Genomic DNA, 113682 nt, shown 5'->3' with positions numbered 1-113682 from the left:
GACGCTCGACACGCTGTTTCAGCGCACGCTGATACGGCAGCCGCACGCGGTCGCCCTGCTCGATCCCCTCAACAAGGCGCGTGTGACCGGGCACCAGCCGCGGCGCATGAGCTATGCCGAGGCCGATACGGCCATCGAAGCGCTGTCGGCGCATTTCGTCGAATCGGGCCTGCCGGCCAATTCGGTCATCGCGATCCAGCTGCCGAACACCGTCGAGTTCGTGCTCACGGTGCTCGCCGGCCTCGTGGTCGCGGTGCTGCCGCTGCTCTGGCGACACGCGGAACTGACCGCCGCCCTCAACCGCACCGCCGCGCGCGCCATTGTCACCGTGAGCTCGGTCGACGGCGTCAACTATGCCGACCTCGCGATGCATGCGGCCGCCGAGGCTTTCTCAATTCGTCACGTCTGCGGCTTCGGCACCGACCTGCCGGAAGGCATGGCCTCGCTCGACGACGTGCTCGCCCGCCCGCCCGGCACCACACGCGCCGTGATCCAGGACGGCCGCAAGGCGGCGATGATCTCGTTCGACGTCACGGCGGAAGGCTTCCGTCCGGTGCCGCGACCGCATTTCAGCCTGATCGCCGGCGGCCTCGCGATGTCGCTGGAGGCCGACATCAAGCAGGGCGCGACCGTGATGGCGGCGTTCACGCCGATGTCGTTCGCTGGCCTCGCCTCTTCGCTGGCGGTGTGGCTGCTCTCGGGCGGCACGCTGGCGCTGCATCATCCCTTCGAGAACGAGGTGCTGGAGCAGCAGATCAACGCGCACGAATGCGAGGTGCTGATCGCGCCGGCGCAGCTCGCGCTGCGGCTCGGCGATTCCGACCTCGCGGCGCGGATGCCCACCTTGCGCAACGTCATCGGCCTGTGGCGCGCGCCCGAGCAGGTGACGGCAAGCGATGCCTGGATCGCGCCGCACGCGCCGCTGACCGACGTCTATCTGTTCGGCGAGGCCGGATTGTTCGGCGCCCGCCGCGGCGAGGACGGCATGCCGGTGCCGGTCATGCCCGGGCCTCACGGCGCGCCGCGCGAGCAGTCGGGCTCCTCCATTGCCGGCGAAATCCTGCTGACGCCCAAGGGCACGCTCGGCCTGCGCGGACCGATGGTGCCGATCGCAGCCTACGCTCCACCGCAGCCGGTCGGCGAGACGCTGACGGCGCAGCCGCCGCGCGACTATGTCGACACCGGCTATGCGGCGCGGCTCGATCGTCCGAGCGGCGCGATCTGCATCACGGCGCCGCCCTCCGGCATCATGGCCGTCGGCGGCTATCGCTTCCTTTCCAACGACCTGCAGGAATGGGCCCGCCGGCTCGGCCAGGGCGCCCTGCTCACCGCACTGCCCGACCGCCTCTCCGGCCACCGCCTGGCAGGAAGGGCCCAGGACAATGCCCGCGCCCGCGAGGCACTCAGCGAGCTCGGGCTTAACCCCCTGATGGTCGAGGCTTTTCGCGACCGCTCAGGGCCGATCTAGGGCCGGTTTCACCCGTTCCGTTGACGCCGCATTAAGGCGGCCAAACTAGATTGCGCGGCATCTGTCGCGTGATCAGAGTTTCTCGATGTCCCAAGCGGGCCCGATCCTGTTTGTGTCCGACGCCGAGCGCCCCGCCTTCGTTGCGGCGCTGGACGAAGGCCGGCTTTTTCCCGTCATCGACACCGATTGGGCCAGCGCGGTGCGCGCGGTCGAAGAGGTGCAGCCCGCCGCGGTTCTCGCTGCGGTGTCCGCCGGGCACGAGCCGCAAATGGCGGTCCTGGCGAAGAAGATCGTCGGCCAATCGCCTTACCTTCCCTTCGTGGCCCTGGATGCAACGGGCGCGCTGCCTCACAACGCCCTGCCCTTCTCCTCGCGCGGCGGCCATCCCGACCGCCTGATCGCACGGCTGCGCGCCGCGCTGCGCGTGCGCACACTGCATGCAACGGTTCTGCGCCGGCTGCCGGAGGCGAAGGTCGCGCTGCCGGAGGCCGATCCCGCCCGCGATGCCACCGTGCTCCTGATCGGCCGGGGCGCGGCCTATCCCGCACTCTCGGTGGCGCTCGGCGAACGCGTCGGCGTCATCGGCGCGCTCTCGATCGAAGCCGCAGCGAAGCATCTGAACACCCGCGATCTCGACGGCGTCGTGCTCGCGGAAGGATTCACCGCGCGCGTCACCGATGCCTTCCTGACGGTGCTCGCCGAGGACACCCGCTTCCGCAGCCTGCCTGTCGTCGTCACCGCGCATCAGCTCACCCAGAGTTACGACCTGCCCAATCTCGAGCTCATTCCGGGCGAGCCTGCCAAGGTCGCCGCCAGTGCGCTCCCGCTGATCCGCCAGCACGCGATGGAAGCGCAGCTGAGCCGCACGCTGCGTTCGATCGATGCCGGCGGCTGGCTCGATCCGCGCAGCGGCCTGCTCACGGTGGAAGCCTTCGCCCGCGACTTCGCCAAGGCAGTCGAGCAGGCGCTGGCCCGCGGCGGCGGCCTCTCGGTCGCGCGCTTCGCCTTCGATCCCGGCAATTCCCGCGCCCAGCTCGACGCCGCGCGCATCCTGAGCCGTCTGATGCGGCAGATGGATTTCGGCGTCGCGCAGAAAGACGGCTCAGTCATCGTCGTGTTCGCGGAGACCGACTTCCGCACAGCGCACATGATCGCGCGGCGCTTGTCGGCGGTGATGCGGCACACCTCGAATGGCAAGCACGAGATGCGCAGCGATCCCGTCGTCAGCGTGGACTCGCTGTCGCCATCGGATACGGCAAGGTCATTGCTGGCCCGGCTGTCGGCGGATGCGTCACGGGCGGCGTCGTAGTTTTCTCGTTGGGTGACCTAAGGCGCTTCTGCGCCGTGCCCACCATCCTTCCACGATGACGAAAGCGGCGGGCACGCCTCGCTTTGCCCACCCCACGAGATCTTGCTTCTTTCCTACGCCGCCTTCTTGCTCTCCGCGAGCTGCGCCAGCTGCCGCATGATCTCGGTCGTTCCGGCAAGCCGCTCTTCCGGGGTCTCCCAGTCCTGCAGGAACACCACCTTCATGTCGGGCCGCACCTTGGCGGCCTGGCCGTAGCTGCGGATGAAGGTCACGAGGCGATCCGGATAGGCGAAGGAATTGTCGCGGAAGACGATGACGGCGCCCTTCGGACCGGCGTCGATCTTCTCGACGTTCGCCCTGCGGCAGAACGCCTTGATCGCGGCGACCTTGAACAGGTAGCGCACCTCGTCGGGCAGCACGCCGAAGCGGTCGCGCATCTCGGCGCCGAAATTCTCGATCTCCTCCTCGGTGTCGAGATCGGCGAGGCGCCGGTACAGCGACAGCCGCACCGAGAGATCGCTGACATAGTCCTCCGGAATGAGCACGGGCATGCCGATGGTGATCGACGGCGACCAGCGGTCGGCGGCGGGCTCGGAGACGCCGGCCTTGAGGTTGACGATCGCCTCCTCCAGCATCGATTGATAGAGCTCGAAGCCGACCTCCTTGATGTGGCCGGACTGCTCCTCGCCGAGCAGATTGCCGGCGCCGCGGATGTCGAGGTCGTGCGAGGCGAGCTGGAAGCCGGCGCCCAGCGTCTCCAGCGATTGCAGCACGGTGAGCCGGCGTTCGGCCTGCGTCGTGATCTTCTGCTGCGCCGGCAGCGTGAACAGCGCATAGGCCCGCAGCTTGGAGCGGCCGACGCGGCCGCGCAGCTGATAGAGCTGGGCGAGGCCGAACATGTCGGCGCGGTGCACGATCAGCGTGTTGGCGTTGGGGATGTCGAGGCCGGATTCCACGATCGTGGTCGACAGCAGGATGTCGAACTTGCCGTCGTAGAATGCGGTCATGATGTCCTCGATCGCGGCGGGCGGCATCTGGCCGTGCGCGACCGCGACCTTCATCTCCGGCACGTTCTTGTCGAGGAAGTCCTTGACCTCGGCGAGATAGTCGATGCGCGGCACCACGTAGAAGGCCTGGCCGCCGCGATAGCGCTCGCGCAGCAGCGCCTCGCGGATCATCAAGGGATCATGCGGAGCGACGAAGGTGCGCACCGCGAGCCGGTCCACCGGGGGCGAGGCGATGATCGAGAGCTCGCGTACGCCGGTCAGCGCCAGTTGCAGCGTGCGCGGGATCGGCGTTGCCGACAAGGTCAGCACGTGAACCTCGGCGCGCAGCGCCTTCAGCCGCTCCTTGTGGCTGACGCCGAAATGCTGCTCCTCGTCGACGATGAGGAGGCCAAGGTCGCGGAATTTGATCGCCTTGCCGAGCAGCGCATGGGTGCCGACGACGATGTCCACGGAGCCGTCAGCGAGCCCTTTCTTGACCTCGTTGAGCTGCTTGGTGGGGATCAGGCGCGAGGCTTGTGCGACGTTGACAGGGAAGCCCTTGAACCGCTCGCTGAAGGTCCGGTGGTGCTGGCGCGCGAGCAGCGTGGTCGGCACCACGACCGCAACCTGCTTGCCGTCGAGCGCAACCGCGAAGGCGGCGCGCAGCGCCACCTCGGTCTTGCCGAAGCCGACGTCGCCGCAGATCAGCCGGTCCATCGGCCGGCCCTTTTCGAGATCCTTCAGCGTGGATTCGATCGCGCCGAGCTGGTCCTCGGTCTCGTCATAGGGGAAGCGCGCGCAGAACTCGTCATAGAGGCCCTGCTGCACCGGAAGTTTCGGCGCCTCGTGCAGCATGCGTTCGGCGGCGATCTTGATCAGCTCGCCCGCGATCTCGCGGATGCGGTTCTTCAGCTTCGCCTTGCGGGTCTGCCAGCCCGAACCGCCGAGACGGTCCAGCTCGACATCGGTCTGGTCGGAGCCGTAGCGCGACAACAGTTCGATATTCTCGACCGGCAGGAACAGCTTGGTCTCGGCGGCATAATGCAGCTCGAGACAGTCATGCGGCGCGCCGGCGACGTCGAGGGTCTGGAGGCCGATGAAGCGGCCGATGCCGTGATCGACGTGCACGACGATGTCGCCGGCGGTGAGGCTCGTCACCTCCGAGATGAAATTGTCGAGCTTGCGGCTCGCCTTGCGCGGCCGCACCAGGCGATCGCCGAGGATGTCCTGCTCGCTGATGAGCGCGATCTCGTCGGTCTCGAAACCGCTCTCCAGGCCGAGCACGGCGAGCATGGTCTCGTTGCGCGGGGTCGCCTGCACCGTCCGCCAGCTGTTGACGCTGGTGGTGTGAGCCAGCTTGTGGTCGCGCAGCATCGACGTCATGCGGTCGCGCGAGCCTTCAGTCCACAGCGCGATCACGACCTTCTTGCGCTGGGCCTGCAAGGCCATCACGTGCGCGACGACGGCCTCGAACACGTTGACATTTGTGTCGTTGCGCTCCGGGGCGAAGTCGCGGCCCTTGCGCGCGCCCGCATCGACGACACCAGTGCCGTCGGTCGGCACGGAGAACGGCGTCAGCCGTGCCAGCGGAATATCGCCGAGGCGTTTGCCCCACTCCTCCTCGGTCAGATAGAGCCGGTCAGGCGGCAACGGCTTGTAGATGGCGCCGCCGCCGGGATGCTCCATCGCCTCGCGCCGGGCCTCGTAATAGTCGAGGATCTGCTTGAAGCGCTCGCGCACGGCGTCCTCGGCCTGCGGCTCGATCGCGACGACCGCCCCTTGCAGGTAGTCGAACAGCGTGTCCATCCGGTCCTGGAACAGCGGCAGCCAGTGCTCCATGCCGGGATGGCGGCGACCTTCGCTGACGGCCTCGTAGAGCGCATCGTCGCGCTCGGGCGCGCCGAACTCGGCGACATAGCCCATGCGGAAGCGGCGAATGGTATCGGTGACGAGCTGAAATTCCGAGACCGGCACGAGGTCGAGCGAGCGCATGTCGAGCAGCGTGCGCTGGGTCTCGGCGTCGAAAGTGCGGATCGATTCCAGGCTGTCACCGAAGAAATCGAAGCGCACCGGCTGGTCGAGGCCGGCCGGGAAAAGGTCCAGGATGCCGCCGCGCACGGCGTATTCGCCGGGCTCGCGCACGGTCGAGGAGCGGTTGTAGCCATTGTGCTCCAGCCAGGCCACGATGGTGTCCATCGGCACGACGTTGCCGGGTGCAACCGACAGCGCCTGCGCCGCCACGAGCTCGCGCGCGGGCACGCGCTGCACGACCGCGTTCACGGTCGTCAGCACGATCAGTGGCTTGTCGCTGCCGGTGAGCGAAGCCAGGCGCGCCAAAGTGGTCAGGCGCTGCGCGAGAATGCCGCCATGCGGCGAGACTCGGTCATAGGGCTGGCAGTCCCAGGCCGGAAAGGTCAGCACCGGCAGATCCGGCGCGAAGAACTGAAGTGCCCGCTCGAGCTGCTGCATGCGCCCGCCGTCGCGGCAGACCACGGCGAGGCTGACGGCCGGCTTCTTCGGCCGCGCCGCGATGGCGCGGGCGAGATCGGAGACGACGAGGCCCTCGGCGCCTTCCGCGACATTGGCGAGCGTCAGCGCGCGGCCGGGCGTGAGCAGCTCGGCTGGAGATTTCATCCCCTGCTTCATGCGTCACGGTCCGCGATCGGAAACGCCTTGATGCGGGCGAACAGCGCGCCGGTAACATCGGCGGGCAGCGCCTTGTCGCCGCTGATGGCGGCATAGAGATCGGGATCGTTGACCTCGAGCAGCCGCTCGAGCTCGTCGAGCTCGGCGTCGGACAGATTGCCGATCTCGGCATCCGCAAAGCGGCCGAGGATCAGGTCCATCTCGCGCGTGCCGCGGTGCCAGCAGCGGAACAGAAGCCGCTTGCGGCGATCGTCCAGCCCGTCGCTCGATCGTGTCGTTCCCGTCATGTCTCAAATCCAGTCAAACGCAGAAAGCCCGGACGTGCCGGGCGGGGTTGATATAGGCCCTGTGCCTCTAAATGTCAGCAGCCTTCCCTGTGCCGCGACGTGCAAAAATGCCGGTGTGGCCTGCCGGCCCGATCGATCCCATCTGCGTCGGAAGCGCGCGCCCATCGCGCCTGACTTGCGGCTTTTCGATTTCGCCGCTATGTGTCTCCCCGATCAGGCGCCCTTTGGCGCGATCATCAGGGAGAAGGCTCGATGACGATCATGTCTCGCCGCCCCGTCGAGGGCATCGCCTAAACTGCGCGTGCGCTGGCCGCGCCGTTAGGGAAACCATGCGCATTCCTTGCGCGTGTCGACGATCCCTATCTGCTGAAAGCTTTTCAATGGGCACTCCTGCCAAAGTGGACGGCCGCGCGCCGGTCCACATCTTCGCCTCGTCCAGATCATGGATCGAAGGCAACGCAACACTTCAACTGGAACACGTCGCTGGGCTCCCCGGGGTCCAAGCTCTCGCCGCCATGCCCGATCTCCATCCCGGGAAATATGGTCCCGTCGGCTGCGCCATTCTGGCAGACCGGATTCATCCGCAGCTTGTCGGCTCCGACATCGGCTGCGGCATGGGCCTGTTCGCGCTGGACGTCGCGCCGCGCAAGCTGCGCCTCGATCACCTTGCCGAACGCATGCAGGCGCTCGACCGGCCCTGGGACGGCGACGTGGAAAGCACCTTGGCTGACGCCGGGCTTGGCGCCACCACCTTTGATGCCGCGCTCGGCAGCATCGGCGGCGGCAACCACTTCTGCGAGATCCAGGCCATCGACGAAATCCTCGCGCCGGATGTGGCCGCGCAAGCCGGCCTCGACCGGAACCTTGCCTATGTCCTGGTCCATTCCGGCTCCCGAGGTCTTGGCTTTTCGATCCTGGAGCAGGCCCTGCGTGAGGGCCATGGCAGTCTCGCCGTCGAAAGCGATGAAGGACATGCCTATCTGGCGGCACACGATCACGCCGTGCAATGGGCAAAGCTCAATCGTCGGATCATCGCGGAGCGGACAGGCGTGGCAGCGCGCGCCAGCTTGCGTCTCGTCAACGACCTCGCACACAACATAGTCGAGTGTCGTCGTAGCACAGTCGGCGATGTCGTGGCGTTGCATCGCAAGGGTGCAGCCGCCGCCGATCGCGGGCTGGTGCCGGTGCCGGGATCGCGCGGAACGCTCTCCTATCTGGTCGAGCCGATGAGGGACATGCCGAGCGAAGCACTTGCATCGCTCGCGCACGGAGCTGGCCGCAAGTACGATCGCGCCTCGATGCACGGTCGCGTGCGGGTCAAGAAGTCCGACATCGCAAGGCTGGAGCGCAATCCCTTCGGCGGCATCGTCGTCTGTGGGGATCGCGGGCTGCTCGCGGAGGAAGCGCCAGATGCGTACAAGAGCATCGAGCGCGTCATCGCCGACCTCGTGGAGTTTGGGCTGGCGCGTGTGGTGGCGACCTTCCGACCACTGCTGACCTTCAAGAAGGCGCAAACGGTCGCCGCGGCAGGCGGCGCCAAACGAGACAAGAGCTGGAAGGAGGATCGTCGATGATCCGGCTTCTGCTCACGAGCGGGCGCGGTCCGGCGGAATGCCGGATCGCGGTCGCGAAAGCGGCGGCTGTCCTCGTTGCCGAGGCGACCGCGCTCGGCCTCGACACAGACTACCTGGAGGGACCGAATCCGGACGCGCATGGTCCGGCATCGGCGATCGTCGTCGTCCATGGCGATGCCGCGGCGGCCTTTGCTCGTCCGTGGATCGGTGTGATTCAATGGACGGCGCAGAGCCCGGTGAGGCCGCATCACAAGAGAAAGAACTGGTTCATCGGCATCTTCGAGCTGGCACCGCTGCCCGACGCTCCGAAGGCCGTCAGCGCTCAGGATGTGCGCTACGAAGCGTTCCGTGCCGGTGGTCCGGGCGGCCAGCACCAGAACAAGACCGAAAGCGCGGTGCGGGCCGTTCACGTTCCAAGCGGCCTTTCGATCGTCGCACGGGAAGAACGCTCGCAACATCGCAACAAGGCTTTGGCGCTGGACCGGCTTGCGGCGTTGCTCAGGTTGCAAGGGGAGCTGGCGGCGATTGCGGCCCGAAGCGAGGCTCATGCAACACATGATCAGCTCGAGCGCGGCAGGCCCGTCAAGAGGTTCAAGGGCGCCGACTTTCGATGTGCCTAAGCCATGGTCGTGTCCGGATCGTCATCCTTTTGCCGATCCGGGCCGGCCCCATCATTGTCAGGACGGAATAAAGCCGTGGACGTCTTGCACAAAACCGGCCATCACGGCTGCAAACGGTTCTAGTTTCCACGCATGCGCCCCAGCCTGCTCAATCCGCTGTTTGCTGCCGTGACCAGCCTGCCCGGCGTCGGTCCGAAGCAGGACAAGCTGCTGCAGTACCTGCTCGGCCGCAACGAGACGCCGCGGCTGGTCGACCTGCTGCTGCATCTGCCGAGCCAGGTCATCGACCGCCGGGCCCGGCCAAAAATCCGCGACGCGGTCCAGGGAACCATGGTGACGCTGGAGGTCACCGTCGATCGCCACCGCCCGCCCCCGCCGCGCAACGCGCGCGCGCCGTACCTCGTCTATGCCAGCGACGACACCGGCGACGTCGTGCTGACGTTCTTCCGCGCCAAGCCCGGCTATGTCGAGAAGCTGCTGCCTGTCGGCGAGAAGCGCTACGTCTCCGGCACGCTCCAGATGTACGACGGCATCCCGCAGATCGTGCATCCTGACCGCGTGCTCGACGAGGAAGCGATCTCGAAACTGTCGGGCATCGATCCGGTCTATCCTCTGACCGAGGGCCTCGCGCTCGGCTCGCTCCGCCGCGCGATCGCGCAGGCGCTGCAGAAACTGCCCGGCCTGCCGGAATGGATCAGCCCCGAGGTGATGCGACGCTGCAATTTTCCACCGATCGCGGAAGCACTCACGCGCGTGCACCAGCCGGTCGAACTCACGGACATACTGCCTGACCAGCCGTTCTGGTCGCGCCTCGCCTTCGACGAGCTGCTCGCCGGCCAGCTCGCGCTCGCCCTGATCCGCGCGCAGTTGCGCCGTCCCGCCGGCGTGCGCAACGCCGGAGACGGACACCTGCGCAACAAGATCATCGACGCCCTGCCCTACGCGCTCACACCGTCACAACACAGCGCCGCAGCAGCAATTGCCGACGACCTCAAGCAGCCCGTGCGCATGCTGCGCCTGCTCCAGGGCGACGTCGGCTCCGGCAAGACAGTGGTGGCGCTGCTGGCGGCCGCCGCGGTCGCCGAGGTCGGCAAGCAGGCGGCGCTGATGGCCCCGACCGAAATCCTGGCGCGCCAGCACATCAAGACCATCGCCCCGCTCGCCGAGCGCGCCGGCATGCGCGTCGCGATCCTCACCGGCCGGGAGAAGGGCAAGGAGCGGCGCGAAATCATCGCCCAGCTCGCCGAGGGCGAGATCGACCTGCTCGTCGGCACCCATGCGCTGATCCAGGACGATGTGATCTTCAAGGATCTCGCCCTCGCCATCGTCGACGAGCAGCACCGGTTTGGTGTGCGCGAGCGTCTCGCGCTGACGTCCAAGGGCGAAGCCGTCGACGTGCTGGTACTGAGCGCGACGCCGATCCCGCGCACGCTGGTGTTGACCTATTTCGGCGACATGGACATCTCCGAGCTGCGTGAAAAGCCGGCCGGCCGCCAGCCGATCGACACCCGCGCGGTACCGATGAGCCGGATCAGCGAGGTCATGGAAGGAGTCGGCCGCGCGCTGGAGTCGGGCAAGCTGGTCTACTGGATCTGTCCGCTGGTCGAGGAATCCGAGGCGGAGGGCACCGAGCATCTCACCAACGCGACCAAACGTTTCGAGAGCCTGCAAAAGCGCTTCGGCGAACGTGTCGGCCTCGTCCACGGCCAGATGAAGGGCACGGAGAAAGACCGCGTGATGGGCCGGTTCGCGGCTCATGAGATCGGGCTGTTGGTCGCGACCACCGTGGTCGAGGTCGGCGTCGACGTGCCGGCCGCCACCATCATGGTGATCGAAAATGCCGAGCGCTTCGGCCTTGCGCAGCTACATCAACTCCGCGGCCGCATCGGGCGTGGCTCGGAAGCCTCGACCTGCCTCCTGCTCTACTCCGAGCCGCTCGGCGAAATGTCGAAGGCGCGGCTCAAGGTGATCCGCGAAACCACCGACGGCTTCCGCATCGCGGAGGAAGATCTCAAGCTGCGCGGCGAAGGCGACGTCCTCGGCGTACGCCAGAGCGGCCTGCCCGGCTACCGCATCGCGCGCCCGGAGGTTCACGGCCAGCTCATCGCCCAGGCCCGTGACGAGGCGCTGCGGATCCTGAAGGAGGATCCGAAGCTCAAGGGCGAGCGCGGCGAGGCGTTGCGGTGCTTGCTGTATCTGTACGAACGCGACGAGGCGATCCCGCTGATCGGGGCGGGCTGAGGCTTCAGACGCGCCGTCTCCTCCTCGTCATTGCGAGCGCAGAGAAGCAATCCCGAATGTTTCCTCGGGGGGACTCTGGATTGCTTCGCTACGCTCGCAATGACGCATGGAGAGACCTCTATCGTTCAGCCCAACCGTGGGGGTGAGCTGCCGTCGATCAGTCCTTCTTCTTCTGCACGATGCTCTTGGCAAACGCCTTCATCAGCTCCGCATCCGCCGCCTCGCCCCTCGCATCTTCCGCCAGATTCTCGAACCAGCGCGCAAATCCCTCATAGATCTGACTCGCCGGATGATCGGGGCCGAGGAATCCGGAAATCTCCCGCATCTCCGCGACCCAGCGATACGCCTTCGGGATCATGTCGGGCAGCGCCACTTCGAGTCGCGCCAAAATAGCCGGCTGGCTCAGCGCAAGCTCGTCGCGCAGCGCATCGGCCGCGCCTGCTTTCGTTGCCGCGATCACCATGGCCGAGCCGATGCCGGCGAGGCCCTTGACGATCCCGGCATAGGACATCTTCAGCGCCGAGGCCGCGCCGACCGGGCCTGCGACGATCCGCACGTCGAGGCCGAGATCCCTGAGCATGGCGACCTCCTGGGCGTGCTCGCCTGACATGTAGAACGCCGGGCTCTTGCCGCCTGGCTGCGGCGGAAATCCTATGATGCCGGCGTCGACGAAGGGCGCCTGCGCCGAGCCGATGATCCCCTCGATTCTCTGCACCGTATCGACATTGACGGCGTTGCAATCGACCACGATCGGCTTCTTCTCGCGCCTGACGAGCAGGGCCGCCAGCCGCTCGGCCAGCGCGACGGCTTCGCCGGGCGGCACGATCGAGAGGATGATGTCGGACGCAGCGATCGCATCGTCCTCGGCGCCGACCATGCCTGCGTCCGCGGCCCGCTTCAGCGTCGCCTCGCTGCGTCCCTTCAAGGAGGTCAGCACGCGCGCGCCATGTTCGCTGAGCCGACGGGCCACCGCGCTGCCCATGGCACCGGGAGCGAGGATCGCAATGGTCTTGGACATCGTGCACTCCAAATCGTTCGAGCGAGGCGCTCGATCCATCGGAGACTAGCAGATGACGAAAACGCTTGCGTGAATGCGGCCATCCCGCGCGGGAATGGCCCTACTCCGCCTTCGCAGGCTCGGGCTGGAGCTTGGAGGCATTGGCGATACGCGCCGCGTTGGCCACGCCGGCAAGTGCCGCCGCCTTCTTGGGATCGGGAGCCGAGCCCGGCTGCACAACGCCGGCCGACATGATCAGCGTGGCTGCGTCCTCGGCCGTGAGATCGACCTCGATGATCTTGCTCTTCGGGACATAGAAGAAGAATCCCGTGGTCGGGTTCGGCGAGCACGGGAGGAACACCGAGACGTGCTCCTCCTGGCCCGGCAGGCTGCGCGCGATGTCCTCGTTCGGCGATTGCGAGATCAGCACGATCGACCACATGCCCGGCGAGGGAAACTCGACGAGGCCGACTTTGCGGAAGCTCGAGCCCTTGCCCGAGAACAGCGTCTCGAACACCTGCTTGAGGCCGCGATAGATGGCGCGCACCGCCGGGATCCGGCCCAGCAAGGTCTCGCCGACATCGACCAGCGTCCGGCCGATCAGATTGGCCGCCAGGAAGCCGACCAGCGTCAGCGTGAAGAATGCGACGACCAGCCCCCAGCCGGGAATGACGTAGGGCAAATAGGTTTCGGGTCGGTAGGCCAGCGGCACGAAGGGCCGCACCACGCCGTCGACCCAGGTGACGAACCACCAGACCAGATACAGCGTGATCGCGATCGGCCCGGTCACCACGAGGCCGGTCAGGAAATAATTACGAAAGCGGCCCATCAGGCCGGTATGCGGTTCCGGGACGGGATCAAGAGGCGCAGGCGCGTCGTCGCGGGTGGTCATTCGGGTTCCAGGTCGGTCGCTAGCAACAAGCTAGGGTCTTCTAGCAGGTTTTGGAAGACCACGAAGCGACCGACCAATATCCGTTTTGCCTATTCCACGGTCACCGATTTGGCGAGATTGCGCGGCTGATCGACATCGGTGCCCATCACGACGGCCGTGTGATAGGCGAGCAGCTGCACGGGGACTGCGTAGACCATCGGCGTGAAGGCCGCCGCCATGTCGGGCATAACGATGGTGACGAGGGACTCGACGGTCGCCTCTTCCGCGCCCTTGGCGTCGGTCATCAGGATGATGTTGCCGCCGCGGGCGGCGACCTCCTGCATGTTGGAGACGGTCTTCTCGAACACCCGGTCATGGGGCGCGATGACGACGACCGGCATGGTCTCGTCGATCAGCGCGATCGGCCCGTGCTTGAGCTCGCCCGCGGCATAGCCTTCGGCGTGGATGTAGGAGATCTCCTTCAGCTTCAGGGCGCCTTCGAGCGCGAGCGGAAAGCTGGTACCGCGGCCGAGATAGAGCACATCGCTGGACTTGGCGATCCGGTGCGCGAGCTTCTCGATCTGCAGCTCCGTGGTGAGCGCGTCCGCCATCAGGCGCGGAACCTCGACGAGGCCGTGGACGAGCTTGGTCTCGTCCTCGTCGGACAATTCGCCCCTGGCCTTGCCGGCCGCAATCGCGAGGTTTGCCAGCACCATGAGCTGGCAAGTGAAAGCCTTGGTCGAGGCGACGCCGATCTCCGGTCCCGCCAGCGTTTGCAGCACGGTCTCGCTCTCGCGCGCGATCGTGGACGTCGGCACGTTCACGACGGCGACCGTGTGCACGCCCTGGGCCTTGGCATAGCGCAGCGCCGCCAGCGTGTCGGCGGTCTCGCCGGACTGCGAGATGAAGATCGCGAGATCGCCCTTGCGCAAGGGCGCCTCGCGGTAGCGGAATTCGGAGGCGACATCGACCTCGACCGGCACGCGCGCAAAGCGCTCGAACCAGTACTTCGCGACGAGGCCGGCATAGCTCGCGGTGCCGCACGCCGTGATGTTGATGCGCTGGATGTTCCTGAAGTCGAACGGCAGCTCCACCGGCAGGGCGACGCGCTCGGTCGCCATGTCGACGTAGCGCGCCAGAGTGTGGCCGACCACCTCGGGTTGCTCGTGGATTTCCTTGGCCATGAAGTGGCGGTAATTGGCCTTGTCGACCAGCGAGGTCGAGGCGGCGTGCCTGATCTTGTCGCGCTGGACGGTGTAGCCGTCCTTGTCGAAGATCGTCGCGCTCTTGCGGGTCAGCACGACCCAGTCACCGTCTTCGAGATAGCTGATCGTGTCGGTGAACGGGCCGAGCGCGATGGCGTCGGAGCCGAGATACATCTCGCCGTCGCCATAGCCGATCGCAAGCGGCGGGCCGTTGCGGGCCCCGATCATGAGGTCGTTGTCGCCGGCGAAGATGAAACCGAGCGCGAAGGCGCCGCGCAGCCGCGCCAGCGCCAGCTTGACCGCTTCGACCGGCTTGTTGCCGCGTGCGAGCAAATCGTCGACGAGATGCAGCACGATCTCGGTGTCGGTCTCGGTGTGGAACACCGTGCCGTTCTTCTCGAGCTCCTCGCGCAGCTCGCGGAAATTCTCGATGATGCCGTTGTGAACGACTGCGACGCGCTCGGTTGCGTGCGGATGGGCATTGTTGACGGTCGGCTTGCCGTGGGTGGCCCAGCGCGTGTGGCCGATCCCGGTGGTGCCCTTCAGAGGCTCGGCTTCCAGCCGCTTCTCCAGGTTCTTGAGCTTGCCCTCGGCGCGGCGGCGTTCGAGATGCGCCCCTTCGAGCGTTGCGACGCCCGCGGAATCATAGCCGCGATATTCGAGACGTTTGAGCGAATCCACCAATTGCTCTGCAACCGGCTCGCGCCCGAGAATGCCGACAATTCCGCACATGCGGATCACTATCCCCCAAATCGTCGAAAAATCGCCTAAACGACGCGCTCGGTTTTTAGCGAAATTCTGAAGGAACCAGATACTCAATAATTATTGCTGATTGAGACAGCGCCGGATAGCCACCTGAGCTCCGCCTGCGTCGAATTGGCCGACTTCAAGCCGCTCACATTAACCTCTTGTCAACGGATTTGGCCAACGATTCCGGTACAGGAGAGTTACGCCATGAAGGGCTCGTCCGACCGCAAAGGCCAGTCGTCGATGCATCTGCGCGCCAGCGAGACCACGGGCACGCATCTTGCGCACTGGCCGCCGCCCCAGCGCGGCAAGGAAAGCAAGCCCCTCTTCATCAAGCATGCCGAAGGCGAGCCGGTGAAGCGGGCCAAGCCGCGCGGCTGGCGCCTGACCCGTGCGATCTTCTCCGAATTCGCCGACGACGAATAGCGCCGCTCACTTCTCCGGCTTCTTGCCGCCGGTCTTCAGCTCGCGGTAGCGCGCCGCGCCACCTTCCCGGATGGTCTGCTGGCTGCGCTCCAGCGCCATCGCGTCGTCCGGTACATCCTTCGTGATCACCGAGCCGGAGCCGATATAGGCGCCGTTGCCGATCGTCACGGGAGCGACCAGCGAGGAGTTGGTGCCGACGAAGGCACCCTTCCCGATCATCGTCTTGTGCTTCTTGAAGCCGTCGTAGTTGCAGGTGATGGTGCCTGCGCCGATGTTGGAATTGGCGCCGATGGTGGCGTCGCCGATGTAGGAGAGATGGTTGACCTTGACGCCGGCCTCCAGCGTCGCGGCCTTGGTCTCCACGAAATTGCCGATCCGCGCGCCGTCGCCGAGCGAGGTGCCGGGTCTGAGCCGCGCATAGGGACCGATCGAGACGTTCTTGCCGAGCGTCGTCTGCACGATGTGCGAGAAGGAATGGATCACGGTGCCGTCCGCGATCGACACGCCGGGGCCGATCACCACGAACGGCTCGATCGTCACGTCCTTGCCGAACACGGTGTCGGCGGAGAGATAAACGGTCTCCGGCGCGATCAACGTGACGCCGGCTTCCATCGCCGCCTTGCGCAAGCGCGCCTGCATGACGCCTTCGGCCTCGGCGAGCTGCGCCTTGGTGTTGATGCCGCGCACCTCGTCCTCGCTGGTCTCGATCACCACGGACTCCCATCCCTGCTTGCGGACGATTTCGACGGCATCTGTCAGATAATATTCGCCCTTGGAATTCGCATTGCCGATCTGCCCGAGGATGTCGAGCGCGCGGCGGCCGTCGATCGCCATCACGCCGGCATTGCACAGATCGATCCTGCGCTCTTGTTCGCTGGCATCGGCCTGCTCGCGGATCGCGACCAGGCGGTCGCCCTCGACGATGAAGCGGCCATAGCCGGTCGGATCGGCAGCGCGAAAGCCGAGCGCGGCTATCGCGGCGCCCCTGGCGAGCGGTTCGCGCAGCCGTGCGAAGGTGTCGGCCGAGACCAGCGGCGTGTCGCCGAAGGCGATCAGGAGATCATCCGCGCCGCCCGCGATCGCCTCGCGCGCCGCGAGCACCGCATGCGCGGTGCCGAGGCGTTCGCTTTGCACGAAGGTGAGCGCGTCGGGGCGAATGCGCTTCGCCTCCTCTGCCACTGCGTGGTGATCGGGACCGATCACCACGGCGAGCGCGGTGCCGGTTCCCTTGGGTGCGGCGGCGAGCACATGGGCGAGCAGGCTCTGATGCGCGACGGGGTGCAGCACCTTCGGCAGGCTCGATCGCATGCGCGTGCCTTCGCCGGCGGCGAGCACGATCGTGAGGCTGGAACGGGCGGTCATCGCAATCCTCACAGATAGAGCCGAATCAATTGGCGCAAACGGGTGGCGAGCCTCTCAGCTATCGCCTTGCTACCCCCGCAAACGCCCGGAATTCAAGTGCGACGGGGTTTTCCTGTTAATGTTCCCTGATTGATTCGGGGAAGCCTGACGGGGCTGGGCATTTAACGTTCATGGCAAAGGATTCCGACCCACTGGCGGATGCCTTCGGCACCAAGGAGACCGGCGGGCTGTTCTCCGGACTGTTGGCCGAGGAAAATGCGTTCGACCGACGCATGATGTGGCGGCTGGGCTCGTGGAGCGTGGCGGCCGTGGGCGCCGTCGTCATTGCCGTAATGGCCAACCAGGCTCAGCTCGGCTGGCGCCGCGACCAGATGGCCGCCACCGATCTCGCGCGCCAGGCCGACCGGCTCCAGATGCTGACCAAGGAGAGCCAGAACGAGGCCCGCCGCCTCGCCGCCGCCATCGAGACGCTGAACAGCGACCGCGACCGGCTCTATTCGCGCGTCACCGTGCTGGAGCAAGGCCTCGATTCCGTGACCGGCGCCATCGCACGGCAAGCTGCAGCGCCGGCACAGGGCGCAAAGCCGCAGGACGCTGCACCCGTGCCCGCGGCGCCCAGCGTCGCGCCGGTCGCCTCGACACCTGCCGCGACGAACGAGAAGCCGCGCACCGAAGCCGCGAAGGATTCCCAGAAGGACACGCCGAAGGAGTCGTCGAGCCCGCCGCCGCAGTCCGCCGCCGCCGCTTCGCTCGTGCAGCAGACGCCGGCAATGAATTCGGCCCTGCCGACCATTCCGCTGGTTCCGTCCAGGTCCATCATGGCGCCGCCGGATTCAGCCGCATCGAAACTGATTCAACCCGAAGCAGCCGAGAAGAAGGCCGAGCCGGCGCCCGCCCCGAGCGAGGTCGTCGCGGCGGTAACGAAGCCAGCGGAAGCAGCCGAGAATGAATCCGCTGCCATCGCGGTTCAACAGACGCGCTTTGCGATCGATCTCGGCGGCGCCAACTCGGTCGACGGCTTGCGCGCGCTCTGGCGCGGCCTGACCAAATCCAATCCGGAGATCGCGGCGCTGCGGCCGATCATCATGGTCAAGGAAGGCACCACCGGCCTCGGCATGCAGCTCCGTTTGGGCGCCGGCCCCCTGGTGAACGCCGCCGCCGCCGCGAAATTCTGCGCGACCCTCGCCGAGAACGATCGTCACTGCGAGACCACCGTCTTCGATGGCCAGCGCCTGTCGATGCGCGGGGAAAAGGGACAAGAGAAGGCGCAGGAAAAGGGGCAAGAGAAGACTCAGGACAGGGTTCAGGAGAAGAGCTCGGAGAAGAACCAGGACGCAGCCCCGCAAGCGGAAACGGCGCCGAACGCCAAGCCCGAGAAGCAGCGCCGCCGCAGCTATTCCTCGAAACGCTCGAAGCGCGAGGAGCCCGCGCCCGCTCCCGCGGCACAGCCTGCGCCGGCAAAACCGGAGGCCGCATCACCATCGGCGGGATCGACGCTGTCATCGTTCTTCAGGCGGTAGACACGACGCCCGGTGCGTCGGCAGTTACCGCGTCCTTGTCGAGGACGCCTCTCGGACGGCCCGCCGCAACAGCCTCATGCGACGAACAGCCGCTTGGACCTGAGCCGCCCTTTCGCAGCAAGTTCGCAATCATCGCCGGCGCAATGCTGCGTCATCCTGTTTCCGAACCCGCGGGCTTTCAATGAACGAGCTGGATGATGTCTTGAGGCTTCTGGTCGCGGCCGGAACCGGGCTGCTGATCGGCATCGATCGCGACATGAACGACAAGCCGGTGGGAATGCGGACCCTGTCGCTGGTGGCGCTCGGCTCCGCGCTCGTCTCGATCTCGGTGATCGAGTTCCAGAATCTGCGCGACCACCCGGATGCGATCTCGAGGGTCATTCAGGGCGTCGTTGCCGGCGTGTTGACCGGCGTCGGCTTCATCGGCGCAGGCGTCATCCTGCACGACGCCAAGGCGAAGACGGTTCACGGCCTCACCACGGCGGCAACCGTTTGGATCGCGGCCGGCCTCGGCATCGCCTGCGCGTTGGGAGCCTGGCTGCTTGTCGTAGCAGCCATCACGGTGACGCTGCTCGTGCTGTTCGTGCTGGGCTGGGTCGAGCGCCGGTTGGGCTTGAAATAACTCCGCGTCGGCAGGAAACACCGCTCATATCGGATCAACAGAAACATCGCCTGCCCTGTTGCCTGCCCGCATCATCCCGACCATATTGCCCCCATGACAAAGAAGCCTTTTCGCCTGACGCCCTACCAGGTGCAGTTCCTGATCGTCGTCGGCTTCGTCTCCGTCGGCTGGGCACTCTATCTGCGCTATCTCGCGATCGAGCTGTCGCAGGTCGCGCTCGCCTGCGACGCCGGCCTGCAGACCGCGATCTGCAAGGCACGTTCGGTCGGGACCGTGCTGTTCAAGAATTCGGTGTTCGGCATCGTCGCGCTGGTGGTGGCGACGCTCAACCTGATGCGGCCGTCCATCGTGCTGCTCACCGTCGGCATCGTGGCCGCCGGTCTCGGCATCGTGCTCTACAATGTCGTGCTGTCGGGCCTGGCGATCGGCCTGTTCATTCTTGGGTTTGCTCGGCCCGCGCCCGCCACAGCGTGAGCCCGAACAACAGATAGATCGCGCAGGTCCACAGCGACTGCCAATTGTCGCGGCCTTCGTTGACCAGCACATAGGCGGCCGACAGCGTGAGCACGCCCGCGAACACCGCTTCCGCGATCGGACGCTTGCCGATCTGCGGCCGGTTCAGCATCAGCAGCGCGAACGGCACCACCGCCATCGTCAGCGAGGCGTAGGGGAAATCCTTGTAGCGCGGATCGAACACGAAGCCGAGCGCGGTCTGCGCCGCGATCACCGCCGTCACCGCCAGCGTCAGGCCGAGCACGGCGGTGAGCTTGGACCATTTGCGGCCCTCGCGCGGGCCGAGCAGGTCGAGGAAGGTCGGAAGGCTGCGGCCGATCACCATCGCCTGCGCGCAGAAGATCGGCGACAGGATGCCGGCGAGCAGTAGCGCGCCCCACATCAGCCAGCCGCCGATGCCGTAGCTCTCGTAATACATCTTGTCGACGCCGATCCCGAGCAGGGTCCCCGCCGTCGTCGCCGAGATGCCGACGCCGAGCCAGGCCGAGAAGCGCGGCGTCCACGGCCGCCGCCGCAGCGTGATCAGCGCGACGGCGAACACCAGCACGCTGAGGCCCATGCCGGCGCCCATGTACCATTTCCAGTACGGGAAATTGCTGACCGGCTCCCCGGGCGGATATTTCAAGGTCCGCCGCACCGAGTCGTACAGCCCCCAATAGCCGCCGACAGTGCCTTCCAGCTTGCGCTTCCAGGGCTGGTCGTAGGACTCGATCAGATTGACGCGGAACTTCTGCGACTTCGCAAGGCTCAGGATCTCCGAGACGACGCGCGCCTGGTTGGCGCGCGACGGCAGCGCGCCGTCGCGCATGCGGCCCTCGCTCGGCCAGCCGGTCTCGCCGATCAGGATCTCCTTGCCGGGGAACGCCACCGCCATGCGCTCGCGGATCGATTCGACATGGGTCGAGGCGAATTTCGCCTTCACGGGGAAATCCTCCCAATAGGGCAGGATGTGGATCGTGACGAAGTCGACGGCGTCATAGACCTCGCGGTTCTTCAGCCAGTATTCCCAGACGTCCGCATAGGTGACGGGCACGCTGACCTGCGCCTTCACCGAACGGATGATCGAGACGAGGTCCGCAGTCGTCATCTCCCCGCGCAGCAAGACCTCGTTGCCGACGATGATACTGGTGATGACCCCGGGGAATTCCTTCGAAAGGCGAACCGCGAGCGCGGCCTGCTCGAGATTCTTGCTGCGGTTGCTGGAGAGCCAGACGCCCTGGAGCACTTTCAGCCCGCCGACCCTGGCGGCAACCGCCGGCACCTGGTCGAGCCCGTTCTCCATCGAATAGGTGCGGACGCAGTCGGTGATTTCCTTGAGCTGGCGCAGGTCCTGCTCGATCTGCTCGGCCTCGATATGGGTCCATGGCTCCAGCGGCGTCTGCTCGCCGCGGAACGGCGCATAGGACACGCATTGGACCTTCTCGGCGGGATCGATCGGGGCGCGTGCGAGCGTGATTGGCGTCGCCAGCCACCACCACACGGCAGCAATCGCGCCCAGTGAAACGAGCAGAAGCGCCAGTGGCGTACGAAGAGAAATCGGTTCCGTCCTCCGCGAAGGGTCCGTCGATTACCTGCTTGCACGTCGTCTGCCAAGGGGTAACAGGCGACCGAGCCGTTCCGCCTCCCGCGGAATTTGGCTGCGACCGTTCGGCCGCGAGCTAGCATCGTGACTTTGCTGGACAAAATTCGAAATACAGGTCATGGGATTCGACGGGAATTTTCCGCCGCATTGGAGACCCATTTGGACGCCATCAGCTACGCGTCCGCGAGGTCTCGGCGCGGACGGTCAGCGGATATATTGGGGAATTCATGCGGCAACGGGTGTTCGAGTTAAGAAATGCGGTCCTGCGGCAGTTCGCCGCCACCTTGGCCGTTTCCTCCCTTCTCGTTCTCGCCGGTCTTGGTGGCGCTTCCGCCCAGAGCAGCACACCGGCCCCCGACCAGGGCAAGGCGGCCGCCCAGCCCGCCGACGCCGCCAAGGATACGGCCCAGAACCAGCGCCGCACCGACGAGTTCGCGGAAGCGGCCCAGGTCATCAACGGCCCGGCCGGCAACCCCGAATGCGTCTGGCTCGGCCGGCGCGTGGTGCGGCTGATGTGGCGGGATGACCTCGATACCGCGTTCCGCCATCTCGACCTCTACGACCGCTTCGGCTGCCCCGGCGGCCACATCCAGGCCGCGTTCCGCTGCCTGACCCGGTTCGGCGGTCAGATCGATCCGAAGGTGGCCGAGACCCTGGACAGCCGCGTGCACGCGTGCTGGATCAACCCGGCAGCACAGCCGCAGCAGGCCGCGGCCGCGACGCCCCAGCCCGCAGCACCGGCAGCAGGCAATCCGCCCGCACAGCAGCCGGCCGCGAGCCCCTCGCCCGCGGCAAGCCCCTCCCCGGCGCCCCAGAAATAGCCGCGATCGTTTCAGCTGCCGTTCAGGAACGATCGGCCATAGACACGGTTGGCACTGCTGCGCGTCGTTCGACAAGGCCATGCCCTCATGAGGACATGAGGCCATGACAGTTGTGAAACCGCGCGGCCGAGATATGCTCCTTTTGCCGCGGACTCGGTCGGATCTCGGGGTCGGATCCGCTTCCCTGCCACCTCAGCCCCTTTTGGTTAGCCGCGATGCGCGTAGTCGCCGCCGTTCTGTTGCTCGTGTCCGCGCTCCACGCCGGCATCTGGGGAGTCCTGCGCGAGAAAGAACCCGCGCCTGATTTCAAGGGCCTCTTGCCCAGCGTTTCCTACGCGCCGTTCGAAGGCTCCGCCCACCCCGACATCGACAACATCCCCACGGTCGAGAAAATCCGCTCCGACCTGAAGACGCTGTCGACCATGACGCGCGCGATCCGTCTCTATTCATCCACGGGCGGCGTGGAACTGGTGCCGCCGATCGCGGCCGAGTTCGGCCTCAAGGTCACCGTCGGCGCCTGGATCGACAAGGACAAGGATCGCAACGAGCGCGAGATCAAGGCCGCGATCGAGCTCGCCCGCAAGAACAGCAACGTCGTCGGCGTCGTCGTCGGCAACGAGGTGATCTACCGCGGCGAGCAGAAGGTCGAAGACCTCATCGACATGATCAAGAAGGTGAAGGGCTCGGTCCGCGTGCCCGTGACCACCGGCGAGATCTGGAACATCTGGCGCGACAATCCCGACCTCGCCTCCAACGTCGATTTCATCGCGGCCCACGTGCTGCCCTATTGGGAGAACTTCCGCTCGGACCAGGCGGTCGACCAGGCCGTCGACCGCTACAATCTGCTGCGCAACCTGTTCCCCGGCAAGCGCATCGTGATCGCCGAATTCGGCTGGCCGAGCCAGGGCTACAATCTGCGCAACGCCGATCCGGGCCCGTTCCAGCAGGCGGTGATCCTGCGCAATTTCGTCACCCGTGCCGAGGCCATCGGCATGGAATACAACATCGTCGAAGCCATCGATCAGCCCTGGAAGTTCTTCGAAGGCGGCGTCGGCCCGTATTGGGGCATCCTCAACGCCAGCCGCGAGCCGAAATTCGCCTGGACCGGCCCGGTGGAAAATCCCGACTATTGGAAGCTGATGGGCATCGCGCTGCTGGTCGGCGTCCTGCTGTCACTGCCGATCCTGCGCATTGAAAAAGCGACCGCGAAACAGGCGTTCCTGCTCTCGGCGACCGCCAACGGCGTCGGTGCCTGGGCTGCGACCGTATTCGCGTTCTGGAACACCCACTACTTCATCTTCGGCTCTGCCTTCGCGCTGACGCTGGGCATGATCCTGCTCGTTCCCCTCGTGCTCATCGCGATGGCGCGCATCGACGAGATCGCCGCCGTCGCCTTCGGCCGGCCGCCGCAGCGGCTGCTCAAAAAGGACAAGCCCGTCGAGAACGTGCCGGAGAATTACTATCCGAAGGTCTCGATCCATATCCCCGCGTATTTCGAGCCGGTCGAGATGCTCAAGCAGACGCTGGATGCGCTGTCGCGGCTGAACTATCCGAACTACGAATGCGTGGTCATCATCAACAACACGCCGGATCCCGCCTTCTGGCAGCCGATCCAGGACCATTGCCGCGCCCTCGGCGAACGCTTCAAGTTCATCAACGCCGAGAAGGTGCAGGGCTTCAAGGCAGGCGCGCTGCGCATCGCGATGGACCGCACCGCCGCCGATGCCGAGATCATCGGCATCCTCGACGCGGACTACGTCGTCGATCCCGACTGGCTGAAGGACCTCGTGCCTGCTTTCGCGGACCCGCGCGTCGGCCTCGTGCAGGCGCCGCAGGAGCATCGCGACGGCGATCTGTCGATCATGCACTACATCATGAACGGCGAATATGCCGGCTTCTTCGACATCGGCATGGTCCAGCGCAACGAGGCCAACGCCATCATCGTGCACGGCACGATGTGCCTGATCCGCCGCGCCGCGATGGACATGGCCGGCGGCTGGTCGTCCGATACGATCTGCGAGGACAGCGATCTCGGCCTTGCGATCCAGGAGCTCGGCTGGGTCACCCACTACACCAACCACCGCTACGGTCAGGGCCTGCTCCCCGACACCTACGAGGCCTTCAAGAAGCAGCGGCACCGCTGGGCCTATGGCGGCCTCCAGATCGTCAAGAAGCACTGGCGCCAGTTCCTGCCCGGCAAGAGCCGGCTCACGCCCGACCAGAAGCGCGAATACGGGCTGGGCTGGCTGAACTGGCTGGGCGCCGAAAGCCTCGGCGTGGTCGTGGCGCTGCTCAACCTCGTCTGGGTGCCGATTGTCGCTTTCGCCGACATCGCCATCCCCGACAAGATCCTGACGCTGCCGATCATCGGCGCCTTCGTCGTCTCGCTGGCGCACTTCCTGTCGATGTACCGCGCCCGCGTCGCCATCAAGCCCGGCCAGATGCTGGGCGCGATGATCGCGGCGATGAGCGTGCAATGGACGGTGTCGCGCGCGGTCGCGCAGGGCCTCATCACCGAGCACATCGCGTTCGCGCGCACGTCCAAGGGCGGCCTCAGCAGGATGTCGATCGAGTTCCAGGCATTCTGGGAAGCGGTGATCGGCGCCCTGCTCCTGATCGGCGCCGGCGTGTTGATCGCCACCAACAGCTTCCGCCAGATCACCGAGATCTACATCTTCGCCGGCGTGCTGGTGCTGCAAAGCCTGCCGTTCCTGGCCGCGGTCGCCATCGCCATCCTCGAGCTCAGCCGCATCAACTCGTTCCAGTTCTGGCACGACAGCGCGATCCGCACCGCCGAGCTGATCGGCCTGCGCCCGGTCGCGCTGCCCCCCGTCGGCGCGCCGCAGGCCGTGTCGACCGAGGTGCGGCGGGAGACGAACTGACACCCTCCCCAGCAGTCCGGCCTGGATGACGCCCGTTAATTGGCTTGAAAATCCCGCCCTAAGCCGCAGAAGCAACGAGAAAATCCCGCTCCTGCCGCGAACTTCAGCAGCCACCCGCACTATTGACCTGCGCGTCCCATCACCCTACACAGCGCGGGCCGAGAGCATGATCCGGAAACAGCCGGTTTTCCCCGCAACGCAAATGAAGCGCGGCGGCAAGACATGCTTCTCGAATGTCCGAACACGATGGCGATCTCTTCAAGCCATCGGCGGCCATGGGAGCGCGTAGCTCAGCCGGTAGAGCACGTGACTTTTAATCACGGGGTCCTGGGTTCGAGCCCCAGCGCGCTCACCACACAAGATCAAGCACTTTGGCCCGACTTTAAGTCTTCCAACCTGCGAAGGCCCTTCTGCACACGCCATGCACACGGGAGAGCGGTAATGCTCCGCGCTCTCTTGGCCGCGTTCGCGGGTCAGATCGCAGTAGGCGCCGTTCTGTTTCCTGTTATTTGGTGGAGGGAGCGCGTAAAGCAGCGAAGGATCCATCGTCGCGACGACGCCTCTATCAACACCCACGACAGTCAGTAGCTCGCGTTCGTTATGCCCATCGGCGTTCGCGGCGAGATCGTCTGTTGCAGAGTGCGGCCGTCAGACGGGAAATCTATGGGTGTCTGCGTCTTGCGTCGCGCCAGTAACCGATCAAAGCGCGCCACTCAAACACCACGACCGTGATGGCGACCAGCGTTGTCCCAAGGCAAAACATTATCAAAACCATTTCGAGCATCGAATCACCTCGCAATGGGCGAGGTTCCGACGTACCAAAGTTGCCCGTTGTACGCAGTATCATTTCGGCGACTGCAGCCCGGGGGATGCCAGCCACCTGCTCACATTCGAACCAGTTTCTGCCTGTCGTGCCCTTCCTCGCGTAGCGGGCCGTGGGGGAGCAATTCGGCTCGTTCGCGCAGACGCTTCGCTTCTTCGGCAAGCCGTTCTTCCAGAGTACGGGTTTGCTTCACCCGGCGGCGCTCTGTCATGGCGCACTCTCCTTGAGCAAACAGAAACGGCTCAAAACGGCGACAGTGGCGATCCGTTCTAGAAACGAAACCGGGGATCGGCCAAGGGAAAAACCGAAAAGCCGCAGCGTGGTTCCAGCCCCACTGCGGCCATTTCCCGGCAACTTGAATGAGCTGATGCTTAAATCGCACCGGTGTTCTCAAAGTAGAACACCCCGTTCCGAAAATGGACTCCGTATAACTACCGGAGTCCGCCCTTCTACCCATTGTCGTTAAGACACGAACATGCCACGGCTCGTATTCCAGCCCCAATGCCTCCCGGCTGCCGATCTAATTGCGGATTAGAGCGCCGGGAGTGCTCGGCCCGCAGCGTGAACCGGCGGGCCTCTCGGCCGCAAGTTGAATCGGGAGCGCACAAAGAGAGGCGGGATTGGGTCAGCGATCTGGACGCGCCTGGAGGGGCACGACTTTGTCCATGTCGTCGTGACCGGAGCGCCGGCTTTGCAGCTTCACCACCTGCTCAAGTTCGAGAGCCTCTATGGCAAGCTCATCTGCCAAGCGTCCGAAAAGTGCGCGCTTTTGCGGGTCGCTCGTTCGCCTACTCATACTGGCCAAATCCGCAGCATCAGCACGGAGTTTGTCCAATCTTTCCGTTAGGTCCGCCATGTTACCGGCTCGATCCTAGACCCACCGTCATGCGCTGACGGGATGCATGTCAACGGCGGACCATGCTATTGGTTCTTCATTAACCGATCGTTAGCCCCGGCCAGCGTCGCACCTCGGCTCACTGATGAGGTCTGAACAGAAAAACCGCCGGCCTGGTCGCAAGGCGTTGAGCACTACTGCCCGTCAGGCGTTGAGCCGTGCGTTAGTGGGTTGGTGCTTTTTTGACGTTGCTGGCGGCTTCGCTTTGCTCGGAGTGTCATAAGCCTCCTCAAGGTCCGGCTCGGTGGTGCCACCGGTGTAGCCGTCCACGGTCCAACCTAAGCTGGGCTCCCTGTCCGGTATCGTCTTCGGCAATGATCGTGCAGGCGTCATAGCCGATGCTGGGCTCATTATCGGCTTCGTCCGGTTCTGCCCCATCGTGCTCGTCCTCGGTGTCGTCTGCGCCGCCTTGGGCCCACCTGGCTTGCGCTCCAGCGCGCTCACCAATAACCAAACCAAATTGAAGGCCTTGCCACGCTTCCAAGTCGAAGGAGCACTGGCGCGCTTCTTGCGATTGAGAGCTTCCAAGCATGGAGGCGTGCACCGATGGCACAACGAGTTCCTGTTCCTAGACGCGCAAGGCCCAGTCTGAAACATATCGCGCGCGAGCTGGTCCGATTGGTGGACGCGATTGATGAGCTCGAAGAGCTGAAAGCAAAGGTTAAGGCCGCCGAGGCTTCCCGCGTCCTGCATTAGGCGCCGGAAAGTGGCGCCCTGGTGCCGGAGCCATCCTCAAAGGCAGGCTCGGGGATGCAGCCTCACCCGACGATCCCGAGTTGGATGCGACGCACGACCTCTCACGAAACGGCTCGCAACGCCGTGGCCATGGCAAACACTCGTGAGCGAGCCATGGCCTGGCCTTTGGCTCAGACTCGATTGGGGGGATTCTTGTCTTCTCGTCTGAGCATCACGAGCCGCCGCTCCAACTCTTCCTTCTTGGCGTTCAGCCTGACCGCCAGAATATCGTTGACGATCGCGTGGAGTTGCCACAGCTCCTCGAGAGACATGTTCTGAAACCGCTCCCGTTCCATGCTTCCCCCGCGACTCACGTGCGGGCCATAGCTTGGAGCGTCCGGACGAGACCGGCAACGATGCGTCGGTTGATTGCGGAAGGTTATCTACATTTTCGGCGGCGGTTTGGTTTTCTTGGAGGCTGACCGATCCGATTTCGACCGAGAGCGGCGCGACTCGGCTTGCGCCAATCGATCTCGCAGGACGCTCAGCTCGGCAATTTGACTTTCGAGAAAGGCGACACGTTGGTGCAAGGCAATGGCGGCATGGGCAGTCTGATCAGAGATACTCATCACGACCTCAAATAACGCGCCTGAAAATCGGACTATTAACATGGATAGCACGATCATAAGGTGACCTAGATGACACAATTGCGCCCCGAAGCGGCCTGAGAAATCGGCGGTCCTTCGAAGGAACAAGCATCGGCCCGTGCTTGAATTGGAACCCGCCGGCGAGTTTGCAGAATGGCCCTCGAGGCCCTTCAAAGCCGAGCCAGGCCGTCTCTCCGCGCCGATGGTAATGAAGTAAGCGGATGCATCAGTCGATCGCGTTCCGTGCACGTCCTGCCGATGAACGGCCCGATCTCTCGCCCGCCCTAAGGGCCATGAGATCAGGATGAATCGTCATCGCGCTTTAGGTCGTTGTTCGAGCATGATCTTTCCGGAAAACCGCTGCGCATATCGGCATCATGGCTTTGCGCCGCGTCCACGTTGGCGATGCGCGTCCAATTGCGGCGACAGTGCACCCTCTCGATTGTTCCAAGAGCCCTGCCCCCAGAAGCCGCGCGACAACGCGCTGGAAATGTGTAGGCTTGACGGAAATCACAGGAGGGAGCGGCATGTTTGAAATCAGCGGTTTCGACACGGCAGGCATCGTCAGCCTCAAGCGGGCCTCGCTTGCGGCCGCCCTCAAGAAGGCCAGAGAGCTGGTCCAGGACGGGTGCTGGAACGTTCAGATCGTCGATCCGACTGGCCGGGTCTACACCTCGTTCGAGGAACAGGCCGCGTAGCGCCGGACTTCATCATCCGCAAAAGCACCTCGTCAAAGCGCACTTCGCTCTCTGCGGATGCCTGCCGCCGCCGGCCGAAAGCGCAACCGATCCACCTATCCCCCTCGGCCGACATTGGAGGAGGCATTATCCAGCCACCGCTGGGTTGCTTCATCGCTCCAGCCTGGGACCGCGAAGCGCGCCCGGGGATTCACCTCCACGCCTGAACGACCGACCGCGGGAGAGTGCGAATGACGTGTGCGATGCGCCGTCGCAGCGCTTGCGGCGGTGCACAGGACAATCAACAGGCCGATGGCCAGAACTGAGCGCATCGTACAGCTCCAATTGAACACCGGGTTGATGTGATGCGCCAAGGGTCCCGCCGCAATCTGGCGCGGCATCACGGCTCGGCGATGGACGCACAACGGCAACGCTCTCGCGGCGGCACGGACCAACGCTCGACTCGCGCGCATGCCATTGCCAATCAACGCCTTTGGGCGCACGCTCTCTTCAGGCGCTCGAGACGCCGCCAGGGAGAGACACATGAAGGAACCGGGTCTGGATGGCCGCCATCGGGACAAGGATGGCGGGATCAGCAAGAAGCACGGCAACACGCTCGTCGGCACCTTGCGCAAGATCTACGGCAAGGGCTTTGCGGCCGGGTATCCCGATGCGACGCTGCTCAGCGAGGTCCTGGCCCAGTTGAACGAGACGTCGCTGAGCCAGCTGCGTCGCGATCACGACACCGGGCATCTGGGGCACAAGATAGATCACGCCTTGAAGTGACGGAGGACGGTGACGGTGCACCGCCCCCGTCATAGACGAGGTCGAAGCGGACATCGTCTATGAATGGTTTGATTGCCCTGTCTTCAGCTTTCCGGAGCTGAAACGGTTGCCGGCACACTCAGGGGGGCTCCTCCGATCGACACAGGCCCCGCAGGTTTCGGCTGCCGAACCATCCGCTTGCGCATCGCTGCGGACAGCCCATAGCGCGCATTCGCTCTTCGGATCGAGGACGTGACGTCCGACATCATCACGTTCTGCAGCGAGTCGACCTTTGCGATCAGCGTCGACAATTGCGAAGATATCTTCTTCACATCGACCCGTTCGTCCGTGATGCTCTGCCGCAGGGACAGCAGCACCAGTGAATCCTGCTGCAGCAGAGTCGCATTTTGCTGCAAGACCTGGCTGTTCTCCTTCAGCGAGGCCGAGTGCTGCTGCTGCGCCGACTGAATGTCCTTCAAGGCGGCAACGACCGGATCCGGCTTTGGCGCCGGCGCCTCCTGGCGCGGAAGCAGTTCAGCCAGGCGGCTGACGTCCAGCGACGGCAAGTCGGAAGGCAACGTATAGATGGCCGCCGCGCCGTTGATGGCCAGGGCGCACACCGACAATGCCAGCACCGATTTCCGGCTGGACCGCATGATCGGCGCCGGAGGTTCTGCGGCTGCGGGTTCGGGCGCTGCTGCGGCGGCTGCAAGTGCTACCGCGTCGAGTTCTTCGGCGAAGCTTTGCGTTTCGAGAGTCGCGGTCATCTGCATTGACCCCAAATGAGCGAGCAAGAGGAAGCCGTCGCCGGATCGTCCTCGCGACGGCTCCTCTACGCAGCACCCATCTCCAACTGTGTAAAATTGTGAGCATTTCGGATTAATTCCACGTTAGCGGCCTGGGCGGCCGACGGACGCGGCGCCCCCGGTCGAGTACGGATCTCCCTGGAGTTGCAACTCCTCACACCGCTCGAACGGAACAGCCAATGGCTGTCGTCAGTTTGACAAGCCCAGCTTGCGCAGAGCGACGTCGCGAAACCTTCCGCAGCGAACAGAAGCGTTGTTCGAGTGCTGCGCCGGGCCGGCCTTCATCGGCTTCTCGGCGTTGGGACACGGCCTGTGCGAAACGCCGATGTGCCCGAGTGGCCCGCCAGCCAAGCCGCGGCGGATTTTCCGAAGCTGACAGAATGCCACTGTTTTGCCCGACGGGTCAAACCGGGTCCTGCGCCCGACGCAGAAAAAGCGGATGCAAAAGTCGTTATGCCGGAAGCACTTGGCTACTGTGCATGGGGTTGTTTTCGCGCTTTCTTGAAGCTCACCCCTCGTCCAGCAGCTCGAGCAGCTCCTCCACCCGCTCGAACGGCGCGTTGCGCATCGGGCTGTGATGGACGACGCGGTCGCCGTCGCGTTGCAGCGCCTTCCCGCGTGACTTCCGCAAGCGGCCCGGCAGGAACGTCGCGGCCGCAGCCCCCGGCCCGACGTCCAGCCGGACGATGCCGCGGCGCTTGCACTCGATCCTGAGCTTGGCTGCGGCGAAGAAATCGCGCGCCACTTCCGGCAGCGGTCCGAAACGGCGGGAGGTTTCCTCCTCGAGGTCGTCGAGCTCGTCCTCGTCATTGCACCGTGCGGCGCGCGCATAGAGTTCGAGCCGCACGGGCTCGGACTGCACGTAGGTCTCGGGGAGCATGTCCCCGACCGGCAGGTTGAGGTCGGGCACCCAGACCGCGGCGCGCTCCTCGTCGGCCTTCTCCGAGGCCATTTTCAGCAGATGGCTGTAGAGCACGGGTCCGAATACCTGGACATGGCCGGATTGCTGCTCCGAGAACAAATCGCCAGCACCTCTGAGATCGAGGTCGCGCTCGCTGATGGCAAAGCCGGCGCCCGGCCGGCTGAACTCCTCGAGCACGGCCAGGCGCTTCTCGGACTGACCGGACTCCGTCTCGGTCAGCAGATGGGCGAAGGCGCGGATGCCGCTACGGCCGACGCGTCCGCGCAGCTGGTGCAGCTGGGCAAGGCCGAACTTCTCGGGCCAGCAGACCACGATGGTGTTGGCGCGGGGAATGTCGAGGCCGCTCTCCACGATGTTGGTCGCGAGCAGGACGTCGGCGCCGCCCTCGACGAAGCTCATCATCCGGTCGTCGATCTCGTCGGCCGCCAACCTGCCGTGCAGGCAGACGATGCGAAGGTCGGGCGCCACCGCGCGCACCCGCGCCAGCATGGGATCGAGATCCTGGATGCGGGGACAGATCAAGAAGCTCTGGCCGTTTCGCCGTTGCTCGCGCAGCAGCGCCGTGGCGATGGCGGCGTCCGACAGCGGTGCGATCCTGGTTGCGACAGGCAGCCGGTGCACCGGTGGCGAGGCGATCACGCTGAGGTCGCGGAAACCGGCAAGGCCCGCGGCCAGCGTCCGCGGGATTGGCGTGGCGCTCATCATCAGCACATGGACGTTCCTGGCGAGGCCGCCGAGCTTGGTCTTCTCGGCCGCGCCGAAATGCTGCTCCTCGTCGATGATGACGAGGCCGAGATCGTCGAACCTGACGTCCTTGCCCGTGAGCGCCTGCGTGCCGATCACGACCTTGATCCGGCCGCTGCGCAGTCCCTCCCTGGTCTCGCGCAGTTCGGCGCCTGACGTCGCCCGCGACAGATTACCCACCTCGATGCCGAACGGCGCGAAGCGCTTCCGGAACGTTGCGACGTGCTGCCGCGCCAGCACCGTCGTCGGCACCGCAATCGCCACCTGCTTGCCCGACAGCACCACCGCGGCCGCCGCGCGCAGCGCCACCTCGGTCTTGCCAAAGCCGACGTCGCCGCAGATCACCCGGTCCATCGGGTGACCGGAGGCGAGATCGTCGAGCACGTCGCGGATCGCCTGGGCCTGGTCGATCGTCGTGAAGTAAGGGAAACGCGCGACGAACTTCTCGTAGGCCGATCCCGGCGGCACCAGCTTTTCGGCGCGGCGCCGGCGGCGCTGGCTGATGTGCTTCGCCAGCACCTTGCCCGCGGCCCGGATCTCGCGCTCGGCCTCGCCGCGGCGGGTCCACCATGTGCTGCCATCCGCCTTGTCGAGCGTCAGCTTGCCGAGTTCGGTCGCGTAAGGCCACATCAAGGCGAGATCGGCCGGCGGCACCAGAACCGCATTGTCGCCCGCGAACTTCAGGCGGATCATCTCGCGCATGGCGCCGCCGCCGGTGTTGACGGTCTGCAAGCCGTCGAGCACGGCAAGGCCGCGCTGGAGGTGCACGACCACCGTGCCCTGCTCGGGCACGTCGGCATGATCGAAGGCCGCGCTCCAGGCGCGCGCCATCGGCTGAGGATGATGCGCGCGGCTGCCGAGCACGTCGGACGCCGTCACCACGACCAGAGGCTTCTTCCCCGGCAAGACGAAGCCGGCGTCGAGATCGGCCAGAAGCACCGCCTCGCCGCCCCGCCCGCGTGCCGCCTCGTCCCAGTCGTCGCAGCGCTCCGCCTTGACGCCGCTCATCCGCTCCATCACGCGCAGATCGTCCTCATGCGCGGCGGCGAGGATCAGTCGCGATCCGGCCCGGCGTGTCTCCTCGACGAAGGCCCGCAACGCCTTTCTGGAAGAGGTCAGCTTGGAAAACTCCGGGATGGGCCGGAAAGGCGCCGTCCGCGGCAGCACCTTCATGCCCTTGGAGAGCAGCTTCCAGTCACGCCGTCCGAGATATTCGCGCTCCCGCTCCGCCCGGCCTGCGGCCTCCTCGATCGTGTCGAGCCATCGGTCGGCGTGCAATGGGACGCCGGCGTCCGCGATCCATTTGGCGCTCCCGCAATAGTCGAACAGGCTCGCGCGCTTGCAGCGTTTGCCGGCAAGACCGAGCCGCTCCGACATGGGATCGACGAGAAGCTCCCTGGTCTCGAAGATGATCCTGTGCTCGTTCGGGTCGAACGCCACGATCCGTTCGATCGCATGCTCCGAATGCTCGATCCGGAATGGGCCCAGCGCGCCCGCGGGGAATATCTCGAAGGTCTGCCCGTGGAACAGCGCCCCGCCCGGATAGTCCGGCTCGTCGTCGAGATCGTATCCGAGCGCCTCGAGCCTGGTCTCGAGCTCCCGCTCGGAGAACGGTCCGCCCACTTTCAGGCTCAGGCTCAAGCGCGACAGGGTCGCCGGCGGCGGCAGGCGCTCCATCACCGCTTCCGCGGTCGACACGAGAAACAGCGGCTTCTTGGATCTTGCGAGGCGCCTCAGCACGGAAGCTCTGCGCCCTGCAAGCTCGTGCGACGGCTCGAGCTGATCGAACGGCAAGGTGTTCAATCGCGGAAACACCAGCACCTCGCAGGACGGGTCGAGCGCGTGAATGACGCTGCCCAGCCGCTCTGCCCTGTTCTCGCTCTCGGCGAGAAAGACGATCCCGCTGGGGCCGGACTGCTTCCACTGTGCAAGCAGGTGAAGAGCCATCATGCCGAGGGGCGACGACGACGAGATCGTGGCGCGCTGCGATCCTTTGCTCTTCTTCGGCGCCTTCTTGGCCACCCTCGCCTTTTTGGAAAGCCTCACTTGAACCCGTTTCTGGTCTTAGATTGTAGCCAACAGAATGCGAGCCGCCCTCATCTCGAATCGGCAACTCGCCGCCATGCATATGGGATTTGCCCCGCGAACGCACCCCTCGCGGCAACGTTCAAGGCGGCGCGGCGCAGAACGGAACTCATGTGGCCCGAGAGCAGCATCGCTCGATGCAAGCGTTTGGCGATTGAAGACGCCTTGCGCACATGGAGCAACGAAAAAGCCCCAGCGCTTGGAGCCACGCTGGGGCGTCTCGTTCAAAATGAAACGGTTGAGCAATGACCTCTTCATAGCAGCGGTTTCGCCGCGCATTTGTGAACTGGTTCACACGCCATGCACATGACCTCAGCACGGGCGGCCCTGAGGTCTTCAACAACGCCGGAACGGGGTACCGCACCTTCCGGTTTGAGCGCGCGCACGGCGCGCGCTAGGATGCCGCTTTGATGGAGGCACATTTTGAGGCCGCTCATTTTCATTGCCGCCATCGCGCTGCTTGCGACGGCCTCCGCCCATGCTCAGACGCTGGTCGATCCCAACAAGGTTGCTCCCGAATTCCGCGAGGCGGCCGAGAAGCGCCGAGCCGAGCAATTGCGCCAGCGCGAATGTGCGATGAAGGCGGACCTCCAGAAGGTGCTGCCCAGGGATCGCACCGCCTTTCTCAACCATTGCCTGGAGACGATTGCTGCCAAGCAATAGCGGCTGACTGAGCGTTCCTGCCTGCATCCAGCGATGATGGCTTGGCCGTGTTCTGCCAGCATTCAACCACGAAGGCATTCAAGCTTTCTTTAGGGATTTGGGCTCAGCTGACGATCCATTTTCGAAGTCGTTGTCGTCCGCGTATGAGCTCGGTCCAGATTCAGTGCACGCGGTGCAAGAGCGTGTTTCGCGATCGCGCCGGACGGTTGCAGGACGGCTATTCCAGGCAATGTCCGGGTTGCGAAGTGGTGCTGTTCTTCGCCGAGGACTCCCAACATCCCTTCATCAAACGGGCGATGCGAAATGCGCGCAAGGTCCGCAAAGAGATGCGGGAAGCCGAGGCCGCCAAGCTCGCTGCGCCGGGGCCCCGCGCGGTCCGGTCGAGGTCATTTGCAGGGCGGTCGCGATCGGTGGAACGGGAGGACTAGCTCCGCCGCCGCTTCCTCGGAAACAGGCGGTCGCGAATGTAGCGCGATGTCGGCGTCAGACGGATGCCGCGGGGCTTGTGCCAGGCGGCGCGGTCAATCTCCTTCTTGTCACCGATCGCCAGCCTGCCCTTGGCCGCCTTGGCAATGAAGATCGCGTCGCTCATCTTGCGGCCGGAGCGCTTGTTCCTTGCCTTCACTTCTTTCCAGAGGCTGATCCTGCCGAGCTTCAGCTTGGGAAGCTCCTCCTTGATCTCCCGCCGCAAGCAGTCCTTCTCCGACTCGCGCGCGCGTCTGCGGCCGCCCGGGAACATCCAGAGCCCATCCGATCGGCGTCTGACCAACAATACCTTGCCGCGCCTGGCGGCGACGAGCTTGGAAGACTTCGCCATTGCAGCCGTCATCGAGAACAGAATCGACCCATCGTAACTTGTCTAGTCGAATAGACAAGTTCGCGGCACGCCTTGATCACAGGCTGCGCCCTTCGAGGCGCGAGGTCAGCCCTTCCCCGGCTCCGCCCGGTCCTCGGTCCTGATCCAGGCCATCATCAGTTCCCAGGCCACCGACAGGATGATCGGTCCGATGAACAGGCCGACGATGCCATGGGCCAGGGTGCCGCCGATCACGCCGACGAAGATCACGATGGTCGGGGTGGTCAGGCCGCGTCCCATGACGAGCGGCTTCAACATGGTGTCGATGAAGCCGACGAGGACGAGAAACACGGTGAGCAGCAGCGCCGTAGTGACGTCCTTGGCGGTCCAGATCCAGATGATCACCGGCAGCAGCACGAGGAAAGCACCGATCTGCACGATCGAGAGCAGCAGCACGATGAAGGCGAGAAGGCCCGCGCTCGGCACCGACGCCAGCTTGAAGCCGATGCCGGCGAGCAGCGCCTGCACGATCGCGACGCCGATCACGCCCTGCGCCACGGCGCGGATGGTCGCGCCCGCGAGCCCAAGGAAATGCTCGGTCTGCTCCGGCACGATGCGAAACAGGAAGCCGCGGCCAGCCGCAACCAGCCGCGGTCCGTGCGGAAACAGGAAGCCGGCCACGAACACGGAGACGAGAAACTGGAGCGTGCCGACGCCGGCGTCGCCCGCGAGCGAGAGCAGCGGGCCTGCCAGCGGCTGGAGATACGGCGCCACCTCGCGCACGACCGCCCGAACATTGTTATAGGCTTGATCCCAGAGGTCGTAGAGCCAGGGGCCGACGAGCGGCCACGATTTGAGCTGCTCCGGCGCCGATTGGAGCGCGAGGTCGCCGGTGCCCAGCTGGTGCGCCAGCTCGCGCACGCCGTCCACCGCGCTGATGCCGAGCCAGGTCGCCGGACCAATGACGATGCCGAGCGTGATCAGGGTCAGGATCGCTGCTGCGGTCTTGGGGCGGCCGCCCAGGGCCTTGGCGACCCAGCTGAACGCCGGATAGAACGCGACCGCGAGCACGCCGCTCCAGGCCAGGATCGGCACGAACGGGCGGATGATCAGGAAGGTCCAGATGATCAGGAGGGCGAGCAGGCCGAGCCGGATCACGAGCTGGATGACGTCCTCACCCGTCAGGAGCTGACGGAGGCTTTTCACGGGCACAGCTTTCCTTGCGGCATGAACGCAACTTCCGGCGCTTGCGAGGGCCGGGCCGTTATTGCCAGCAACGCATCCGGCGTCAAGACGACTGGAACTGACCACGCTGCCGGTCAGGAGTACATCGGGCCACTCCGCATTCCGAGACGATGACGCCCCTTCCGGAGAGCCCCATGCGCGCGGGCAGGCGCCGGCGCGCCTCCTAGCTCTGAAAGCAGAACACCGCGTCTGGCTTTTGGCGCTATTCCTATGCGGCCAGCGACAATATTCCCCTTCGACAGGTGCAGATTCTCATCGGCCTGGACATTCGAAGCGGCGCTGATCTCGCATCGCCTCGACGCCAGCCGGGCGTGGCTAATGCGCGTTAACCGGATTTCCCCGCGCGAATTTACGCCGCTGCAAAAGCCGGTGACTACGGTGGATCGAGGTCACCGAAACGCATTCTGGGCCATGGCCAACAGCATCTGGACGATCGAAGAGTTCACCTGTGCGGGTTGCGGCATGAACTACACCGCGACCAGAGAAGAGCACAGCGAAGTCCACACCGGCAGCTTCAAATGCAGCATCTGCAGCGGTGTCGTGCACACCTGGTCCGGCAAGCATCATTTCTTCGGCTGGCAAGCGGTGAAGACGAGGCCGCCGGTGTTCGGGAAGCGCTGGGCGGGCGTCGAGTGGTAAGGTCCACGGGTCGCAGGATCGGCCGAATTGCACCGGCGCCGTTTGGACTCCGTTCACCGATCGCCGCTAAAGCATGATCCGGAAAAGTGCGCAGCGGCTCTCCGAAAAGATCGTGCTTGAACAACCACATAAAGCGAAATGACGATTCATCCCCATCGCATCGCGCTTTAGATCAGGATGGATCCTCCACGTCGAATCCCATGGCCGACCTCAACGCCGTCCTGACCAGGCTCAACGACCGTCTGCTCCGCCTCGAGGGCGAGTTGTTCGTGCTGCGCTCGCTGGCGCGCGCCACGTTGACGGCGGGCGACGATCATGCGGCACGCATGCGCAAGCTGGTCGAGGCGGCAAAAGTCGCGCTCGACGACGAGGCCAAGCGCCCTCTCGACAAGCCGACCCGCAAATATGTCGACGCGGCAACCGCACTCGTGGAGGAACTGCTGGTCGAGCCGACGCCGGCGCGCCCACTCTTCACGGTGATTGACGGCGGCCGGCGCGACTGAGCAATCAACGCGGCCGGCGCGGCAATCGGCTAGCGGCCGTACAGGCCCGGCGGTTGCATGCCGTTGCGGTAGCACTGGCCGTCAGCATAATTATACGCAAAGCCGTGGGGACAGAGCCCGCCGCGGCGTCCGTAGGATTCGGGAACGCCGTAGGCTCCGGGCGCATGCGCCCCGTTCGGATAGCAACGACCGTTCGAGTAGTTGTAATCGTAACCGTGCGGACAAAGGCCGCCGCCCCCGTAGCGTGGTCCGGGATCCCGGGTGTAGACGCCCGGCGCGTGATAGTCATTGGGATAGCAGCGGCCGTTCGAGTGGTTGAAATCATAGCCATGCGGACATTGTCCGCCCGGACCGCCTCTGAACTGAACTTGCTCCGCCATGGGCGCCGGCGGTGCCGCTGGCACGGTTGCAAACGCAATCAGGCCGGCCAGCGCAAGCTCGATCATGACGACTCCTCCAGATCACGGGGACAAGCCTATCAGGATTCGTGTCCCACGAAACAACGTGGCGATTGAGACACGGCCGGCCTGAACTGCATATGAACCGGACCTGGCTGCGCGACGATGCTCGGCCCAAACACGCGCACGACGCAGACATCTAGTCGGCCGCCTTGAGCCGGCTGAGCCCCGCCTCGATGATCGCGATCTCCTCGTCGATCTGGCCGATCGGCAGGCTGAAATCATAGCCGGACCTGCTCTTCAGATCGACGGCGAGGCGCTGCCTGTGCATCATCAGCTCGTCGAGGCCGCGGCGGTTTCTCAGGCGCACATAGGCGTCGACGATCTGCTCGATTGCGCTCGGCATGAATCTGTCCCGGCGAAAAGGCCCGGCGGCGCGCCCACGCCGGCGGCGTTTTCAATGTCGCGGTACGCAATACAAATCCGCGACAGATTCGTCGATACGCCAAGCTGGTTGAGATCGTGTTACCGTCCGACGTATTTCGTGACGTGTGGCACGAAAAGGCCGCCGGCGATCGCGCCAGCGGCCAAAAACCGGGTTCGAAAACGGATGCGGATTGAAATGTAGCCAGCCCCGGTTGGCGCAGATTATCAGCCGATCGGCGACGTCTCTGTTAAAAATGAAACACAGGAACCGCTTATCGGTCCGCTCACCGTCCGACCGTGGCGGCGCGGCAACGCTGGCCGGCGACGCAGAAATCGGTGCAAGGCAATCCGAAATAGGGGGCGATCATTGCAGCCGGCGCCCGGCCCATTGTTGATAACCCATGCAAACCCCGCGCGGGTGGTGACAGGGCGTGCGGACGTGTTATCGGGGGATGACGCAGTTGCGAGACGGATCGGACCCCCATGCGCATTACCCTCGTCGGCTCCCGCCATTTCGGCGTGACCACCCTGAACATGCTCCGGGAGCACGGCGTCTCGGTCGTCCGGGTCGTGGTGGCCGATGCCGAGGATCGCCTCGCCGCAACTGCCAAGGCCGCCGGCATCGAGGTCGTGGTCCAGGCCAATCCGAAGCTGGTGGTGGCTTCCGAAATCGCCCCCGATACCGATCTGATCATCACCGCGCACAGCCACGCCCGAATCGGCAAGGACGCGCTCGCCGCCGCCAGGCTCGGCGGGATCGGCTATCACCCCTCGCTACTGCCGCGCCATCGCGGCAAGGCCGCCGTGGAATGGACCATCAAGGAAGGCGATCCAATCGCCGGCGGCACGATCTACCACCTCGCCGACCGCATGGACGCGGGCGCGATCGCCGCCCAGGACTGGTGCTTCGTCAAGAAGGGCGAGACCGCACGGGAGCTGTGGGAGCGCGCCCTGGCGCCGCTCGGGCTCAAGCTGCTGGCCGACGTGATCGACTACGCCAAGGTCCACAAGGCGCTGCCAGCCAAAGCTCAGGACGAGCAGTTCGCGACCGCCGCACCGAGCCTTTCCTGAGTCTTCCTCACGTTTACCCTTAACGTGAGTAGGCCTTGATTCCACTTCGAAAACCGAGATCAAGAGTGCAAATAAACCATTGTTCCAAAAGGAACAATTTTCGTTTTGGCAACGCAACAAATTTCCGTCACATTTCGTCCGAATAAGCGTCAGCATATCAGACAGATTCAAGGACGAATTCATGCGTTTTGCTCGCATTGCGGCGATTTGTGCCGCCTCAGTTTCCGCCGGCACTCTCACCGCCCCCGCTTTTGCCCAGAGCCCCTATGACGGCAATTGGCAGGTCACCATCGTGACCAAGACCGGCTCGTGCGAACCGACTGCGAGTTCTATGCTGACGGTCGCCGATGGCAAGATCACCGCGCCCGGTGCTAACGTTTCCGGCACCATCGGTAGCGGGGGACTTGTGAAAGTTTCGATCAATGGTGCATATGCGAACGGTCAACTCAACGGCAACGCCGGATCGGGGAAGTGGAATGGAGCATCAGCAGGCATACCGTGCAGCGGGCGCTGGGAAGCATCGCGCCAATAAGCCAATGGAGGTTCGTGCCCGTAACCGGCGGCTGCTGATCGCGGCCGCCGTCTTGTTTGCAGCGGGAATTGCCAACTCCGAGAGCAACGCCCAGTCCGGTCCATTCGCCGCGATGGCGGGAAGCTGGAGCGGCAGCGGCACGGTTACGCTGGATGACGGTTCGACTGAGCGGATCCGCTGTCGGGCCAAGTATGCCCCGATCGGTCCGACCATGGAGATGTCGCTGACCTGCGCCAGCGACGCCTACAAGTTCAACCTCGCCGCCAACGTTCAGTCGGCGGGTAATGCCGTTTCGGGAAGCTGGAGCGAGGCCAGCCGCAACATCTCTGGCTCGCTCCAGGGGCGCGGCGGCGGCGGAAACTTCGAGGTGGTCGCCTCTGCCGCCGGCTTCAACGCCAACATCGCGCTGAAGACGAGCGGCAACAGGCAGACCGTCACGATGCGCGCGGACAGCCAGTTCCGCGGCGCCAACATCTCGATGTCGCGCTAAAGCGGACCGTAGGACAATCGACCCGGCAACCTCGCCAGGTCGATTTTTTATCCGCCCGGCACGAACGCCGTGACCTCGATCTCCACCTTGGCCCGGTCGTCGACGAGGCCGCCGATATAGAGCAGCGTCGAGGGCGGGAAATTGCGTCCGAGCGTTTCCTTCCAGGCCGCGCCGATGCCAGCACCGGCCGCTTCATAGTCGCTGCGGCTGGTCAGGTACCAGGTCAGGCGGACGATGTGCTCGGGGCCGGCGCCGGCCTCCCCCAGAAGCTTGACGATCCGCTTCAACGCAGTCGCGACCTGCGCCGCCATGTCTGGCGCGTAGTTGCCGGCCTCGTCGCCGCCGGTTTGACCGGCCAGGATCACCCAGCGCCCGGGGCCGTTGACGACGACGCCATGTGAAAAGCCGCGCGGTTTTTTCCACTCGGCCGGCTGCAAGATTTGCATGAGCGAGGCTCTCCCGATCTTCTCGTTGTTCATGGATGCCTAGCACGACACCCGCCATCGCGGCATCCGCAGATTTCACCGTTGCAAACACCGGCGATGTCGCCGATACCGGCCGTCCCTTCGTGTTTCCATCCTCCGGCATCCTCCCCAATGAGCGCGACCCCGTCCAAAACGATGGCTGCACTGTGGATGGCCGGCTGGCTGTCGCTGATGCTGGTCATGGCGGTTGCCGGGCGCGAGACCACGCGCGAGCTGAACGTTTTTCAGATCATGGAAGTGCGGTCGCTGGTCGGCTTCGTGTTGCTTGCTCCGTTCATCTACCGCGCCGGCGGCTTGAAGGTGCTGAGGACATCGCGCCTGCCGCAGCATGTCGGCCGCAATCTGGTGCACTATGTTGCCCAGCTCGGCTGGTTCTTCGCGCTGACGCTGATCCCGATCGGCCAGGTGGTGGCGATCGAGTTCACAATGCCGATCTGGACCGCCATCCTCGCGGCAAGCTTCCTGTCCGAGCGGATGACGCCATGGAAGATCGCCGCCATCGTGCTCGGACTCGTCGGAGTGATCGTCATCGTGCGTCCCGCGACCGGGGAGATCAATCCGGGCCAGCTCATCGCGCTCGGGGCCGCAATGGGATTTGGCGTCTCGATGGCACTGGTCAAATCGCTGACCCGCACGGAAAGTGCGCTCTCGATCCTGTTCTGGATGCTGGTGGTGCAATCGGTCGCGGGCTTCGTTCCGACGCTTTACGTCTGGACCTGGCCATCCGCCTATGTCTGGGCCTGGGTCGGCGTGATTGCCGTCTGCGGTACTTTTTCACACTATTGTCTTGCCAGCGCGATGCGCTACGCGGACGCGACGATCGTGGTTCCCATGGACTTTCTGCGGGTTCCGCTGACCGCGACCGCCGGCTGGCTGCTCTATTCCGAGCGGCTCGACGCCTGGACCGTGCTCGGCGCCGGGCTCATCCTGATCGGAAATCTCCTGAACCTGAAGCCCGCCTCGCCGGTTCCAGCCCGCGCGCAGTGAACCTCGCGCCGCCTCCTGCGACAAAACAAAGTGGCCGTGTGATTTGGATCACATTGGAGAGACACCCCATCGTGCACATTCGGCCACACAGCAGCGGGTTGACGCAGCGGACTGGCCGTTTTGGTGGCGTGAAGTCGGGCACTTCGTGTAGGTTCGTTGTCAATTTGTTGCTGCCTGCAATTCGATTCTGGGGATTTCAGAATGCGCTATCTCACCCTCCTCGCTTCGCTGATGTGCATGGCGCTGTCGGTCAGTGCCGCCAAGGCTGATCGCCGCGTCGCCTTCGTCGTCGGCAACGGCTCCTACAAGAACGTCGCGCAACTGCCGAACCCGCCGATCGACGCCAAGGCGATGGCGGCCACGCTGCGCAATGTCGGCTTCGAGGTTATCGAAGGCTCCAATCTCAGCCGCGACCAGATGACGGAGAAGCTGCTCGATTTCGGCCGCAAGGCGCAGGGCTCCGACATCGCGCTGTTCTATTATGCCGGCCACGGCATCGCCGTCAGCGGCACCAACTATCTCCTGCCCGTCGATGCGGACATCAAGTCGGAGATGGACGTCAAGCTGGGGGCCGCCATCAACATCGACCTGACGCTCGAGCAGACCATGGGGGATGCCAAGGTCAAGCTGGTCTTCCTCGATGCCTGCCGCGACAATCCGTTCGCCGCCAAGATCAAGTCGAACGCCGCGACCCGCAGCGTCAACGTCCAGAGCGGCCTTGCTGAAATGAAGTCCGGCGAAGGCACGCTGATCGCGTTCGCCACCGGCCCTGGCCAAACCGCGCTCGACGGCCAGGAGGGCAACAACAGCCCGTTCACCCGCGCGTTGATCGACAACATCACCAAGCCCGGCGTCGAGATCCAGCAGGCGATGACGTCGGTGCGCGCCCAGGTCAATGAAGAGACCCGCAAGGGCCAGCTGCCCTGGGGTCACACCAACCTGACGGGCTCCGTCTACCTCAATCAGGCACCGACGACCCAGGTCGCCAACGCGGCCCCGACCGCTACCGGCATCGTGCCGGCGGCGGCCGCGAGCTCGGACGGTGTCGAACTCGAATATTGGCGCTCGGTGAAGGAGTCCAACAAGCCGGAGGAGCTCAACGCCTATCTCTCCGCCTATCCGAACGGTCAGTTCAAGGCGCTGGCGCTGGCACGCCTCGCGGCGATCAAGAGCGGCCCCTCGACCGCGACCCGCGCGCTCAATTCGGGCGTCGATCCCGCGACCTTTACCGACGAGGCCACTCAGCTCACCGAGGACCAGATCGGCCTCGACAAGACGCAGCGCCGCGACGTGCAGCGCCGCCTCAACGCCCTCGGCTTCGACACCAAGCAGACCGGCGTCTTCGGCGACGAGACCCGCGCGGTGCTCAAGCGCTGGCAGGCCGCGCGCGGATATCCGTCTTCCGGGTACCTCAACAAGAACCAGCACAAGGCCCTGCTCTCGGAGGTCGTGGCTGCCCCCGCGACGGCGAGCGACAACAGCCAGAAGGCAGCCCGGCGGGCTAGCGCCCCGGCTCCGAGCAGCGCGCCGCCGCCACCTCAACGCAGCAGCAGCCCCGGCGACGCAGCCGGTGCGGCCTTCGTCGGCGGTGTCGTCGGCGGCATGATGGGCGGCATGTTCCGCCGTTGAGGCGAGGCCCGACTCTCAAACAAAAAGCCCGGCTCACGCCGGGCTTTTTCTTTGTCGGCGCTGACAGGCCTCCCCACGAGGGGACCGGTTGAGCTACTTCCCCGCCGCCTTTCGCAGCGCATCGTTGATACGGTCCTGCCAGCCAGGGCCGCCCTCTTGGAAGAACTCCAGCACGTCCTGGTCGATGCGCAGCGTGACCTGCTCCTTGATGCCGGGAACAGCAGTTTGTTTAGGCGGCGCCGCGGCAACCTTGGCCGTCACCTTCTTGAACGCTGCCTCTGCTTCCGTCCTGGCATCGCCTAGTGTACGCGGCCGCCTCGGTGGTTGCTCCGCCATGTCCTAGATTCCTTCAAACAAAGCCGTCGAGAGATAGCGCTCGGAGAAAGACGGCACGATCGCCAGGATGGTTTTTCCCGCCGCTTCCGGGCGCTTGCCGATCTCGAGCGCGGCCGCGATCGCGGCGCCCGAGGAGATGCCGCCCGGGATGCCCTCGTGCCGCGCCAGCGCGCGCGAGGTCTCGATTGCCGTCGTCGAATTGATCTTCACGATCTCGTCGATCACGGAGCGGTCGAGGATGTCGGGAACGAAGCCGGCGCCGATGCCCTGGATCTTGTGCGGGGTATGCTGTCCTCCCGACAGCACCGGGCTCTCCTCCGGCTCGACCGCCACCACCCGCAGCGAGGCCTTGCGCGGCTTGAGCACCTGGCCGACGCCGGTGATCGTGCCGCCGGTGCCGACGCCGGCCACGAAGAAATCGATGTTGCCTGCCGTATCGTTCCAGATCTCCTCCGCGGTGGTGCGGCGGTGCACCTCGGGATTGGCGAGGTTCTTGAACTGCTGCGGCATTACCGAGTTCGGTGTGGTCTTCAACAGCTCCTCGGCGGCCGCGATCGCACCCTTCATGCCTTGCGCTGCCGGCGTCAGGACCAGTTCGGCGCCGAGAAAAGCCAGCATCTTGCGTCGCTCGATCGACATGGACTCCGGCATCACCAGCTTGAGCCGGTAGCCGCGCGAAGCCGCCACGAAAGCGAGCGCGATGCCGGTATTGCCTGAGGTCGGCTCGATCAGCACGGTGTCGGGCTTGACGATGCCGGCCTTCTCCATGGCGATGATCATGGCCGCGCCGATGCGGTCCTTCACGCTTGCGGCAGGATTGAAATATTCAAGTTTTGCCAAAATGGTCGCGTTCACACCGTGCATGCCGGGCAGCCGGCGCAAGCGCACGATGGGCGTGTTGCCGAAGGCGTCGACGATCGAGTCATAGATCCGGCCGCGGCCGGGTTGGTGCGCTGCACCCGCGGAGGACGATGCGTCCATGATGAACTCCCTGTGGCGACGATCTGCGCCTTGTCGCGACCATTGCGCAGTTACAGACAGCTTGCGGCGACACGCAAGCGACAATGCGGCACATGTTAAATACGCTGCATCGCAAAATCACGTGAGCGGTAAAGTTCAGAAAACCAACGCATTTGTGTTGCGACCTCGTCAACCGCTTCTGCTTATGTTAGACTTACGTCTTAAAGCAGGGAGGTCACCACGATGTCAGCAATTGCTGAAGTGTTGTCGACCGTCGCGCCGAAGCGCGATCCGCGTTGCAGCGAGCTGCCGACCTGTCCCGTCTGCGCCGACTCCATGGTCGCCGCCGAAGCGTCCGCCTACGTCTCGGACCACATGATCAGCTATCTCTGGACCTGCGACAATTGCGGCTACGGCTTCGTGACCAAGCACGCCGTGAAGCAACGCTTCACGTGCAATTGACCTAGCGCGGGGCGATGTCGCCCCTCGCCCAGTCCTCGCGCGTGCGCTGATAGAACTCGTCGAACTTTCCCAGCGCGATCGCATCTCTGATGCCCTGCATCAGGAACTGGTAATAGGCGACATTGATTTCGGACAGCAGCATCGCCCCCAGCGTCTCGCCCGCCTTGACGAGATGGTGCAGATAGGCACGAGCGTAGTTGCGCGCCGCGGGCCATGGGCTCTCTTCGTCGAGCGGGCGCGGATCGTCGGCATGGCGCGCATTGCGCAGATTGACCTGGCCGAAGCGCGTGAAGGCGACGCCGTGCCGGCCATTGCGCGTCGGCATCACGCAATCGAACATGTCGATGCCGCGCTTCACGGCTTCGAGAATGTCGTCGGGCGTGCCGACGCCCATCAGGTAGCGCGGACGCTCTTTCGGCAGCAGCGGTGCGGTCTCGTCGATCATCGCCAGCATCACCGCCTGCGGTTCGCCGACCGCAAGGCCGCCGATCGCGTAGCCGTGGAAGCCGATCGCAACGAGACCTTCGGCGCTCGCATGGCGCAGCTGGGGTATGTCGCCGCCCTGCACGATGCCGAACAGCATGTAGCCGTCGGGGGCGCTCGCGAAGGCACGCTTGCTGCGCTCGGCCCAGCGCAGCGACAGGCGCATTGCCCGCTCGATGTCCGCCCGCTCGGCGGGCAGCCGCACGCATTCGTCCATCTGCATGGCGATGTCGGAGCCGAGCAAACGCTGCACCTCGATCGAACGCTCCGGCGACAGCTCGACCTTGGCGCCGTCGATGTGCGAGCGGAAGGTGACGGCATTCTCACTGACCTTGCGCAAGTCCGAGAGCGACATCACCTGGAAGCCGCCGGAATCCGTCAGCATCGGCCCGTTCCAGCCGGTGAATTTCTGCAAGCCGCCGAGCGCCGCGATCCGCTCCGCGCTCGGCCGCAGCATCAGATGGTAGGTGTTGCCGAGCACGATGTCGGCGCCGGCGTCGCGCACCTCGCGCCAGTGCATGCCCTTCATGGCGCCAGCGGTGCCGACCGGCATGAAGGCCGGCGTCCGCACCACGCCGTGCGGCGTGGTCAGCCGCCCGGTGCGCGCGGCGCCCTCGGTGGCGAGCAATTCAAAGTGATTGGGAAGGTCATCAAGCGGATTCATGGCGGTGCTTATTGCGTGTCGGAGCAGGCCGATCAACCCGCGAGGCGGCTCGGCCCCGCCTGTGCTTCAGACCGGGACACCAGCGAGTGCGAGGATCGGGGCTCCCGCGCTTGCCAAATAAAACGATACCGTGTAGTTTTATCTTGGGGGCTGGACGAGATGCCGCGGCGATCTGCCGGCGGTTGTACATGCGTGATCGCCAGCCACCGACAATGCCTCACCCTTCGTGTTCGACCGACGCATCCGTCTCCTCGCCCGACCGGATCAGGCAAACAGCCGTCCGCCTGATCGGATCGCTGGTCCTGATGTGCAGCCTGGCGCTCGGCGCCTGCACCTCCCTGCCGCGCACGCCCTATACGGCCGCTGAAGCCAGCACGTCGCGCGTGCTCGATATCGACGGCCTCCGGCGCTATGCCGACGATCCCGTCACGAAATTCAGCTTCGAGAAGGACAACAGCACCGCGACGAGATCCTATCTGGCGCTGTCCGGCGGCGGCGCCGACGGCGCCTATGGCGTCGGCGTGCTCAACGGCTGGACCGCGGCCCGAACCCGCCCCACTTTCTCTGTCGTCTCGGGCGTGAGTACCGGCGGACTGATCGCGCCCTTCGCCTTCCTCGGCCCGCAATATGACGACACGCTGAGGGAGGTCTACACCAGCGGCATCGCCGAGAGCCTCCTGAACGATCCCAGCATCGTGCGCGTGCTGTTCGGATCCGGCCTGTTCGGCAACACGCGCCTGCGCGAGCTCGTCGCCCGCTATGTCGGGCCCGAGATCATGGCCCAGGTCGCGCGCGAGCATGCCAAAGGCCGGAAGTTGCTGGTGGTGACGACCGATCTCGACACCCAGCGCACCGTGATCTGGGACATGGGCAAGATCGCCGCGGTCGGGACGCCCGAGGCCCTGAAGCTGTTTCGCGACGTGATGGCGGCTTCCGCCAGCATTCCCCTGGTGTTTCCGCCGATCATGATCGACGCCGAAGGCCAGGGCCGCAAGTTTCAGGAGATGCATGTCGACGGCGGCGTGACGGCCCCGGTTCTGACGTTGCCGGAGGCGCTGCTGTTCCAGAGCGGACGCCTGCCCGGCAATGGGAAGATGGACATCTACATCCTCGTCAACAAGAAGATCGAGCGCAACTTCGAGCTCGTCTCCAACGGCACTATCGACGTCGCCTCACGCAGCCTGTCGGCGATCACCCAATCGCAGACGCGCTCGATCATCTTCTCGACCTACGATTTCGCCAAGCGCAACCGGCTGGGATTCCATCTCTCCTACATCGCGCGCGATTACCCCGCCCCGCCCTCGGAAGGGTTCGATACCGCCTATATGCGGGCGCTGTATCAGTATGGATACGAGAAGGCCGCATCCGGCCAAGCCTGGACCTCGACGCTTCCGTGAGCCCGCGCGACGGAACGAGGTTTTATCGAAGCCGTTGACGATACGGCCAATTCGGCCAGATTCGCGATGACGCCCCTGTTGCTGCGCGTTATAGAACAGACACGATCAGGAACGCGCAGGGAATCATTGGGCATGGGATTGACTGCGGCCAGGACAAAAACGGCGGCGCCACGGCGCGAGATGCCGAAATCCCGCGGCGGCCGGCCGACGAAGACCGCTGCCATCGAACGCGACCAGCGGCTGATCGAGGTCGCCACCCGCCTGTTCCTGGATCGCGGCTTCGAGGCGACTTCGCTCGACGCGGTCGCGGAAGCGGCCCGGGTGAGCAAGCCCACGGTCTATTCGCGCTATGGCGACAAACGCGGGCTGTTCGCGGCCGTGCTGAGGCGCGAGATCGCGCGCTGGCTCGCGCCGTTGTCAGCCGCGGCAGAGACGCAGCTCTCCAGTGACTCGGACATTTCCGTCGAGCAACGACTGGTCGAGATCGGACGCGAGATGCTCTCATTCACCTGCGGTCCCGACGCCGTCGCGTTCAGCCGCATGATGACGTCACAGGCCATCAACTTCCCTGAAGTCGCCAAGCTCGGCAAAGAGGAAGGCTGGCTCAAGGCCGTCGCTACCACCGCGCGCTTCTTCGACCACCTGGTGGCGCAAGGCGCGCTCGACGTCGAAGACACCACCATTGCAGCCGAGGTGTTTCTCGACTTCGTCGTCGGACATACCCACCGCATGGCGACGTTCGGAACGACGCTCGAGCTGAAATCGGCGGAGAAGCGCATGCGCACCGCGATCAAGCTGTTCCTGGCCGGCGCGCTGGGTCCTGCCGACCGCGCCCGGGACGCCGCCAAGGGGCCGCCGCGGCGCCGCTCCTCCCGCTGACGATTCCGTGAACGCGCGACCTTTCACCCAAGGGGCGGTTGAAACGGCATTGACCAAAACAAAACGATACGGTATGGTTTAGTTATAAGTTGGTACGGGCCGCTTGTTCACCAGCCCCAAAGAGGTCCGTACCGCTTCGATCGTCCCGGCGGGTACAGCCCGCCGTGGCGCTCCGCGGCCGGCCGGCGCCCAAGGCCGGCCGCGAATTCTTTACGATCATCCGGCACACTCGCTGGCCGAGGGTTTCGAGCATGACGACAGCACGACAGCACCCCTGGACGTTTTTCGCCGCCGCCCTGTCGGCGTTGCTCGTCGTCGCCCCGGCGCAGGCGATCGTCTCGGCCGGAGGCACCCCCACCGCCCTTCACGGCGAGACGGATGACACCGCCGAGGCTGACCGTCTGGCCGTCAGCCGCGAGATCGAACGCTTCCGCAGCTCGCCGATCTCGATCAGCCAGGCCATGGCGATTGCCGAGGGCAGGCACGCTGGCTCCACCACGGCGGATGTGAGTTTCGACGGCGCCGCTGGCGTGCCGGTGTATCGGGTGAAGACCCTTCACAACGACCGGATCTGGCGCCACACCATCAATGCGTCGACCGGCGAGCTGGTCGGCGGGGAAGCCGCCCTGCCCCTGACCGAGCTCGATCACGAGGACCGCAGTAACCTCGCGGCCCTTGGCGCCATCAGGCATCGCCTCGCCGATGCCGTGCGTGTCGCCGAACGCGCCGCCTCGGGCAAGGCGATCAGCGGCGGGCTGGTGCGCGAGCGCGGCCGGCTCAATTTCGCGATCGTCGTGATCAGCGGCGACGACCTCAAGGAGGTCATCCTGGAGCCGCCGGGCGCACGGGCGAAATAGCGGCCCGCTCGCCCCTGCATCGACCGGGGGGCGAAAGGCCATTGACGTCTGAAAGACTCTCCCGCATAAGTCGCCGCCATGTTCACGACCACCAAACGCACGACCAAAACCACCACGGCCTCAGGGGCCCGGGGAGGCGTGCGCGCGTAGTCGTCGACTTAACGCATCAGCTCTACCGAAGCCCCGCCCTCGATGGTCCGGGGCTTTTTTGTTGTCTGGATTTCAAAGCAATGGAGGACAAAGTGAGTAACGATCCCGTCGTCGCGATTGTCGGCGTCACCGGTGCGGTCGGCGCCGAATTCATCGCCACCATGGACAAGCGTGGTTTTCGCGTCGGCAAGCTGAAGGCGCTGGCCAGCGCCCGCTCGGCCGGCAAGACGGTGTCGTTTCGGGGCAAGGACGTCGTCATCGAGGAATTGACCGAGCGGTCTTTCGAAGGCGTCGACATCGCCCTGTTCTCGGCCGGCGGCAGCATCTCGAAGAAGTACGCGCCGATCGCGGTCAAGGCCGGCGCCGTCGTCGTCGACAACTCCTCCGCCTTCCGCATGGACCCGAACGTGCCGCTGGTGATCCCGGAGATCAACGCCAGCCGCATCCGCGACCACAAGGGCATCATCGCCAACCCGAATTGCGCTGCGATCACCGCGCTGGTGCCGCTGTGGCCGATCCACCAGAAGAACCGGATCAAGCGCGTCATCATCTCAACTTACCAGGCTGCGTCCGGCGCCGGCGCCGCCGCGATGGAGGAACTCGTCGAGTCCACGCGCGCGAATCTCAACGGGCAGGCTTATGAGCCCAGGGTGATGCCGCACCCCTACGCCTTCAATCTCTTCAACCACAACACCGCCGTCGATCCCGAGACCGGCTACAACGACGAAGAGACCAAGGTCATCAAGGAGACCCGCAAGATCTTCGAGGACGACACCATCGCGGTCGGCGTCACCTGCGTCCGCGTGCCGGTGCTGCGCGCGCATTGCGAGGCGATCACCTTCGAATGCGAAAAGCCGATCAGCGAGGACCAGGTCCGCGCCATCATGGCGCAGGCGCCCGGCGTGAAGGTGGTCGACGACCGCGCGAAGAACTACTTCCCGATGCCGATCGACGCCTCGGGCCAGGACGACGTCCTGGTCGGCCGCATCCGCAAGGATCTCAGCGACGCTAGCGGGCATTCGATCTCGATGTTCGTGGCGGCCGATCAGTTGCTCAAGGGGGCGGCGCTCAACGCGGTGCAGATCGCCGAGCTCTTGCCGCAGCGGGTGATGGCGTAACGCGGAAGGTGCCGTAGGGTGGGTTAGGCGAAGCCGTAACCCACCATTCTCGCGTGGAAAAAAGGATGGTGGGTTACGCTGAGCAGATCCGCCTCGCGGCTCTGCTCAGCTAACCCACCCTACTTCTTTTCCCGAAACAACAGACACGCATCGCCATACGAATAGAAACGATACCCGCTCGCGATCGCGTGCGCATACGCTCGCTTCATCGTCTCCAACCCCGAGAACGCCGACACCAGCATGAACAGCGTCGATTTCGGCAGGTGAAAATTTGTCATCAAAATATCGACGGCGCGGAAACGATAGCCGGGGGTGATGAAGATCGCCGTCTCGGCCGCGAACGGCTGGATGGTGCCGTCCTCGGCGGCAGCGCTTTCGAGCAGCCGCAATGACGTCGTGCCGACGGCGACGATGCGGCCGCCGTTCTGTCGCGCCGCGTTGAGCCGTTCCGCCGTCTCGGCCGAGATCATGCCCCACTCGGCATGCATCTTGTGGCCTTGGGTGTCGTCCACCTTCACCGGCAGGAACGTCCCTGCCCCGACATGCAACGTCACACGATTGATGCCGACGCCGCGCTCGCGCAGCGCCTGCTCCAGCGCCGGGGTGAAATGCAGGCCCGCGGTCGGCGCCGCCACCGCGCCCTCGTTCGCCGCGAACATGGTCTGGTAGTCGGCGAGATCCTGATCGTCGGGCGTCCGCTTGGAGGCGATGTAGGGCGGCAGCGGCGGGCTGCCGAGATCAGCGATCGCCTGGTCAAGAGCCGGGCCGTGGAACGAGAACGACAGCGTCACCTCGCCTTCGCTGCCCTTGGCCTCGACCTCGGCATCGAGATGGCCGAGCAGGCACACCTTGCCCTCATTGCCGAAACGGATGCGGTCGCCGGCCATGAGCTTCTTCGCCGGCTTCACCAGCGCCTGCCAGCGCGAGCCGTCGAACCGCTTGATGAGTGTCGCCTCGATCTTCGGCTCGGTCTCGCGACCGATGCGGCGGCCCTTCAATTGCGCAGCGATCACCTTGGTGTCGTTGACGACGAGCTGGTCGCCAGGATTCAGCCATCGCGGCAGGTCGGCGACGGTCTGGTCGCGCAGCGTACCGTTCTCGACCACGAGCATCTTCGCGGAGTCGCGCGGGCTCGCCGGGCGCAACGCGATGCGCTCGGCGGGCAGGTCGAAATCGAAGAGATCGGTGCGCATCTCGGGCTCAACGCCACACAGTCACTCCTCATCCTGAGGAGCGTGGAACTCGCGTCTCGAAGGATGAAGGCCCCGCTGCTGGAGCTCGGCCTTCATGGTTCGCTCGGCGATGCAAAGCATCGTCCGTAGACGGCGTTGCGCGCCCCCTCATCATGAGGAGAAGGGTCTACTCCGTGTCGGCCGCCATCCGCGCCTTGACGATCTTGTCCGGATTTTGCACCGGTTCGCCGCGCTTGATCTTGTCGACGTTCTCCATGCCCTCGGTGACCTTGCCCCAGACCGTGTACTGGTTGTCGAGGAAGCGGGCGTCGTCGAAGCAGATGAAGAACTGGCTGTCGCCGGAATCGGGGCTGGCGGCGCGGGCCATCGAGGTGGTGCCGCGCACATGCGGCTCCTTGTTGAATTCGGCCTTCAGCTTCTTGCCGGAGCCGCCGGTGCCTGTGCCGTGCGGACAGCCGGTCTGCGCCATGAAGCCGTCGATCACGCGGTGGAACACGATGCCGTCATAGAAGCCCTCGCGGACCAGCTCCTTGATGCGCGCGACGTGGTTCGGCGCAAGGTCGGGCCGCATCTCGATGGTGACAGGGCCCTGCGTGGTCTCGAGGATCAGGGTGTTTTCGGTGGCGCTCATGCTCGTCTCTCTTGCGTTGGGGGTGAAGTCTTGTCAGGTGACGTTCTGCGGCTGCGGAACTGGATCGCGAATGGACGCCCCGCGGCGGCGCCGGCCATTGCATCGGTAAATGGCACCGGCGTGCAGCGTTGCAACGCCTCCATCACCGCAATCCGGTATTGCAGCCGGTCATTGTCGGAGGCCTCCGCGGATTCATAGGTAATCCTCGGATGGCCCAGAATGTTTCCGGCCCGGTTAAAGCTCACCACGACAGTGATGTCGAGTGGGCGCGCCCTGGCCGGCGACGGCGGTCTCCAGCAGGTGCGCAGGTGCCGGAAGATGTCCTGGATGGTGTTGACCTGCGCGTCCTCCGCGGCCGTGCCGGGGAGGACGCCGAGCAGCAGGATCGCGGCGACCAGCACGAGCTTGCCACCGCGCACCATGGCCGCGCCTATTTGATGTCGGAGGCGACCTGAACCTTCACCATCTTGTCGGGATCGGTGACGGAGCCGCCGGGCGAGCCGGGAGGTGCCTTCTTCAGCTTGTCGACGACGTCCATGCCCTGCACGACCTCGCCGATCACCGTGTACTGGCCATCGAGGCTGCCGCCATCGGCGAACATGATGAAGAACTGCGAGTTGGCGCTGTCCACGCTGTCGCCGCGTCGGGCCATGCCGACGATGCCGCGGGCGAAATGCACCTTGGAGAATTCCTGCTTCAGGTTCGGATATTTCGAGCCGCCGGTGCCGTTGCCGTTCTGACCATCACCGGTCTGCGCCATGAAGCCGTCCATCACACGGTGGAACGGAACGTTGTTGTAGAAGCCCTCGCGCGCGAGCTGCTTGATGCGCTCGGCATGCTGCGGCGCGATGTCGGTCCGCAGCTTGATGACGATACGGCCCTTGGTGCTGTCGATGACGATGGCGTTGGCCTTGTCGAGGTTTGCCGGCAATTGCTGCGCCACTGCCGGGACCGCGAACAGAAGCGCGGCAAGAACTGCGAGAATTCGGATCATGACAACTCCGGTCAGGATGAGAAAGAAGCGGGCCGTTATCCGGCGAATTTGGACTTGAGCTGTGCCGCGACCTGCGGCGGGACGAAGGCCGAGACATCCCCGCCCATGCCGGCGATCTGGCGCACCAAAGTGGCGGTGATCGGGCGGACCATCGGAGAGGCCGGCAGAAAGACCGTATGCACCTCCGGCGCCATGGCCTCGTTCATGCCGGCGAGCTGCATCTCGTAGTCGAGATCGGTGCCGTCGCGCAGGCCCCGGATCATGATGGTGGCGCCGTGCTTGCGCGCCGAGGTGACCGACAGATCATCGAAGGTCACGGCTTCGAGCACGCAGCCGGCCTGGGCCGTCACCGGCCCGCAGACGTCGTGCAGCATCTTCAGCCGCTCCTCGGTCGAGAACAGCGGCTTCTTGCCGGGGTGCACCCCGATCGCGACAATGAGCCTGTCGCACAGCGAAACGCTGTGCCGGACCACGTCCAGATGGCCGTTGGTGATGGGGTCGAAGGAACCCGGGTAGAAGGCGATGCGCGACATGGCCCCGTCCTACCGCGCCCGGCCCCGCCCGGCAAGCCGGGCGGGTTCCTTGGCCGTTTCCCTGCCCGTGATCCGGAAATGTCTCACCGTACATGTCGGCAAAGGCCGCTTTGTTTCGTCCTCGGGGCAGCCACGAAACAAAACGGAGCGAGAACGAAACCATTTCCCGCTCCGGCGAAGACGTCCGGAAACTGGCCATGGTTACTAATCCGGTCAACGAATGACGGGCCGCACACTGGGCGTGAGCGGCCGCACCACAGGGGACCGTCAATGATCAAGACCCTTTCAGCGATCGCACTCTCTGCATGTGTTGCCGCGGCTCTCACCCTCCTGCCCGGCTTCGCCCCCACCGTCGAAGCCAGCGTGCCGCAGCCGCTGGCCAAGAGCGACCGACTGGATATCCGCACCATCGGCAAGGATTGCTCGCAGCAGGCCTGGCCGAACTTCGAGGCCTCGTGCCTGCGCAAGGCCGGCACCAAGGCGAACGTCCGCGAGGCGCGCCTCGTGACTGCTGATCGGACCCCGTAGTCGGCGCGACGATGGTGCATCAGGCGGGTCCGAATTCCTGGGCCCGAAGGGAGCACGGGCGTCATACGGAAAACCCGCCAAGCATTCAGCGATCCCGAATAGGCTTTCCGGGCCTACCCGTCACTCCCCATTCGCTCCGTTGCCGTTCTCCGCCTCCTCCGTGATGTGCTCGACGGACACCACATGCTCGTCCTCGGCGGTGTCGAACACGATCACGCCCTGGGTCGAGCGGCCGGCGATCCGGATGCCTTCGACCGGGCAGCGGATCAGCTGGCCCTTGTCGGTGACCAGCATGATCTGGTCGGCGTCTTCCACCGGGAATGAGGCCACCAGGTTGCCGTTGCGGTTGTTGACGCTCATGGCAACGATGCCTTTGCCGCCGCGGCCCGTGGTGCGGTACTCGTAGGACGAGGTCCGCTTGCCATAGCCGTTGACCGAGACCGTCAGCACGACCTGCTCCTGCGCCGACATCTCGACATAACGCTCCTGCGGGAGCTGGAAGCTGCCGGAGGTCTCCTCGGCCTCGGCATCTGCCGTGGCTGCGTCGTCAGTTGCGGCTTCGCCGGCGACCGCACGGCGCATCTTCAGGTAGGCCGAGCGCTCGTCCGAAGTGGTCTCGACATGGCGCAGGATCGCCAGCGAAATCACCTTGTCGCCCTCGCCGAGAGCGATGCCGCGCACGCCCATCGAGGTGCGCCCGGTGAACACGCGCACGTCGGTGACGGGGAAGCGGATGCACTGGCCGCCGGCAGCGGTCAGCAGCACGTCGTCGTGCTCGGTGCAGATCTGTACGTCGACGATCGCCTCGTTGTCGTCGAGCTTCATCGCGATGATGCCGGAACGGCGGACATCGACGAAGTCGGACAGCTTGTTGCGCCGGACGTTGCCGCCGGTGGTGGCGAACATCACGTCGAGGTTACCCCAGGTCGATTCATCCTCCGGCAGCGGCATGATGGTGGTGATGCGCTCGCCCTGCTCCAGCGGCAGGATGTTGATCATCGCCTTGCCGCGCGCGTTAGGCGCCGCCATCGGCAGCCGCCAGACCTTTTCCTTGTAGACCTGGCCGCGCGAGGAGAAGAACAGCACCGGCGTGTGCGTGGAGGCCACGAACAGCCGGCTGACGAAATCCTCGTCGCGGGTCTGCATGCCGGAACGGCCCTTGCCGCCGCGGCGCTGGGCCCGATAGGCCGACAGCGGCACGCGCTTGACGTAGCCGGCATGCGAGACGGTGACGACCATATCCTCGCGCTGGATCAGGTCCTCGTCCTCGACCTCGCCCTCCTGCTCCATGATCACGGTGCGGCGCGGCGTGGCGAACTCGGCCTTCACCTCGGCAAGCTCGGTCTTGATGATGCCCAGCACGCGCTCGCGCGAGCGCAGTATGTCGAGATAATCGGCGATCTCTCCGGCGAGCTTGTCGAGCTCGTCGCGGATTTCGTCACGGCCGAGCGCGGTCAGTCGCTGAAGGCGCAGATCGAGAATGGCCCTCGCCTGCTCCATCGAGAGCCGGATCGTGCCGTCCGCACTGATGCGGTGACGCGGATCGTCGATCAGCGTCAGCATGTCCTCGACGTCCCGGGCCGGCCAGTCGCGCGACATCAGGGTGTCGCGGGCGGTGGTCGGGTCTGGCGAGCTCCGGATGACGCGGATCATCTCGTCGATATTGGCGACAGCGATCGCGAGACCGACCAGGATATGCGCCCGATCGCGCGCCTTGGCGAGCAGGTACTTGGTGCGCCGCGTGACGACCCGCTCCCGGAAGTCGACGAAGATCGACAGCAGGTCCTTCAGGTGCATGATCCGCGGACGGCCGCTGTCCAGCGCTACCATGTTGACGCCGAAGCTCGTCTGCAGCGGCGTGAACCGGTAGAGCTGATTGAGCACGACGTCGGGCACCGCGTCGCGCTTCAGTTCGATCACGACGCGATAGCCGTCGCGGTCCGACTCGTCGCGGAGGTCGGCGATGCCCTCGATCTTCTTGTCCTTGACCAGCTCGGCGATGCGCTCGACCATCGTCGCCTTGTTCACCTGGTAGGGAATCTCGGTGATGATGAGCGCCTCGCGCTCCTTGCGGATGCTTTCGATCGCGACCTTGCCGCGCATGACGATCGAGCCGCGGCCGAGGTGATAGGCGGCGCGGATGCCCTGCCGTCCGAGAATGACGCCGCCGGTCGGGAAATCCGGGCCCGGCACGATGTTGATGAGCTCGTCGATGGTGAGCGCGGGGTTGTCGATCAGCGCGACGCAGGCGTCGATGACCTCGCCGAGATTGTGCGGCGGGATGTTGGTGGCCATGCCGACCGCGATGCCGCCCGCGCCGTTGACGAGGAGGTTCGGGAACTTGGCCGGCAGGACTGACGGTTCGGTCTCGTTGTTGTCGTAGTTCGGCTGGAAATCGACGGTGTCCTTGTCGATGTCGGCCAGCAGAGCCAGCGCCGCCTTGGTCAGGCGCGCCTCAGTGTAACGATAGGCAGCCGGGGGATCGCCGTCGACCGAACCGAAATTGCCCTGGCCGTCGATCAGCGGCACGCGCATCGAGAAGTCCTGCGCCATGCGGACCATGGCGTCGTAGATCGACTGGTCGCCGTGCGGGTGATACTTACCGATGACGTCGCCGACCACGCGGGCGGACTTGACGTACTTCTTGTCGGGTGTGTGCCCCTGCTCGTTCATCGAGTACAGGATGCGGCGGTGCACCGGCTTCAGACCGTCGCGCGCATCGGGCAGCGCCCGCGCCACGATCACGCTCATGGCGTAGTCGAGATAGGACTTCTTCATCTCCTCGAAGATGGAGACGGGGCGAATGTCCGAGGGTTGCGCCGGCTGGTCGCCGGGCTTGTTGTCGTCGTCAGCCAAGGGGGAATCCGGTGAGGTTTTATCTGGGAATCATATAGCGCATCGGGACCCGGATAACCACCCTCGCAGGGTCCAGGGGAAGCGCTTTTTCCCTTCGTTTTTTCATGTACTTACCGGGCAAGCCGGAAGCGGTTTCCGCACCCGGGCGGCCCCACGCCGGGGGCGCCGATTCCGGCCGCAGCTATGGCCCGAAAATCACCGTATGCATGATCCGTCCGGGCATGAACGTGAACAGCCCGGCAATCACGAGTGCGCCGAAGAAGATCGAGATCATCGTGATCTTGTGGCGACGGACATTGCGGGTTCGCGCAGCCATCACGCCGAGCGCCAGCATCGCCAGCGCAAAGATCGAGAGCAGATGGATCGGACTCCACGGCCCAACCAGACGAATCTCGTGGATCCAGAACGAGCTGAGCGCCACGACGAGCATCAGCGCAACCCAAAGCCAGCCCAGAGCCCGATGTGGCAGCTTTCCCTTGGGGGCGGCGAGCTGGATCACCCCGAGGAAGAACGCAGCTGTTGCCGCGAAGGCATGCAGCGGGATCGCCGGAGCGGCATCAAGCAGCGGCGCAAGGCTCACGGGGCGCGTTCTCCGGGTCGGCCGAAGCCGGCCACGCAACCAGGATTACACAAGGAATCGAGACCGACTCGGCCGGCATTTCGAACGGCGCGGAGGTGTCGTTGTCCTCCGAGAAGATCGAATGGGCTGACATCATCTTCGTCATGGAAAAGGCCCACCGTAACAAGCTGAACCGGAAATTCCGCTCCAGCCTGAACGGCAAGCGGGTCATCTGCCTCGACATTCCCGACGACTATGAATTCATGGATCCCGACTTGGTCCGGATCCTCGAAAGCCGGGTCGGCCGTTTCCTGTCCGAGCCGACTCTTCGCCAGCGCTAGAACGGGATCCAGCGCTAGAAAGGGATATCGTCGTCCATGTCGTTGTTGCGGCCGCCGCCGGCGGCAACGGGACGGCGCGGCGCGCTGCTGACGGGACCGGAGGAGCCGAAATCGCCGCCAGGCTCGTCGCCGAAGCTGCCGCCTCCTCCGCCGCCGCTGCGGCCGTCGAGCATGGTCAGCGTCGAGTTGAAGCCCTGGAGCACGACTTCGGTCGAATACTTCTCGACGCCGCTCTGGTCGGTGTACTTGCGGGTCTGGAGCGCGCCCTCGATGTAAACCTTCGCGCCCTTCTTCAGATACTGTTCGACGATCTTGCAAAGCGGCTCAGAGAAAATCACGACACGATGCCACTCGGTCTTTTCCTTGCGCTCGCCGGTGTTCTTGTCGCGCCAGGTCTCCGACGTGGCGATGCTCAAATTCGCGATCGGACGCCCGTCCTGGGTGCGGCGGATTTCAGGATCCTTGCCGAGATTTCCAACCAGAATGACCTTGTTGACGCTTCCCGCCATCGCCGCTCTCCGCTCCGAATACCGCTGAATCTCAAAGGCGAGTCCCGCTGCCCGCGTTCCTCTCCGCCCTGCTGACGCGACCCTATACGCTTGCGGGCTCCAATCAGCCCGCCGCACCCTGGGTTATCCCCACATATAGCATCGCCCACGGCTTCGTTCCAGATTTGTTCTTGGCGCCAGAAACAGTCCAGTCCATTCGGTTGCGCGAAAAAAAAGCGGAACCCGATGGAACTTTTTTGGGTTCCCGAGAAACAGGAAAAATCCTTAACATTCATAAACTTGGAACCGATTCAATCAGTCGGCGAGTGTTGCATTTCGGAGACGGACGCTGACTGATTCCTGGGCTACGTTGCCCTCGGAATGAACGCTATGGGCGTCGCGCCTAACCGCTTCGGGGATTTTGCATGAAGCGGACAACTTGGAGGGCAATGGAAATGAAGAAGAGCTTAGTAATTGCAATCGGGGCCGCTGCGCTGGGCCTCTCCGCTCAGGCAAACGCCGCGGATCTCGCCGCTCGCCCGTACACGAAGGCACCGATGGTTGCGCCCGCGCCGATCTATACCTGGACTGGTTTCTATGCCGGTATCCAGGGCGGCGGCGGCTGGGGCAGCAGCGACGAGGTCTTCTTCGGCGCGCCGAATGCGGTGGGCTTCGCCGGAACGCAGGACTACGACATCAGCGGCGGCTTCGTCGGTGGCGTGTTCGGTTACAACTGGCAGGTCAACAATGTCGTGTTCGGTATCGAAGGCGACTACCACTGGGCCGACATCAACGGCCGCTCGGCCGTGGTCAACGCCGGGCTTGGTGACACCTACTTTACCAAGATCCGCGGCTTCGGCGACATCAAGGGCCGCTTGGGCTATTCGACGGGACCCGCGCTCTGGTTCATCAGCGGCGGCGCCGCCGTTGGCGACATGCAGCACCGCTACGACGGCATTCCCGGCAACGTCTTCGCGCGGAACGACTGGCGCTGGGGCTGGACCATCGGCGCCGGCGCGGAATACATGTTCGCTCCGAACTGGTCGGCCAAGGTCGAGTACAACTACATCGATTTCGGCAAGACCACGATCCAGTACACGCCCGTCGTGACCAATCGGTCCGAGTGGTCCGATACCGTTCACACCGTCAAGGTCGGCGTGAACTACCACTTCAACTGGGGCGCTCCTGTCGCCGCGCGGTACTGAGAACAGCGGACATCAACCATCAAAAGGCCGGCTCGCGCCGGCCTTTTTTTTGTCGAGTTCCTCAATGGGAACAATGAGTCAGCAGGTCTGCCGCATTTTGCGGCCGTTGTGGCTTTTCGGAGACACAACTTGCAGCTTTGGTGGTGTAGATACGGCGTCAGTTGGGCCGTTCGAGTCCGCTTCCTTTCCGTCACTGGAAGGCAACAACAGAAACTGGGACTGGGTAAGTTGAAAATGAAAAAGGTTTTGCTGGCTTCGGCCTGTTTGTTCGCTCTCGCTGCTCCGGCTTCGGCCGCCGACCTTGCAGCGCGCCCCTACACCAAGGCTCCGATTGCTCCGGCTGCCGTCTACAACTGGACCGGGTTCTATCTCGGTATCGTCGGTGGCGGTGCCTGGGAAGCCTCTTCGGGCGACCCGAAGATGCAGGGCGGGTTCGTCGGCGGCACTGCCGGCTACAACTGGCAGACCGGCAACGTCGTGTTCGGTATCGAGGCTGATGGTGCGTGGGCTGACGTCAGCGCCTCGGCGGCTGGCACGGTTTTCGTCGCCGGCGTCGGTGGCATCCCCGCCTCTGTGTCGTCCAAGACCGACGCGATGGGCACCGTGCGCGGCCGTATCGGCTGGGCCGTCAACAACGTCCTGCTGTACGGCACCGGTGGTTACGCCTGGATCGACAACAAGGTCACCGCCACCTTGGGCGCCGCCTCGATCTCCGACAGCAAGTGGCACTCCGGCTGGACCGTCGGTGCGGGCGTCGAAGCGTTCTTCGCTCCGCAGTGGTCGGTCAAGGGCGAGTACCTCTATCGCAGCCTCGGCGGCGAGACCTATTTCTCGGGTACCGTTCCCAGCGGCACGCTCAACCTCCACACCGTGCAGGTCGGCGTGAACTATCACTTCGGCGGCCCGGTCGTCGCGAAGTACTGATTACTGCTGACGTTGCATCGTCACGAAAGGCCGGCCTCGCGCCGGCCTTTTTGTTTTCGCGGCCACCCCTCCCGATTCGTCAACGCTTTGTGGGCGCCACATCGCCCACGACGGCAAGGCGCGAAGCGTTGGGGACGTGACATGCAGACGTGGTTGATCCAGGCGTTCAAGACGACGGCAGCACTGGCTGCGGTCGGCCTTTGCACAATCGCCACCGCCGAAGCCGCGGATCTTCCGCTCTATGCGAAGGCGCCGGCGGCGCCGGTGGTCGGCCATGACTGGACCGGCGTCTATGCCGGCATCAACGGCGGCGGCGGGTTCGGTCACACCTGCTGGAGCATCGTCAATGCGCTCGGCGCAACCATCGATCCGGCCGTCGGCGAAGGCTGTCACAATGCCGATGGCGGCACAGTCGGCGGACAGATCGGCTATCGCTGGCAGAAAGCACGCTGGGTGTTCGGCCTCGAGGGCCAGGGCAACTGGGCCAGCTTCAAGGGCAGCAATGTCAGCGTGGCGCTGGCACCGCAGACCAACCAGACGCGGATCGACGCCTTCGGCCTGTTCACGGGGCAGATGGGTTATACCGTCAACGGCCTGCTTCTCTATGGCAAGGCCGGCGCCGGGGTGGCTCATGCCAAATACGAGACATTCTTCCCGGGCGGCGTGCCGGTGTTCAACAGCGTCGAGCGGACCCGCTGGGGCTACACGCTCGGCATCGGCATGGAATGGGCCTTCGCCGAGAACTGGTCCGTTGGCGGCGAGTACAACCATGTGTTCCTCGGCCATCACACCGCGGATTTCGCAACCGTTCCCGGTGGCGCACTGGCCCGCAGCGACCGGATCGGCCAGGACATCGACATGGGTCTGATCCGCGTCAACTACCGCTGGGGCGGACCGGTCGTCGTGAAATACTGAGCCTGGCGCGCTCAACTCGCTTTTCTCTGCAGGAACCTCCAGGCCTGCTCACATGCGGTCTCGCCCTCCGCATCGCGACGCGACCAAAGGACCGGACTCGCGCCGGCCCTTTGCGCGAATCGGCCCCCCTGCTGCCAGATGCCGCCAGCGCGCCAACTATCCGTTGACGATTCCCAACTGCCTCTGGAAATCCATTCCCGTTCTTCCTACGTTCACTGACATACCCATCGGCGCCGATCCCGGTTCCGGGCGAAGCGCGCCCTGACCTCGGGCGCGGCTCGCGCCGTTGGGCTTTCCTTTGAGGGCCAGCGGGATGGACGAAGTGATCAAGGCCAAGCGCCAACAACAGAACGCGGGCTCCAGCCTGCGCGCAATTACGATCCGCGGCGCACGCGAGCACAACCTCAAGAACATCGACGTCGAGATCCCCCGCGACAAGCTCGTGGTGTTCACCGGCCTCTCCGGCTCCGGCAAATCCTCGCTCGCCTTCGACACCATCTACGCCGAGGGCCAGCGCCGCTACGTCGAATCGCTATCGGCCTATGCCCGCCAGTTCCTGGAGATGATGCAGAAGCCTGACGTCGACCAGATCGACGGCCTGTCGCCGGCGATCTCGATCGAGCAGAAGACGACCTCGAAGAACCCGCGCTCGACCGTGGGCACCGTCACCGAGATCTACGACTACATGCGCCTGCTCTGGGCGCGCGTCGGCGTGCCCTATTCGCCGGCCACGGGCCTGCCGATCGAGAGCCAGACCGTCTCGCAGATGGTCGACCGCGTGCTGGCCCTGCCCGAAGGCACCCGCCTCTATCTGCTCGCGCCGGTCGTGCGCGGCCGCAAGGGCGAGTACCGCAAGGAGCTCGCCGAATGGCTCAAGAAGGGTTTTCAGCGCGTCAAGATCGACGGCACCTTCCATGAGCTCGCGGAGGCGCCGACACTCGACAAGAAATTCCCGCACGACATCGACGTCGTGGTCGATCGCATCGTCGTGCGAGCCGACATCGGCCAGCGCCTCGCCGAGAGCTTCGAGACCGCGCTGAAGCTCGCCGAGGGACTCGCCGTCGTCGAGTTCGCCGACGCGCCGGCGGCTGCGCCTGCGGACGAGAAAGAGAAAAAGAAGACCGCGAAGATCCACGACAAGAGCGGCCCCGAGCGCATCCTGTTCTCGGAAAAGTTCGCCTGTCCGGTCTCCGGCTTCACGATTCCGGAGATCGAGCCGCGCCTGTTCTCGTTCAACAATCCCTATGGCGCCTGCCCGGCCTGCGGCGGCCTCGGCGTCGAGCAGCATGTCGACGAGGACCTCGTCATCCCCGAAAAGGACCTGACGCTGCGCAAGGGCGCGATCGCGCCCTGGGCCAAATCGTCATCGCCCTATTACGTGCAGACGCTGACCGCGCTGGGTAAGCATTACAAGTTCACGCTCGACACCAAGTGGAAAGACCTGCCGAAGAAGACGCAGAACGCGCTGCTCTACGGCTCCGGCGAGGACGAGATCAAGTTCTCCTACGAGGACGGCGTCCGCTCCTACGACACCAGGAAGCCGTTCGAGGGCGTCATCACCAACATCAACCGCCGCTACCGCGAGACCGAGAGCGAGTGGGCACGCGAGGAGCTGGCGAAGTATTTCCACGACGTGCCCTGCGAGGGCTGCAAGGGTTTTCGCCTCAAGCCCGAGGCGCTCTGCGTCAAGATCGGCGGCAAGCACATCGGCGAGATCTCGGAGCTGTCGGTCAAGAAGGCCGGCGAATGGTTCGAAGGCGTGCCCGATGCGCTGAACAAGCAGCAGAACGAGATCGCCGGCCGCATCCTGAAAGAGATCCGCGAACGCCTTACCTTCCTGCTCGACGTCGGCCTCAACTATCTCACGCTGTCCCGCTCCTCCGGCACGCTGTCGGGCGGCGAGAGCCAGCGCATCCGCCTCGCCTCGCAGATCGGCTCGGGCCTGACGGGCGTGCTCTACGTGCTCGACGAGCCCTCGATCGGCCTGCACCAGCGCGACAATGCCCGCCTGCTCGACACGCTGAAGCGGCTGCGCGACCTCGGCAACACCGTGGTCGTGGTCGAGCATGACGAGGACGCCATCCGCCTCGCCGACTACGTCCTCGACATCGGCCCCGGCGCCGGCATGCACGGCGGCAACATCGTCGCCGAAGGCACGCCCGCCGAGATCATGCGCAACCCGAAATCGCTGACCGGCAAGTACCTCACCGGCGAGCTCGAGGTCGAGGTGCCGGAGCGGCGCCCGCCGAACCATCGCCGCACCATCAAGGTGGTGAACGCGCGCGGCAATAACCTCAAGAACGTCACGGCGGAGATCCCGCTCGGCCTGTTCACTTGCGTCACCGGCGTCTCCGGCGGCGGCAAGTCGACGCTGCTGATCGACACGCTCTACCGCGCCATCGCCCGCAAGCTCAACAACGCCAGCGAGGGCGCCGCGCCGCACGACCGCATCGAGGGCCTCGAGCACATCGACAAGATCATCGACATCGACCAGTCGCCGATCGGCCGCACCCCGCGCTCGAATCCGGCAACCTATACCGGCGCCTTCACGCCGATCCGCGAGTGGTTCGCCGGCCTGCCGGAGGCGAAAGCGCGCGGCTACGAGCCGGGCCGCTTCTCCTTCAACGTCAAGGGCGGCCGCTGCGAGGCGTGCCAGGGCGACGGCGTCATCAAGATCGAGATGCACTTCCTGCCCGACGTCTACGTCACCTGCGACGTGTGCAAGGGCAAGCGCTACAACCGCGAGACGCTCGAAGTCCTGTTCAAGGGCAAGAGCATCGCCGACGTGCTCGACATGACCGTCGAGGAAGCCGCCGACTTCTTCAAGGCGGTGCCACGCGTGCGCGAGACCTTCCAGACCCTGCACCGCGTCGGCCTCGACTACATCCATGTCGGCCAGCAGGCGACGACGCTCTCGGGCGGCGAAGCCCAGCGCGTCAAGCTCGCGAAGGAGCTGTCCAAGCGCGCCACCGGCCGCACGCTCTACATCCTGGACGAGCCCACCACCGGTCTGCACTTCCACGACGTCAAGAAGTTGCTGGAGGTGCTGCACGAGCTGGTCGCGCAGGGCAACACCGTCGTCGTCATCGAGCACAATCTCGAAGTCATCAAGACCGCCGACTGGGTCATCGACCTCGGCCCCGAAGGCGGCGACGGCGGCGGCGAGATAGTGGCGTGGGGCCCGCCCGAGGACATCGCCAAGGCGCCGCGGAGCTATACGGGCAAGTTCCTGGCGCCGGTGCTGGAGAAGGCGCGGAAGCCGAAGCGGAGGCGGACGACGAGCGAGGCGGCGGAGTAGGTTGCGCGCCCGGAATGTGTCGACGCACATGTCTGAAGGAGAATGAGCCTTGCCTGCCGGACTTGTGCAAACCTATCGCGCGTTCGCCCATAATAATGCCTGGGCAAACCATCGGCTGCTCACTGCTTGCGCTGCTCTGCCTCAGATTGATTTCGAAGCCAAGCGGACCGGGTTCTTTCCAAGCCTGCAGCGCACGCTAAACCACATCCATGTCATTGACCTCTTCTATGTCGATGCATTGGAGGACGGATGGTTGGGCCCGGCGGCCTGGAAGAACGAGGTGCCGTACCCTTCCCTTGCCGCGCTCAAGCCCGCGCAAGCCGCGGTCGACGAGCGCTTGATTGCTGTCTGCGATGCATTGACGCCCGAGATTCTCAACTCCGTTGTGAGGATCAACCGCGACACGGCCGTTCAGACCGAACGCCGCGACCGGCTGCTCATGCATCTCTTCCAACATCAGATTCATCATCGCGGACAGGCGCACGCCATGCTGTCCGAAACGAGCGTCGCACCGCCTCAGCTTGATGAATTCTTCGCGGAAGGAGAGGCACCGCTCCGCGCCAGCGAATTTGCAGAATTGGGTTGGACCGAAGACACTGTGTGGAAATTCTAGTTCAATAACTGGATGAACGAACCGATATTCCCTTCACGTGACATACTCTCTCGCCATCTTCGATCTCGACGGCACGCTGGCCGACAGCTTTCCGTGGTTCCTTCGCACCATCAACGACGTCGCAGATCATTTCAATCTTCGTCGCGTGAAGGATGAGGACATCGAGGAGCTGCGGCATGCGTCGAGCCGCGAGATCCTGGCACGGCTCGAGGTGCCCTTGTGGAAGCTGCCGGCGATCGCGCGGCATGCGCGGCGGTTGAAGGCGGAGGCAACTGGCGAGATATCGCTGTTCGACGGTGTCGAGGCCATGCTGCGGACGCTGGCCGGAAACGGCGTGCAGCTCGCGCTGGTGACATCCGACAGCGAGGCCAATGCGCGGGAGAAGCTCGGGGAGGCCGCGGCGCTGTTTTCACATTTCGACTGCGCGGCGTCGCTGTTCGGCAAGCCCGCCAAATTCCGCCGTGTCATCCGCCGTGCCGGCGTCGAGCCTGCCCGGGTGATCTCGATCGGCGACGAGGTTCGCGACATCGAGGCTGCTCGCGCCGTAGGCATCGCTTGCGGCGCGGTATGCTGGGGCTATGCGGCGCCCGCGGCGCTGCGGGCGCATGCACCAGACCACACGTTCGAACAATTGGACGAGATCGTACGGGCGTTGTGCCCGCCGCGGTAGCACCGATACGCACGCTGACGCACTTCGTACGATCGGCCGTCAGTCGCGCACGAGTCAGTCTTGCGCGAGCACGCCCCTTCCGATCTCCTGCTCCAGGCATGCAAAAGCCTCTTTCAGGTAAATGGCGAGAGGTCGCTTCCCCTGGTCGCGGTTCCAGTTATCGATCGCAAGACGCAGTGCGCCGACCGACATCATGGCGACCATGCGGAGCGCAGGTTGCCGCCTGGCCTGCGGCCACATCTGGCAGAGCGCGTCGAAGACTGCTTGTTCTTTCTCTACATATTTCGCCTGCTGTCGTATGCGAAGCGACTCGTTCGCGCACATCAGGCGCTCGATCACCTTGGTTTGCTTGTAATCGACGGGAAAGCGGGCCGTCAGCTCCAACAGGGCGTTCTTCACGACCGTGAGAGGTGACTGCTTGGTCGATTGCTCCAGCACGGCGGCTCGCAGGGTCTCGTTGAAACCACCGTCTTGCCACGCCAGGAGGATCTCTTCCTTGGACTTGAAGTAGTAGAAGAACGTCCGCCGCGAGATTCCCGCCGCCTCCGCGATCGCGTCGAGCGTGGTGGCGTCGTAGCCCTTGGTCAGAAACAGTTTCAGGCCTTGCTCGGTGATGCGATGCAACGTTTCGCGCCGCTTCCGTTCGCGCAGGCCCTCCTCCTTTCGTGGCGAATTTTTCATCGCCTGTTTCTGCCATGAAATCGACCAGTTTGCAAAATTACACTAAGTGCAATTGAAACTTGCACTCGGTGCGGGTTTACGCAAGGTGCATTCATGGTGAACCGGTTGGGCGGCGACACTTCCACTTGGCATGTTCGAGCCGCCGCCGCGCGTAGCGCCGGCGATGCAATCGCCTCGGAAAAGATGACGCGACGGCGTTTCGGCGCCGCGCTGCTCGCCGTCGCAGTCACAGCCGCCGTTGCGGCGCCTCCAGCGCAAGCGCAGTCCGCCCCGCCCGCCTTCATCGACTTCGACTGGGTCGATCCCGCGCGTTCGCGGGCCGTTCCGGTGCGCCTGCATTGGCCGACGAGTGTCACGCCGGGATCCCGCGTACCGCTCATCGTGTTCTCCCATGGCCTGGGTGGCTCCCGCCGGGGTTACAGCTATCTGGGACGATATTGGGCGGCCCGTGGCATTGCGAGCTTGCACGTCCAGCATGCGGGCAGCGATTCGTCGCTCTGGCGAGGCAATCCTCTCACCGTCGTGGACCGCTTGCAGCGAGCGGCTCATGAGAGCGAGGCGCTGGCGCGGGCCAGGGATCTGCACTTCGCCCTGAACCTCGTGCTGTCGAGCCCCTACGGCGCCCAGGTCGACCGCCGGCGTATCGTAGCGGCCGGACATTCATATGGCGCGAACACGGCCCTGCTTGCGGTTGGCGCACGCGTGATGCGCGAAGGGCGGTGGGTCGAGGCCCGCGATCCGCGCTTCTCGGCGGCGATCGTCATCTCTGCCCCGCCGTTCTACGGCGAGTCCGATCTTGCCTCGGTCCTGGGCAAGATCGCCGTTCCGAACCTGCACGTGACCGCGACGAACGACGTCATCGAGATCCCCGGATACCACTCGCCTGCTGCCGATCGACTGGCTGTCTTCAACGCCATTGCCGAACCGCGCAAGCTGCTTGCCGTGTTCGAGGGCGGTTCGCACAGCATCTTTACCGATCGCTCGTTCACGGGTGGTCCGGCTCTCAATCCGAAAGTGAAGGCGGCGACGGCAGAACTCACTCTGGCTTTCCTCGATCTGGCCTTCGACGGCAACGAGACGACGCTGGCGCGTTGGAACGTGACCTGGCAGCCAATCCTGGCATCGGCGCCCGGCGCCGCGCCGCCTCCCGTTCCGGTCGCGCGTTCCCGGCGCTTGGCCCAGAGGGCGGCGATCGATCTTGCTGCCGCGCCATGAAATGGCCTGTCGTCGCGACCTTGAGCTTGATGGCTGCCGGTTGCGCCACCGCACCGCTGGAGCGGTCCGGGTCCCTGGCCTCTTACGACAATCTGACGCCGTCCGACGGTGTTCTGACCAAGTCGCAGGTTCGGATCGACAAGGCTGACGTTCTCGCCGCGAAGACTGCGCGTATCGAGCCAACTGCGTTCGCGGTCACCGCCGCCAGCCAGCCGTTCTCCGAACGGCAGCGCAGCCTGATCAAGAATGCGATGAACCGAGCCATGTGTCTCGCGCTGAGCGAGCGCTTCCGGATCGTGGCACCGACGGAAACCGCGGACTTGAACGTTCGGGCGGTCATCACCCACATTGCGCCGACCGATGCGACGGCAGCCGGTGTCTCCAAGGTCGCGAGCGTTGTACCGTCTATCGTTGCTCCCGGTGTGCCCATCCCTGTACCGCGGCTTCCGATCGGACTTGGGAGCCTGTCCGTAGAGGCCGAGGCCCGTGATCGCAGCGGCAATCAGAAAGCGGCCATGATCTGGGCGCGCGGAGCGAATTCCTTCACCAGCGCGCCGCGCGCATCGAGCGACGGGGATGCCTATGATCTCGCTGGCGCTTTCGGAGATGATTTCGGGAAGATGCTTGTTACCGCCGAGAGTCCATTCGGGAAGGTCTCGGCGCCGCCATCCATCGGCAGACTGCAGGCCTCTCTCGGTGGCGCGCCCAAGGAGGCGATCTGTGAAACGTTCGGGCGAGCGCCGGGACTGATTGGATTGGCCGGAGAGAGGATTGGGCTGCCGCCGGATTGGACCGACAAAGGTGCGCCGGGCAACGCAGTCTCGGAAGCGGCGGTTACCGATCAGGCCGCCCCTCCGCCAACTGATGAGCGCTGACGGGCGTTCCTGAATGAGCGATCGGCAGCAGCTTCATGCCGCGTCGCCGTTTGGAAAGCTGCCGCGGGTTTGACGAACTACTCCGACTTCCGCAAGAACGCCCCGAACGCGCGCGGGCCGTCGCCGGTCTTGACCTCGCCGACCACCTTCAACTCGGCTGCATCGATGATATGAAGCGTGTTGCTTTCCCAGCAGGCGACGATGATGCGCTTGCCGTCGGCGGTTGCCGCAATGCCTTCGGGATAGTCGCCGACCGCGATGCGCTTGATCGGCTTCAAGCTCGCGAGGTCGAACACGCTGACCGTGCCGCCATATTGATCGGTCACGAAGCCGCGGCCCTGCGTCAGCGCCACCGCATAGGGCCGCATCCCGGCCTGCACGCGGCCGATCTCTTTGCCTTCGGAAATGTCAATCACCGAGACATCGTCGGAGCCGACATTGGCAGTGTAGGCGCGTCTTCCCTCCGCGTCGATGGTGATGCCGAACGGACGCGTACCAACCTTGATGATCGCCTTGCGCTGGCGCGTCGCGGTGTCCACCACAGAGACGCTGTCGTCGTCGCGATCGGCCGAGAGCAGCAACCTGCCATCCGGGGTCACGGCGAGGCCCGATGGCGAGGCGCCGACCGCGATGCTGGCCGTGACGCTGCGCGAAGCCGTGTCGATCACCCGCACCGCGGCGGCATACCAGTCGGCCACATAGACGGTACGGCCATCGGGTGAGACGGCAATGCCGAGCGGCCCGCCGCCGACCTCGATCCGCCCCGCGACTTGCCGCGCGGCCGCGTCCACCACCGTCACTGCTTTGGCGTCGGGGCTGGTCACATAGGCAAAGCGTCCGTCTGCACTGACTGCGACGCCCGCCGGCTTGCCCCCGATCGGGATGGTCGAGACCGCGCGAGCACTCGCGAGGTCCACGACCAACAGATCGTCGCTGAGCTGGTTGGTGACGAACGCCTCTTCAGCTAACGCGCCGCCGGGACCGACGAGGCAAAGGCTGCCGGCGAACGCCGCCAGGAGCAGCGCCCGCACGATCAGCTGCCGCTCTCGATCTTCTTCTTGAGCGCCTCGAGCCCTGCCTTGTACAGCCCACTCACAGCGGTCCTGGCGGCCTCGTCGCTCAGCTCCGGCGGCGGATCGTTGTTGGGATAGCCGCGATAGAACGCGCCAGCCCATTCCAGCTTCGCCTTGCCGTCCGGCGCCGGCGATACCGTCAGCGTCGAGGAATAGTTGGTCACCGGCAGCACCTTCACGTCGACCTTGGTGATCCGGTACGAATAGCTGAGCATGTCGGGCTCGTATTTGTAGAGCTCCTCCTCGACCGTCCCGCCGCCCGTGAGCGTCAGCGTTCGCGTCGCGCCGATTTCGTTGCCCTTCTCGCCCGTGGTCTTGGTGACGGGCTGGAGCCAGCTCATGTCCTGGAAATTGCCGATCACCGCCCAGACCTTGGCCGGGGGCGCGTTGATCTCGATGGACTCCCTCACCTTCTGCCGCGTCGGCCCGTGCGCCCAGACCGGCTCGAAGGCGGCGATCAGAGTCATCCCGGCCACCGCCAGCGCCGCCACCCCGGCGAACGCCGGTCCCATCGTCATCCGCATGTCGTTTCCTCACTCTTTTCGATCTGCGCGACTTGAGGCGCGCTGAGACCATCGTAGCGCATTTTTGGACCATGGGGAGACCTGTTCGTGGCGCAGCTGTGGCGAGGGGCGCGGCCCCCCCATCCACACCATTCCTTGCGTTGCCGACGGGCAAAACACGCCAGACCACGGTCAACTCCCGCGGGCGGAAAAATTTCGCTTTACTAGAATTCGGAATTATCGCATGTTTTGGCCACCCCAACCCGGGCCGAGGGGCGGATCGCGATCGTCACGAACGCGGGATGGGAATGTGGTGGACGCGGGCAGCGTCGTGCGCAGGCGGTTTGCAGGGCGGGTCACACCGTGAGCAGCCGAGGCGCGCACACGACGGGCGCAGCCTGCGTACGGCAAAATCGTGTGGTCCCGGCGCCCGGGGTCTGTGCGCCAAGGCTTGCGGTGACGTTGCGGCCCGACCGGGTTCGCACCGTCGCTCATCCGCAAGGCGACGGGGGCAATAGTGCATCGCTCCCCGAGGAGATCACGACATAAGCCGTAAACCCACTGCGCAGGGAAGGCCGGACATTTGGCTTCACCTGTACGCCGCTGTGCATCACTTCCAGCGCAATTCGCGCACAGCGGACCGCGGGTGCCAGCCGGCGCCCGGCCTTCCCTGCGCCCTCGGCACTTTCGAGGGTGATGACGACCGCAAAGCTCGGGCACGACGTGCCGCGAGAACGGGAAACTGCGTCCGCACCGAGGCGAATGTCGATCGAGGCGACGCCAATGCCACTCACTCCGTCATTGCGAGCGCAGCCAATGACGGTGGAGAGACCGAGTGTCGGACGCCCGTCTCAACTACTCCGCCAGCGTTGCCTCCACGAACCCGCGTGGATCAGCACAAAACTCCCGCATCACTCGGTAATGATCCGTCTGTTCGACCGTCGTCGGCTCCAGGCCGTATTTCCCGAGCCGCAACAGCCGCGCGTTGGGATAGGCCATCAGCATCGGCGAATGCGTCGCCATGATCACCTGGCAGATGCGGGACTCTTCCATGCGGCGCAGCAGCTTCAGGAACTCGATCTGACGCGCCGGCGACAGCGCCGATTCCGGCTCATCGAAGATGAAGATGCCCTGGCGTTGGCAGCGTTCTTCGAAGAAGCGCAGGAAGCCTTCACCGTGGGAGTGCGAGAGGAAATCGGGGCCAGCCTGGCCGGCGTCCCGTGCGGCCTTGTCCAGATATCGCGCAACCGAGAAAAAGCTCTCGGCACGAAAGAACCAGCCATTGGTGATCTTCGGCAGCCAGCTCGCGCGCAGCGCCTTCGAGAGTTGGCCGCCCATCTTCTCGCGCGCTTCGGAATGATCGACCGGCATGTAGCCCTTGCCGCCACCGGCATCGTCATACCCGGCGAGCGCCGCGATGCCCTCGAGGATCGTCGACTTTCCGGTGCCGTTCTCGCCAACGACGATCGTGATGGCCGCGTCGAAGTTGAGCTCGAAATCATCGGGGAAAATGGGCAGGCAAAACGGATAGGCCTCGCGATCGCGAACTTGCGACGGATCGAGCCAGACCCGCTTCAGATATGGCGCAGGCAGGTTGATCGTCCGATTGCCTCGTCGTGCCATTGCCCGCCCCTGAAAGCTCCATTTGAACATAACGGGAACGCAAGAGTTGCGAAAGCGGTATCTGCACCCACCCGTCCGAGCCTGACAGGCTTACTCCAGCGCCTCCAGCACCAGCTCCATGGTCATCAGCACGGGATTGTCGCCGCGGATCAGGCGGCCCTCGGCGATGCCGCCAGTGTAGTCGATCAGGGCAACATCGAGCGTGGCTTCCAGCTCACCGGAAGCGCCGGGCGCGATCGCACCGGCCGTGATCGCCAGCTCGGTGGCGAACGGCTCGGTGACACCGCCATGGGTGAAACGCGCGCCGATGGTCGAGCCGACGCCGCCGTGAATTTTCGCACGCGCGATGCCGTGTGCACGGCAGAAGTCCTCGAGGCCGCCGGCAAAATCCCGATTGGGCCGCAGCCGCAATGCGAAGCTGCGGCTCGTCGTACGCGCGCCGGTGCTCGCGACCGCGATGGGCCCGAACAGCTTGAAATTGGTTTCCGGATCGGGCTCTGCGGTGAACATCGCGCCATCGACGCCGAACGCCTCGACCTCGAAGGGCTCGGCCACAACGGTCTCGTCCGGCAGCATGTGGCCACCGCTTGCCTTGCCGTCGGCCTCGGTCCAGAGCCCATGGCAATGAAAGAACGGCGCGCGGTCCCGCACGCCCAGCGTCATGCTGCCGAGCCTCAAGCGCGTCACGCCTTCGGGCCGATACGTGTCGCTGTAGAATGCCGCGTTCTCCCCGGTCTTCGACAGCGCCGGCATGACATAGGCGAACGGCCCGAGCGCACCGCGGCGGAAATTCAGCACGCCGCCGGCAAATCCCTCTGCCGCAAAGCCGCGACGTGCAGCGTCCAGCAGCGGCAGACCTGCCTGAAGCGTGAAGGAAAAGGCCCGCCCCCTCGCCTCCACCCATTGGATGCGTTCGGCGACGGGCGGGCCCGGCTGCTTGATGCTGCGCATGACGCCTGCTCAGCTGGCCTTGATCTTGTCGAGATCAAGCAGCCCGCGCGCCTCGAGCTCGTCGCGCACCATCCGCTTCGGCACCTTGCCGTAGCCGGACTTGGGCAGCGCCTCCCAGAAGAAAAACCGCTTCGGCATCTTGTAGCGCGGCACTTTCGGCGAGAGGAACGCCGCCATCTCCGCTTCGCTCACGGGCTTCGCGCCTTCGCGCGCGACGCAGACAGCTATTCCGACCTCGCCCCAGGTCGCATCGGGCACGCCGAGCACGGCGACCTCGCCGACCGCAGGATGCGTCAGGATCTTCTCCTCGATCTCGCGCGGATAGATGTTGGAGCCGCCGGAGATGTACATGTCGGACGCCCGTCCCGTGATGTAGACGAAGCCCTCCTCGTCCATGTGGCCGAGATCGCCGGTGCGGAACCAGCCGTTGCGAAACGCCTTCGCATTGGCTTCCGGGTTGTCGTAGTAGCCGGCGAACACCGCAGGCCCGATCACGCAGATCTCGCCGCTCTGGTTCGCGGCAAGCTCCCGTCCCTCGTCGTCCTGGATCGAAACCTGCATGCCGGTGCGCTCGAAGCCGCAGGTGCCGATCTTCACGTGCGGGCCGTCCTCGGGATCGTGCAGCGCGGCCGGCAGCACGGTGATGTTGCCGGTGACCTCGCCGAGGCCGAAATACTGCACGATCACCTTGCCGAGCTTCTTCAGCGCCGCCTTCTGGTCCTCGCGATACATCGGCGCGCCGGCATAGATCACCTGACGCAGCGAGGAATGATCGTATTTATCGGCCGCGGGATGCTCGATCATCATCTTGAGGATCGTCGGCACCGTGAAGAGATTGCTGACACGATGGGCCTCGATCAGGCGGAACGCTTCGTTGATGTCGAATTTTTCGGTCGGCAGCAATACGGTGCGCGCGCCGCGCGCGGTCTGCATCAGCTGGTGCACGCCGGCGCCGTGCGACAACGGCGCCACCACCAGCGAGGCATCCTGCTCCGTCACGCCGGGCGTCAGATCGGCGAGATGATTGGTCACCACGAACCCCATCTGGCCGTGGGTCAGCACGGCCGCCTTGGATCGGCCGGTGGTGCCGGAGGTGAAGAAGAACCAGCAGGGATCGTCGTGTTCGACCGCGACGTTCTCGACTGCCGTTCCTGCCCGCGAGGCCATGGCCTCGGCAACCGACATATCCGCGAATGGCGCCTTGCCGTCGATGCTCCAGGTGAACTCCAGCGCGCCGCCGCTCACGGCCGCCGCGTGCTCGGGAAAATCAACATGGCACAGAAACGCCTTCGCGCCGGAGGCCTGCGCGAGATAACTGACCTCGTCCGGCATCAGGCGGAAATTGGTGGGCACCCAGATCGCGCCGAGCCGGAACGCGGCGAACATCGAGACGAACATCTCCTCGCCGTTCTTGGAATGGACCAGGATGCGATCACCCTTGGCAATGCCACGCGCGGCGAGTGCGGCCGCCAGCGCCGAGACCTGCGCATCGATCTCGCGCCAGGTCCAGGACTTGTCACCCCAGACGAAGCCGGGGCGCGATCCATGCCGCCGCGCGTTCTGGGTCAGCATGTAGGCGAGATTCATGACGCGGCGGGACATGCGCAGGGGCTGCATCGGGCTTCCTCTTCGACGGCGGGCGGCACGCGAGCGGCCCGCTCATTGCGGCCCATTTATCGCCATCGCCAGCGCCCCTGCAAGGCCAGCGGCAGCGGAGCTGCCCTAAGGTTGCTTGAACGCAAACGGCGTCGCCGTGATGGCCTTCTGCTTGACGCATGCCTGCGCACCAAAGCCGCCGCAGAAGCTGCCATGCAGATCGAAGCGGACGGTGCGGGCGGCGCCGCGCTTCACCGCGGGGGCCATGATCCTGTAGCGGAGGACATGGCCGCCAAACACCTCGCGCACACTGCCGTCCGGCAGCGTCACCAGGATCTTCATGACGCAGCCGCCGGTTCCGCAATAAGTCGTCTCGCGGTCGCCGCATTTGGTGTCCTGGAAATCGACGATGTAGTCCTCGTGGCCATCGCCGGTGAGGTCGATCTTGCGCACGGTATCGGGCGCGAAGGTCACCTTCCCGCCCTGCTGGCTTTCGCATTCCTCATTGGCGTACCGCAGCGCCGTCTGCACGCCCGGTGGATAGTCGGCCGGATTGAACGGTTTTGCTTCGTCGGCCCGCGCGCTGGCCATGAGCAAGGTGAGCAAGAGGATCAGATATCGCATTGGCGTTGGTCGCAGCCATGATCGCAATCGTTCAGGGAATTTTAAACATGATCAGCGCACCCTTCAGCCGTCTCCGCGTACAGAGTGCATGTCATGATCAAAGCGCCCGCCACCCTCCTGCTCGCGCTGGCGCTCGCCGGATGTGTCGTGTCCCCGCAAGCGCACATGGCCTCAACTTCTGCCTTCAAGCCTGCACGCTATGCTTGGGATGGCGCCGGCGAGGATCCCAATCGGCCGCGTGCTGCCTCGCGCACGACGCGTGCTGCGGCGACATCCGAGCACAGCGGGTCGCAAGCCGGGCTCGCGCCCTATTCGAAAGAATGGTGGCACGCGCAGGACGGCATCGAGGCCGAGCAGGATGCCAGGGTCAACCGCTCCCTCGTCATCTGCCAGGGCTGCCTCCGCCCGCAACCTCAGGCCGAAGATTCCAGGCTCGCCAAGGCAACCGAATGAACCGAACGGCCTCCAGGTCGGAAACCACAGGCCCGCTGCCGTAGCTCGCGAGCCCGCCGATGCCGAGGGCCTATTGCCCGTGCTTGAGCATATCCTGGTCGTTCAGATCCCAGTCCTGCCACAGCAGGAATATGCCCAGCAGCACCACCACCGCACCGAGGCTCGTGTGATAGATGCTGAGGAAGCCGTCGCTGGAATAGCCGATCACGTAGGGCGAGGCGATGAGCCACAGTCCAACCAGGATCGTCGCCACCTCCTGCCAGCGCTGCAAAGCGACATATTCGAGCTGGCTGATGCCAAACACGACCAGACCGATCGCGACCGTATTCAGGACCGCCGTCTGGTTTCCGGCGATCGCGGACTGATCCTGGGCGGGGAACCACGGCGAAGCGACGATCAGCGCGCCCACCAGCATTCCGCACCAGTCTTCCCATGTTCGATGAGTCTTCAAGAAGCCAAAGTCCGACATCGTACCCTCCTGCAATAGAGGCATACGTCTGCGGCTGGCGATCACGACACTCCGAATGTCTAGCGACCCTGCCGGCCGCATTCGGGCGTATGTCCTCGTTAGGACGTGGGAGCCGTCGTAGAACATGCAAGGGCGGTGTCCGGAATATTTGAGGCTGCGGCCACAGACCGGCGCATTTACGGATGGCTCCGTGCAGCGAGCGGCATGGGTCACGCCTTGCCAAAGGCGGGCCGGGACTCCTAGATCAGGGCCATGCACACTTCGGAAGGATCGGCCATGGCGGCATCGGTACGCGACAACAAGGACAAAAGCCGCTTCGAGCTCGATGTCGGTAGCGACGTCGCTTTCGCCAATTACCGGCTGACACCGTCCGCGGTCGTCATCACCCATACCGAAACGCCGCGTGCGCTGCGCGGCCGCGGCATTGGATCGGAGCTGGTCAAGGGCGCGCTGGAATTGATACGGCGCGACGGCAGGAAGGTGATCGCCGGCTGCGGCTTCGTCGTCGACTATCTCGACAGGCATCCGGAGGATGCGGATCTGGTCGCCTGAGGGCAAAAGGGCCCGCGATATCGCGGGCCCCCTGCGGCACGACCCGGACGGGTCAGTGCTTGATCTCCGGCGGCAGCTTGCCGCCGTTGGCGGCGAGCTTGGACATCACCTGCTTGTGCAGCCAGACATTCATGCTCGCCGAGTCGTTCATGTCGCCGCTGTAGCCCAGCTCCTTGGCGAGATCCTTGCGTGCCGGAAGGCTGGAGTCGATGTCGAGCGCCTTCATGAGATCGACGATCGAGGTGCGCCATTCCAGCTTTTCGCCCTTATGGGCCGCCACCGCCTTGTCGACGATTGCCGCCACGTCGACCGCGGCCATGGGCGCAGTGGCCGGCGCCGAAGCGCCTGGCGCCGGGGCGCTTCCCGAAGGTGCGCTACCGGCTGGCGCGGCGGAGGCCGGCTGGCTACCGAAGATCGCGCCCATGATTTTCCCGAAAATGCTCATGTCTGCTCCCTAAAAAAGGATCCGTTGGAAGGGCCTTGAGTGGCACTTATAGACCAAGTTCCTGCGTTGCGCCCGCGAAGTTCTGCGAACCAGCAAGCAGCATCAGCTTATCTGCGGCGAAATGACGACCGAGTGACACCGTCGAAGTTGCGTTGCGACATCGAATCTCACCCAAGCGTGAGGGACATGACTCGAAATTGGGAGTACTCTTGTGGTTCAGCTCGCGATGCCATCCGGACATTCGCGTCTGGTCGGGATCGCAATAGTTCAAAGAAAGCGGCCGCCGCGCCGTTGCCGGCGCGAGATCAGCCGCGCGGCAAGGGAGCTAGCGACCATGGCCACATTCTACCAGGGCAATGTCCCCACCGTGGTCCGGACCGCGGACGCGGCCGGACCGGTGATCCGAACAATTCAATTGTCCGACCTGCACGACGCTTTGAAGCGCGGATGGGAGGATTTCAAGGCGGTTCCGAGCCACGCCATCATCCTCTGCGTGATCTATCCGGTGCTCGGCCTCGTGCTCGCCCGCATTGTGATGGGCTATTCGGTGCTGCCGCTGCTGTTTCCACTGGCCGCCGGCTTCGCTCTGATCGGGCCGTTCGCGGCGCTCGGTCTCTATGAGCTCTCCAGCCGGCGCGAACGCTATGAGGAGGCCACCGCCTGGGACGCCATGGAGGTGCTGCGCTCGCCCTCCTTCGGCGCGATGCTCGGACTGGGCGCGCTGCTGCTCGCCCTGTTCGTGACCTGGGTCGCGACCGCGCAGGCGATCTATATCGCCGCGTTCGGCTATGAGGGCGTGAGCGGCATCTCGGATTTCCTGACGCGCGTGCTGACGACGCGGCAGGGCTGGTGGCTGATCGTGGTCGGCTGCGGCACGGGCCTTTTGTTCGCCCTCGCCGCGCTCTGCATCAGCGCCGTGTCGTTCCCCTTGATGCTCGACCGTCATGCCGATGCGTTCGAGGCGATGGTCACGTCGCTGCGCGTCGTCGCGAAGAACCCTGTGCCGATGACGGCCTGGGGCCTGATCGTGGCGGTGCTGCTGGCACTCGGCACCATCCCGGCCTTCCTCGGCCTCGCCGTGGTCATCCCCCTGCTCGGCCACGCGACCTGGCATCTCTATCGCAAGGTGATTGCGTCCGATCCAGGCGCTCTTCCCTTGCCGCCTCCGCCGCATCGCCCGCGCAAGCCGGCCGCGGACTTTCCCGCCAACCTCTTCCCCTGGCGGAACAGAACGGACGCCTGACGATATCGTGACGCGCGATCCTGCGTTCGTGCAGGATCGCGCGCTGTCCACACGCCTTGCTTTGGCCGCGGTTACCACCGAGATTATGCTCGCCGATAAGATCGCTTCACGGAATCCATTTCATCTGATGACCCCGACGATTTCTCGTCTCGCTCTCGCAGCCTTCGCCCTCTCCGCGTCCATCCTGTCAGCCCAGCCGACGCTCGCCGCCGTTGCCTGCGGCTCGGGCAATTTCGACGCCTGGCTTGCGGATCTGAAAACCGACGCTGCGGCCAAAGGCATCTCGCAGCAGGCCATCACCGCCGGGCTTGCCGGCGTGACGCTCGATCAGAACGTGATCAACCGCGACCGCTCGCAGAAGGTCTTCAGCCAGAGCTTCGAGGAGTTTTCCGGTCGCATGGTGCCGCCGCGCATGACGCGGGGCTCCAACATGATGAAGCAGTACGGCTCCGTGCTCTCGCGCATCGAGCAGGCCTATGGCGTGCCGGGCGAGGTGCTGGTTGCGATCTGGGGCCTGGAGACCGATTTCGGCGTCAACACCGGCAAGTTCGCAACCATCCGCTCGCTGGCAACGCTCGCTTATGATTGCCGCCGCTCCGAGCAGTTTCGTGCCGAGCTGATGGATGCGCTGCGCATCGTCCAGCGCGGCGATCTCGCGCCCGGCGACATGAAGGGCGCCTGGGCCGGCGAGCTCGGCCAGACCCAGTTCATGCCTTCGTCGTGGATGAAATATGCCGTCGACTTCGACGGCAATGGCAAGCGCGATCTCCTGCACAGCGCGCCCGACGTACTCGCCTCCACCGCCAACTATCTCGCCGGCTACGGCTGGCAGCGCGGCAAGGATTGGCAGCCGGGCAGCCCGAACTTCGAAGTGCTCCGGCAGTGGAACAAGAGCGAGATCTATTCCAAGACCATTGCCCATTTCGCCACCCAGCTGGCGCGCGCCCCCTAAACCTCAGGACTAGCGAGGGGTCCACAGCCGGCGACCCGTCTCCGAAGCAATAACTTGTGAGCATCGCCATGTCGGCTGACAGACGTCAAAAGGTCTGACCAGACCGGCGTTCCGCGCGAATAATATGAATATATATTCACCCCTACCTCTCTTTCCTCCATGCGAATCACGCAGGCGAGAGTTGGGTTTAGATGCTGATGGGCGGCTATGAGGTCGCCCATGAGCAACATATTTCAGCAATGATCGTATCAGGTGGGCGCGCAATTAACTCCGTGATTTCACGGGACTTTCGCGTCAAAAGCCGCTGCTTTTGCTCGCAACTCGATGCCGACTGCCAAAGGGTTAAGCGTGCCTTACCTACGCTATGCATCCAGCGCCTAGCTGCATCGCAACATAGGAACTTTCGCACTGCACTACTCCCATCTATATTCACTTCAACGATGAGGCTCGGGCAAGAGCTGAATCGAACTACAGGAGACTACCAATGCTGCTCTCGCTCATCCGCATGATCCAGGCTTTCCGGGACTATCAGCGCAATGTTGCCGAGCTGTCCCAACTCAGCGATCGCGAGCTGGCCGATATCGGCCTCGATCGCTCGGACATCCCGCGCGTTGCCGCCGGTCAGTATCAGGGCTGATACGTTCAGCCCCCAACCGGACGACCCGATAGCGCCCGCCTCGTGCGGGCGTTGTCGTATCTGGTGGCAGAAAACTCGATCTCGGCGATTCCACTCTCCGCCGAAAAGCGCTACCTGTCCGCCCCATGACAGGACCCCAATCCAACATCGTGCACGTGATCGGTGCCGGCCTCGCCGGTTCCGAAGCCGCTTGGCAGGTGGCCAAGGCCGGCGTGCCCGTGGTGCTGCACGAGATGCGGCCGACCCGCATGACCGAGGCTCACCGCACCGACGGGCTCGCTGAGCTCGTCTGCTCCAATTCGTTCCGCTCGGACGACGCCGCCAACAACGCCGTCGGCCTCTTGCATGCGGAGATGCGCCGGCTCGATTCGCTGATCATGCGCGCGGCCGACGCCAACCAGGTGCCCGCCGGTGGCGCGCTGGCGGTCGATCGCGACGGCTTCTCGGCGGCCGTCACCAAGGCGCTGAACGACCATCCCCTGATCGAGATCGCGCGTGGCGAAGTCACCGGCCTGCCGCCGGCCGACTGGAGCAACGTCATCGTCGCCACCGGCCCCCTCACCTCCGCGCCGCTCGCCGACGCCATCCGCGAACTGACCGACGAGAGCGCGCTCGCCTTCTTCGATGCGATCGCGCCGATCGTGCACCGCGAATCCATCGACATGTCGGTGGCCTGGTTCCAGTCGCGCTACGACAAGGTCGGCCCCGGCGGCAACGGCGCGGACTACATCAACTGCCCGATGACGAAGGAGCAGTATGACGCGTTCGTCGCTGCGCTGATCGCCGGCGAGAAGACCGAATTCAAGGAGTGGGAGACGAACACGCCCTATTTCGACGGCTGCCTGCCGATCGAGGTGATGGCGGAGCGCGGCCCCGAAACGCTGCGTCATGGCCCGATGAAGCCGGTCGGCCTCACCAATCCGCACGATCCCGCCACGAAAGCTTATGCGATCGTACAGCTGCGCCAGGACAACAGGCTCGGCACGCTCTACAACATCGTCGGCTTCCAGACGAAATTGAAGTACGGCGAGCAGCAGCGCATCTTCCGCACCATTCCCGGTCTGGGGAAGGCCGAGTTCGCCCGCCTCGGCGGCTTGCATCGCAACACATTCCTCAACTCGCCAAAGCTGCTCGACAGCCAACTGCGGCTGCGCGCACAGAAGCGGCTGCGCTTCGCCGGCCAGATGACGGGCTGCGAGGGCTATGTGGAATCCGCCAGCGTCGGCTTGATCGCCGGCCTCTATGCAGCAGCGGACGCGCGCGGCGAGACGCTTGTCAGTCCGCCCGGCACGACCGCGCTCGGATCGCTGCTCGGGCACATCACCGGCGGCCATATCGAGACCATCGAACCGGGCGCGCGCTCGTTCCAGCCGATGAACGTCAATTTCGGCCTGTTCCCGCCGCTCGCGACGGTGCCGACGAAAAAGCCCGATGGCACGCGATTGCGCGGCAACGAGAAGACAGTGGCCAAGAAGCAGGCGCTGAGCGCACGGGCGCTCGCCGATCTCGATCGCTGGATCGCCGATCACCTGCGCATCGCTGCGGCAGCGTGAGTTGTCCATGAGCCTCCCCAAAGACGACGCCGCAGAGCTGTCGGCGCGCTGGACCGAAGGCGTGCTGCTCAAGCGCGACGTGTTCTCGACCGTCGAGCGCGGCCGCTTCCGCACCGAGAGCGGCGAGACCGACGCGGTGCTGCGCCGGCTCGACGAGGTGCCATGGTGGTCGTTCCTGCTGGCACGCCATCTGTTCGCCCGCGAGAAGCATGCGCTGGTGCGCGCCAAAGGGCTCGACGCCGGTCCCGAGCTGCTGTGGGCCGGACGCCGCGCTCTGGTGCGCGGCTTCGTCGATGGCGTCGCGCTGCATCTCGCCAAGCCGCATGGCGATCTCGCCTATTTCCGCTCGGCCAAAGCCGTGCTGCGCCGGCTGCGCCGCGCCGGTATCTGCCACAACGATCTTGCCAAGGAGCAGAACTGGCTGGTCGGCCGCGACGGCCGTGCCTACGTGACCGACTTTCAGCTTGCGGCTTGCTTTGCTCGCCGCGGCCGGCTCTATCGCATTCTCGCCTATGAGGACCTGCGGCATCTGCTGAAGCACAAGCGCTCCTATGCGCCGGAGGCGCTGACGCCGCGGGAGCGAAAGATCCTGGCGAAGAAGTCGTTCGCCGCGAGCCTCTGGCTCGCCACCGGCAAAAAGGTCTATCGCGCCATCACTCGGGTGCTGGCCGAGCTGATCCGCCGGAATCCCGCCGTGCGCGACACCGCCATCGTCGCCTTTGCCGACCGCCGCTCCGGCGTCGGGCTCTACGCCTTCGTCGAGGCCGATCAGGCCGCGCTCGAGGGCCAGCTCCGCAGCGAGCTTGCCGCAGCCAGGGGACCGAAGCCACCCGAGCACATCCAGATCGTGCACGCCTTGCCGCGCAACACCAGCGGCACGCCGCGGACCGAGATCCTGCAACTGGTCGCCATGAACCAGCTCGACCTGATCGAGCCGATGATGAAGAACGAGCAGGACCGCGCCTTCCTCAAGGACATCCTGGAGCAGCGCAAGAACCTGCGCGACCGCTTCAATTTCGAGGCGGATCTACCGGCGGGCTAGCCGCTGGGTCTGCGCCTTGAAGCGTCCACATTGGCGATGGAGAAGCGGTCAAACAAAGGCAGGCTTGGCGAGCTCATGGGCATTTGGGGAACGATGATGCATCGTGTGGCGGGCGGAACGATCGCCGGTCTTCTGCTGCTCGCAAGCGCGCCCGCAATGGCCGACTCCCCAGCCGAGCTGATCTCGAGCTTCCGTCTCAAGCACGGCGAAGTGCGCGTCGTCCGCGACGCGACGCTCGATCGTATCGCCATGGATCAGGCCCGCGCGATGGCAGCGAAGGATGAGCTCAGCCACGACGCGCTCGGCCCCTTCACCCGCCGTGTCGCGCCGGCCGGTGCGGGCCGCGCCGCCGAGAACATCGCCTATGGCTACGACAATTTCGAGAAGACGCTTGGACAGTGGATCGACTCGTCCGGGCACCGCAAGAACCTGTTGCTGCACAACGCCTCCCGCGTCGGCATCGCCAGCGCCAAGAATTCCAGCGGCAAGCGCACCTATTGGGCCATGGTGATCGCCGGCGATTACGAGCCGAAAGGCAAGGGCAAGGGCAAGAAGGACAAGGAGCCGGTGGTCGCCGTGAAGCGGGAGGCGGCGCCCGCAACCAAGCCCAAATCCAGCACCTGCACCATCAAGCTGCTCAGCCTCTGCATCTGAGGCTTGACAGGCCGTCTTGCTCGCAGTCCCCGGCGCGTCTACTTCATGCACTGGGATCGCGAGAAGCGGAGGCGTCAGTGATCGACATCGACAGGATACGTGCCGAGACGCCGGCCGCAGCGCGGCTCGCGTACCTGCATAACGCCGGCGCGGCTCTGATGCCGGCGCCCGTTGTCGCGGCGATGAAGCAGCACATCAACCTGGAAAGCGAAATCGGCGGCTATGCCGCCGCGGACCGCGAGTCCGATCGGCTCGACGCGGTTTATGGATCGGTGGCGCGCTTGCTCAATGCCGCGCCTGACGAGATTGCCCTGGTCGAGAATGCGACGGTTGCCTGGCAGATGGCTTTCTATGCGCTGCCGTTCCGCAAGGGCGACCGCATCCTGACGGCGGAGGCGGAATACGCTGCCAATTTTGTCGCCTTTCTTCAGGTTGCGAAGCGAACCGGCGCGACGATCGAAGTCGTGCCGAGCGATGCCAGCGGCGAGCTCGACGTGCAGGCGCTCGAACGCTTGATCGATGAGCGCACCAAGCTGATCGCCATCACCTGGGTCCCGACCAATGGCGGGCTGGTCAATCCCGCGGCGGCGATCGGCAAGATCGCGCGGGCACATGGCATTCCCTACCTGCTCGACGCCTGTCAGGCGGTCGGCCAAATGGCCGTCGACGTCGAAGCGATTGGCTGTGACATGCTGTCGGCTACCGGGCGCAAATTCCTGCGCGGCCCGCGGGGGACCGGCTTTCTTTACGTCCGCCGGGGGCTGCTGCAACAGCTCGAACCGCCGATGATCGACCATTTTGCCGCGCCCTGGGTCTCGCGAGATGAATATCGGCTTCGCGACGATGCACGCCGTTTCGAGACCTGGGAGAACAATTACGCCGCCCGGCTGGGGCTGGGAGCAGCAATCGACTATGCCCTCGATATCGGGATTGGTCCTATCGAACAGCGCTGCCGTCTGCTCGCAGACCGTCTTCGCGCCGGTCTCTCCGCCATTGGCAGCATCAAAATCCGCGACCTCGGCCGCGCGCCGGGCGCCATCGTCAGCTTCACGGTGAAGGGGTATGAGGCAGACGCCATCGTCAGCAGTGCCGCTGCGGCGGGCATCACGATCGGTGCTTCAGATCCTGCGAGCACCCGCATCGATGCGGAACTTCGCGCGCTTCCGCCGGTCGTTCGCGCCTCCCCGCATTATTACAACACGGAAGCCGAGATCGGTCGGCTGATCGATCACATCGCGGGTTTGGCACCGCGATAGCGTCGCGTGTCCTTACGTGCAACGCGCGCTCAATCCGGATGCGCTCAGTCTTGCCATCACCTCGTCGAGATGGGCGCTGTCGCGGGTCTCGATGACGAGTTGCAGCAGGGTCGCCTTGGCCGGAAGGTCGGAGAAGGTCCGCTGATGCGAGACCTCGATGATGTTGGCGCCGGCTTCGGCCAGCAGCGCAGCCACGGCGGCCAGCTGCCCGGGGCGATCAGGAATATCGAGCGACAACTGCGTCAGCCGCCCCTCTCGTGCAAGCTCGCGCGTCAGGACCGAGGCAATCAGCCGCGTGTCGATGTTGCCGCCGCTCAGCACAAGGCCGACCTTCTGGCCGGCGAAACGGGACGGATCGGACATTAGCGCGGCGAGGCCGGCGGCGCCGGCGCCCTCGACCACCGTCTTCTCGATCGAGATCAGCGTTGCGACGGCACGCTCGAGCTCGGCTTCGTTGACCAGCGCGATGTCGTCGACGAGACGACGGACGATCTCGGTGGTGATCTTCCCCGGCGATTTCACCGCGATGCCTTCGGCCAGCGTGTCGCCGCGCGCCGGCAGGTTGCCGTCATGGATGGCGTTGTACATCGAGGGATAGAGCCAGGCCTCGACACCCAATATCCGCAGCGAAGGCTTGATCGATTTCGCGGCAATGGCGATGCCGCTGATCAGCCCGCCGCCACCGATCGGAACGACCAGCGTGTCGAGCTCCGGCACCGCCTTGAGCATTTCCAGCCCGATCGTGCCCTGCCCCGCAATTACCAGCGGATCGTCGTAAGGATGGACGAAGATCATGCCATGCGCTTCACCGTGGCTGCGCGCAAAGGCGGCCGCCTCTTCCAGCGTCGCGCCCGTGACCACCACCTGGGCGCCGTGATGCCTGGTGTTCTCGATCTTCACCATCGGCGTGCCGATCGGCATCACGATGGTGGCGGGAATGCCCAGCCGCTTGGCGTGATAGGCGACGCCTTGCGCGTGGTTGCCCGCAGACATCGCGATCACGCCCCGCGCGCGCTCCTCCGGTGTCAGCGCCGTGAGCCGATTGAGCGCGCCGCGCTCCTTGAAGGATGAGGTAAACTGGAGGTTCTCGAATTTGAGCCAGAGGTCGCAGCCGCAAATGCTGCTCAGCGTGCGGCTGTGGCTGCACGGCGTCTCGACGACGGCGCCGCGGATGGTCTCGGCGGCGGCAAGAATGTCGCCTGGTGCGACCGGAAAGCCGCTGAGATCGGACGTGCTTTGGGACAAGTCAGCCATAGGACAGCATAGAGCAATTGGCCGGCTCAGGCGACAAGCCAACCGCTATTTGGTAAACTCGCGCGATCGTGAGGCGCGCCACAGCGTCCACAGCGTGCGCAGCCGCGACGACGGCTGCAGCGTAAACGGGTTGCGCCCCGGACGCGACAGGCGCTCGAGATCGGCCTGTGCCTGTCTCAGCGGCAGAAACGCCGGCCGCACGGACGGCGCCACCTGCGCGAGGAGCGACACAGCCGTCGCCAGATGCTGCCGGGCTTCGCCCGCGAGCTGCTCCAGCACCGCATGGAGATCGGGCGTCTCCTTGCCGGCAAAGACATCCTCGATGCTGCAATTGTGCCGCTCCATCACCTGCTGCGGCAGGAACAGCTGTCGATGCGCGGCATCGCGCGGCAAATTGGCGATCACCTGAACGATGCCCTGCGCCAGCCCGGCATGGCGGGCGAGATGCGCGACCGTCTCGGACGGCGGCCCCAAAACCCGCGCCGCCAGTTCGAACAACGCCGACGAGGTCGCAGCCAGATAGCCTTCCAGCGCCGCCATGGTCGGCATCGGATCGTTGTAGAGATCGAACTGGTGCTCGTCCGCAAGCAGCGACAGCGGCTCGACCGGCAGGTTGAAATCGCGGATCGCACGGAGCAGTTCGGCGGCCACGGGATTGCCCTCGGCGCTGCCATGGACATGGCCCGAGAGCATGTCGGTCCACCATTGCAGGCGGATCTCGCCGGGCAAGGGCTGACTGACCTGGTCGCGGACGCGGACGATCTCAACGTTGAAGGCATACAGCGCCAGCAACGCACGACGCTCGGTGGCTGGCACGAACAGTGTCGCGGCGTAGCGCGGAAAGTCATGGCCGCCGCCGCTCGCCGATCATGATGTTGTAGGTCCGCACGGCGGGCCCGGTCTGCATCGTGTCCAGCACCACCCTCACCGCCTTGAGCGCCTGACGCAGCTCCGGTGACGGCAGCCACAGCCCGGTTCCGGTGCCGACCAGGAGCGTGTCGATGCTGTTGGCGGCCGTGAAGACCCGATCCAGCGAATAGCGGTCGATCTTCTGGGGGTCCGTCACATCCCAGGCCCAGATCGCATCGGGCAGGCAGAGCAGCGAGCCCCGATGCGACATGCCGGCAAAGGCGAAGCCGCCCTTGCCATAGGCGTCGATCGGCGCCGAGCGCGGGAAATGCGGAGCATTGGGATCGCCGGCCATGAGCTTCGTCCGAATGGGCTTACTGCCCTCGCAAACTCCTGCGAGGGCACGAGGTTCGGATCATGCCTTGCTTTTCTTCGCCGGCGTCGTCGCTTCCACCGCATCCTCGCGATGCTCGCCGACACCGAGATAGATCAGGATCGGGGCCGCAATGAAGATCGAGGTGTACGTGCCGACCAGCACCACGCCGAACATCATCACCGCGGTGAAGCTGTGGATGGCGTGGCCGCCGAACAGCAGCAGCGCGAGCAGCGCCAGCGTCACGGTGACGTGAGTGATGATCGAGCGCGACAGCGTCGAGTTGATGGATTCGTTGAGCAGCTGCGGCATCGGCATCTTCTTGTAGCGCCGCAGCATTTCTCGGATACGGTCGTAGATGACGACGGTGTCGTTGAGCGAATAGCCCAGGATCGTCAGCAGTGCGGCGATGCTGGTGAGGTCGAAATCGACCTGGCTGATCGACATGAAGCCGATGGTCAGCACGATGTCGTGCACGTTGGCGATCATGGCGCCGAGCGCGAACTGCCATTCGAAGCGGAACCAGAGATAGACCAGGATCCCGAGGATCGCGAGCATCAGGCCGAGCATGCCGAAGGCCAGCAGTTCGCCGGAGACGCGCGGGCCGACCACCTCGACGCGGCGATATTCGACGGAATCGCCGAGCGCGGTGCGGACCTTCTGCACCGCCTCCTGCTGCGCAGCATCGCCGCCCGGCTGCTCCGCGACCCGGATCAGGACGTTCTCGGGTCCGCCGAACTGCTGCAGCTGCACTTCGCCGAGGCGCAAGGAATCGAGCGTCGTGCGCATCGCAGCGATGTCGGCCGCGCCCGACTTTGCCTTTACCTCCAGCAGCGTGCCGCCGCGGAAGTCGATGCCGAAGTTCAGGCCATGGGTGAAGAACAGCACGATTGCGAGAATCGAGAGCGCGGCCGAGATCGGGAAGCTGATGCGACGGAAGCGCGTGAAGTCGAAATGCGTATCGTCAGGGACGATGCGCAGCGACGGCAGCCAGCCGAACACGGAGACCACGGTGAGAATGGCAATGAGGACGCCGAGCCCGATGAGAACGGTGTGAGTCACGATCAGGCTCCTAGATCGGCACGCTCTGCGGCCGCTTCCACCGCACCCACCAGGCGACGATCAGCCGGGTCAGGGTGAAGGCGGTGAACACCGTGGTGATGATGCCGATGCCGAGCGTCACGGCAAAGCCGCGCACCGGGCCGGTGCCGATGTAGAACAGCACCGCGGCAGCAATGAATGTGGTGATGTTGGAATCGAGGATGGTCGCGAGCGCCCGCTTGAAGCCGGCGTCGATCGCCGAGATCGCGTTGCGGCCGCCACGCAATTCCTCGCGGATGCGCTCGTAGATCAGCACGTTGGAATCGACCGCGATACCGACGGTGAGCACGATGCCGGCGATGCCGGGCAGCGTCAGCGTGGCATTGAGCAGCGACAGCAGGCCGAAGATCATGGCGACGTTGATGGCCACCGCGATGTTGGCGAACACGCCGAAGAGCCGGTAGGTCAGCAGCATGAACACGATGACGAGGATCGAGCCGACATAAGCCGCAAGCTCGCCCTTCTCGATCGAGTCCTGGCCGAGGCCCGGACCGACGGTGCGCTCCTCGACCACCGTCAGCGGCGCCGGCAGCGCGCCGGCGCGCAGGAGGATTGCGAGGTCGTTGGCCGATTGCACGGTGAAATTGCCGGAGATCTGACCCTGGCCACCGGTGATCGGCTCGCGAATGACAGGCGCCGAGATCACCTTGTTGTCGAGCACGATCGCGAAGGGCAGCCCGACGTTCTCCTGTGTGGCCTGCGCGAACTTGCGCGCGCCCGACGTATTGAACTTGAAGCTGACCACCGGCTCACCCGTGCGCTGGTCGAAGCTCGCCTGGGCGTCGGTCAGATCGCCACCAGCGACCAGCACCTGCTTCTTGACCACGTAGGGTGTCGGCGGTGGCGAGGCGCTCATCAAGAGCTCGGAGTCAGGCGGCACCCTGCCCTGCTGCGCCTGATCCGGCGGCACGGAGGCGTCGACCATGCGGAACTCCATCTTCGCGGTCTTGCCCAGCAACTCCTTCAGACGGGTCGGGTCTTGAAGACCGGGGACCTGCACCAGGATGCGGTCGTTGCCCTGGCGCTGGATCACCGGCTCGACGGTGCCGAGCTCGTTGACGCGGCGCTCGACGATCTGGATCGACTGCTCGATCGTCTTTCGCAGACGATCCAGGGTCGCGGCCTGCGGGACGCTCAGCCGGATCACGCCGCCACCGGCATCGGACACCTCAAGGTCGCGCTGACCGCTGGATCCCATGAGGCCGCCCAGCGGCTGGGACAGCTCCCGCAGCTTGGCAAGTGCAGCCTGCGCGTCCGATTCCTTGGTGATGCGAACCTCGACCGCGTCGTTGCGTACGGTAACGCCGCCGGTAAAGCCGATCTTGGCGTCGCGTAGCGTCCGGCGAACGTCGTCGCGGACCTGATCGAGCCTCTCCTTCTTCACGTAGGCGGAATCGACCTCGAGCAGCAGATAGGAGCCGCCCTGGAGATCGAGGCCGAGCACGAGCCTGCGCTGCGCCCAGGCGGGCCACGTCTTGACCTCCGCCTCGGGGAAGAAATTGGGGACCGCGCAGAGGCACACGATCAGCGCCGTCAGGATAATCCCCAGCGCCTTCCACCGCGTGAAATACAACATCGACTGGACCTGTCAGATCAGGAGACTTGAAGAGACTCGCGCAGAAGCGCTCACTTCGCTGCGGTGTCGTCCTTGGCGCTCTCTTTTGCGCTTTCCTTGGCCGGCTCGCCCTTGGCGCGCACGCCGGAGATCATCTGGCGCATCTGCCGCACCCGCACGCCGTCGGAGATCTCGAACTCGATCTGGTCGTCGTCGACGACCTTGGTCACCTTGCCGACGAGGCCGCCCGAGGTCACGACGGTGTCGCCGCGGCGGATGTTCTTCACGAGCTCGGCGTGGTCGCGGACCTTCTTCTGCTGAGGACGCAGAATCAGGAAGTACATGATCACGAAGATCAGGGCGAACGGCAGCAGCGACATCAACATGCTGTTGGTGTCGCCGGCGCCCGCGGCCTGGGCATACGCAGGGGAAATCAGCATTCGGACGATCCTCGTGAGAACGGGGGAAGGCCGGTCAGGCCTTCAACGGCGACCGGTTCGGTCAAATTCGCGCGGACTATAGCGGCCATTGCCCCAATTGCAACGCTGCCAGACCGCCCTTTTCGGCCACCTTGCGGTGGGCCGTGAGGCCCGATAAGGCTGCGTTCTCAGGAACTTCGGACATGCCCAAAAAACCAAGCAAAAGCCCGGCCGGTAAAGGCCCCCGCACCCCTGCTCGCAAGCCCGCCCGCCTCGCGGCAAAACGCCCCACGGCGATCGCCGCGGCAGCGCCAGACCTCTCCCAGGAGCGCATCGTCCGCGCGCTGGAGACCATTGCGGCGCACCTCTCCGCCCAGGGCAAGCCGGCCGCCGAGCCCGAGGCGTTCGAGCGCGCGGACGCCTATGTCTGGCATCCCGACGGGCGCCTTGCGGCCGTGCCCCGGGTCAGCCGCGTCGAGCTGTTCCTGCTCAAGGGCGTCGACCGGATGCGCGACATCCTGATGGAGAACACCGAGCGCTTCGCCAATGGCCTGCCCGCCAACAATGCCCTGCTCTGGGGCGCGCGCGGCATGGGCAAGTCGTCGCTGGTGAAGGCGGCGCATGCCAGCATCAACGCGGAGCGCAAACCGGCCGACAAGCTGAAGCTGATCGAGATCCACCGCGAGGACATCGAGAGCCTGCCCGCTCTGATGGAGCAACTGCGCGCTTCCGCCTTCCGCTTCATCGTGTTCTGCGACGACCTCTCCTTCGACGGCAACGATGCCTCCTACAAGTCGCTCAAGGCGGTGCTCGAAGGCGGCATCGAGGGTCGACCCGAGAACGTCATCCTCTACGCCACTTCCAACCGCCGTCATCTGCTGGCGCGCGAGATGATCGAGAACGAACGCTCGACCGCGATCAATCCGGGCGAAGCGGTCGAGGAGAAGGTTTCGCTGTCGGATCGTTTCGGCCTCTGGCTCGGCTTTCACCGCTGCAGCCAGGACGAATATCTCGCCATGGTGCGCGGCTATTGCAGCCATTTCGGCATCAAGCTCGACGACGACGCGCTGGAGCACGAGGCGCTGGAATGGTCGACGACGCGTGGCTCGCGCTCGGGCCGCGTCGCCTGGCAGTTCGTGCAGGAGCTGGCGGGACGGTTGGGCGTGAGGCTGACGGGTAAGTAAGGCTCGCTATCACCTCACCCACGACTGTCATTCCCCGCGCAGGCGGGGAATCCAGTACGCCGCGGCTTATCGGCTCAACAACTGGCGTCTCTGGAATACTGGATCGTCCGCCTTCGCGGACGATGACAGCGTGTTTTTGGCGAGGGCGTGCCCTACGCTGCGCGCCTGCGCGTCACGCCCCATTCAGGAATTGGAGCGGGTCAACCGGGCTCGATCCCTTGCGGATCTCGAAGTGGAGCTGCGGCGACGCCACCTCCCCGGATTGACCCGACTTGGCAATGACCTGGCCGCGCTTGATGGTATCGCCGCGCTTCACCAACAGCTCACTCGCATGGGCATATGCGGTGACGTAGCCGTTGGAATGCCGAACCAGGACTAGATTGCCATAACCTTTCAGCTCGTTGCCGGAATAGGCGACGACGCCGTCTTCGGCCGCCTTGACCGGCGTCCCCTCGGGCACCGCCAGATTGATGCCGTCATTGGACTTGCCGTTGGTCTTGGCGCCGTAGCTCGTGACCACCTTGCCGCGGACGGGCCAGCGGAAGGTCGGCAGCGCGCCGGTCGCCTCCGCAGCCTTTGCCGGCGTCTCGGCTGGCTTCTCTTCGACATTGGCCGTCGCCTGAGGCGCAGCCGCGACCGGAGCCGCCGCAACGGCAGCGGTCTTGGCACCAGGCACGGTCAGCTTGGTGCCGAGCTTGAGTTTTGCAGACGGATCGAGGCCGTTGGCACGGGCGAGTTCAGCCGACGAGATCTGGTTCTTCCGGGCAATGCTGGCGAGCGTGTCGCCGCGATTGACGAAGTGGGTGCTCGACGGCGCAGCCATCGCCGCGACCGGCCTGGCAGCGGGCGCCGCCGCAGCGGGAGCGCCCGCAACGGGCGCCATGGCAGGTGCCGGCGCAGCGGCCGTCGCTGGATGCGGGATGATCAGCTGCTGGCCGGGCGAGAGCGCACGCGGGCCCTTGTAGCCGTTGGCGGCAAGGATCGCCTGTGGCGTGACGCGATAGCGCTTGGCGAGCACGTCGAGCGTATCGCTGGTGCCGACGATGATCTTGGTCCCGCCGGCCGGCTGGGCGGCAGCGACCGAGCGCGGCGGCACGGTGGCCGTGGTTTCAAGATGCGGCTGCGCCGGAGGCGCATAGGAGCTGACGCCGCGCCCACCACCGGAGACGCCCCCACCGGACGCAACGGGGTAGGTTTGCGGCGCGGACACCGCCGGCGGCGGCAAGGGCTGCGACTGATAATAGCCGGGCTGCGTCTGCGGCCGCGCATATTGCGGCAGCTCACGCTGCGGCGGAGGCGCCTGCTGCACCGACCCCGTGGATTCCGAGGCGAAGGGATTGGAGAAATTCGACTGTGACAGCCGCGACGACATGTCGGCGCTGCACCCTGCGAAGCTGAAGGAGATCAGCGCCAGCACCGCGACCTGCGGCACGCGGCGCGAGTAAAGCAACTCGACTACAGCGGACATGGTTACTCACTCGTACGCAACAGAACTGGTGTTTTAAGTAAACACCTGCCGAGTAAATAACGGCTTAACCCTCCCGATAAGGTGTTGGCGGCACAGCCGATCCGGGTTCTACAGTTCCCGCGCCACGCCGGGCAGCGCCGGCACGAAGCGGACCTCGACGAGTTCCTTGCGCTCGATCCCGGTTTCGGTGCGGGTCAAGCGGGTCAGCGTCTGGACGCCCTGATGCGGGCCGACGGGGGCGATCAGGATACCCCCGACCTCCAGCCGCTCGATCAGGTTCTCCGGAATCTGCTCCATGGCGGCGGTGACGATGATGCGGTCGAACGGACCGATGTTGGGAGGCAGATTGAGGCCGTCGCCGAGCATCACCTCGACATTGTGACAATCGAGCTTTTCCAGCCGGGCGCGTGCCGTGTCAGCGAGCTTGCGATAGCGCTCGACGGTCAGCACCTGACCCGCGAGCCGCGACAGCACGGCGGCCTGATAGCCGGAGCCGGTGCCGATTTCGAGCACACGGTGCTGTTTCTGGAGCTGGAGCTGCTCGGTCATGTAGGCGACGACGAAGGGCTGGCTGATGGTCTGTCCGCAGGCGATCGGCAGCGCGCTGTCACGATAGGCGCCGTCGCGATCGGCCTCGTCGACGAAAAGCTCGCGCGGCACCTCCTCCATGGTCCGCAGCACGGCCTGATCGCTGATGCCCCGACGTCTCAGCGTCAGCTGAAACATCATCTTTTCCGGCGGATGCTGATCGGACGTCATTGCTGCTGTTGCTCATCTGGTCTGGCGGATCGGCGTACTGCACCGCAAGAACCCGGGACGAGAATCTTGTTCCACCCCAGGAACTCATGATAGCCTTTCGGCGCATCATTTGAGCACAATCGGGCAACGAACGCGCTAAGCCATTTGCGGTTTGCCGTCGCCGAAACGCGCATTGCGTCGCTGATCGTTATCTGCGAACGTTCATGAGAATGGGCAAGGACTCACCTATGACTGCGACAGGGCTTTCGGGCCGCTCTGTTTTCCTCGTCGAGGACGAGGTCATGATCAGAATGATGGTCGCGGACATGCTGGAGGAGCTCGGCTACAAGGTTGCCGCGGAAGCGGGCGATATCACCGAGGCCATGCGGCTCGCGCAATCCACCGACTTCGACCTCGCCATTCTGGACGTCAACGTCAACGGCAAGGTGATCTCGCCGGTGGCCGATGTCATCATGGCGAAGGGCTGTCCGTTCATCTTCGCCACCGGCTATGGCTCGTCCGGCCTGCCCGAGCAGTACCGCGACCGGCCGGCACTCCAGAAGCCGTTCCAGCTCGACGCGCTCGGCAAGACCATCGAAGCCGCGCTTCGCGGCAGCTAGAGCGTTTTCGAGCGAAGTGGACGCCGGTTCGCGTCAAGAAAACGCGTCGAAACAAAAAGCTAGAGCCTTTCCCGTTCCGATTCCATCGGAACGGGAAAGGCTCTAGGCACTACTTCAGCGTCGCGCTCAGTTCTTCCGAAAACGCCTCGTCGGTGCGATTGAGCCTGAGCGGGGTGACCGAGACGTAGCGCTCGCGCAGCGCTGCCAGATCGGTGCCGTCGGCGGGCGTGTCGAGCATCGCGGTGCATTCGAAGCCGATCCAGAAATAGGGATTGCCACGGCCATCCCGGCGCTCGTCGATCCTGAGGAAGCCCAGATTGCGTTTGCCTTGGCGCGTGACGCGGACGCCCAGAACATCCTCCGGCGCGCAGGACGGGAAGTTGACGTTGATGACGGTGTCCTTGGGAACGCCGGCGGCGATCACCTTGCGCAGGATGTCGGGCCCGAATTTGCGCGCGGTGTCCCAGGGCGGCCGCTCGCGGGTCTCGACGCTGAACTCCTGCGAGAGCGCGAACGACGGCAGGCCGAGGATGGTGCCCTCCAGCGCGCCGGCGATGGTTCCGGAATAGACGACGTCCTCGGCGACGTTGCGGCCCTTGTTGACGCCGGACAGCACGACGTCGGGCATCTTGGCGCCGAGGATATGGCGCGCGCCCATGATGACGCAGTCCGTCGGCGTGCCGCGCACGGCGAAGTGTCGCGGGCCGACCTCGCGCAGGCGCAAGGGATCGTTCAAGGACAGCGAATGCGAGACGCCGGACTGGTCGAGCTCGGGCGCCACGACCCAGACGTCGTCCGACAAGGCGCGCGCGATCTCCTCCAGAACCTTGAGGCCGGGAGCGTGGATGCCGTCGTCATTGGTGCAGAGAATGCGCATGCGCGAGGTCGATTCCGAAAGCCGTTTGATCTGTCATATCCGGCTGTAGCCGATCAGGCAAACCGGGCGATCGGGGCGCCGGTGGCCGGTTCCCGGGCTCGTCCCGTTAGCGGCGAATACGCCATTGCGGCAGGAAGCGCGCGAGCCGGCCTTCCGCGCGCAGTTTCATCACCGGTACGACCGGATCTGCGACGGGCGCCTCGATCACGCCGAGCGCCTCCAGCTGCGGGACCAGCGGGTCAGACTTCGGCGTCTGCGGAAAGCGTTCGCGCGCCACCGCCAGCGCCTTGTCGAAGTCGGCGGCATTGACTCCGGGCTTGGCCCGCCGGCCCTGGACGAGATCGTCGTCCCAGAGCCGCGCGATCTCGATGTCCAAGACGCCGCGCAGGCGCTGGTCGACGGCCTGGATGCCCGCCCCCGTCACTGCCCATTGTCGGCCGACCCAGAAGATGTCGCGGTGCAAGGCCATGAACGGTGGGGTTCGCGTTGACGGGCCGGCAGGATAGCCGGCCGCCCGGTCTTCGCAACGCGATTCTCGTCATGCCGCGTTTTCTTGACGCGAACCGGTATCCACTTCGCTCGAAAACGCTTCAGTCGCGCCCGATCACCTTCAGCCCGCCCATATAGGGCTGGAGCACGTCGGGGACTGCGATGGAGCCGTCCTCCTGCTGATAGGTCTCCATCACCGCGATCAGCGCGCGGCCGACCGCGGTGCCGGAGCCGTTCAGCGTGTGCACGAAACGCGGCTTCCCGTCCGGCCCGCGCGAGCGCGCATCCATGCGTCGCGCCTGGAAGTCGCCGCAAACCGAGCAGCTCGAGATCTCGCGGAACATGCCACCCTCGCCCTGCCCGGGCATCCACACCTCGATGTCATAGGTCTTCTGCGACGAGAAGCCCATGTCCCCTGCGCACAGCGTCATCACGCGATAATGCAGGTCGAGTTTCTGCAACACCCGCTCGGCGCAGGACAGCATCCGCTCCAGCTCGTCCCGGCTGGTCTCCGGCGTCGTGATCGAGACCAGCTCGACCTTGGTGAACTGGTGTTGGCGGATCATGCCGCGGGTGTCGCGCCCCGCGGCGCCGGCCTCGGCGCGGAAGCACGGCGTCAGCGCGGTCAGGCGCATCGGCAACTGCTTCTCGTCGAGGATGGACTCGCGCGCAAGATTGGTGAGCGACACTTCGGCGGTGGGGATCAGGCCGAGGCGCTCGGTCTTGAGCCGCTCATGGTCGGGCGCAGCAAGCAGCTCGCCCTTGATCGCCCAGAACTGATCGTCCTCGAATTTCGGTAACTGCCCGGTGCCGAACATCACCTCGTTGCGCACCAGCAGCGGCGGATTGATCTCGGTGTAGCCGTGCTCGGTCGTGTGCAGGTCGAGCATGAACTGGCCGATGGCGCGTTCGAGTCGCGCCAACCCCTTCTTCAGCACGACGAAGCGTGCGCCGGAGAGCTTTGCCGCCGCCTCGAAATCCATGTAGCCGAGCGCGGTGCCGAGATCGTCATGCAGCTTCGGCGCAAAGCTGTAGCTGCGCTTCTTGCCGAACACGTGGTGCTGGACGTTGCCGTGCTCGTCGAGGCCGTCGGGCACTTCGTCGAACGGAATGTTCGGGATCGCCGACAGCTCTTTCGTCAGCTCCTCGTCGGCAGCTTTCGCCGCGGCTTCGAGGTCCGGCATCGTGGTCTTGAGCTCGGCGACCTCGGCCATCAGCTTCGCCGCACGCGCCTCGTCCCTGGCCTTCTTGGCGTCGCCAATCTCCTTCGAGGCCGCGTTGCGCCGCGCCTGCGCCTGCTCGGAGGCGAGGATCGCCGTACGCCGCCTCTCGTCGATCGCCAGCAGCGAGGCCGACAACGGCTTCAAGCCGCGCCGTGCGAGGCCGGCGTCGAAGGCTTGCGGATTGTCGCGGATCGATTTGATGTCGTGCATGGCTGTGGTCCTGGGGAAGCGCGTAAACGTACACCGGAAAACGTTGTACGCCAGCGCGTCTCCCCTAGCACAGCTGTCATCATCCGCGAAAGCGGATGATCCAGTATTCCAGAGACGGCAGTGATTCCACGATAGGCCGCGGCGTACTGGATTCCCCGCATGCGCGGGGAATGACGCCGGAGGGTTTACCGCCCTACTCCGCCGGATTGGCCGGCGTGGACACGTCGGTGCCGGCGGCGGCCTGCGAGGCTGCCGCCTTTCTCTCCACCATCGCGACCGCGATGATCGAGCCCTCGTAAAGCGCCATCAGGGGAAACGCCAGGGAGCACTGGCTGAGCACGTCGGGCGGCGTCAGCACGGCCGCGATGACGAAGGCGAGCACGATGAAGTAGCGGCGCTTCTCGCGCAGCATCTTCGAGGTGACGATGCCGATGCGGCCGAGCAGCGTCAGGATCACCGGAAGCTGGAAGGCGATGCCGAAGGCGAAGATCAGCGACATCATCAGCGACAGGTATTCGCCGACCTTGGGCAGGAGCTGGATCTGCGCGGTCTCGTCGCCGCCGGCCTGCTGCATGCCGAGCGAGAAGCGGACCAGCATCGGCAGCACCACGAAATAGACGAGCGCGGCGCCGAGCACGAAGAAAAATGGAGTCGCGACCAGATACGGCAGGAAGGCCTGCTTCTCGTGCTTGTAGAGCCCGGGCGCGACGAACTTGTAGATCTGCGTGGCCACGATCGGGAACGAGATGAAGCCGGCGCCGAACAGCGCGAGCTTGAGCTGGGTGATGAAATATTCCAGCAGCGCCGTGTAGATGAATTTCGAGTTCTCGGGACCCGCGATCCACACGAACGGCCAGACCAGCACGTTGTAGATTTGCTTCGCAAAGAAGAAGCAGAAGATGAAAGCCACCCCGAAGCCGAGCAGCGCCTTGATCAGCCGCGAGCGCAGCTCGATCAGATGGTCCATCAGCGGGGCTTTGCTGGCCTCGATATCGGCGTCGGTCATGACGCTTTGGCGTCCTTGATCGCTTCGGATGGCGCGGTGTCCTGCGCGACGGCGGCCTGCTCGACTTCGCGGGTGATCGCGAGCGGCTCGTTCGCAGCCGCATGCGCCTCGGCTTCCACAAAGGTCGCGGGCGTCGGCGCTTCCGGGGTCGTCGGGGTGACAGGTGGCTCGACAGCAGTGGCAGTCGACGTCTCGGCCGGCTTGTCGAGCGCATCAATGCGGAGCGCGTCGCTGACGTCCTTCTGGAGCGAGGTCAGCGGATTGAATCCCGTGGCGGCTTCCTTGACCTCGTCGAAGCTCTTCTTCAGGTCGGCCATCTCGGCCTCACGCATCGCTTCCTGAAACTGGCCCTGGAATTCGGCGGCCATCTTGCGGGCCTTGCCCATCCACTGCCCGACCATGCGTAACACGCCCGGCAGCTCTTTCGGGCCGATGGCGATCAGGGCCACGACCCCGATGAGGACCAGTTCACTCCACCCGATGTCGAACATGAGGTCTTCCGTTCACGCCAGCCGGAGCCGGCCCAATCCTCGCGCGCAGGATCGGGGCCGATACCCGTGTCTCGCGTGCTTCTTCCGGCTCAGACGGCCTTGCTGCCGACGTCGGACCGAGCCGCGGTCGGCGCAGCATTGTGCTCGATCGACTTGGCCGGATCGGGCTTCTCGGCAGGCTTGTCGTCGTCCTGCATGCCCTTCTTGAATGCCTTGATGCCCTGCGCCACGTCGCCCATCAGATCCGAGATCTTGCCGCGGCCGAACAGCAGCAGGACCACTGCGATCACCAAGATCCAGTGCCAAATGCTGAGTGAACCCATCCTGCAACCCTCCAAACGCGCATGGCCGGGGACCCGGCCGATCTTCACCGAAACCTAGGCTTGGCAGGCCTCAAAAACAAGGACCAAGGCGGCGCCAATTCGCTGTCGGCGCTACGCAATCTTGCTAGTGTTAACCGGTCGCACGGCGCGGAACCGGCGGGCTATCACGCCTCGGAACCGCCTTCGCTGCCAGTCTCGCCGCCGCCCTCATTGTCACCTTCAGCCGTCTCGGGCTCGACCGCAGGCGCCAGCGCAAGATCCAGGTCCTCGCCCGGTTCGAGCGGATCCTCGTCCTCCCGCAGGGCCGGGTCATCGGACGGCGTCGGCACGCTGAATCCGGTCGGCAGGCGCGAATCCAGCAGGCCCGTGCCCTTCAGCTCTTCCAGCCCCGGCAGGTCGCCGAGCTGCTCCAGCGTGAATTGCGACAGGAATTCCTCGGTGGTTCCGAAGGTCAAGGGACGGCCGGGCGTCTTGCGCCGTCCGCGCGGCTTGATCCAGCCGGTCTCCAGCAGCACGTCGAGCGTGCCCTTTGAGGTGACGACACCGCGAATCTCTTCGATCTCGGCTCGCGTCACGGGTTGGTGATAGGCGATGATCGCCAGCACCTCGATCGCAGCGCGCGACAGGCGGCGGGTCTCGGTGCTTTCCCGCGTCATCAGCCAGGCGAGATCGCCGGCCGTGCGGAACGTCCATTTGTTGGCGACGCGGACGAGGTTGACGCCGCGCGCGGCATAGTCGGCCTGCAATTGCTCGAGCGCTGCCTTGACGTCGACGCCCTCGGGCATGCGCTTGGCCAGCGTCGCGGTGTCCAGCGGCTCACTCGAAGCAAACAGCAGCGCTTCCAGCAGCCGCAATTCCTCGGGACGCGCCTGGGATTCGTTCTCCATCGGCTCGGCCTCTTCTACCCGCACTTCAGCCAGGCTTGCCATGGCAGATTCTCCTTCTTGCACTTAAGCGACCGGCGCATCAGGCGCAGGAGCTGCGTCCGGGACCGGCTTTGGGCGCCCCTTCCGGAAATAGATCGGCGCAAACGCCTCTTTCTGATTCAGTTCGAGCTGACCTTCGCGCACCAATTCGAGCGCGGCGGCAAAGCTCGATGCGAACACCGTTGCCCGCTGCGTCGGATCGGCGACGTGTCGGATCAGGAAGTCGTCCAGCACGCCCCAGTCATCCTGTTCGTTCAGGCTGCCGACCAGCCGCTCCAGCGTGGCGCGCGCTTCGGCAAGCGACCACACCGTGCGCTTGGCCAGGTGCACGCTCGCCAGCACGCGCGACTGGCGCTGCGCCGCATAGGCGGTGAGCAGGTCGTACAGCGTCGCCGTGTATTTCGGATGCTTGATCTCGGCGATCTGCTCGGGCTCGCCGCGCGGGAAGATGTCGCGCTGCAATTGCGGCCTGTTCATCAGCCTGTTGGCGGCTTCGCGAATGGCTTCCAGCCGGCGCAGGCGGTTCGCCAGCGCCGTCGCCATCTGCTCCGCACTCGGGCCTTCCGCACTCGGCGGCTCCGGCAGCAGCAGGCGCGACTTCAGGAAGGCGAGCCAGGCCGCCATGACGAGATAGTCGGCGGCAAGCTCCAGCCGGATCTTTCGCGCGGCTTCGATGAAGTGGAGGTACTGGTCCGCAAGCGCCAGGATCGAAATCTTGGAGAGATCGACCTTCTGTTGCCGCGCCAGCGCGAGGAGCAGGTCGAGCGGGCCTTCATAACCCTCGACGTCGACCACCAATGCCGGCTCGCCCTCGGCAAGCTCTGCGGGCCGCCCGGTTTCAAACGATAGGATTTCTGCGGTCATGCCGATGCCGTGTTTGCCCGTGCGATCAATGCGTCCAGTTCGGCGCGTGCGGCCACGCGGTCGAACGGCTGCGGCGGCTTGCGTGCGGCGAGCGCGGCTCTCGCCCGCTCCAGCGCCCTGCCGGTCAGTTCAGGTGTCTGGCCGGCGACCTCGCGCATCTCCTCGATGTCGCCGTTGCAATGCAGAGCCACGTCGCAGCCGGCCGCGAAGATGGCGCGGGTCCGTTCCGCGATATTCCCCGACAGCGCGTTCATCGACACGTCATCACTCATCAACAAACCCTGGAACCCGATTGCGCCGCGAATCACGTCAGCGATCATTGTCGCAGATGTCGTCGCCGGATGGGCGGGGTCGACCGCGCTAAACACAACATGTGCAGTCATGGCCATCGGCAGATCTGCAAGTGACTTGAACGGGGCGAAATCGGTCCGTTCCAGCTCGTCCCTGGGCGTGTCGACCGTCGGCAGCCTGAAATGGGTGTCGGCGGTGGCCCGGCCATGCCCGGGAATATGCTTGAGAACCGGCAGCACGCCGCCCTGCTCCAAGCCCTCGGTGACCGCACGGGCAATCGCCGCGACCTTGCCCGGCTCAGTGCCGTAGGCCCGGTTCCCGATGACGGCGTCGGCGCCCGGCACGGGCAAATCGGCCAAGGGCAGGCAATCCACGGTGATGCCGAGTTCGGCAAGATCGGCTGCGATCAGACGGGCGCTCAGGCGCGCCGCGGCGAGCCCGAGGGCCGAATCAGTGTCGTACAAACTCCCGAATACGGCGCCCGGCGGATAGACCGGCCAGTGCGGCGGCCCAAGCCGTTGCACCCGTCCGCCCTCCTGATCGATCAGGACCGGCGCGTCGGCAGCACCCGCTACCGCCCGCAATTCCGAAACCAATGCAGTGACTTGGGCCGGTGTCGCGACGTTGCGCTTGAAGAGGATGAAGCCCCATGGGCGCTCGGCGCGGATAAACTCCCGCTCGGCGGCGGTCAGTTCCGTTCCGGATACGCCGGTAATGAAGGCCCGCGTGCTCATAACGGCCGATTAACGCTGCCCCGCGAGGGGGTCAAGGAAACGGCCGTTAATTCCTCTGGACGAAGCAGGCGGAAAGGCCTGCGGACTTCAGGCTGTTGCAAGCCTGCGTCGCCTCCTCGGCCGAAGCGTAGGGACCCGCGAAGGCGCGATAGACGATCCCCTTGCCCTTGTCGGTCAGATCGACCCGCTTGATCACCGGCGAACGGGAGCCGAGCACGCTGCCGTACTTGCTCTGAAGCACTCGATAGGACGCGGCGGCGCTGTCCTCACTCTGCTGGGAGGAGACCTGCACGATATAGCCGCCGCCGCTGCTTGGCGCGATCTGCGCCGGGTTGGTGGCAGCCATCCGCTGCGGAGGCTCGGCCGTGGATCCCGATTGCGGCGCGAGCGAAAGCGGCTGGGTGACGCTGGCATTTGCTGAGGTCGGCGGGTTGCGGGGCACGGCCGGCGCTGCGGGTGCGACGACGGGCTTCGGCGCCACCGCAGCCATCGGCTTGGCAGCGGCCGATTGCGGCACGGCGCCGTCGGCCTGATCGCCCTTCACAGCCACGGTCCTGATGGGACGCGGCGAATTGTTCGGCAGCGTACCGTTGCTCGCGCTCGGCGGCAGCGCCGTCGAACACCACGCGCGGGCCACCCGCCTTGGCGTTGACGTCGACTGGCGCCTCCTCGCGCGGCACGATCTTTTCAGTGCCGTCACCGCTGACCATGCGGTCCGGCACCTTGGCCGAGGAGTCCGTCGGCGCCGGCACGATCTTGGTCGGCGTGTTGTCGGCCTTGATGATCGGCGGCTCGCCGCTGCGGGGCGAGCCGATATAGGTCTTGTAGGCGAAGGCCGCGCCGGTGCCGACCACGGCCAGCGCCAGGATAGCTGCGACCGTCATGATGCCGCCGCGCTGCTTCTTCGGCTCGTCCAGTTCGGCCTCGGGGTAGTCGCTTTGGAACGCGTAAGGATCGTCCGGATAGGCCGGATCGCGCTGATAATCCTGCTCGCCTGTCTCCAGCCGGCCGTAGAGCGCATCGTCGTAGCGCGACGGATCGGGCTGCGCGTACGGCTCCTGATAGGCCTGCTCCTGGTAGGCCTGACCGTGCTCCTGGTAGACCTGACCCTGATGGGCCTGATCTTGATAAGAGAGATCCTGATAGGCCTGCGGCTGATGGACATCAGGCTCGGGCACGGCAGGCTCGGGCATGGAAGGCTTGGCCGAATAGCGATGCAAGGGATGCACCGGGCTCACGGAGACGGGATAGTCCGGCTCCGGCGCGGGTGCCGGCTGCACGTTGGCGCGTCGCATCCATGAGGGCGGCCCGGGCGGCGTCGGAGCCTGCTCGGCATAGTCCTGCCGATCATCGTCCTGGCGATAATCGTCTTCATGATAGCTCTGGGCGGGCGCTGCCGGCGGGCGGGCAGCCGGCCGCGACTGCGCTGCAAACGGATCGGTTTGTCCGATCAGGCGGGCGAGCTCGGCCAAGGGATCATTGTCCGCCCTCCCGTGCTGATCGCCACCGCGACCATAGTCATCGGGAGGAAACGGTCTGTCCTGATATCGTTCGGCCATCGTAATGATGCGTCCCTTCGGGAAAGCCGCGCGCCCCTCGACCAAGGCACGGCTTTCGACCCACAAGGCTTTCAACCAAGTCTAAGCGATCCGGCTTCTGCCGGTTACCCCCGAATTCTCCTTAGGTAGTTCGCCCCAAACTACCGCATCTCGTCCGGAGCATGGACGCCGAGGATGGCGAGGCCCGATGCCAGAACCGAGACGACGCCCTGGACCATGGCCAGCCGCGCCTTTGTAAGATCTGCATCATTATTGATAATGAAGCGTAAATAGGGCAAATCGCGCCCCTTCGTCCAAAGTGCGTGAAATTCGCTCGCTAACTCATAGAGGTAAAAGGCAATTCGGTGCGGCTCGTGGGCCGCGGCGGCGGCTTCGAGCATGCGCGGATATATTGCGAGGCGCTTGAGAAGTTCAAGCTCGACCGGGTCTGAGAGCCGTTCCACGGGCGACTCACTCAGCCAGGCGATGCGCTCGGCGGTATTCGCAGGCAGCTCCGGGAACACCTCGGCCCGCGCGTTGCGGAAGATCGAGTGGCCGCGGGCGTGGCCGTATTGGACATAGAAGACCGGGTTGTCGCGCGACTGTTCCATGACCTTGGCGAGGTCGAAGTCGAGCACCGCATCGTTCTTGCGGTAGAGCATCATGAAGCGGACGGCATCCTGGCCGACTTCATCCACCACCTCACGCAGGGTGACGAAGTCCCCGCTCCGCTTCGACATTTTCACCGGCTCGCCGTTGCGCAGCAACTTCACGAGCTGGACGATCTTGACGTCCAGCGCGCCCTTGCCGGACGTGGTCGCCTTCACCGCGGCCTGCATGCGCTTGATGTAGCCGCCGTGATCGGCGCCCCAGACGTCGATCATCTCCGCAAAGCCACGGTCGAACTTGTTCTTGTGGTAGGCGATGTCGGAGGCGAAATATGTGTAGGAATTGTCCGACTTGATCAGGGGACGATCGACGTCGTCGCCGTAGGCGGTCGCCTTGAACAGCAGCTGCTCGCGGTCTTCCCAATCCTCCACCGGCGCGCCCTTCGGCGGCGGCAGGCGGCCTTCGTAGATGTCGCCCTTGGCCTTCAGGAAATCGATGGTTTCGGCAACCCTGTTGTTGCCGGTCTCGATCAGCGAACGCTCGGAGAAGAACACATCATGGCGGATATTGAGGGCGGCGAGATCGTCCTTGATCTCGTCCATCATCATCGCGATCGCCTTGGCACGCACCGGCGGCAGCCATTCCGCCTCGCTCATCGCGAGGAGCTTGTCGCCGTGCTCCTTCGCCAGCGCCTGCCCGACCGGCTTGAGGTAGTCGCCGGGATAGAGCCCTTCCGGGATCGCGCCGATGTCCTGGCCGAGCGCCTCGCGATACCTCAGGAAGGCCGAGCGTGCGAGCACGTCGACCTGGGCGCCGGCATCGTTGATGTAATATTCGCGCGTGACGTCGTGACCGGCGAACTGGAGCAGGCTCGCCAGCGCATCGCCGAACACGGCGCCGCGGCAATGACCGACATGCATCGGCCCGGTCGGATTGGCCGAGACGTATTCGACATTGACCTTGGAGCCGCCGCGGACGCGGCCGTAATCGGGCCCCTCGCGCAGCACGGTCCGCAGCGCCTCGGCCCAGGCGGCCGGCTTCAGCGTCAGGTTGATGAAGCCGGGACCGGCGACGTCGACCTTGGCAATCAGCGCATCCGTGCGCAGCCGTTCGGCAATCTGCTCGGCGAGATCGCGCGGCTTTGCCTTTGCTTCTTTCGCCAGCACCATGGCAGCGTTGGTCGCCATGTCGCCATGGGAGGCATCGCGCGGCGGTTCGACCACCACGCGGGAGAAATCGATGCCCTCCGGCCAGTTGGCTTCCGCCGCGAGCGCTCGGCAGGCGGCGTGCACGCGTGCGAGCACATCGGCGAACAAATGCAGGGATGGAGCTGTGTCGGGCATGGCCGCCGCCTAACGCAAATCGGGGGTCGAGTCAAAGAGCCGCTGATGCTCGGTCAGGGCGAAACGGTCGGTCATTCCAGCAATGAAATTGCCGATCCGGCGGGCCCGGTCGCCCTCATTGTCCGCCTCTGCCCCCAGCAGCCATTCCGGCGGCAGCTCACCGGGGGATTTCAGGTATTTTGCGAACAGGTCGAACAGGATCTGCTCCGCCCTTCCCATCACCCGCATCACCCGCTCGTGGCGGTACATGTGCCGGTACAGGAACGTCTTGATGGCGGCCTCTTCCTCCGCGACTTGGGCCGGGAACGCGATCAGCGCCCGGCTCTGCTGGCGCACGTCCTGGGCCGATTGCGGCTTGACGGCGGCGAGGTTCTTCTGCGCCTCGGCGAATACCGCGCCGATCAGGTGCGAGATCAGCTCGCGCACCAGCTCGGCGCCGCGGCGGACATCTTCGAGATCGGGATAATGCGCCGAGGTCTCGGCGATGATCTCCGCTGTCAGCGGCATCGCCTTGAGATCGTCGAGGTGGAACAGGCCCGCGCGCAGGCCGTCGTCGATGTCATGGGCATCATAGGCGATGTCGTCGGCGATCGCGGCGACCTGCGCCTCCAGCGACGCGAAGCTCCACAATTCGAGGTCGTAGGTCTTGATGTAGTCGGCGATGCCGACGGGCACGCCGTGCTCGCGATAGCGCCCGACCGGCGCACCGCTGCGGTCGGTCAGCGGACCGTTGTGCTTGACGATGCCCTCCAGCGCTTCCCAGGTCAGGTTGAGCCCGTCGAACTCGGGATAGCGGTGCTCGAGCGAGGCGACGACGCGAAGCGTCTGGGCGTTGTGATCGAAGCCGCCGAATTCCTTCAGGCAGGCATCCAGCGCCCGCTCGCCGGCATGCCCGAAGGGCGGATGACCGAGATCGTGCGCGAGCGCCAGGGTTTCCGTGAGATCCTCGTCCAGTCCGAGCTGCCGGGCCAGCGCCCGGGCGATCTGCGCCACCTCCAGCGAATGGGTCAGCCGGGTGCGGTAGTGGTCGCCCTCATGGAACACGAACACCTGGGTCTTGTACTTCAGGCGGCGGAAGGCGGTGGAATGGATCACACGGTCGCAATCCCGCCGGAACGGGCTGCGGGTCCGGCTCGGGGGTTCGGCGACCAGCCGGCCACGGCTGCGATCGGGATCGCAGGCATAGGGCGCGCGGGGGGCTGCCATTCCGACGGACACGGCGAATTTAGTCCCTATCCATTTGATTCTGCGTATCCTCGCACTTAACTATGTCGGGCGCGGGATACCAAATGAATTGGGCAAATGAACTTGATATGACCGCGGGGACTATCGGAGACGAACGATGACGACTGCCGTGACCATCAGTGACCGGGCCGCACGCCGGATTGGGGAGATCCTCAAGGGCGAAGGCTCTGGCGCGATGCTGCGCATCTCCGTCGAGGGCGGCGGCTGCTCCGGCTTCCAGTACAAGTTCGACATCGACCGTGCCAGGACCGACGACGATCTCGTGATCGAGCAGGACAACGCCGTGGTGCTGGTCGACTCTGCCTCGCAGCCCTTCCTCGCGGGCTCACAGGTCGATTTCGTGGACGACCTGATCGGCGCATCGTTTCGCGTCAACAATCCCAACGCGACGGCGTCCTGCGGCTGCGGGACCAGCTTCTCGATCTGATCCGACCGGCTAAAGCGCGATGCGATTAGGATGAAACGTCATCGCGCTTTAGGTTGTTGTTTAAGCATGATCTTCTCGGAAAACCGCTGCGCACTTTTCCGGGTCATGCTTTAGGCGCCGGTGATCTGCCTCTCTTCGTCCGTCCACTCCACATCGGCCGGCATCAGCTCCGGCTGAAGCGGCGCGTCCTCCGACGCCAAGCCGCCGCCGTCCAGCGCGCGCAGCAAGGCTGCGACCAGCGCCGGCTTGCGCAGCGGCTTCGCCAGAAAATCCGACATGCCCGCTTCGCGGCAGGTCCTGACGTCCTCGGGGAAGGCGTTGGCGGTCAGCGCAACGATCGGCAAGGCTTCGAAGCGCCCGCCTTGCGCGCGGATCGCGCGGGTCGCGGCAAGGCCGTCCATGCCGGGCATGCGCACGTCCATCAGCACGACATCGTAATCGCCCTCCAAGGCGGCCGCGACGGCCTCGACGCCGTCGGTGACGACGCGCAGCTCGACTTCAAAGGCCCCCAGCATCTTGCTCACGACCATACGGTTGACGGCATCGTCCTCTGCGACCAGCACCTTCAGCGGCCGATCGCGGTCGGCGATACGAGCTTTCAGCTCCTCTGCCTCATCGCGCCCGGCCGCCTGATCGGACGCCTGCGCCTGGCTCCAGGGCAGCACCAGCGTGAAGCGGAAGGTCGAGCCCTCGCCCGGCGTCGAAGTGACGCCGATGGTGCCGCCCATCTGCTCGATGATGCGCCTGCTGATCGCAAGGCCGAGGCCAGTGCCGCCGAAGCGGCGGCTGATCGAGGCATCGGCCTGGGCGAAGTCGCTGAAGAGATGGCCGAGCTTTTCCGGGGCGATCCCGATGCCGCTGTCGGTCACCTTCCATTCGACGGTCGCGAGCAGGTCGCGGCGTGCCTGGCAGGTGGCTGATATCGTCACCTCGCCTTCGTCGGTGAACTTCACCGCATTGGACGCGAGGTTGAGCAGCACTTGGCGGATGCGCGCGACGTCGCCGCGCAAGGTCGGCGGCAGGGTCGGATCGAGCTCGACCTTGACCGTGAGCCCCTTGCTCTTGGCGCTCGCGCGGACGACGGTCGCGACGGCCTCGACCAGCGTCTGCGGGGCGAAGTCGATCGCCTCGAAGGTAAAGCGCCCGGCCTCGAGCTTTGACAGGTCGAGAATGTCGTTGAGGATTCGCTGGAGGTTGTCGCCGGACTCGCGGATCGTGGTGACGGCTTCGCGTTGCTCCGGATCAAGCCTGGTTTCGAGCAGCATGCTGGCGAGTCCGAGCACGCCGTTCATGGGCGTCCGGATCTCGTGACTCATCACCGCCAGGAAGTCCGACTTGGCACGGCTCTCCGCCTCGGCCTTTTCCGCGCGCCAGCGCTCGGTGACATCGCGCCCGAAGCCGCGATAGCCGAGGAAATGGCCTTCGCGATCGTAGGCCGGCTTCGCCGTCAGCGACCACAGCCGCGCCTCGCCGCCCGCGACGACCTTGAGATTCATCTCGTGCAGCGGCTCGGCCTGCTCCATCAGTCCGACGATGTTGTAGGCCGCGGTCTTGTCCTCTGGGCAGAGCATGTCGAGCACGTCGGCGAAATGCGATCCCTTGAGCAGCGGAAGCGGCAACTGCGCGACCGCAGCGAAGCGCTCGGGCACCTCGACCAGATGGCCTTCGGCATCAGTCCGCCACAGCCAGTCGCTGGCGTTCTCCTGAAACTCCTTCAGCAGCAGCGAGATGATCTCGGTCTGGCGCTCGAGCTCGAGCTGGGCCTTGAGATTGCCGAGGAACAGATTGCCTTGCGAGACGATGTTGCGCGCCATGAAGAATGCGAACAGCAGCAGGAACACCGAGGTCACCAGATACGGCCCGGTGCCGCACAAGAGCAGCGCGCCGGCGCAGGCGGTCGTCATGGTGGCGAGATAGACGAGGCCGGCGCGCGGGAAGGTCGAGAGCGTGAACGCGCCGCCCGACATCATGCCGACCATCAGGCAGGCCAGGATGAGCTGGCTGGTCGGCTCGATCCGGCTGAACAGCGCCAGCGGCAGCATGCCCCAGATCGCGGCGAGGAAAAGCGACCGCCGCCACGAACGCACCGCGAGCGAGGCGGTAGCGCCGAGCGTCAGGCCCCAGATCGCGAGGAAGTCGTTCCAGCCCCTGCCCCAGAACAGGATCAGCACGATGGCGACGTTGAGCATGGTGACCGCCATCGTCACCGGGATCAGCCGCGTCACCGCGTCGATCTGCTTGGCGCGGATGCGGCGGATCTCGCGATCGCTGAGATCGGCGATCAGGCCGTCCTCGATCTCGAAGCCGCCGAGCCAGTACAGGAACGCGCCGATCAGCCCGTCGCGCGGCTCAGTTCGCTTCATGGATTTGTCCGGCCATCCCATCCGAGAAACCTTTTGACGATCAATGGCCCGCCGCCTGCTTAGACCGGGTTAATTTTGTGGGAGATTTTGCGGCCGCCTTGACGGGCGCGTTTGCATTTTGTTCTAAGGGTGGCCCCGCCTGGAGCCCTCCCCAATGCCCATCAGAGTTGCCACCTGGAACGTGAACTCGGTCCGGCAGCGGATCGATCTCCTCCTGACCTGGCTGAGAGAGTGCCAGCCAGACATCGTCTGCCTCCAGGAGATCAAATGCGTCGATGAGGCCTTCCCGCGGCTGGAGATCGAGGCGCTCGGGTACAACGTGGTGACGCATGGGCAGAAGACGTTCAACGGCGTTGCCCTGCTCTCCAAATTCCGCTTCGACGAGACCAAGTCCGGGCTCGCCGGCGACGACGAGGATGCGCATGCCCGCTTCCTCGAAGGCGTGGTGACGCTCAAGCGCGGGGTGCTGCGCATTGCCTGCCTCTATTTGCCCAACGGCAATCCGGTCGGGACGGACAAATATCCCTACAAGCTCAAATGGATGTCGCGGCTTCTTGAGTATTCGAAGGAGCGTCTCAAGGAAGAGGTCCCACTCATCCTCGCAGGCGACTTCAATGTCATCCCGCATGCCCGCGACGTCCACAATCCCGCCGCCTGGACCGAGGACGCCCTGTTCAAGACCGAGACGCGCGAGAGCTTCCAGTCCCTGCTCGGCCTCGGCCTGACCGACGCCCTGCGGGCCGTCACCGACGAGCCCGGGCTCTACACCTTCTGGGACTACCAGGCCGGAGCCTGGCAGAAGAACCAGGGCCTGCGCATCGACCATCTGCTGCTGTCGCCACAGGCCAGCGACCGGCTCGCCAATGTCGGGATCGACAGCTATGTGCGCGGCTGGGAGAAGCCGTCGGACCACGTGCCGGTATGGGCGGATCTCGATCTCGAGGCGGCGTGAGGCCGCCGCCTTTGCGGCCTATTCGCGGCGGCCCTGCACCCACTGCTCCAGCATTTGCAGGCACATGGCGCGGTCGTCGTCCGAGGCCTTGGCGAAGGCGCGGTTGTAGCTTTCCTTGATCCAGACCTCATCGGGGCCGGCGCTGTCACGGGCCAGGGTCAGCCACATCAGACCGCGCGCGGCCTGCCGCGGCAGGCGGTCGCCGTTGAACAGCATCTGGCCGAGCAGTGCCTGGGCCTGGTGCTGTCCCTTTTGCGCGGCAAGGCCGAGCCAGCGCGCGCCATAGCGGAAGTCCTCGCGCGATGCGTCCGGCGTCTTCAGGTACAGCCGGGCGAGATCGTACTGCGCATCGGCGTTGCCGAAATATGACGCGGCATAGGAGAACATCTCCCGCGCCCGGTCGGGATCCGACTTGATCTTCGAATTCGGGATGCCGCTCAGATAGTAACGGCCGAGCGCGACAAAGGCGTTGGCCACGATCTGCGCCTGCGGCGCCGACGGGCTGTCCTCGGCATGCGCATTGGCGATCCGGCTGAAATATTCGAAGGCGCGCAAATCGTCCTGGGCCACGCCGTCGCCATTGGCGTACATGCGGCCGAGCTTCCACTGAGCGATGGGATGACCGCCCTCGGCCGCGTATTGCAGGGCACTGAGCGAAGTTTCCTGGGTCGCGACCGCGGGCGGAACCTTGCCGCGTACCGCGCCAGCCGCCCCCGGCAAGGTGGTCACGACCGGGATGGTCGCATCCTTCGGATTGACCGGTGCGCCGTCGAAGGCGAACGCCGGCGCGGCCAGCGCAGCTGCCCCGAACACAAACGCAACCATGACACGCCTAGATGTCCGCATAGCACTGTTTCTCGTGCGCGCCGCCCGGATGGGTCACTGCCCCACCGACCGCTGGTCCAACCTGCTGAGCATATTTCCAGAGCGCACCCGACGTATGGTTAGTCGCGCGCGCGCTCCATTTGGTTTTGCGCTGGGCGAGCTCGGCGTCGCTCAATTTTACGTTAAGGGTACCGGCGACCGCGTCGATCTCGATGATGTCGCCGTCCTCGAGCAGCCCGATCGGGCCGCCGATGGCGGCCTCCGGCCCGACATGGCCGATGCAGAAGCCGCGGGTGGCGCCGGAGAAGCGTCCGTCGGTGATGAGCGCGATCTTGCCGCCCATGCCCTGGCCGGTCAGCGCCGCTGTGGTCTGGAGCATTTCCCGCATGCCGGGGCCGCCCTTGGGGCCCTCGTAGCGGATCACGATGACTTCGCCTTCGCGGTAGGTGCGGTTCTGGACCGCCTCGAAAGCATCCTCCTCACGGTCGAAGCACCTGGCCGGACCGGTGAACCTGAGGTTAGACATTCCCGCGACTTTCACGATCGCACCTTCTGGCGCCAAATTGCCCTTCAGACCGACCACACCGCCCGTGACGGTGATGGGTTTGTCTGCCGGGTGCACCACGTCCTGGTGCGGATTCCACTTCACGCTTTTGAGGTTTTCGGCGATCGTGCGGCCCGTGACGGTAAGGCAATCACCGTGCAGGAAGCCGTTGTCGAGCAGCGTCTTCATCAGAAGCGGTATGCCACCTACTTCAAACATGTCTTTGGCGACATAACGGCCGCCTGGCTTCAAATCCGCGACATAAGGTGTCTTTTTGAAGATTTCGGCGACGTCGAACAGGTCGAACTTGATTCCGACCTCGTGCGCGATCGCCGGTAGGTGCAGCGCAGCATTGGTCGAGCCGCCGGACGCCGCGACCACGGCAGCCGCATTCTCCAGCGCCTTGCGGGTGACGATGTCACGCGGCCGGATGTTCTGGGCGATCAGGTCCATCACCTTCTCGCCCGCAGTCATGCAGAAGGCATCGCGGATCTCGTAGGGTGCCGGGGCACCGGCCGAGTAAGGCAACGCGAGGCCAATCGCCTCGGAGACGGTCGCCATGGTGTTGGCGGTGAACTGCGCACCGCAGGCACCCGCCGACGGGCAAGCCACGCGCTCGATCTCGTCGAGATCCTCGTCCGACATCGCGCCGACCGAGTGCTTGCCGACCGCCTCGAACATGTCCTGCACGGTGACCTGCTGCCCGCGGAAATTCCCCGGCAGGATCGAGCCGCCATAGATGAAGATCGAGGGTACGTTGAGGCGCACCATCGCCATCATCATTCCCGGCAGCGATTTGTCGCAGCCGGCCAGGCCGACGAGCGCGTCATAGGCGTGGCCGCGCACGGTCAGCTCGACCGAGTCGGCGATGCATTCGCGCGACGGCAGCGACGAGCGCATGCCGTCATGGCCCATGGCGATGCCGTCGGTGACGGTGATGGTGCAAAATTCACGGGGGGTGCCGCCGGCCGACGCAACGCCCTTCTTCACGGCCTGGGCCTGGCGCATCAGTGCGATGTTGCAGGGAGCGGCTTCATTCCAGCACGAGGCGACGCCGACGAAGGGCTGGTGGATCTGATCGGTGGTCAGACCCATGGCATAGAAATAGGAGCGATGGGGCGCGCGCGCAGGACCTTCCGTCACGTGACGGCTCGGCAGCCTCTGCTTGTCAATCTTTGCGGCCATCGCAACCAGTTTCCCCCGGCCAACCCTTTCAGACCCGAAAAATCAGAGCCAAGATTTGAATCGACCTTGGGATTTTCTCGTCGCCTTCGAAGACCGCCGCTTCCCTTAGAACATTAGAGCGATTTTATTCATGTTCGGGTGTGGCCAAAAAGCGGCGGCGATGCGAACCGCCAGCGACGAAGGGTTAAATCCGGCGGGAGTGTTGCGGAGACACAACAATCGTGGCGTGGAAGACACGAATGAAGCTACTTCGATACCTCCATTGGGAGGCCATCGGGCAGCTTCAGATTTGCGACGGACGCAGTGCGCTCATTTTGGCAGCGAGAACGGCGCACCATGCGGCTGAGTCGCTTCGCCATTGGCTGCCAATCTGCCGCTCGTGTCCCGGACAAGTTGCAAGGCGCGAGTGTTCGGCAAAGAGCCAGCTTCCGTTTTGCACGCAAACTGAAGACGCGCCTTCGCGTTCTCGCGGCTGAATTCGCCCGAGCTTTGCTTCGTCGCTCACCCTCTCGAGCCAAGAGGGCGCGGGGAAGGCCGGGTGCCGGCGGCACCCGCGGTCCGCTGCGCGAAATGCACACGCAGGAAGAACCGCACAGCAGCATACAGGTGAAGCCCAACACACG

General features: G+C 65.0%; 106 protein-coding genes, 1 tRNA gene and 2 pseudogenes (1 of these 109 only partly in view). 50 read left to right on the top strand and 59 right to left on the bottom strand.

The features are described 5' to 3' along the window. Window positions 1–1468, top strand: the 3' portion of a protein-coding gene (locus tag AX729_RS33025; protein ID WP_061028273.1) for a class I adenylate-forming enzyme family protein. It extends 23 nt beyond the left edge of the window; 1468 of the gene's 1491 nt are visible here — the last part of the coding sequence; its start codon lies beyond the left edge, outside the window; it ends in the stop codon at window positions 1466–1468. Between the two features lie 85 nt (window positions 1469–1553). Then, window positions 1554–2777, top strand: a complete 1224-nt coding sequence (locus AX729_RS33020) for a hypothetical protein (protein WP_061028272.1) — start codon at window positions 1554–1556, stop codon at window positions 2775–2777. Window positions 2778–2890: 113 nt separating this feature from the next. Here the strand turns inward: AX729_RS33020 and mfd are convergent, their stop codons facing one another. After that, window positions 2891–6409 (bottom strand): transcription-repair coupling factor, encoded by a 3519-nt coding sequence (mfd, locus tag AX729_RS33015; RefSeq protein WP_061028271.1) that lies wholly within the window; start codon window positions 6407–6409, stop codon window positions 2891–2893. After that, a complete protein-coding gene (locus AX729_RS33010; RefSeq protein WP_061028270.1) occupies window positions 6406–6696 on the bottom strand; it encodes an FAD assembly factor SdhE in 291 nt (96 codons plus the stop codon). The genes mfd and AX729_RS33010 overlap by 4 nt, the downstream gene beginning before the upstream one ends. 329 nt (window positions 6697–7025) lie before the next feature. On the opposite strand from AX729_RS33010, the gene AX729_RS33005 reads away from it, so the two are divergent. The 3 genes from AX729_RS33005 (at window position 7026) to recG (ending at window position 11131) form a co-directional block, all read left to right on the top strand. Beyond that, window positions 7026–8270 carry an RNA ligase RtcB family protein gene (locus AX729_RS33005; RefSeq protein ID WP_349643775.1) on the top strand — a complete coding sequence of 415 codons (1245 nt, stop codon included), beginning with the start codon at window positions 7026–7028 and terminating at the stop codon, window positions 8268–8270. Further along, window positions 8267–8890: a peptide chain release factor H gene (gene prfH, locus AX729_RS33000; protein WP_061028268.1), complete on the top strand. Its 624-nt coding sequence runs from the start codon at window positions 8267–8269 to the stop codon at window positions 8888–8890. The genes AX729_RS33005 and prfH overlap by 4 nt, the downstream gene beginning before the upstream one ends. 132 nt (window positions 8891–9022) lie before the next feature. Further along, window positions 9023–11131, top strand: a complete 2109-nt coding sequence (gene recG / locus AX729_RS32995; protein ID WP_061028267.1) for an ATP-dependent DNA helicase RecG — start codon at window positions 9023–9025, stop codon at window positions 11129–11131. Window positions 11132–11288: 157 nt separating this feature from the next. Here recG and AX729_RS32990 read toward each other — a convergent pair whose 3' ends face one another. The 3 genes from AX729_RS32990 to glmS all read right to left on the bottom strand — a co-directional run bounded on the left by AX729_RS32990 (window position 11289) and on the right by glmS (window position 14936). Next, window positions 11289–12149, bottom strand: coding sequence for an NAD(P)-dependent oxidoreductase (locus tag AX729_RS32990; RefSeq protein ID WP_061028266.1), 861 nt, complete (start codon window positions 12147–12149; stop codon window positions 11289–11291). 100 nt (window positions 12150–12249) lie between these two features. Beyond that, window positions 12250–13020, bottom strand: a complete 771-nt coding sequence (locus AX729_RS32985) for a DUF502 domain-containing protein (RefSeq protein ID WP_061028265.1) — start codon at window positions 13018–13020, stop codon at window positions 12250–12252. 89 nt (window positions 13021–13109) lie between these two features. Continuing rightward, complete coding sequence (gene glmS / locus AX729_RS32980; protein ID WP_061028264.1) at window positions 13110–14936, bottom strand: glutamine--fructose-6-phosphate transaminase (isomerizing); 1827 nt, start codon at window positions 14934–14936, stop codon at window positions 13110–13112. A 222-nt stretch (window positions 14937–15158) separates the two neighbouring features. Here glmS and AX729_RS32975 point away from each other — a divergent pair, with 222 nt between their 5' ends. Continuing rightward, window positions 15159–15377: a hypothetical protein gene (locus AX729_RS32975; protein ID WP_061028263.1), complete on the top strand. Its 219-nt coding sequence runs from the start codon at window positions 15159–15161 to the stop codon at window positions 15375–15377. Window positions 15378–15383: 6 nt separating this feature from the next. Here AX729_RS32975 and glmU read toward each other — a convergent pair whose 3' ends face one another. Beyond that, a complete protein-coding gene (glmU, locus tag AX729_RS32970) occupies window positions 15384–16739 on the bottom strand; it encodes a bifunctional UDP-N-acetylglucosamine diphosphorylase/glucosamine-1-phosphate N-acetyltransferase GlmU (protein ID WP_061028262.1) in 1356 nt (451 codons plus the stop codon). A 170-nt stretch (window positions 16740–16909) separates the two neighbouring features. On the opposite strand from glmU, the gene AX729_RS32965 reads away from it, so the two are divergent. The 3 genes from AX729_RS32965 (at window position 16910) to AX729_RS32955 (ending at window position 19355) form a co-directional block, all read left to right on the top strand. After that, window positions 16910–18259 carry a hypothetical protein gene (locus tag AX729_RS32965; RefSeq protein ID WP_061028261.1) on the top strand — a complete coding sequence of 450 codons (1350 nt, stop codon included), beginning with the start codon at window positions 16910–16912 and terminating at the stop codon, window positions 18257–18259. Window positions 18260–18440: 181 nt separating this feature from the next. Next, the gene (locus tag AX729_RS32960; protein ID WP_061028260.1) at window positions 18441–18881 is read left to right on the top strand and encodes an MgtC/SapB family protein; all 441 of its coding nucleotides are present in this window, start codon (window positions 18441–18443) and stop codon (window positions 18879–18881) included. Window positions 18882–18974: 93 nt separating this feature from the next. Next, entirely contained in the window at window positions 18975–19355 is a 381-nt protein-coding gene (locus AX729_RS32955; RefSeq protein WP_061028259.1) for a hypothetical protein, read from the top strand. Here AX729_RS32955 and AX729_RS32950 read toward each other — a convergent pair. Continuing rightward, window positions 19315–20874, bottom strand: coding sequence for a glycoside hydrolase family 17 protein (locus AX729_RS32950; protein WP_061028258.1), 1560 nt, complete (start codon window positions 20872–20874; stop codon window positions 19315–19317). The genes AX729_RS32955 and AX729_RS32950 overlap by 41 nt on opposite strands. A 329-nt stretch (window positions 20875–21203) precedes the next feature. Between AX729_RS32950 and AX729_RS32945 the strand changes: the two genes are divergently transcribed. From AX729_RS32945 to AX729_RS32935, 3 genes are all read left to right on the top strand, one after another. Further along, window positions 21204–21797 (top strand): hypothetical protein, encoded by a 594-nt coding sequence (locus AX729_RS32945; RefSeq protein ID WP_061028257.1) that lies wholly within the window; start codon window positions 21204–21206, stop codon window positions 21795–21797. 215 nt (window positions 21798–22012) lie between these two features. Continuing rightward, the gene (locus AX729_RS32940) at window positions 22013–24679 is read left to right on the top strand and encodes a glycosyltransferase (RefSeq protein ID WP_061028256.1); all 2667 of its coding nucleotides are present in this window, start codon (window positions 22013–22015) and stop codon (window positions 24677–24679) included. 279 nt (window positions 24680–24958) lie between these two features. Beyond that, window positions 24959–25034 (top strand) — tRNA-Lys (locus AX729_RS32935). Window positions 25035–25563: 529 nt separating this feature from the next. Here the strand turns inward: AX729_RS32935 and AX729_RS39170 are convergent. Next, window positions 25564–25713, bottom strand: coding sequence for a hypothetical protein (locus tag AX729_RS39170; protein WP_349643774.1), 150 nt, complete (start codon window positions 25711–25713; stop codon window positions 25564–25566). 1550 nt (window positions 25714–27263) lie between these two features. Continuing rightward, entirely contained in the window at window positions 27264–27404 is a 141-nt protein-coding gene (locus AX729_RS40810; protein WP_197433734.1) for a hypothetical protein, read from the bottom strand. 842 nt (window positions 27405–28246) lie between these two features. On the opposite strand from AX729_RS40810, the gene AX729_RS40805 reads away from it, so the two are divergent. Both AX729_RS40805 and AX729_RS32915 read left to right on the top strand, forming a co-directional pair. After that, window positions 28247–28417 carry a hypothetical protein gene (locus AX729_RS40805; protein ID WP_197433733.1) on the top strand — a complete coding sequence of 57 codons (171 nt, stop codon included), beginning with the start codon at window positions 28247–28249 and terminating at the stop codon, window positions 28415–28417. 522 nt (window positions 28418–28939) lie between these two features. Beyond that, window positions 28940–29182, top strand: coding sequence for a hypothetical protein (locus tag AX729_RS32915; protein WP_061028253.1), 243 nt, complete (start codon window positions 28940–28942; stop codon window positions 29180–29182). An 83-nt stretch (window positions 29183–29265) separates the two neighbouring features. Here AX729_RS32915 and AX729_RS32910 read toward each other — a convergent pair whose 3' ends face one another. Together AX729_RS32910 and AX729_RS32905 are read right to left on the bottom strand one after the other, a co-directional pair. Beyond that, complete coding sequence (locus AX729_RS32910; RefSeq protein ID WP_061028252.1) at window positions 29266–29934, bottom strand: hypothetical protein; 669 nt, start codon at window positions 29932–29934, stop codon at window positions 29266–29268. A gap of 541 nt (window positions 29935–30475) precedes the next feature. Then, window positions 30476–33583, bottom strand: coding sequence for a DEAD/DEAH box helicase (locus tag AX729_RS32905; RefSeq protein WP_061028325.1), 3108 nt, complete (start codon window positions 33581–33583; stop codon window positions 30476–30478). A gap of 558 nt (window positions 33584–34141) precedes the next feature. Between AX729_RS32905 and AX729_RS32900 the strand changes: the two genes are divergently transcribed. Beyond that, the gene (locus AX729_RS32900) at window positions 34142–34381 is read left to right on the top strand and encodes a hypothetical protein (protein WP_061028251.1); all 240 of its coding nucleotides are present in this window, start codon (window positions 34142–34144) and stop codon (window positions 34379–34381) included. 424 nt (window positions 34382–34805) lie between these two features. Here AX729_RS32900 and AX729_RS32890 read toward each other — a convergent pair whose 3' ends face one another. Both AX729_RS32890 and AX729_RS32885 read right to left on the bottom strand, forming a co-directional pair. Then, the gene (locus AX729_RS32890) at window positions 34806–35198 is read right to left on the bottom strand and encodes an NUDIX hydrolase (RefSeq protein WP_061028249.1); all 393 of its coding nucleotides are present in this window, start codon (window positions 35196–35198) and stop codon (window positions 34806–34808) included. Window positions 35199–35303: 105 nt separating this feature from the next. Then, window positions 35304–36383 (bottom strand): AI-2E family transporter, encoded by a 1080-nt coding sequence (locus AX729_RS32885; protein WP_502686933.1) that lies wholly within the window; start codon window positions 36381–36383, stop codon window positions 35304–35306. A 450-nt stretch (window positions 36384–36833) separates the two neighbouring features. Here AX729_RS32885 and AX729_RS32880 point away from each other — a divergent pair, with 450 nt between their 5' ends. Then, on the top strand, window positions 36834–37061 hold the full coding sequence (locus tag AX729_RS32880) for a hypothetical protein (RefSeq protein ID WP_061028247.1): 228 nt from the start codon (window positions 36834–36836) through the stop codon (window positions 37059–37061). A 200-nt stretch (window positions 37062–37261) separates the two neighbouring features. Next, window positions 37262–37564, top strand: a complete 303-nt coding sequence (locus tag AX729_RS32875; RefSeq protein ID WP_027575377.1) for a hypothetical protein — start codon at window positions 37262–37264, stop codon at window positions 37562–37564. Between the two features lie 29 nt (window positions 37565–37593). Here AX729_RS32875 and AX729_RS32870 read toward each other — a convergent pair whose 3' ends face one another. After that, the gene (locus tag AX729_RS32870) at window positions 37594–38010 is read right to left on the bottom strand and encodes a hypothetical protein (RefSeq protein WP_061028246.1); all 417 of its coding nucleotides are present in this window, start codon (window positions 38008–38010) and stop codon (window positions 37594–37596) included. A 151-nt stretch (window positions 38011–38161) separates the two neighbouring features. Then, the gene (locus tag AX729_RS32865) at window positions 38162–38368 is read right to left on the bottom strand and encodes a hypothetical protein (protein ID WP_061028245.1); all 207 of its coding nucleotides are present in this window, start codon (window positions 38366–38368) and stop codon (window positions 38162–38164) included. A 503-nt stretch (window positions 38369–38871) separates the two neighbouring features. Between AX729_RS32865 and AX729_RS32860 the strand changes: the two genes are divergently transcribed. The 3 genes from AX729_RS32860 (at window position 38872) to AX729_RS32855 (ending at window position 40481) form a co-directional block, all read left to right on the top strand. Continuing rightward, a complete protein-coding gene (locus tag AX729_RS32860) occupies window positions 38872–39459 on the top strand; it encodes a formyltransferase family protein (RefSeq protein WP_061028244.1) in 588 nt (195 codons plus the stop codon). Between the two features lie 181 nt (window positions 39460–39640). Next, window positions 39641–39991 carry a hypothetical protein gene (locus AX729_RS39165; RefSeq protein WP_082770598.1) on the top strand — a complete coding sequence of 117 codons (351 nt, stop codon included), beginning with the start codon at window positions 39641–39643 and terminating at the stop codon, window positions 39989–39991. Then, on the top strand, window positions 39936–40481 hold the full coding sequence (locus AX729_RS32855; protein WP_061028243.1) for a hypothetical protein: 546 nt from the start codon (window positions 39936–39938) through the stop codon (window positions 40479–40481). Before AX729_RS39165 ends, AX729_RS32855 begins: the two co-directional genes overlap by 56 nt. A 47-nt stretch (window positions 40482–40528) precedes the next feature. Here the strand turns inward: AX729_RS32855 and AX729_RS32850 are convergent, their stop codons facing one another. Next, window positions 40529–40927, bottom strand: coding sequence for a RidA family protein (locus AX729_RS32850; protein WP_061028323.1), 399 nt, complete (start codon window positions 40925–40927; stop codon window positions 40529–40531). A 150-nt stretch (window positions 40928–41077) separates the two neighbouring features. On the opposite strand from AX729_RS32850, the gene AX729_RS32845 reads away from it, so the two are divergent. Continuing rightward, window positions 41078–41953: a DMT family transporter gene (locus AX729_RS32845; protein ID WP_061028242.1), complete on the top strand. Its 876-nt coding sequence runs from the start codon at window positions 41078–41080 to the stop codon at window positions 41951–41953. A 201-nt stretch (window positions 41954–42154) separates the two neighbouring features. Beyond that, a complete protein-coding gene (locus AX729_RS32840; protein WP_061028241.1) occupies window positions 42155–43582 on the top strand; it encodes a caspase family protein in 1428 nt (475 codons plus the stop codon). 93 nt (window positions 43583–43675) lie between these two features. Here AX729_RS32840 and AX729_RS32835 read toward each other — a convergent pair whose 3' ends face one another. Both AX729_RS32835 and cysK read right to left on the bottom strand, forming a co-directional pair. Continuing rightward, a complete protein-coding gene (locus AX729_RS32835) occupies window positions 43676–43918 on the bottom strand; it encodes a BrnA antitoxin family protein (RefSeq protein WP_061028240.1) in 243 nt (80 codons plus the stop codon). A gap of 3 nt (window positions 43919–43921) precedes the next feature. Continuing rightward, entirely contained in the window at window positions 43922–44899 is a 978-nt protein-coding gene (gene cysK, locus AX729_RS32830) for a cysteine synthase A (protein ID WP_061028239.1), read from the bottom strand. Between the two features lie 222 nt (window positions 44900–45121). Between cysK and AX729_RS32825 the strand changes: the two genes are divergently transcribed. After that, window positions 45122–45340 carry a hypothetical protein gene (locus AX729_RS32825; RefSeq protein ID WP_061028238.1) on the top strand — a complete coding sequence of 73 codons (219 nt, stop codon included), beginning with the start codon at window positions 45122–45124 and terminating at the stop codon, window positions 45338–45340. Between the two features lies 1 nt (window position 45341). Here AX729_RS32825 and tgt read toward each other — a convergent pair whose 3' ends face one another. Then, window positions 45342–46487, bottom strand: coding sequence for a tRNA guanosine(34) transglycosylase Tgt (gene tgt / locus AX729_RS32820; RefSeq protein ID WP_061028237.1), 1146 nt, complete (start codon window positions 46485–46487; stop codon window positions 45342–45344). Between the two features lie 212 nt (window positions 46488–46699). Here tgt and AX729_RS32815 point away from each other — a divergent pair, with 212 nt between their 5' ends. The 4 genes from AX729_RS32815 to AX729_RS32800 all read left to right on the top strand — a co-directional run bounded on the left by AX729_RS32815 (window position 46700) and on the right by AX729_RS32800 (window position 50888). Further along, window positions 46700–47884 carry a patatin-like phospholipase family protein gene (locus AX729_RS32815; RefSeq protein WP_502686932.1) on the top strand — a complete coding sequence of 395 codons (1185 nt, stop codon included), beginning with the start codon at window positions 46700–46702 and terminating at the stop codon, window positions 47882–47884. Window positions 47885–48016: 132 nt separating this feature from the next. Next, a complete protein-coding gene (locus AX729_RS32810) occupies window positions 48017–48763 on the top strand; it encodes a TetR/AcrR family transcriptional regulator (RefSeq protein WP_061028235.1) in 747 nt (248 codons plus the stop codon). A gap of 251 nt (window positions 48764–49014) precedes the next feature. After that, the gene (locus AX729_RS32805; protein ID WP_061028321.1) at window positions 49015–49620 is read left to right on the top strand and encodes a PepSY domain-containing protein; all 606 of its coding nucleotides are present in this window, start codon (window positions 49015–49017) and stop codon (window positions 49618–49620) included. 230 nt (window positions 49621–49850) lie between these two features. Continuing rightward, the gene (locus tag AX729_RS32800) at window positions 49851–50888 is read left to right on the top strand and encodes an aspartate-semialdehyde dehydrogenase (protein ID WP_061028234.1); all 1038 of its coding nucleotides are present in this window, start codon (window positions 49851–49853) and stop codon (window positions 50886–50888) included. A gap of 119 nt (window positions 50889–51007) precedes the next feature. Here the strand turns inward: AX729_RS32800 and queA are convergent, their stop codons facing one another. From queA to coaD, 5 genes are all read right to left on the bottom strand, one after another. Beyond that, window positions 51008–52081, bottom strand: coding sequence for a tRNA preQ1(34) S-adenosylmethionine ribosyltransferase-isomerase QueA (gene queA / locus AX729_RS32795; RefSeq protein WP_061028233.1), 1074 nt, complete (start codon window positions 52079–52081; stop codon window positions 51008–51010). Window positions 52082–52247: 166 nt separating this feature from the next. After that, window positions 52248–52712 (bottom strand): peptidylprolyl isomerase, encoded by a 465-nt coding sequence (locus AX729_RS32790; RefSeq protein WP_061028232.1) that lies wholly within the window; start codon window positions 52710–52712, stop codon window positions 52248–52250. Next, a complete protein-coding gene (locus AX729_RS32785; protein ID WP_061028231.1) occupies window positions 52709–53134 on the bottom strand; it encodes a UCP034077 family protein in 426 nt (141 codons plus the stop codon). The genes AX729_RS32790 and AX729_RS32785 overlap by 4 nt, the downstream gene beginning before the upstream one ends. Before the next feature lie 8 nt (window positions 53135–53142). After that, window positions 53143–53706: a peptidylprolyl isomerase gene (locus AX729_RS32780; RefSeq protein ID WP_025036418.1), complete on the bottom strand. Its 564-nt coding sequence runs from the start codon at window positions 53704–53706 to the stop codon at window positions 53143–53145. Window positions 53707–53741: 35 nt separating this feature from the next. Further along, window positions 53742–54239, bottom strand: coding sequence for a pantetheine-phosphate adenylyltransferase (coaD, locus tag AX729_RS32775; RefSeq protein ID WP_061028230.1), 498 nt, complete (start codon window positions 54237–54239; stop codon window positions 53742–53744). A 270-nt stretch (window positions 54240–54509) separates the two neighbouring features. Between coaD and AX729_RS32770 the strand changes: the two genes are divergently transcribed. After that, window positions 54510–54767, top strand: a complete 258-nt coding sequence (locus AX729_RS32770) for a hypothetical protein (RefSeq protein WP_061028229.1) — start codon at window positions 54510–54512, stop codon at window positions 54765–54767. Window positions 54768–54887: 120 nt separating this feature from the next. Here AX729_RS32770 and gyrA read toward each other — a convergent pair whose 3' ends face one another. Together gyrA and AX729_RS32760 are read right to left on the bottom strand one after the other, a co-directional pair. Beyond that, window positions 54888–57623, bottom strand: a complete 2736-nt coding sequence (gyrA, locus tag AX729_RS32765; protein ID WP_061028228.1) for a DNA gyrase subunit A — start codon at window positions 57621–57623, stop codon at window positions 54888–54890. Between the two features lie 181 nt (window positions 57624–57804). After that, a complete protein-coding gene (locus tag AX729_RS32760; protein WP_061028227.1) occupies window positions 57805–58203 on the bottom strand; it encodes a DUF2306 domain-containing protein in 399 nt (132 codons plus the stop codon). A 56-nt stretch (window positions 58204–58259) separates the two neighbouring features. Between AX729_RS32760 and AX729_RS32755 the strand changes: the two are divergent. Beyond that, window positions 58260–58523: pseudogene (locus AX729_RS32755) on the top strand (phosphotyrosine protein phosphatase); the annotation flags it as partial. Between the two features lie 14 nt (window positions 58524–58537). Here the strand turns inward: AX729_RS32755 and AX729_RS32750 are convergent. Next, window positions 58538–59032 (bottom strand): single-stranded DNA-binding protein, encoded by a 495-nt coding sequence (locus tag AX729_RS32750; protein ID WP_061028226.1) that lies wholly within the window; start codon window positions 59030–59032, stop codon window positions 58538–58540. A 434-nt stretch (window positions 59033–59466) separates the two neighbouring features. Between AX729_RS32750 and AX729_RS32745 the strand changes: the two genes are divergently transcribed. From AX729_RS32745 to AX729_RS32720, 6 genes are all read left to right on the top strand, one after another. Beyond that, on the top strand, window positions 59467–60216 hold the full coding sequence (locus AX729_RS32745; protein WP_061028317.1) for an outer membrane protein: 750 nt from the start codon (window positions 59467–59469) through the stop codon (window positions 60214–60216). Window positions 60217–60450: 234 nt separating this feature from the next. Then, window positions 60451–61140 (top strand): outer membrane protein, encoded by a 690-nt coding sequence (locus tag AX729_RS32740; RefSeq protein ID WP_061028225.1) that lies wholly within the window; start codon window positions 60451–60453, stop codon window positions 61138–61140. Between the two features lie 141 nt (window positions 61141–61281). Continuing rightward, the gene (locus AX729_RS32735; RefSeq protein ID WP_061028224.1) at window positions 61282–62055 is read left to right on the top strand and encodes an outer membrane protein; all 774 of its coding nucleotides are present in this window, start codon (window positions 61282–61284) and stop codon (window positions 62053–62055) included. Window positions 62056–62368: 313 nt separating this feature from the next. Continuing rightward, window positions 62369–65353, top strand: a complete 2985-nt coding sequence (gene uvrA / locus AX729_RS32730; RefSeq protein WP_061028223.1) for an excinuclease ABC subunit UvrA — start codon at window positions 62369–62371, stop codon at window positions 65351–65353. Between the two features lie 49 nt (window positions 65354–65402). Beyond that, window positions 65403–65966, top strand: coding sequence for a DinB family protein (locus tag AX729_RS32725; RefSeq protein WP_061028222.1), 564 nt, complete (start codon window positions 65403–65405; stop codon window positions 65964–65966). Between the two features lie 37 nt (window positions 65967–66003). Continuing rightward, window positions 66004–66636, top strand: coding sequence for an HAD-IA family hydrolase (locus tag AX729_RS32720; protein WP_061028221.1), 633 nt, complete (start codon window positions 66004–66006; stop codon window positions 66634–66636). Window positions 66637–66690: 54 nt separating this feature from the next. On the opposite strand, the gene AX729_RS32715 is transcribed toward AX729_RS32720, so the two are convergent. Beyond that, a complete protein-coding gene (locus tag AX729_RS32715; protein ID WP_245325482.1) occupies window positions 66691–67260 on the bottom strand; it encodes a TetR/AcrR family transcriptional regulator in 570 nt (189 codons plus the stop codon). Between the two features lie 150 nt (window positions 67261–67410). Here AX729_RS32715 and AX729_RS32710 point away from each other — a divergent pair, with 150 nt between their 5' ends. Both AX729_RS32710 and AX729_RS32705 read left to right on the top strand, forming a co-directional pair. Then, a complete protein-coding gene (locus AX729_RS32710; RefSeq protein ID WP_063817323.1) occupies window positions 67411–68532 on the top strand; it encodes an alpha/beta hydrolase family protein in 1122 nt (373 codons plus the stop codon). A 29-nt stretch (window positions 68533–68561) separates the two neighbouring features. Next, a complete protein-coding gene (locus AX729_RS32705; protein ID WP_245325484.1) occupies window positions 68562–69407 on the top strand; it encodes a DUF3313 domain-containing protein in 846 nt (281 codons plus the stop codon). A 77-nt stretch (window positions 69408–69484) separates the two neighbouring features. Here AX729_RS32705 and AX729_RS32700 read toward each other — a convergent pair whose 3' ends face one another. The 6 genes from AX729_RS32700 to AX729_RS32675 all read right to left on the bottom strand — a co-directional run bounded on the left by AX729_RS32700 (window position 69485) and on the right by AX729_RS32675 (window position 75777). Further along, a complete protein-coding gene (locus AX729_RS32700; RefSeq protein WP_061028218.1) occupies window positions 69485–70438 on the bottom strand; it encodes a YVTN family beta-propeller repeat protein in 954 nt (317 codons plus the stop codon). Window positions 70439–70440: 2 nt separating this feature from the next. Continuing rightward, window positions 70441–71004, bottom strand: coding sequence for an SRPBCC family protein (locus AX729_RS32695; RefSeq protein ID WP_061028217.1), 564 nt, complete (start codon window positions 71002–71004; stop codon window positions 70441–70443). An 834-nt stretch (window positions 71005–71838) separates the two neighbouring features. Continuing rightward, the gene (locus tag AX729_RS32690; RefSeq protein ID WP_061028216.1) at window positions 71839–72606 is read right to left on the bottom strand and encodes an AAA family ATPase; all 768 of its coding nucleotides are present in this window, start codon (window positions 72604–72606) and stop codon (window positions 71839–71841) included. Between the two features lie 90 nt (window positions 72607–72696). Next, a complete protein-coding gene (locus AX729_RS32685; protein ID WP_061028215.1) occupies window positions 72697–73557 on the bottom strand; it encodes a PCC domain-containing protein in 861 nt (286 codons plus the stop codon). 9 nt (window positions 73558–73566) lie between these two features. Next, window positions 73567–75174, bottom strand: a complete 1608-nt coding sequence (locus AX729_RS32680) for an acyl-CoA synthetase (protein WP_061028214.1) — start codon at window positions 75172–75174, stop codon at window positions 73567–73569. Between the two features lie 105 nt (window positions 75175–75279). Next, complete coding sequence (locus tag AX729_RS32675; RefSeq protein ID WP_061028213.1) at window positions 75280–75777, bottom strand: hypothetical protein; 498 nt, start codon at window positions 75775–75777, stop codon at window positions 75280–75282. A 93-nt stretch (window positions 75778–75870) separates the two neighbouring features. Between AX729_RS32675 and AX729_RS32670 the strand changes: the two genes are divergently transcribed. Next, window positions 75871–76230 (top strand): hypothetical protein, encoded by a 360-nt coding sequence (locus AX729_RS32670; RefSeq protein WP_061028212.1) that lies wholly within the window; start codon window positions 75871–75873, stop codon window positions 76228–76230. Window positions 76231–76300: 70 nt separating this feature from the next. Here AX729_RS32670 and AX729_RS32665 read toward each other — a convergent pair whose 3' ends face one another. Then, complete coding sequence (locus AX729_RS32665) at window positions 76301–76699, bottom strand: SPW repeat protein (protein ID WP_061028315.1); 399 nt, start codon at window positions 76697–76699, stop codon at window positions 76301–76303. 276 nt (window positions 76700–76975) lie between these two features. On the opposite strand from AX729_RS32665, the gene AX729_RS32660 reads away from it, so the two are divergent. Further along, entirely contained in the window at window positions 76976–77251 is a 276-nt protein-coding gene (locus AX729_RS32660; protein WP_061028211.1) for a GNAT family N-acetyltransferase, read from the top strand. Between the two features lie 52 nt (window positions 77252–77303). On the opposite strand, the gene AX729_RS32655 is transcribed toward AX729_RS32660, so the two are convergent. Beyond that, window positions 77304–77696: a DUF3597 domain-containing protein gene (locus AX729_RS32655; RefSeq protein ID WP_061028210.1), complete on the bottom strand. Its 393-nt coding sequence runs from the start codon at window positions 77694–77696 to the stop codon at window positions 77304–77306. 334 nt (window positions 77697–78030) lie between these two features. Here AX729_RS32655 and AX729_RS32650 point away from each other — a divergent pair, with 334 nt between their 5' ends. The 7 genes from AX729_RS32650 (at window position 78031) to AX729_RS32625 (ending at window position 85033) form a co-directional block, all read left to right on the top strand. Continuing rightward, window positions 78031–78939 (top strand): DUF2189 domain-containing protein, encoded by a 909-nt coding sequence (locus tag AX729_RS32650; protein ID WP_061028209.1) that lies wholly within the window; start codon window positions 78031–78033, stop codon window positions 78937–78939. Between the two features lie 127 nt (window positions 78940–79066). Next, complete coding sequence (locus AX729_RS32645) at window positions 79067–79891, top strand: lytic murein transglycosylase (protein WP_061028313.1); 825 nt, start codon at window positions 79067–79069, stop codon at window positions 79889–79891. Window positions 79892–80375: 484 nt separating this feature from the next. After that, a complete protein-coding gene (locus AX729_RS39155) occupies window positions 80376–80528 on the top strand; it encodes a DUF1127 domain-containing protein (RefSeq protein WP_007590701.1) in 153 nt (50 codons plus the stop codon). Window positions 80529–80653: 125 nt separating this feature from the next. Then, window positions 80654–82081: a methylenetetrahydrofolate--tRNA-(uracil(54)-C(5))-methyltransferase (FADH(2)-oxidizing) TrmFO gene (gene trmFO / locus AX729_RS32640; RefSeq protein ID WP_061028208.1), complete on the top strand. Its 1428-nt coding sequence runs from the start codon at window positions 80654–80656 to the stop codon at window positions 82079–82081. A gap of 7 nt (window positions 82082–82088) precedes the next feature. Then, on the top strand, window positions 82089–83123 hold the full coding sequence (locus AX729_RS32635; protein ID WP_061028207.1) for a serine/threonine protein kinase: 1035 nt from the start codon (window positions 82089–82091) through the stop codon (window positions 83121–83123). 75 nt (window positions 83124–83198) lie between these two features. Further along, entirely contained in the window at window positions 83199–83777 is a 579-nt protein-coding gene (locus AX729_RS32630) for a CAP domain-containing protein (RefSeq protein WP_156457321.1), read from the top strand. A 77-nt stretch (window positions 83778–83854) separates the two neighbouring features. Then, on the top strand, window positions 83855–85033 hold the full coding sequence (locus tag AX729_RS32625; protein WP_061028206.1) for an aminotransferase class V-fold PLP-dependent enzyme: 1179 nt from the start codon (window positions 83855–83857) through the stop codon (window positions 85031–85033). A gap of 12 nt (window positions 85034–85045) precedes the next feature. Here AX729_RS32625 and AX729_RS32620 read toward each other — a convergent pair whose 3' ends face one another. Genes AX729_RS32620 through yajC form a run of 6 tightly spaced genes read right to left on the bottom strand, consistent with a single transcriptional unit; the run spans window position 85046 to window position 90605 of the window. Further along, complete coding sequence (locus tag AX729_RS32620) at window positions 85046–86287, bottom strand: threonine ammonia-lyase (protein ID WP_061028205.1); 1242 nt, start codon at window positions 86285–86287, stop codon at window positions 85046–85048. Window positions 86288–86332: 45 nt separating this feature from the next. Beyond that, complete coding sequence (locus AX729_RS32615) at window positions 86333–87103, bottom strand: phytoene/squalene synthase family protein (protein WP_245325481.1); 771 nt, start codon at window positions 87101–87103, stop codon at window positions 86333–86335. A 28-nt stretch (window positions 87104–87131) separates the two neighbouring features. Then, complete coding sequence (locus tag AX729_RS32610; RefSeq protein ID WP_061028204.1) at window positions 87132–87491, bottom strand: Mth938-like domain-containing protein; 360 nt, start codon at window positions 87489–87491, stop codon at window positions 87132–87134. A gap of 60 nt (window positions 87492–87551) precedes the next feature. Beyond that, window positions 87552–88571, bottom strand: a complete 1020-nt coding sequence (gene secF, locus AX729_RS32605) for a protein translocase subunit SecF (protein ID WP_061028203.1) — start codon at window positions 88569–88571, stop codon at window positions 87552–87554. A 10-nt stretch (window positions 88572–88581) separates the two neighbouring features. Continuing rightward, complete coding sequence (secD, locus tag AX729_RS32600; RefSeq protein ID WP_061028202.1) at window positions 88582–90186, bottom strand: protein translocase subunit SecD; 1605 nt, start codon at window positions 90184–90186, stop codon at window positions 88582–88584. Window positions 90187–90236: 50 nt separating this feature from the next. Beyond that, on the bottom strand, window positions 90237–90605 hold the full coding sequence (yajC, locus tag AX729_RS32595) for a preprotein translocase subunit YajC (protein WP_061028201.1): 369 nt from the start codon (window positions 90603–90605) through the stop codon (window positions 90237–90239). Window positions 90606–90787: 182 nt separating this feature from the next. Between yajC and AX729_RS32590 the strand changes: the two genes are divergently transcribed. After that, the gene (locus tag AX729_RS32590; protein WP_061028200.1) at window positions 90788–91768 is read left to right on the top strand and encodes an ATP-binding protein; all 981 of its coding nucleotides are present in this window, start codon (window positions 90788–90790) and stop codon (window positions 91766–91768) included. A 172-nt stretch (window positions 91769–91940) separates the two neighbouring features. Here the strand turns inward: AX729_RS32590 and AX729_RS32585 are convergent, their stop codons facing one another. Both AX729_RS32585 and AX729_RS32580 read right to left on the bottom strand, forming a co-directional pair. Beyond that, entirely contained in the window at window positions 91941–93236 is a 1296-nt protein-coding gene (locus tag AX729_RS32585; protein ID WP_061028199.1) for a LysM peptidoglycan-binding domain-containing M23 family metallopeptidase, read from the bottom strand. Window positions 93237–93344: 108 nt separating this feature from the next. After that, complete coding sequence (locus tag AX729_RS32580; protein ID WP_156457320.1) at window positions 93345–93995, bottom strand: protein-L-isoaspartate(D-aspartate) O-methyltransferase; 651 nt, start codon at window positions 93993–93995, stop codon at window positions 93345–93347. A gap of 227 nt (window positions 93996–94222) precedes the next feature. On the opposite strand from AX729_RS32580, the gene AX729_RS32575 reads away from it, so the two are divergent. Continuing rightward, on the top strand, window positions 94223–94594 hold the full coding sequence (locus tag AX729_RS32575) for a response regulator (RefSeq protein ID WP_061028198.1): 372 nt from the start codon (window positions 94223–94225) through the stop codon (window positions 94592–94594). 109 nt (window positions 94595–94703) lie between these two features. Here AX729_RS32575 and surE read toward each other — a convergent pair whose 3' ends face one another. From surE to AX729_RS32515, 12 genes and pseudogenes are all read right to left on the bottom strand, one after another. Continuing rightward, a complete protein-coding gene (gene surE, locus AX729_RS32570) occupies window positions 94704–95471 on the bottom strand; it encodes a 5'/3'-nucleotidase SurE (RefSeq protein ID WP_061028197.1) in 768 nt (255 codons plus the stop codon). A gap of 106 nt (window positions 95472–95577) precedes the next feature. Next, window positions 95578–95940, bottom strand: coding sequence for a hypothetical protein (locus tag AX729_RS32565; RefSeq protein WP_061028196.1), 363 nt, complete (start codon window positions 95938–95940; stop codon window positions 95578–95580). 121 nt (window positions 95941–96061) lie between these two features. Further along, a complete protein-coding gene (gene serS, locus AX729_RS32560) occupies window positions 96062–97393 on the bottom strand; it encodes a serine--tRNA ligase (RefSeq protein ID WP_061028195.1) in 1332 nt (443 codons plus the stop codon). 193 nt (window positions 97394–97586) lie between these two features. Then, window positions 97587–98399: a twin-arginine translocase subunit TatC gene (tatC, locus tag AX729_RS32555; protein WP_061028194.1), complete on the bottom strand. Its 813-nt coding sequence runs from the start codon at window positions 98397–98399 to the stop codon at window positions 97587–97589. Further along, complete coding sequence (tatB, locus tag AX729_RS32550; RefSeq protein WP_061028193.1) at window positions 98396–98890, bottom strand: Sec-independent protein translocase protein TatB; 495 nt, start codon at window positions 98888–98890, stop codon at window positions 98396–98398. The genes tatC and tatB overlap by 4 nt, the downstream gene beginning before the upstream one ends. Window positions 98891–98979: 89 nt before the next feature. After that, complete coding sequence (locus AX729_RS32545) at window positions 98980–99213, bottom strand: twin-arginine translocase TatA/TatE family subunit (RefSeq protein ID WP_061028192.1); 234 nt, start codon at window positions 99211–99213, stop codon at window positions 98980–98982. A 164-nt stretch (window positions 99214–99377) separates the two neighbouring features. Further along, window positions 99378–100142, bottom strand: coding sequence for an SMC-Scp complex subunit ScpB (gene scpB, locus AX729_RS32540; RefSeq protein ID WP_061028191.1), 765 nt, complete (start codon window positions 100140–100142; stop codon window positions 99378–99380). A gap of 21 nt (window positions 100143–100163) precedes the next feature. Further along, window positions 100164–101003 (bottom strand): segregation and condensation protein A, encoded by an 840-nt coding sequence (locus AX729_RS32535; protein WP_061028190.1) that lies wholly within the window; start codon window positions 101001–101003, stop codon window positions 100164–100166. Further along, window positions 101000–102028, bottom strand: a complete 1029-nt coding sequence (gene nagZ, locus AX729_RS32530; RefSeq protein ID WP_061028189.1) for a beta-N-acetylhexosaminidase — start codon at window positions 102026–102028, stop codon at window positions 101000–101002. Before nagZ ends, AX729_RS32535 begins: the two co-directional genes overlap by 4 nt. A gap of 46 nt (window positions 102029–102074) precedes the next feature. Next, window positions 102075–103587: pseudogene (locus AX729_RS32525) on the bottom strand (SPOR domain-containing protein). A 140-nt stretch (window positions 103588–103727) separates the two neighbouring features. Continuing rightward, complete coding sequence (gene argS, locus AX729_RS32520) at window positions 103728–105518, bottom strand: arginine--tRNA ligase (RefSeq protein ID WP_061028188.1); 1791 nt, start codon at window positions 105516–105518, stop codon at window positions 103728–103730. Window positions 105519–105527: 9 nt separating this feature from the next. Then, window positions 105528–106736: a deoxyguanosinetriphosphate triphosphohydrolase gene (locus AX729_RS32515; RefSeq protein WP_156457318.1), complete on the bottom strand. Its 1209-nt coding sequence runs from the start codon at window positions 106734–106736 to the stop codon at window positions 105528–105530. 124 nt (window positions 106737–106860) lie between these two features. Between AX729_RS32515 and erpA the strand changes: the two genes are divergently transcribed. Further along, the gene (gene erpA, locus AX729_RS32510; RefSeq protein ID WP_025036472.1) at window positions 106861–107190 is read left to right on the top strand and encodes an iron-sulfur cluster insertion protein ErpA; all 330 of its coding nucleotides are present in this window, start codon (window positions 106861–106863) and stop codon (window positions 107188–107190) included. Between the two features lie 110 nt (window positions 107191–107300). Here erpA and AX729_RS32505 read toward each other — a convergent pair whose 3' ends face one another. Further along, window positions 107301–109574, bottom strand: a complete 2274-nt coding sequence (locus AX729_RS32505) for a hybrid sensor histidine kinase/response regulator (protein WP_061028186.1) — start codon at window positions 109572–109574, stop codon at window positions 107301–107303. 133 nt (window positions 109575–109707) lie between these two features. Between AX729_RS32505 and xth the strand changes: the two genes are divergently transcribed. Beyond that, on the top strand, window positions 109708–110505 hold the full coding sequence (xth, locus tag AX729_RS32500) for an exodeoxyribonuclease III (RefSeq protein ID WP_061028185.1): 798 nt from the start codon (window positions 109708–109710) through the stop codon (window positions 110503–110505). Window positions 110506–110523: 18 nt separating this feature from the next. Here xth and AX729_RS32495 read toward each other — a convergent pair whose 3' ends face one another. Together AX729_RS32495 and ilvD are read right to left on the bottom strand one after the other, a co-directional pair. Further along, window positions 110524–111351 (bottom strand): tetratricopeptide repeat protein, encoded by an 828-nt coding sequence (locus AX729_RS32495; protein WP_061028184.1) that lies wholly within the window; start codon window positions 111349–111351, stop codon window positions 110524–110526. Next, window positions 111338–113059, bottom strand: coding sequence for a dihydroxy-acid dehydratase (gene ilvD / locus AX729_RS32490; protein ID WP_061028183.1), 1722 nt, complete (start codon window positions 113057–113059; stop codon window positions 111338–111340). The genes AX729_RS32495 and ilvD overlap by 14 nt, the downstream gene beginning before the upstream one ends. Window positions 113060–113682 lie beyond the last annotated feature (623 nt).

This window comes from Bradyrhizobium sp. CCH5-F6 (assembly GCF_001556045.1).
GTDB lineage: Bacteria > Pseudomonadota > Alphaproteobacteria > Rhizobiales > Xanthobacteraceae > Bradyrhizobium.
The sequence above is the reverse complement of the archived record's forward strand: the minus strand, read 5'-3'. Positions and strand labels throughout refer to the sequence as shown.

Coding starts and splice junctions, on each gene's coding strand:
- mfd (WP_061028271.1), bottom strand. CDS start 6,409: ATGAAGCAGGGGATGAAATCTCCAGCCGAGCTGCTCACGCCCGGCCGC.
- erpA (WP_025036472.1), top strand. CDS start 106,861: ATGACGACTGCCGTGACCATCAGTGACCGGGCCGCACGCCGGATTGGG.
- AX729_RS32670 (WP_061028212.1), top strand. CDS start 75,871: ATGATCAAAGCGCCCGCCACCCTCCTGCTCGCGCTGGCGCTCGCCGGA.
- AX729_RS32845 (WP_061028242.1), top strand. CDS start 41,078: ATGAGCGCGACCCCGTCCAAAACGATGGCTGCACTGTGGATGGCCGGC.
- glmS (WP_061028264.1), bottom strand. CDS start 14,936: ATGTGCGGAATTGTCGGCATTCTCGGGCGCGAGCCGGTTGCAGAGCAA.
- AX729_RS32680 (WP_061028214.1), bottom strand. CDS start 75,174: ATGCAGCCCCTGCGCATGTCCCGCCGCGTCATGAATCTCGCCTACATG.
- AX729_RS32685 (WP_061028215.1), bottom strand. CDS start 73,557: ATGCGCAGCATCAAGCAGCCGGGCCCGCCCGTCGCCGAACGCATCCAA.
- AX729_RS32790 (WP_061028232.1), bottom strand. CDS start 52,712: ATGAGCGCCACCGAAAACACCCTGATCCTCGAGACCACGCAGGGCCCT.
- AX729_RS32875 (WP_027575377.1), top strand. CDS start 37,262: ATGGCCGACCTCAACGCCGTCCTGACCAGGCTCAACGACCGTCTGCTC.
- surE (WP_061028197.1), bottom strand. CDS start 95,471: ATGCGCATTCTCTGCACCAATGACGACGGCATCCACGCTCCCGGCCTC.
- AX729_RS32890 (WP_061028249.1), bottom strand. CDS start 35,198: ATGGCGAAGTCTTCCAAGCTCGTCGCCGCCAGGCGCGGCAAGGTATTG.
- serS (WP_061028195.1), bottom strand. CDS start 97,393: ATGCACGACATCAAATCGATCCGCGACAATCCGCAAGCCTTCGACGCC.
- AX729_RS32800 (WP_061028234.1), top strand. CDS start 49,851: ATGGAGGACAAAGTGAGTAACGATCCCGTCGTCGCGATTGTCGGCGTC.
- queA (WP_061028233.1), bottom strand. CDS start 52,081: ATGCGCACCGATCTCTTCGATTTCGACCTGCCCGCCGAGCGCATCGCG.
- AX729_RS32620 (WP_061028205.1), bottom strand. CDS start 86,287: ATGGCTGACTTGTCCCAAAGCACGTCCGATCTCAGCGGCTTTCCGGTC.
- prfH (WP_061028268.1), top strand. CDS start 8,267: ATGATCCGGCTTCTGCTCACGAGCGGGCGCGGTCCGGCGGAATGCCGG.
- AX729_RS33005 (WP_349643775.1), top strand. CDS start 7,026: ATGCGCATTCCTTGCGCGTGTCGACGATCCCTATCTGCTGAAAGCTTT.
- argS (WP_061028188.1), bottom strand. CDS start 105,518: ATGCCCGACACAGCTCCATCCCTGCATTTGTTCGCCGATGTGCTCGCA.
- AX729_RS32695 (WP_061028217.1), bottom strand. CDS start 71,004: ATGCGGATGACGATGGGACCGGCGTTCGCCGGGGTGGCGGCGCTGGCG.
- AX729_RS32870 (WP_061028246.1), bottom strand. CDS start 38,010: ATGATCGAGCTTGCGCTGGCCGGCCTGATTGCGTTTGCAACCGTGCCA.
- AX729_RS32495 (WP_061028184.1), bottom strand. CDS start 111,351: ATGCGGACATCTAGGCGTGTCATGGTTGCGTTTGTGTTCGGGGCAGCT.
- AX729_RS32835 (WP_061028240.1), bottom strand. CDS start 43,918: ATGGCGGAGCAACCACCGAGGCGGCCGCGTACACTAGGCGATGCCAGG.
- AX729_RS32815 (WP_502686932.1), top strand. CDS start 46,700: ATGCCTCACCCTTCGTGTTCGACCGACGCATCCGTCTCCTCGCCCGAC.
- AX729_RS32910 (WP_061028252.1), bottom strand. CDS start 29,934: ATGCAGATGACCGCGACTCTCGAAACGCAAAGCTTCGCCGAAGAACTC.
- AX729_RS32690 (WP_061028216.1), bottom strand. CDS start 72,606: ATGGCACGACGAGGCAATCGGACGATCAACCTGCCTGCGCCATATCTG.
- AX729_RS39170 (WP_349643774.1), bottom strand. CDS start 25,713: ATGACAGAGCGCCGCCGGGTGAAGCAAACCCGTACTCTGGAAGAACGG.
- AX729_RS32880 (WP_061028247.1), top strand. CDS start 36,834: ATGGCCAACAGCATCTGGACGATCGAAGAGTTCACCTGTGCGGGTTGC.
- AX729_RS32825 (WP_061028238.1), top strand. CDS start 45,122: ATGTCAGCAATTGCTGAAGTGTTGTCGACCGTCGCGCCGAAGCGCGAT.
- AX729_RS32955 (WP_061028259.1), top strand. CDS start 18,975: ATGACAAAGAAGCCTTTTCGCCTGACGCCCTACCAGGTGCAGTTCCTG.
- AX729_RS32635 (WP_061028207.1), top strand. CDS start 82,089: ATGAGCCTCCCCAAAGACGACGCCGCAGAGCTGTCGGCGCGCTGGACC.
- AX729_RS32710 (WP_063817323.1), top strand. CDS start 67,411: ATGGTGAACCGGTTGGGCGGCGACACTTCCACTTGGCATGTTCGAGCC.
- AX729_RS32590 (WP_061028200.1), top strand. CDS start 90,788: ATGCCCAAAAAACCAAGCAAAAGCCCGGCCGGTAAAGGCCCCCGCACC.
- AX729_RS32535 (WP_061028190.1), bottom strand. CDS start 101,003: ATGACCGCAGAAATCCTATCGTTTGAAACCGGGCGGCCCGCAGAGCTT.
- AX729_RS32665 (WP_061028315.1), bottom strand. CDS start 76,699: ATGTCGGACTTTGGCTTCTTGAAGACTCATCGAACATGGGAAGACTGG.
- glmU (WP_061028262.1), bottom strand. CDS start 16,739: ATGACCGCCCGTTCCAGCCTCACGATCGTGCTCGCCGCCGGCGAAGGC.
- AX729_RS32915 (WP_061028253.1), top strand. CDS start 28,940: ATGAAGGAACCGGGTCTGGATGGCCGCCATCGGGACAAGGATGGCGGG.
- AX729_RS32810 (WP_061028235.1), top strand. CDS start 48,017: ATGGGATTGACTGCGGCCAGGACAAAAACGGCGGCGCCACGGCGCGAG.
- AX729_RS32735 (WP_061028224.1), top strand. CDS start 61,282: ATGCAGACGTGGTTGATCCAGGCGTTCAAGACGACGGCAGCACTGGCT.
- trmFO (WP_061028208.1), top strand. CDS start 80,654: ATGACAGGACCCCAATCCAACATCGTGCACGTGATCGGTGCCGGCCTC.
- cysK (WP_061028239.1), bottom strand. CDS start 44,899: ATGGACGCATCGTCCTCCGCGGGTGCAGCGCACCAACCCGGCCGCGGC.
- AX729_RS32860 (WP_061028244.1), top strand. CDS start 38,872: ATGCGCATTACCCTCGTCGGCTCCCGCCATTTCGGCGTGACCACCCTG.
- AX729_RS32990 (WP_061028266.1), bottom strand. CDS start 12,149: ATGTCCAAGACCATTGCGATCCTCGCTCCCGGTGCCATGGGCAGCGCG.
- AX729_RS32740 (WP_061028225.1), top strand. CDS start 60,451: ATGAAAAAGGTTTTGCTGGCTTCGGCCTGTTTGTTCGCTCTCGCTGCT.
- AX729_RS32865 (WP_061028245.1), bottom strand. CDS start 38,368: ATGCCGAGCGCAATCGAGCAGATCGTCGACGCCTATGTGCGCCTGAGA.
- AX729_RS32745 (WP_061028317.1), top strand. CDS start 59,467: ATGAAGAAGAGCTTAGTAATTGCAATCGGGGCCGCTGCGCTGGGCCTC.
- AX729_RS32675 (WP_061028213.1), bottom strand. CDS start 75,777: ATGCGATATCTGATCCTCTTGCTCACCTTGCTCATGGCCAGCGCGCGG.
- tgt (WP_061028237.1), bottom strand. CDS start 46,487: ATGAATCCGCTTGATGACCTTCCCAATCACTTTGAATTGCTCGCCACC.
- AX729_RS32965 (WP_061028261.1), top strand. CDS start 16,910: ATGGCAAAGGATTCCGACCCACTGGCGGATGCCTTCGGCACCAAGGAG.
- AX729_RS32565 (WP_061028196.1), bottom strand. CDS start 95,940: ATGGCCTTGCACCGCGACATCTTCTGGGTCGGCCGACAATGGGCAGTG.
- AX729_RS32705 (WP_245325484.1), top strand. CDS start 68,562: ATGGCTGCCGGTTGCGCCACCGCACCGCTGGAGCGGTCCGGGTCCCTG.
- AX729_RS32505 (WP_061028186.1), bottom strand. CDS start 109,574: ATGGGATGGCCGGACAAATCCATGAAGCGAACTGAGCCGCGCGACGGG.
- AX729_RS32780 (WP_025036418.1), bottom strand. CDS start 53,706: ATGATCCGAATTCTCGCAGTTCTTGCCGCGCTTCTGTTCGCGGTCCCG.
- AX729_RS40810 (WP_197433734.1), bottom strand. CDS start 27,404: ATGTCTCTCGAGGAGCTGTGGCAACTCCACGCGATCGTCAACGATATT.
- scpB (WP_061028191.1), bottom strand. CDS start 100,142: ATGGCAAGCCTGGCTGAAGTGCGGGTAGAAGAGGCCGAGCCGATGGAG.
- AX729_RS32545 (WP_061028192.1), bottom strand. CDS start 99,213: ATGGGTTCACTCAGCATTTGGCACTGGATCTTGGTGATCGCAGTGGTC.
- AX729_RS32770 (WP_061028229.1), top strand. CDS start 54,510: ATGATCAAGACCCTTTCAGCGATCGCACTCTCTGCATGTGTTGCCGCG.
- tatC (WP_061028194.1), bottom strand. CDS start 98,399: ATGACCGACGCCGATATCGAGGCCAGCAAAGCCCCGCTGATGGACCAT.
- yajC (WP_061028201.1), bottom strand. CDS start 90,605: ATGCTGATTTCCCCTGCGTATGCCCAGGCCGCGGGCGCCGGCGACACC.
- AX729_RS32610 (WP_061028204.1), bottom strand. CDS start 87,491: ATGGCCGGCGATCCCAATGCTCCGCATTTCCCGCGCTCGGCGCCGATC.
- AX729_RS32945 (WP_061028257.1), top strand. CDS start 21,204: ATGCGGCAACGGGTGTTCGAGTTAAGAAATGCGGTCCTGCGGCAGTTC.
- coaD (WP_061028230.1), bottom strand. CDS start 54,239: ATGTCGCGCATCGCCTTCTACCCGGGTTCCTTCGACCCCATCACCAAC.
- ilvD (WP_061028183.1), bottom strand. CDS start 113,059: ATGGCCGCAAAGATTGACAAGCAGAGGCTGCCGAGCCGTCACGTGACG.
- AX729_RS32975 (WP_061028263.1), top strand. CDS start 15,159: ATGAAGGGCTCGTCCGACCGCAAAGGCCAGTCGTCGATGCATCTGCGC.
- AX729_RS40805 (WP_197433733.1), top strand. CDS start 28,247: ATGTTTGAAATCAGCGGTTTCGACACGGCAGGCATCGTCAGCCTCAAG.
- AX729_RS32805 (WP_061028321.1), top strand. CDS start 49,015: ATGACGACAGCACGACAGCACCCCTGGACGTTTTTCGCCGCCGCCCTG.
- AX729_RS32855 (WP_061028243.1), top strand. CDS start 39,936: ATGGAGCATCAGCAGGCATACCGTGCAGCGGGCGCTGGGAAGCATCGC.
- AX729_RS39155 (WP_007590701.1), top strand. CDS start 80,376: ATGCTGCTCTCGCTCATCCGCATGATCCAGGCTTTCCGGGACTATCAG.
- AX729_RS32985 (WP_061028265.1), bottom strand. CDS start 13,020: ATGACCACCCGCGACGACGCGCCTGCGCCTCTTGATCCCGTCCCGGAA.
- uvrA (WP_061028223.1), top strand. CDS start 62,369: ATGGACGAAGTGATCAAGGCCAAGCGCCAACAACAGAACGCGGGCTCC.
- AX729_RS32850 (WP_061028323.1), bottom strand. CDS start 40,927: ATGCAAATCTTGCAGCCGGCCGAGTGGAAAAAACCGCGCGGCTTTTCA.
- AX729_RS32655 (WP_061028210.1), bottom strand. CDS start 77,696: ATGAGCATTTTCGGGAAAATCATGGGCGCGATCTTCGGTAGCCAGCCG.
- recG (WP_061028267.1), top strand. CDS start 9,023: ATGCGCCCCAGCCTGCTCAATCCGCTGTTTGCTGCCGTGACCAGCCTG.
- AX729_RS32630 (WP_156457321.1), top strand. CDS start 83,199: ATGGGCATTTGGGGAACGATGATGCATCGTGTGGCGGGCGGAACGATC.
- AX729_RS32575 (WP_061028198.1), top strand. CDS start 94,223: ATGACTGCGACAGGGCTTTCGGGCCGCTCTGTTTTCCTCGTCGAGGAC.
- AX729_RS32750 (WP_061028226.1), bottom strand. CDS start 59,032: ATGGCGGGAAGCGTCAACAAGGTCATTCTGGTTGGAAATCTCGGCAAG.
- tatB (WP_061028193.1), bottom strand. CDS start 98,890: ATGTTCGACATCGGGTGGAGTGAACTGGTCCTCATCGGGGTCGTGGCC.
- AX729_RS32960 (WP_061028260.1), top strand. CDS start 18,441: ATGAACGAGCTGGATGATGTCTTGAGGCTTCTGGTCGCGGCCGGAACC.
- AX729_RS32585 (WP_061028199.1), bottom strand. CDS start 93,236: ATGTCCGCTGTAGTCGAGTTGCTTTACTCGCGCCGCGTGCCGCAGGTC.
- AX729_RS32650 (WP_061028209.1), top strand. CDS start 78,031: ATGGCCACATTCTACCAGGGCAATGTCCCCACCGTGGTCCGGACCGCG.
- AX729_RS32905 (WP_061028325.1), bottom strand. CDS start 33,583: ATGATGGCTCTTCACCTGCTTGCACAGTGGAAGCAGTCCGGCCCCAGC.
- xth (WP_061028185.1), top strand. CDS start 109,708: ATGCCCATCAGAGTTGCCACCTGGAACGTGAACTCGGTCCGGCAGCGG.
- AX729_RS33010 (WP_061028270.1), bottom strand. CDS start 6,696: ATGACGGGAACGACACGATCGAGCGACGGGCTGGACGATCGCCGCAAG.
- AX729_RS32785 (WP_061028231.1), bottom strand. CDS start 53,134: ATGGTGCGCGGTGGCAAGCTCGTGCTGGTCGCCGCGATCCTGCTGCTC.
- AX729_RS32660 (WP_061028211.1), top strand. CDS start 76,976: ATGGCGGCATCGGTACGCGACAACAAGGACAAAAGCCGCTTCGAGCTC.
- secD (WP_061028202.1), bottom strand. CDS start 90,186: ATGTTGTATTTCACGCGGTGGAAGGCGCTGGGGATTATCCTGACGGCG.
- nagZ (WP_061028189.1), bottom strand. CDS start 102,028: ATGAGCACGCGGGCCTTCATTACCGGCGTATCCGGAACGGAACTGACC.
- AX729_RS33020 (WP_061028272.1), top strand. CDS start 1,554: ATGTCCCAAGCGGGCCCGATCCTGTTTGTGTCCGACGCCGAGCGCCCC.
- AX729_RS32940 (WP_061028256.1), top strand. CDS start 22,013: ATGCGCGTAGTCGCCGCCGTTCTGTTGCTCGTGTCCGCGCTCCACGCC.
- AX729_RS32580 (WP_156457320.1), bottom strand. CDS start 93,995: ATGACGTCCGATCAGCATCCGCCGGAAAAGATGATGTTTCAGCTGACG.
- AX729_RS39165 (WP_082770598.1), top strand. CDS start 39,641: ATGCGTTTTGCTCGCATTGCGGCGATTTGTGCCGCCTCAGTTTCCGCC.
- AX729_RS32840 (WP_061028241.1), top strand. CDS start 42,155: ATGCGCTATCTCACCCTCCTCGCTTCGCTGATGTGCATGGCGCTGTCG.
- AX729_RS32645 (WP_061028313.1), top strand. CDS start 79,067: ATGACCCCGACGATTTCTCGTCTCGCTCTCGCAGCCTTCGCCCTCTCC.